Annotated in this window: 86 protein-coding genes; 36 read left to right on the forward strand and 50 right to left on the reverse strand. The window is 71.0% G+C overall.

Annotated features, from left to right (window positions below; genetic code table 11):
- Positions 1-119 precede the first annotated feature (119 nt).
- The gene (locus tag ABD691_RS24775) at positions 120-1,250 is read right to left on the reverse strand and encodes a GuaB3 family IMP dehydrogenase-related protein (protein WP_344683599.1); all 1,131 of its coding nucleotides are present in this window, start codon (positions 1,248-1,250) and stop codon (positions 120-122) included.
- 132 nt (positions 1,251-1,382) lie between these two features.
- Positions 1,383-2,894 (reverse strand): IMP dehydrogenase, encoded by a 1,512-nt coding sequence (gene guaB, locus ABD691_RS24780; RefSeq protein WP_344683600.1) that lies wholly within the window; start codon positions 2,892-2,894, stop codon positions 1,383-1,385.
- A 246-nt stretch (positions 2,895-3,140) separates the two neighbouring features.
- Here guaB and ABD691_RS24785 point away from each other — a divergent pair, with 246 nt between their 5' ends.
- Positions 3,141-3,542 (forward strand): DUF5319 domain-containing protein, encoded by a 402-nt coding sequence (locus ABD691_RS24785; RefSeq protein ID WP_344683952.1) that lies wholly within the window; start codon positions 3,141-3,143, stop codon positions 3,540-3,542.
- 60 nt (positions 3,543-3,602) lie between these two features.
- On the opposite strand, the gene ABD691_RS24790 is transcribed toward ABD691_RS24785, so the two are convergent.
- From ABD691_RS24790 to ABD691_RS24805, 4 genes are all read right to left on the reverse strand, one after another.
- Complete coding sequence (locus ABD691_RS24790) at positions 3,603-4,793, reverse strand: anti-sigma-D factor RsdA (protein ID WP_344683602.1); 1,191 nt, start codon at positions 4,791-4,793, stop codon at positions 3,603-3,605.
- Positions 4,794-5,366 carry a sigma-70 family RNA polymerase sigma factor gene (locus tag ABD691_RS24795; RefSeq protein ID WP_021341376.1) on the reverse strand — a complete coding sequence of 191 codons (573 nt, stop codon included), beginning with the start codon at positions 5,364-5,366 and terminating at the stop codon, positions 4,794-4,796.
- A 487-nt stretch (positions 5,367-5,853) separates the two neighbouring features.
- A complete protein-coding gene (locus ABD691_RS24800; RefSeq protein WP_029621413.1) occupies positions 5,854-6,450 on the reverse strand; it encodes a response regulator transcription factor in 597 nt (198 codons plus the stop codon).
- A gap of 295 nt (positions 6,451-6,745) precedes the next feature.
- Complete coding sequence (locus ABD691_RS24805) at positions 6,746-7,807, reverse strand: MerR family transcriptional regulator (protein ID WP_344683608.1); 1,062 nt, start codon at positions 7,805-7,807, stop codon at positions 6,746-6,748.
- A gap of 202 nt (positions 7,808-8,009) precedes the next feature.
- Between ABD691_RS24805 and ABD691_RS24810 the strand changes: the two genes are divergently transcribed.
- Positions 8,010-8,312 carry a WhiB family transcriptional regulator gene (locus ABD691_RS24810; protein ID WP_344683610.1) on the forward strand — a complete coding sequence of 101 codons (303 nt, stop codon included), beginning with the start codon at positions 8,010-8,012 and terminating at the stop codon, positions 8,310-8,312.
- Positions 8,313-8,456: 144 nt separating this feature from the next.
- On the opposite strand, the gene groL is transcribed toward ABD691_RS24810, so the two are convergent.
- The gene (gene groL / locus ABD691_RS24815; RefSeq protein ID WP_344683612.1) at positions 8,457-10,073 is read right to left on the reverse strand and encodes a chaperonin GroEL; all 1,617 of its coding nucleotides are present in this window, start codon (positions 10,071-10,073) and stop codon (positions 8,457-8,459) included.
- Between the two features lie 113 nt (positions 10,074-10,186).
- Positions 10,187-10,477 (reverse strand): co-chaperone GroES, encoded by a 291-nt coding sequence (gene groES, locus ABD691_RS24820; RefSeq protein WP_010316109.1) that lies wholly within the window; start codon positions 10,475-10,477, stop codon positions 10,187-10,189.
- Between the two features lie 314 nt (positions 10,478-10,791).
- Here groES and ABD691_RS24825 point away from each other — a divergent pair, with 314 nt between their 5' ends.
- A complete protein-coding gene (locus ABD691_RS24825) occupies positions 10,792-12,354 on the forward strand; it encodes an alkaline phosphatase D family protein (protein WP_344683617.1) in 1,563 nt (520 codons plus the stop codon).
- A gap of 507 nt (positions 12,355-12,861) precedes the next feature.
- Here ABD691_RS24825 and ABD691_RS24830 read toward each other — a convergent pair.
- Positions 12,862-13,164 (reverse strand): hypothetical protein, encoded by a 303-nt coding sequence (locus ABD691_RS24830; RefSeq protein ID WP_344683619.1) that lies wholly within the window; start codon positions 13,162-13,164, stop codon positions 12,862-12,864.
- Positions 13,165-13,476: 312 nt separating this feature from the next.
- Here ABD691_RS24830 and ABD691_RS24835 point away from each other — a divergent pair, with 312 nt between their 5' ends.
- Entirely contained in the window at positions 13,477-15,054 is a 1,578-nt protein-coding gene (locus ABD691_RS24835; RefSeq protein WP_344683622.1) for an alkaline phosphatase D family protein, read from the forward strand.
- Positions 15,055-15,090: 36 nt separating this feature from the next.
- Here the strand turns inward: ABD691_RS24835 and ABD691_RS24840 are convergent, their stop codons facing one another.
- Complete coding sequence (locus ABD691_RS24840) at positions 15,091-15,726, reverse strand: class I SAM-dependent methyltransferase (RefSeq protein ID WP_344683624.1); 636 nt, start codon at positions 15,724-15,726, stop codon at positions 15,091-15,093.
- A gap of 230 nt (positions 15,727-15,956) precedes the next feature.
- On the opposite strand from ABD691_RS24840, the gene ABD691_RS24845 reads away from it, so the two are divergent.
- On the forward strand, positions 15,957-16,709 hold the full coding sequence (locus ABD691_RS24845; RefSeq protein WP_344683626.1) for a tRNA-dependent cyclodipeptide synthase: 753 nt from the start codon (positions 15,957-15,959) through the stop codon (positions 16,707-16,709).
- Between the two features lie 139 nt (positions 16,710-16,848).
- Here ABD691_RS24845 and ABD691_RS24850 read toward each other — a convergent pair whose 3' ends face one another.
- Positions 16,849-17,070 (reverse strand): hypothetical protein, encoded by a 222-nt coding sequence (locus ABD691_RS24850; protein WP_344683628.1) that lies wholly within the window; start codon positions 17,068-17,070, stop codon positions 16,849-16,851.
- Here ABD691_RS24850 and ABD691_RS24855 point away from each other — a divergent pair.
- Genes ABD691_RS24855 through ABD691_RS24865 form a run of 3 tightly spaced genes read left to right on the forward strand, consistent with a single transcriptional unit; the run spans position 17,059 to position 19,066 of the window.
- Positions 17,059-17,844, forward strand: coding sequence for a cytochrome P450 (locus ABD691_RS24855; protein WP_344683630.1), 786 nt, complete (start codon positions 17,059-17,061; stop codon positions 17,842-17,844). The two genes, ABD691_RS24850 and ABD691_RS24855, sit on opposite strands and share 12 nt — an antisense overlap.
- Before the next feature lie 8 nt (positions 17,845-17,852).
- The gene (locus tag ABD691_RS24860) at positions 17,853-18,452 is read left to right on the forward strand and encodes an LOG family protein (RefSeq protein ID WP_344683632.1); all 600 of its coding nucleotides are present in this window, start codon (positions 17,853-17,855) and stop codon (positions 18,450-18,452) included.
- Positions 18,453-18,487: 35 nt separating this feature from the next.
- On the forward strand, positions 18,488-19,066 hold the full coding sequence (locus tag ABD691_RS24865) for a SanA/YdcF family protein (RefSeq protein WP_344683634.1): 579 nt from the start codon (positions 18,488-18,490) through the stop codon (positions 19,064-19,066).
- A 50-nt stretch (positions 19,067-19,116) separates the two neighbouring features.
- Here ABD691_RS24865 and ABD691_RS24870 read toward each other — a convergent pair whose 3' ends face one another.
- From ABD691_RS24870 to ABD691_RS24925, 12 genes are all read right to left on the reverse strand, one after another.
- Entirely contained in the window at positions 19,117-19,944 is an 828-nt protein-coding gene (locus ABD691_RS24870; RefSeq protein WP_344683636.1) for a S1 family peptidase, read from the reverse strand.
- 114 nt (positions 19,945-20,058) lie between these two features.
- Positions 20,059-21,111, reverse strand: a complete 1,053-nt coding sequence (tsaD, locus tag ABD691_RS24875; RefSeq protein WP_344683638.1) for a tRNA (adenosine(37)-N6)-threonylcarbamoyltransferase complex transferase subunit TsaD — start codon at positions 21,109-21,111, stop codon at positions 20,059-20,061.
- A 2-nt stretch (positions 21,112-21,113) separates the two neighbouring features.
- The gene (rimI, locus tag ABD691_RS24880) at positions 21,114-21,581 is read right to left on the reverse strand and encodes a ribosomal protein S18-alanine N-acetyltransferase (RefSeq protein WP_344683957.1); all 468 of its coding nucleotides are present in this window, start codon (positions 21,579-21,581) and stop codon (positions 21,114-21,116) included.
- Positions 21,582-21,598: 17 nt separating this feature from the next.
- Positions 21,599-22,237: a tRNA (adenosine(37)-N6)-threonylcarbamoyltransferase complex dimerization subunit type 1 TsaB gene (gene tsaB, locus ABD691_RS24885; protein ID WP_344683641.1), complete on the reverse strand. Its 639-nt coding sequence runs from the start codon at positions 22,235-22,237 to the stop codon at positions 21,599-21,601.
- Between the two features lie 49 nt (positions 22,238-22,286).
- Complete coding sequence (locus tag ABD691_RS24890) at positions 22,287-24,884, reverse strand: DUF6493 family protein (protein WP_344683643.1); 2,598 nt, start codon at positions 24,882-24,884, stop codon at positions 22,287-22,289.
- On the reverse strand, positions 24,881-26,206 hold the full coding sequence (locus tag ABD691_RS24895; protein ID WP_344683645.1) for an SWIM zinc finger family protein: 1,326 nt from the start codon (positions 26,204-26,206) through the stop codon (positions 24,881-24,883). The genes ABD691_RS24890 and ABD691_RS24895 overlap by 4 nt, the downstream gene beginning before the upstream one ends.
- 579 nt (positions 26,207-26,785) lie before the next feature.
- Positions 26,786-27,085: an antibiotic biosynthesis monooxygenase family protein gene (locus ABD691_RS24900; protein WP_344683647.1), complete on the reverse strand. Its 300-nt coding sequence runs from the start codon at positions 27,083-27,085 to the stop codon at positions 26,786-26,788.
- A 157-nt stretch (positions 27,086-27,242) separates the two neighbouring features.
- Positions 27,243-28,613, reverse strand: coding sequence for an allantoinase AllB (gene allB, locus ABD691_RS24905; RefSeq protein ID WP_344683649.1), 1,371 nt, complete (start codon positions 28,611-28,613; stop codon positions 27,243-27,245).
- A gap of 483 nt (positions 28,614-29,096) precedes the next feature.
- Positions 29,097-30,209: a glycerate kinase gene (locus ABD691_RS24910; RefSeq protein WP_344683651.1), complete on the reverse strand. Its 1,113-nt coding sequence runs from the start codon at positions 30,207-30,209 to the stop codon at positions 29,097-29,099.
- A 195-nt stretch (positions 30,210-30,404) separates the two neighbouring features.
- On the reverse strand, positions 30,405-32,108 hold the full coding sequence (gene gcl, locus ABD691_RS24915) for a glyoxylate carboligase (protein WP_344683653.1): 1,704 nt from the start codon (positions 32,106-32,108) through the stop codon (positions 30,405-30,407).
- 211 nt (positions 32,109-32,319) lie between these two features.
- Positions 32,320-33,276 carry a 2-hydroxy-3-oxopropionate reductase gene (locus tag ABD691_RS24920; RefSeq protein WP_344683655.1) on the reverse strand — a complete coding sequence of 319 codons (957 nt, stop codon included), beginning with the start codon at positions 33,274-33,276 and terminating at the stop codon, positions 32,320-32,322.
- Positions 33,277-33,285: 9 nt separating this feature from the next.
- On the reverse strand, positions 33,286-34,083 hold the full coding sequence (locus ABD691_RS24925) for a hydroxypyruvate isomerase family protein (protein ID WP_344683657.1): 798 nt from the start codon (positions 34,081-34,083) through the stop codon (positions 33,286-33,288).
- A 292-nt stretch (positions 34,084-34,375) separates the two neighbouring features.
- Between ABD691_RS24925 and ABD691_RS24930 the strand changes: the two genes are divergently transcribed.
- The 6 genes from ABD691_RS24930 (at position 34,376) to ABD691_RS24955 (ending at position 38,711) form a co-directional block, all read left to right on the forward strand.
- Positions 34,376-34,633 (forward strand): thiamine-binding protein, encoded by a 258-nt coding sequence (locus ABD691_RS24930; protein ID WP_344683659.1) that lies wholly within the window; start codon positions 34,376-34,378, stop codon positions 34,631-34,633.
- A gap of 4 nt (positions 34,634-34,637) precedes the next feature.
- Positions 34,638-35,000 (forward strand): helix-turn-helix domain-containing protein, encoded by a 363-nt coding sequence (locus tag ABD691_RS24935; protein WP_344683661.1) that lies wholly within the window; start codon positions 34,638-34,640, stop codon positions 34,998-35,000.
- A gap of 207 nt (positions 35,001-35,207) precedes the next feature.
- Entirely contained in the window at positions 35,208-35,732 is a 525-nt protein-coding gene (uraD, locus tag ABD691_RS24940) for a 2-oxo-4-hydroxy-4-carboxy-5-ureidoimidazoline decarboxylase (protein WP_344683662.1), read from the forward strand.
- Complete coding sequence (gene uraH / locus ABD691_RS24945; protein ID WP_344683664.1) at positions 35,729-36,127, forward strand: hydroxyisourate hydrolase; 399 nt, start codon at positions 35,729-35,731, stop codon at positions 36,125-36,127. The genes uraD and uraH overlap by 4 nt, the downstream gene beginning before the upstream one ends.
- Positions 36,128-36,133: 6 nt before the next feature.
- The gene (gene pucL, locus ABD691_RS24950; protein ID WP_344683665.1) at positions 36,134-37,024 is read left to right on the forward strand and encodes a factor-independent urate hydroxylase; all 891 of its coding nucleotides are present in this window, start codon (positions 36,134-36,136) and stop codon (positions 37,022-37,024) included.
- Positions 37,025-37,250: 226 nt separating this feature from the next.
- Positions 37,251-38,711, forward strand: coding sequence for a nucleobase:cation symporter-2 family protein (locus tag ABD691_RS24955; RefSeq protein ID WP_344683667.1), 1,461 nt, complete (start codon positions 37,251-37,253; stop codon positions 38,709-38,711).
- Between the two features lie 67 nt (positions 38,712-38,778).
- Here ABD691_RS24955 and ABD691_RS24960 read toward each other — a convergent pair whose 3' ends face one another.
- Both ABD691_RS24960 and ABD691_RS24965 read right to left on the reverse strand, forming a co-directional pair.
- A complete protein-coding gene (locus ABD691_RS24960) occupies positions 38,779-39,702 on the reverse strand; it encodes a sigma-70 family RNA polymerase sigma factor (protein ID WP_344683669.1) in 924 nt (307 codons plus the stop codon).
- On the reverse strand, positions 39,692-39,922 hold the full coding sequence (locus ABD691_RS24965; protein ID WP_344683671.1) for a hypothetical protein: 231 nt from the start codon (positions 39,920-39,922) through the stop codon (positions 39,692-39,694). Before ABD691_RS24965 ends, ABD691_RS24960 begins: the two co-directional genes overlap by 11 nt.
- A 234-nt stretch (positions 39,923-40,156) precedes the next feature.
- On the opposite strand from ABD691_RS24965, the gene ABD691_RS24970 reads away from it, so the two are divergent.
- From ABD691_RS24970 to ABD691_RS24985, 4 genes are all read left to right on the forward strand, one after another.
- Positions 40,157-41,014 carry a glycoside hydrolase family 43 protein gene (locus ABD691_RS24970; RefSeq protein WP_344683673.1) on the forward strand — a complete coding sequence of 286 codons (858 nt, stop codon included), beginning with the start codon at positions 40,157-40,159 and terminating at the stop codon, positions 41,012-41,014.
- A gap of 255 nt (positions 41,015-41,269) precedes the next feature.
- A complete protein-coding gene (locus ABD691_RS24975) occupies positions 41,270-42,562 on the forward strand; it encodes a NucA/NucB deoxyribonuclease domain-containing protein (protein ID WP_344683677.1) in 1,293 nt (430 codons plus the stop codon).
- A gap of 64 nt (positions 42,563-42,626) precedes the next feature.
- On the forward strand, positions 42,627-43,073 hold the full coding sequence (locus ABD691_RS24980; protein WP_344683679.1) for a hypothetical protein: 447 nt from the start codon (positions 42,627-42,629) through the stop codon (positions 43,071-43,073).
- Positions 43,074-43,189: 116 nt separating this feature from the next.
- Positions 43,190-43,579 (forward strand): VOC family protein, encoded by a 390-nt coding sequence (locus ABD691_RS24985; protein ID WP_344683681.1) that lies wholly within the window; start codon positions 43,190-43,192, stop codon positions 43,577-43,579.
- Here the strand turns inward: ABD691_RS24985 and ABD691_RS24990 are convergent.
- Complete coding sequence (locus tag ABD691_RS24990; protein WP_344683682.1) at positions 43,576-44,124, reverse strand: TetR/AcrR family transcriptional regulator; 549 nt, start codon at positions 44,122-44,124, stop codon at positions 43,576-43,578. The genes ABD691_RS24985 and ABD691_RS24990 overlap by 4 nt on opposite strands.
- Positions 44,125-44,234: 110 nt before the next feature.
- Here ABD691_RS24990 and ABD691_RS24995 point away from each other — a divergent pair, with 110 nt between their 5' ends.
- Entirely contained in the window at positions 44,235-44,915 is a 681-nt protein-coding gene (locus ABD691_RS24995) for a hypothetical protein (RefSeq protein ID WP_344683684.1), read from the forward strand.
- An 85-nt stretch (positions 44,916-45,000) separates the two neighbouring features.
- Here the strand turns inward: ABD691_RS24995 and ABD691_RS25000 are convergent, their stop codons facing one another.
- Positions 45,001-45,870, reverse strand: coding sequence for a helix-turn-helix domain-containing protein (locus tag ABD691_RS25000; RefSeq protein ID WP_344683959.1), 870 nt, complete (start codon positions 45,868-45,870; stop codon positions 45,001-45,003).
- Positions 45,871-46,006: 136 nt separating this feature from the next.
- On the opposite strand from ABD691_RS25000, the gene ABD691_RS25005 reads away from it, so the two are divergent.
- Positions 46,007-46,273 carry a hypothetical protein gene (locus ABD691_RS25005; RefSeq protein WP_344683686.1) on the forward strand — a complete coding sequence of 89 codons (267 nt, stop codon included), beginning with the start codon at positions 46,007-46,009 and terminating at the stop codon, positions 46,271-46,273.
- Here the strand turns inward: ABD691_RS25005 and ABD691_RS25010 are convergent.
- On the reverse strand, positions 46,257-46,775 hold the full coding sequence (locus tag ABD691_RS25010) for a hypothetical protein (RefSeq protein ID WP_344683688.1): 519 nt from the start codon (positions 46,773-46,775) through the stop codon (positions 46,257-46,259). The genes ABD691_RS25005 and ABD691_RS25010 overlap by 17 nt on opposite strands.
- Before the next feature lie 265 nt (positions 46,776-47,040).
- Here ABD691_RS25010 and ABD691_RS25015 point away from each other — a divergent pair, with 265 nt between their 5' ends.
- Together ABD691_RS25015 and ABD691_RS25020 are read left to right on the forward strand one after the other, a co-directional pair.
- Positions 47,041-47,235, forward strand: a complete 195-nt coding sequence (locus ABD691_RS25015; RefSeq protein WP_344683690.1) for a hypothetical protein — start codon at positions 47,041-47,043, stop codon at positions 47,233-47,235.
- A gap of 34 nt (positions 47,236-47,269) precedes the next feature.
- Positions 47,270-48,175: a serine/threonine-protein kinase gene (locus ABD691_RS25020; protein WP_344683692.1), complete on the forward strand. Its 906-nt coding sequence runs from the start codon at positions 47,270-47,272 to the stop codon at positions 48,173-48,175.
- Between the two features lie 440 nt (positions 48,176-48,615).
- On the opposite strand, the gene ABD691_RS25025 is transcribed toward ABD691_RS25020, so the two are convergent.
- Positions 48,616-50,220, reverse strand: coding sequence for an MFS transporter (locus tag ABD691_RS25025; RefSeq protein ID WP_344683693.1), 1,605 nt, complete (start codon positions 50,218-50,220; stop codon positions 48,616-48,618).
- A gap of 195 nt (positions 50,221-50,415) precedes the next feature.
- Between ABD691_RS25025 and ABD691_RS25030 the strand changes: the two genes are divergently transcribed.
- Positions 50,416-51,663, forward strand: coding sequence for a M14 family metallopeptidase (locus ABD691_RS25030; RefSeq protein ID WP_344683695.1), 1,248 nt, complete (start codon positions 50,416-50,418; stop codon positions 51,661-51,663).
- Positions 51,664-51,726: 63 nt separating this feature from the next.
- Here ABD691_RS25030 and ABD691_RS25035 read toward each other — a convergent pair whose 3' ends face one another.
- Together ABD691_RS25035 and ABD691_RS25040 are read right to left on the reverse strand one after the other, a co-directional pair.
- Complete coding sequence (locus ABD691_RS25035; protein WP_344683697.1) at positions 51,727-52,272, reverse strand: MaoC family dehydratase; 546 nt, start codon at positions 52,270-52,272, stop codon at positions 51,727-51,729.
- A 136-nt stretch (positions 52,273-52,408) separates the two neighbouring features.
- A complete protein-coding gene (locus ABD691_RS25040; protein WP_344683699.1) occupies positions 52,409-53,314 on the reverse strand; it encodes a LysR family transcriptional regulator in 906 nt (301 codons plus the stop codon).
- A 106-nt stretch (positions 53,315-53,420) separates the two neighbouring features.
- Between ABD691_RS25040 and ABD691_RS25045 the strand changes: the two genes are divergently transcribed.
- The 9 genes from ABD691_RS25045 to ABD691_RS25085 all read left to right on the forward strand — a co-directional run bounded on the left by ABD691_RS25045 (position 53,421) and on the right by ABD691_RS25085 (position 63,561).
- A complete protein-coding gene (locus tag ABD691_RS25045) occupies positions 53,421-54,563 on the forward strand; it encodes a CaiB/BaiF CoA transferase family protein (protein WP_425565152.1) in 1,143 nt (380 codons plus the stop codon).
- 413 nt (positions 54,564-54,976) lie between these two features.
- A complete protein-coding gene (locus ABD691_RS25050; RefSeq protein ID WP_344683703.1) occupies positions 54,977-56,212 on the forward strand; it encodes an SLC13 family permease in 1,236 nt (411 codons plus the stop codon).
- 256 nt (positions 56,213-56,468) lie between these two features.
- Positions 56,469-57,632 carry a hypothetical protein gene (locus ABD691_RS25055; RefSeq protein WP_344683705.1) on the forward strand — a complete coding sequence of 388 codons (1,164 nt, stop codon included), beginning with the start codon at positions 56,469-56,471 and terminating at the stop codon, positions 57,630-57,632.
- Positions 57,633-57,709: 77 nt separating this feature from the next.
- A complete protein-coding gene (locus ABD691_RS25060; RefSeq protein WP_344683707.1) occupies positions 57,710-58,627 on the forward strand; it encodes a DMT family transporter in 918 nt (305 codons plus the stop codon).
- A 28-nt stretch (positions 58,628-58,655) separates the two neighbouring features.
- Positions 58,656-59,537 (forward strand): LysR family transcriptional regulator, encoded by an 882-nt coding sequence (locus ABD691_RS25065; RefSeq protein WP_344683708.1) that lies wholly within the window; start codon positions 58,656-58,658, stop codon positions 59,535-59,537.
- A 187-nt stretch (positions 59,538-59,724) separates the two neighbouring features.
- Positions 59,725-60,351, forward strand: a complete 627-nt coding sequence (locus ABD691_RS25070; RefSeq protein WP_344683710.1) for an alpha/beta hydrolase — start codon at positions 59,725-59,727, stop codon at positions 60,349-60,351.
- Entirely contained in the window at positions 60,348-61,598 is a 1,251-nt protein-coding gene (locus tag ABD691_RS25075; RefSeq protein WP_344683712.1) for an NAD(P)/FAD-dependent oxidoreductase, read from the forward strand. Before ABD691_RS25070 ends, ABD691_RS25075 begins: the two co-directional genes overlap by 4 nt.
- Positions 61,599-61,600: 2 nt before the next feature.
- Entirely contained in the window at positions 61,601-62,329 is a 729-nt protein-coding gene (locus tag ABD691_RS25080) for a DUF1365 domain-containing protein (protein ID WP_344683714.1), read from the forward strand.
- A complete protein-coding gene (locus tag ABD691_RS25085) occupies positions 62,326-63,561 on the forward strand; it encodes a class I SAM-dependent methyltransferase (RefSeq protein WP_344683716.1) in 1,236 nt (411 codons plus the stop codon). The genes ABD691_RS25080 and ABD691_RS25085 overlap by 4 nt, the downstream gene beginning before the upstream one ends.
- Before the next feature lie 21 nt (positions 63,562-63,582).
- Here the strand turns inward: ABD691_RS25085 and ABD691_RS25090 are convergent, their stop codons facing one another.
- The 3 genes from ABD691_RS25090 to aceB all read right to left on the reverse strand — a co-directional run bounded on the left by ABD691_RS25090 (position 63,583) and on the right by aceB (position 66,998).
- Positions 63,583-63,915, reverse strand: coding sequence for a hypothetical protein (locus tag ABD691_RS25090; RefSeq protein WP_344683719.1), 333 nt, complete (start codon positions 63,913-63,915; stop codon positions 63,583-63,585).
- A gap of 110 nt (positions 63,916-64,025) precedes the next feature.
- A complete protein-coding gene (locus ABD691_RS25095; protein ID WP_344683721.1) occupies positions 64,026-65,279 on the reverse strand; it encodes a DUF6986 family protein in 1,254 nt (417 codons plus the stop codon).
- Positions 65,280-65,399: 120 nt separating this feature from the next.
- The gene (gene aceB / locus ABD691_RS25100; protein WP_344683722.1) at positions 65,400-66,998 is read right to left on the reverse strand and encodes a malate synthase A; all 1,599 of its coding nucleotides are present in this window, start codon (positions 66,996-66,998) and stop codon (positions 65,400-65,402) included.
- A 239-nt stretch (positions 66,999-67,237) separates the two neighbouring features.
- Here aceB and ABD691_RS25105 point away from each other — a divergent pair, with 239 nt between their 5' ends.
- The gene (locus tag ABD691_RS25105; RefSeq protein ID WP_344683724.1) at positions 67,238-68,002 is read left to right on the forward strand and encodes an IclR family transcriptional regulator; all 765 of its coding nucleotides are present in this window, start codon (positions 67,238-67,240) and stop codon (positions 68,000-68,002) included.
- Between the two features lie 170 nt (positions 68,003-68,172).
- Positions 68,173-69,099 carry an acyl-CoA desaturase gene (locus tag ABD691_RS25110; RefSeq protein ID WP_344683725.1) on the forward strand — a complete coding sequence of 309 codons (927 nt, stop codon included), beginning with the start codon at positions 68,173-68,175 and terminating at the stop codon, positions 69,097-69,099.
- Positions 69,100-69,493: 394 nt separating this feature from the next.
- On the opposite strand, the gene ABD691_RS25115 is transcribed toward ABD691_RS25110, so the two are convergent.
- From ABD691_RS25115 to glmS, 6 genes are all read right to left on the reverse strand, one after another.
- Entirely contained in the window at positions 69,494-70,078 is a 585-nt protein-coding gene (locus tag ABD691_RS25115; RefSeq protein ID WP_344683727.1) for a DedA family protein, read from the reverse strand.
- Positions 70,075-70,542, reverse strand: a complete 468-nt coding sequence (tsaE, locus tag ABD691_RS25120; RefSeq protein ID WP_344683729.1) for a tRNA (adenosine(37)-N6)-threonylcarbamoyltransferase complex ATPase subunit type 1 TsaE — start codon at positions 70,540-70,542, stop codon at positions 70,075-70,077. Before tsaE ends, ABD691_RS25115 begins: the two co-directional genes overlap by 4 nt.
- Positions 70,539-71,624: an alpha/beta fold hydrolase gene (locus tag ABD691_RS25125; RefSeq protein WP_344683731.1), complete on the reverse strand. Its 1,086-nt coding sequence runs from the start codon at positions 71,622-71,624 to the stop codon at positions 70,539-70,541. Before ABD691_RS25125 ends, tsaE begins: the two co-directional genes overlap by 4 nt.
- A gap of 94 nt (positions 71,625-71,718) precedes the next feature.
- Positions 71,719-72,855 (reverse strand): alanine racemase, encoded by a 1,137-nt coding sequence (gene alr, locus ABD691_RS25130; RefSeq protein ID WP_344683733.1) that lies wholly within the window; start codon positions 72,853-72,855, stop codon positions 71,719-71,721.
- 54 nt (positions 72,856-72,909) lie between these two features.
- Positions 72,910-74,397 carry an NAD(P)H-hydrate dehydratase gene (locus ABD691_RS25135; RefSeq protein ID WP_344683735.1) on the reverse strand — a complete coding sequence of 496 codons (1,488 nt, stop codon included), beginning with the start codon at positions 74,395-74,397 and terminating at the stop codon, positions 72,910-72,912.
- Positions 74,398-74,523: 126 nt separating this feature from the next.
- A complete protein-coding gene (gene glmS / locus ABD691_RS25140) occupies positions 74,524-76,386 on the reverse strand; it encodes a glutamine--fructose-6-phosphate transaminase (isomerizing) (protein ID WP_344683737.1) in 1,863 nt (620 codons plus the stop codon).
- A 92-nt stretch (positions 76,387-76,478) separates the two neighbouring features.
- On the opposite strand from glmS, the gene ABD691_RS25145 reads away from it, so the two are divergent.
- Positions 76,479-77,297 carry a dienelactone hydrolase family protein gene (locus ABD691_RS25145; RefSeq protein ID WP_344683738.1) on the forward strand — a complete coding sequence of 273 codons (819 nt, stop codon included), beginning with the start codon at positions 76,479-76,481 and terminating at the stop codon, positions 77,295-77,297.
- Positions 77,298-77,300: 3 nt separating this feature from the next.
- On the opposite strand, the gene ABD691_RS25150 is transcribed toward ABD691_RS25145, so the two are convergent.
- Positions 77,301-77,954: a hypothetical protein gene (locus ABD691_RS25150; RefSeq protein ID WP_344683739.1), complete on the reverse strand. Its 654-nt coding sequence runs from the start codon at positions 77,952-77,954 to the stop codon at positions 77,301-77,303.
- A gap of 126 nt (positions 77,955-78,080) precedes the next feature.
- On the opposite strand from ABD691_RS25150, the gene ABD691_RS25155 reads away from it, so the two are divergent.
- Positions 78,081-78,773 (forward strand): hypothetical protein, encoded by a 693-nt coding sequence (locus ABD691_RS25155; protein WP_344683740.1) that lies wholly within the window; start codon positions 78,081-78,083, stop codon positions 78,771-78,773.
- 43 nt (positions 78,774-78,816) lie between these two features.
- Here ABD691_RS25155 and ABD691_RS25160 read toward each other — a convergent pair whose 3' ends face one another.
- The 9 genes from ABD691_RS25160 to ABD691_RS25200 form a co-directional block, all read right to left on the reverse strand.
- Complete coding sequence (locus ABD691_RS25160; RefSeq protein ID WP_344683742.1) at positions 78,817-79,458, reverse strand: hypothetical protein; 642 nt, start codon at positions 79,456-79,458, stop codon at positions 78,817-78,819.
- 6 nt (positions 79,459-79,464) lie between these two features.
- Positions 79,465-82,485: a WXG100 family type VII secretion target gene (locus ABD691_RS25165; RefSeq protein WP_344683744.1), complete on the reverse strand. Its 3,021-nt coding sequence runs from the start codon at positions 82,483-82,485 to the stop codon at positions 79,465-79,467.
- A complete protein-coding gene (locus ABD691_RS25170; protein ID WP_344683746.1) occupies positions 82,482-82,793 on the reverse strand; it encodes a type VII secretion target in 312 nt (103 codons plus the stop codon). Before ABD691_RS25170 ends, ABD691_RS25165 begins: the two co-directional genes overlap by 4 nt.
- Before the next feature lie 171 nt (positions 82,794-82,964).
- Positions 82,965-83,195 (reverse strand): hypothetical protein, encoded by a 231-nt coding sequence (locus ABD691_RS25175; RefSeq protein WP_344683748.1) that lies wholly within the window; start codon positions 83,193-83,195, stop codon positions 82,965-82,967.
- 185 nt (positions 83,196-83,380) lie between these two features.
- Positions 83,381-83,554 (reverse strand): hypothetical protein, encoded by a 174-nt coding sequence (locus tag ABD691_RS25180; protein ID WP_344683750.1) that lies wholly within the window; start codon positions 83,552-83,554, stop codon positions 83,381-83,383.
- A 52-nt stretch (positions 83,555-83,606) separates the two neighbouring features.
- Positions 83,607-84,941 (reverse strand): phosphoglucosamine mutase, encoded by a 1,335-nt coding sequence (gene glmM / locus ABD691_RS25185; protein ID WP_344683752.1) that lies wholly within the window; start codon positions 84,939-84,941, stop codon positions 83,607-83,609.
- A 150-nt stretch (positions 84,942-85,091) separates the two neighbouring features.
- Positions 85,092-85,595: a 30S ribosomal protein S9 gene (gene rpsI, locus ABD691_RS25190; protein WP_425565153.1), complete on the reverse strand. Its 504-nt coding sequence runs from the start codon at positions 85,593-85,595 to the stop codon at positions 85,092-85,094.
- Complete coding sequence (gene rplM, locus ABD691_RS25195; protein WP_344683753.1) at positions 85,592-86,038, reverse strand: 50S ribosomal protein L13; 447 nt, start codon at positions 86,036-86,038, stop codon at positions 85,592-85,594. The genes rpsI and rplM overlap by 4 nt, the downstream gene beginning before the upstream one ends.
- A gap of 379 nt (positions 86,039-86,417) precedes the next feature.
- On the reverse strand, positions 86,418-86,705 hold the full coding sequence (locus ABD691_RS25200) for a WXG100 family type VII secretion target (protein WP_344683755.1): 288 nt from the start codon (positions 86,703-86,705) through the stop codon (positions 86,418-86,420).
- Between the last annotated feature and the right edge of the window lie 178 nt (positions 86,706-86,883).

Raw genomic sequence — 86,883 nt, forward strand, 5'->3', positions numbered from 1 at the left:
AGGACAGCTTTTTCCGTCGTATTGGACATACGTCGGAAAAAGTAACCGCAGCCAGCGGACGCCTGAGGTTCCGCCACCCGCACCGCCACGCAAGACGAGTCCCGGCCACTCTCAAAAAATCAGCGGCGGAGCATCAGGCCGACGCGCTGGAACTCCTTCAACTCCCGGTACCCGGTCTTGGCCATGGCGCGGCGGAGGCCGCCGAAGAGGTTCACCGTGCCGAGCGGGTCGCTGCTCGGTCCGAACAGGACGGTCTCCAGGTCCGGGCCGGAACCGGCCCAGCCGGAGATCTCGCTGCGCGGCAGGCTCGGGTGCGCGGCGGCGGCGGTCCAGTAGTAGCCCTGTCCCGGGGCCTCGGCCGCCTCCGCCAGCGCCTCGCCGAGCATGACCGCGTCCGCGCCGCAGGCGATCGCCTTGGCGATGTCGCCGGAGTAGCCCAGCGCGCCGTCGGCGATCACGTGCACGTACCGGCCGCCGGTCTCGTCGAGGTAGTCGCGGCGGGCCGCGGCGGCGTCGGCGATCGCGGTCGCCATCGGGACGCCGATGCCCAGGACCTGCGTCGTGGTCGCCGACCGCGACTCGCCGAAGCCGACGATCACGCCGGCCGCGCCGGTGCGCATCAGGTGCATCGCGGTGCGGTAGTCGCCGACACCACCTGCGATGACCGGGACGTCCAGCTCGGCGATGAAGCGCTTGAGGTTCAGCGGCTCGCCGTCGCGGGCGACGTGCTCGGCCGAGACGATGGTGCCCTGCACCATCAGCACCTCGACCCCGGCGGCGAGCAGGTCGGGGGTCAGCTCCTCGGCGTGCTGCGGGCTGACCCGCGCCGCGACCGTGACCCCGGAGTCCTTGATCTGCTTGATCGCGTAGGACAGCAGGTCGAGCCGGATCGGCGCGGAGTGCAGCTCCTGCAGCAGCTTCACCGCGGCGGTCGGGTCCTCGGCCTCCTCGGCCGCGCGCACGACCTCGAACAGCCGCTCCTCGACGTTCTCGTGCCGCGCCCACAGCCCCTCGGCGTTGAGCACGCCGAGGCCGCCCAGCTCACCGACCCGGATCGCGGTCGCGGGCGAGACGATCGCGTCGGTCGGGTGGGTCACCAGCGGGATGTCGAACCGGTAGGCGTCGATCTGCCACGCCAACGAGACGTCCTTCGACGAGCGGGTACGCCGCGACGGGACGATCTCCACGTCGTCGAGGTCGTAGCCGCGCATGGCCGTCCGGCCCATGCCGATCTCCACCAGATCCCGCACGTCAGTCCCTTCCTCGCGGCACCGCTGTCCAACACGACATTGTCTCTGCGGCTACCGGGGGACGCGCATCCGGGGCTCCCCGTCGCGCGGAGTACCGGCCCGGACACCCTGCGGCGTCCGGGCCGGTACGCCTCAGCGCGTGGTGTAGTTCGGCGCCTCGACGGTCATGGTGATGTCGTGCGGGTGGCTCTCCTTGAGACCCGCCGCGGTGATCCGGACCAGGTTGGCGTTCTGCAGCTCCGGGATCGTGGTGGACCCGGTGTAGCCCATGCCCGACCGCAGCCCGCCGACGAGCTGGTCGACGACCTGGGACAGCGGGCCGCGGAACGGCACCCGGCCCTCGATGCCCTCCGGCACCAGCTTGTCCTCGGACAGCACGTCGTCCTGGAAGTAGCGGTCCTTGGAGTAGGACTTGCCCTGGCCGCGCGACTGCATCGCACCCAGCGAGCCCATGCCCCGGTAGACCTTGAACTGCTTGCCGTTGACCAGCACCAGGTCGCCGGGCGACTCGGCGGTCCCGGCGAGCAGGCTGCCCAGCATGACGCTGCTGGCCCCGGCCGCGATCGCCTTCGGGATGTCGCCGGAGTACTGGATGCCGCCGTCGCCGATCAGCGGCACGCCAGCCGGACGGCACGCCTGGTCGGCGTCGTAGATCGCGCTGATCTGCGGCACGCCGACACCGGCCACGACGCGGGTGGTGCAGATCGAGCCCGGCCCGACGCCGACCTTGACCGCGTCGGCCCCGGCGTCGACCAGCGCCTGCGCGCCCGCGCGGGTGGCGACGTTGCCGCCGATGACGTCGACGGAGTTGCCCAGCTCCTTCTTCAGCGTCGCGACGGTGTCGACCACGGCACGGGAGTGGCCGTGCGCGGTGTCCACGATGAGCACGTCCACGCCCGCGTCGACCAGGGCCATCGCCCGCTCGTGCGAGTCGGCGCCGACGCCGACGGCCGCGCCGCACAGCAGCCGGCCGTCCGGGTCCTTGGTCGCGTTCGGGTACTGCTCGGTCTTGACGAAGTCCTTGACGGTGATCAGCCCGCGCAGCTTGCCGGCCCCGTCGACGATCGGCAGCTTCTCGACCTTGTGCCTGCGCAGCAGGCCGAGCGCGGCCTCCGCGGTGACGCCGACCTGCGCGGTCACCAGCGGCGCGGCGGTCATGATCTCGCGGACCCGCCGGGTGTGGTCGACCTCGAAGCGCATGTCCCGGTTGGTGATGATCCCGACCAGGGTGCCGTCCGGGTCGGTCACCGGCACCCCGGAGATCCGGAACCGGGCGCACAGCGCGTCGACCTCGGCGAGCGTGTCGTCCGGCGAACAGGTCACCGGATCGGTGACCATGCCCGCCTCGGAGCGCTTGACCACCTCGACCTGGGCGGCCTGCTCCTCCACGGACAGGTTGCGCTGCAGGATTCCGACACCGCCCTGCCGGGCCATGGCGATGGCCATCCTGGCCTCGGTGACCGTGTCCATCGCCGCCGACAGCAGCGGGATCCGCAGGCGGATGTTGCGCGAGAGCTGGGTTCCGGTGTCCACGCCGCTGGGGATGACGTCGGATTCGTCGGGCAGCAGGAGCACGTCGTCGAAGGTCAACCCGAGGCTCGCGAACTTCGTGGGAAAGCCGGGTGCGGTGAGTTCGCTGGTCATGGCGGGGGCGTGCCTTCCTTCAAACTACGGGTCCACAACCGAAGGGTGCGGGCGGTGATGGGTGTGCCGATCCGGGGCTGCGGATTCGGCGGAGGGGATTCCCCAATGATAGAGACCGCTGGTCGCGCCCACGTCCGGCGTCCGGGCAACACCCGCTCGGCCCGCGCCCGGATGTGCCGGACGGCACAGGAGTTCAGCCACCCAGTGGTACGGCCCTGCACCGCGGCGCTGGACAGAGCCGGTAGCGTGCGGGCCGTGCCGCACGATCCGTTGCCCCCAGACCCGTTCGCGGGTGACCCGGACGACCCGAGCATGGCGCTCGGCGATCACGACGCCGGGTTCGCCCCACCGCTCGGTGACGAGGAACAGGCCGAGCTGCTGGCCGACCTGACCGACCTGTCGGTCTACCAGGCGCTGCTGGAACCCCGCGGCGTCCGCGGGATCGTGGTCGACTGCACCGACTGCGGCGAATCTCACTACCACGACTGGGAGCTGCTGCGAGCCAGCCTGGAACAGCTGCTCCACGACGGCCGCATGCGCCCGCACGAACCGGCCTACGACCCGAATCCGGACGACTACGTCACCTGGGAGTACTGCCGGGGCTTCGCCGATGGCGTCACCGAGTCGGAGAACGAGACCAGCCGCTGATCCCCCAGCGAACGGAGAAGACCCCGCCGGGCTCCCGGCGGGGTCTTCTCCGTCTGCGGATCAGTTCGAGGGGAACAGGTTCGAGTTCCAGGAGGGACCGGTACCGCTCGACGGCTGGTCGGAGCTCCCGCTGGTCTCGCTCGGGCTCGACGAGGTCTCGCTGGTCGGCGGCGAGGTGCTCGGCGTGGTCGACGTGGTGTCGGTCGGCGGCACCGGCGGCGGGACCTCGTGGGTCGGCGACGGCGGCGGAGCCACCGACGACGACGCCAGGACGCTGGAGCTCGACGGCTGCTCCGGCTGCTCGGACTGCCCCATCCGCGCGGTCAGCGACGCGTGCGCGGCCTGCAGGTCGGCCAGCCCGTGGTCGGAGTCGATGCCCTGCATCATCTCGTGCGCCCGGTCCAGCGCGGCCTCCGCGCGCCAGCGGTCGCCGTGGTCCAGCGCGCCTTCCGCGCGGTTCAGGTCGTCCTTCGCGCTGGTCGCGGCCTGCGCCATCCGGGCGTGGTCGGTGTAGAGCACCTGCGCGACGCCCCAGAGCGCGTCGCCGGGCATCGCGTCGCGGGCGGCGAGCCCGACCCCGGTGAAGGTGATCATCAGAACCGCCGCGGCCGACGCGACCGGGACCAGGTGCCTGCGCTTGAGCCGCCTGCGCGGCTTGCGCGCCTCGGCGATGGTGGCGACCGCGGTGTCGACGTCGACGAGCTCGCCGATGGGGCTGGAGTCGACGTCCTGGCGCCAGGCGACCAGCAGCGCGTCCAGGCTCGGTTCCTCCCCGCCGTGCCGGACGTCGGGGTTGGTGCCGCCGAGCATGTCCAGCAGCGCGTCGTCGGCCTGCAGCTCGGCGAGATCGACCCGCTCGCCGTCGCCGTCGAAGTCGACCAGCTCGTCCTCGCCGTCCTCCCGCGGGCGGAAGGCGATCACCTCAGCCGTGGGCTCCTCCGGCGACTTCCCGCCAGATTCGGCGGAATCGTGCGCAGGTGCCGCAGCGGTGGCATCCTCGGCGGAGTCGGTAGTACCGACGGGCTCCGCGGCAGAGTCGTGCGCGGCGGAGTCGTGCACCTTGATCTGGGTGGTCCCGGACTCAGCGGAGTCGGAATCCCCGTGGATGTCGTTCAGATCGGTCCCCTCGCCTGCGTCGGCCGGACCGGGAACCTCGTTCCCGTCCTCGACGTGCGAACGGTCGTCCTGCCGGCCGGACTCGACACGGTCGCGTCCCGCCTGTTCACCCCCGGGCCCTTTCCGCTCAGCCATTCAGACCACCTCCTCCGCGGACAGCGTCTTTCTCAGCCGGGCCAATGCGCGGTGCTGTGCCACTCGCACCGCCCCCGGCGTCGAACCGACCGCTTCGGCGGTTTCCTCCGCGGACAACCCGACGACCACCCGGAGCAGCAGGATCTCCCGCTGCTTGGCCGGGAGGACGCGCAGAAGTTGCGCCATCCTGCCCGAAAGCTCACCCTGCATCGCCCGCTGCTCCGGCCCGGCTTCGGACTCCGGGGTGTCCGGAACGTCCGCGACCGGTTCGGAGCGGTTGCGGGCGGATGCACGATGCGCATCAGCCACCTTGTGTGCGGCGATGCCGTACACGAACGCCAGGAACGGACGTCCTTGATCCCGGTAACTGGGCAACGCCGTCAGCACGGCGAGGCACACTTCCTGGGCGACGTCGTCCGCCGAAGCGAACGAACGCTCGTTACGTCCGACTCTGGCGCGGCAGTACCGCACCACCAAAGGACGGATTTCGGCCAGCAAGCGCTCGATCGACTGACGATCGCCGTCGACGGCGGCGCTTACAAGAGCGTCCAGCCCGTCCCCCACGTTGGTCATCGCAGACAGCAGCCCTGGTGTTACGCGTTCAAGCGACTCGGATTGTCCCGGCGAACCGCGCGTGCACCGCACGCCGCGCCGGGGTCACCGTACCGGGCAGCGGGCGATCCTTGAACAGGGAGTCGGAGCGGGAGGCCGTGGTCGTCACCACTCCACAATTACCAGACGACGATCCGTCCGGCGTTTGCCGAGGCCAGTGATCTCAACGGCATCCGACCTTGATCAAGAATGTTGATCTTCGAACACGTCCTGGCGGCTCCGCGGCGACAGTTCGCCGCGGGTGCCGCAGGGACGTACGCGGTGCCCGCTTTCGGACCACTTGTCCGGCCCGGCGGTGTCCACCACCACACCGGACGCCGTCCTTCCACACGTGCGAGCCGACCGGTCAGGTGATCCGGAGCACTCCCGGACCACCGCGCCGGCGACCCGGAAGCGGGCCCGTCGTGAGTGGAGTCACAGCTCAGGAGGAGAGATCCCGCGGCGGTGGTCAGGCGACCAGGCCGCGGCGGAACCCGTGCGCGACCGCCTGAGCGCGGTCCCGCACCCCCAGCTTGCGGAAGAGCCGCCGGGCGTGGGTCTTGACGGTGTCTTCGGAGAGGTAGAGCTCGCGGCCGATCTGGCCGTTGCTCTTGCCCTGGCTCATGCCCCGGAGCACCTGGAGCTCGCGCTCCGTCAGCTGGACGCCGGGGTCCGACGGCTGCCGGGGCGCGGGCACCGAGGTGCTCGCCAGCGTGTGCGCGAGGGCGGCGACCAGTTCCGGACGCGAGGCGTCCCAGCGCAGGTAACCGCGCGCACCGCCCGCGATCGCCGCCGCGATGCTGCCGGCGTCGTCCGGCGCACCGAACACGATCACGTTCGCTTGCGGATGGGCGGAGACGAGCCGCCTGGTGGCCTCCACGCCGTTCGGCACGGCGCGTTGTGTACCGACCAGCACGACGTCCACGGCTTGCCGCGAAAAGCGGGCAAGCAGCTCGTCACCGTGCGCGACGCAATCTATCCGGCTCACTCCGGGGACAGCAGACATCACACGAGTGAGCCCTTCCCGGACGCTACGCCGGTCATCGCAGATCAGGACCGTCGTCACGGGAACTCCTTCCTGCAGGCGAGTGACGTTCCATAACCCCTATCGGACGCGGCAGGCCAAACCTTGACACGATCTGGTGCTTAATCCGTCCAGAAATTCGTCGGGCCGGAACCTGAGCATGGTTCACCGGAACGGAGCACTCCCGGACACGAGCGGAGCAGCACGGCGTGATCAAGGCCCATAGCTGCGATGTTCACCCGAACGCACCCCGCTGCCAGCCGCCGTCGCCCGACTTCGTGAAATGTCTTCACCCACCGGCACATCATAGTGTGATTTGCGACACAGTGAGCTTAACTCAGCCGAGCACGGTCTCCGAGACCCGAGCGGCAGCGGCTTCCAGCGACCCCAGGATTTCGACGTGCGCGGGCAGCGCCTCCCCTGACCAGCCCGCGCCCGCGGCGAACGCGCGGAACCGCTGGCGGGACGGCGGGAGGTCCCCGATGACCCGGGCCGAGGCGTAGTTCGGCTGGCCCGCCCACAGCACCACCGCCGCCGGGGCCGACCGGCGGACCGCCGCCTTGAGCCCCTCGCTCGGCAGCGCCGCGCCGAACAGGCGGTGGCCGACGCGGTTGGCCGCCAGCGCCGCGGCGAGCGCGACCAGTTCGAGCTCCTGCGCCTCGCCGGGAACAGGCGCGAGCACGACCGGCCGCGGGTTCAGCGGCGCGGGCGCGGTCGCGATCACCGACCGGAACGCGGTGGTCGCGCAGTCGACGAGCAGCTGCAGCGCCTCGACCCCGGAGCCGGAGCGCTGCCTGCGCTCGGTGATCGCCCAGAGCGCGGGGCGGAAGGTGTCCTCCCAGGTGGCGACCACGCCGTCCGACTCGATCGACTCGATCAGCAGCTGGTGCATCGACCAGGAGTCCAGCGCGAGCGCGGCGCGGCGGAGGCCGCGGGCGGAGGCGCCGTCGGTCGACCTGAGCTCGACGTCGGCCCGCGCGGTCTCGGCTCCGGCGTCGTCGAGCACGCCGGACAGCAGCATCGGCCCTTCGGAGTCGTCCGCCGATTCCGCGGGAGCGGCTGGATCCCGTTGCGGCAGCGCCACCGATGACGACCGCGCGTAGCGCGCGGCCTCGGCCGGAGACGCACCGCGCAGCAGCGCGCGCTGCATCTGCTCCAGGCGCGCGATGTCGTCGGGGCCGTAGCGGCGGTGCCTGCCGGTGGTGTGATCGCTGGGGCCCAGCCCGTAGCGGCGGTCCCAGGTCCGCAGGGTCGCCGGCGCGACCCCAAGGCGGGAGGCGACCGCTGCGACGGTCAGCCGCGGCTGATCGTCATCGGCCCCGGCTGGGGTCAGGATCGCCCCGGAATCGCCGATGGGGGTGGGGTCGTGCTGCCCATGGTCGGGTTCCGGCGTCGTCACGCGGGACATGTTCCGGTTCTACACCCGCCGGGGCAAGCCGGTGCCTCGACGATCATCGCGCCCGCCAGATCACTCCAACGATGAACAGCTTTTGACTCGATAAGGGTTGAACAAGTTTTGGCGCGGTTCTACGGTGGATCACGCGAGGCTGCGGCGACCGCCGCAGCGGGGAGGGGATCCACCACTGGAGGTGGTTGTCGCAATGGCGGACACTCGACGTCTTCCTGGCCCGAACGCCGATATCTGGGATTGGCAGATACGGGGCTCCTGCCGAGGCATGGACAGCGCGTACTTCTTCCACCCCGACGGCGAACGGGGGCCGGCGCGGGCCCGGCGCGAAGCGAAGGCCAAAGAGGTTTGCCAGCGTTGCCCCGTGCTGGAGCAGTGCCGCAGGCACGCACTGACGGTGCAGGAGCCTTACGGCATCTGGGGCGGGCTGTCCGAATCCGAACGCGAAGTGATCATCAAGTCCCGCAAGCGCCGGATCGCCGCACTCGCCAGCTGATCTCGGCGGCGATCACGGCATCGCTACCGGCACCGGCTGCCGAATGACTACGAGGGGCGTCATTCGTCGGCGTGCGAGGCGGCGAGAAAAAGACCAGGGGCGGCACCGCGCAGGTGCCGCCCCTGGTCGCCGTTCGCGACCGGCTCAGTGCGAGTGGCCGTGGCCGTGACCGGCCGCGGGCTCCTCTTCCTCCGGCTTGTCCACCACGGCGCTCTCGGTGGTCAGCACCATGCGCGCGATGGAGGCCGCGTTGGCGACCGCGGAGCGGGTCACCTTCAGCGGGTCGACGATGCCCGGCTGCACCAGGTCGCCGAAGGACAGGGTCGCGGCGTTGTAGCCGTGGCCCCAGTCGAGGTCGCGGACCTTGGACACCACGACCGCGCCCTCCTGGCCCGCGTTGCTGGCGATCCAGAACAGCGGGGCCTCCAGCGCCCGGCGGACGAGCTGGACACCGGTGGCCTCGTCGTCGGTGAGGCCGAGGTTGCCTTCCAGCACCTTCGAAGCGTGGATCAGGCTGGAGCCGCCACCGGGGACGCTGCCCTCCTCGGCCGCGGCCTTGGACGCGGCGACCGCGTCCTCGATCCGCGACTTGCGCTCCTTGAGCTCGGTCTCGGTGGCCGCGCCGACCTTGATCACCGCGACGCCGCCTGCCAGCTTGGCCAGCCGCTCCTGCAGCTTCTCGCGGTCCCAGTCGGAGTCGGTGGCCTCGATCTCCTTGCGGATCTGCTCCGCGCGGGCCTGCACGTCGTCCTTCTTGCCGCGGCCGTCGACGATGGTCGTGTTGTCCTTGGTGACGGTGATGCGGCGGGCCTCGCCCAGCACCTCCGGGCCGACCTCGGACAGCTTGAGCCCGACCTCGGCGGCGATGACCTGCGCGCCGGTGACGGCGGCGAGGTCGTCCAGGAACGCCTTGCGGCGGTCGCCGAAGTAGGGGGCCTTGACCGCGACGACCTTGAAGGTCTTGCGGATGGCGTTGACGACCAGGGTGGACAGCGCCTCGCCCTCGACGTCCTCGGCCAGGATCAGCAGCGGCTTGCCGTTCTGCGCGATCTTCTCCAGCAGCGGCAGCAGGTCCTGGATGCTGGAGATCTTGTCGCGGTGCAGCAGGATCTGCGCGTCCTCCAGGACGGCTTCCTGGCGCTCGGCGTCGGTGACGAAGTACGGGGAGACGAAGCCCTTGTCGAACTGGACGCCCTCGGTGACCTCCAGCTCGGTGGCCAGCGTCGAGGACTCCTCGATGCTGATCACGCCGTCCTCGCCGACCCGCTCCATGGCCTCGCCGATCAGCGCGCCGATGGCCTCGTCGCGGGAGGACACGGTGGCGATCTGGGCGATGTTGTCGCGGCCCTTGACCGGGGTGGCCTTGGCCTTGAGCGCCTCGACGACCGCGTCGGTGGCGGCCTGGATGCCCTTGCCCAGCGCCGCCGGGTTGGCGCCGGCGGCCAGGTTGCGCAGGCCCTCGCGGACCAGCGCCTGGGCCAGCACGGTCGCGGTGGTGGTGCCGTCACCGGCGACGTCGTTGGTCTTGGTGGCGACGTTCTTGGCGAGCTGGGCGCCCAGGTTCTCGTAGGGGTCCTCGAGCTCGATCTCGCGCGCGATGGTCACGCCGTCGTTGGTGACCTGCGGTCCGCCGAACTGCTTGTCCAGCACGACGTGCCGACCGCGCGGCCCCAGGGTGACCTTCACCGCGTCGGCGAGCTGGTTGACGCCGCGCTCCAGCGCGCGGCGCGCCTCCTCGTCGAAGGCGATCTGCTTAGCCATTTGTTCAACAGCCCTTCGGGTTCACGGTTGTGGCAGGGAGCGACCGGCTCCCGGCATGCCGCCGCCCCGGGGTCCCGGAGGACCGCCGGGGCGGCTTTCGGACTGCACGGTCGTCAGTTGACGACGGCCAGCACGTCGCGGGCGGAGAGGATCAGGTACTCCTCGCCGTTGTACTTGACCTCGGTGCCGCCGTACTTGGAGTAGATGACGACGTCGCCTTCCTTGACATCCACCGGGATGCGGTTGCCCTTGTCGTCGACGCGGCCCGGGCCGACGGCCAGGACCTTGCCCTCCTGGGGCTTTTCCTTGGCGGTGTCCGGGATCACGATGCCGGACGCAGTCGTCGTCTCGGCCTCGCTCGCCTGGACAACGATCTTGTCCTCAAGCGGCTTGATGCTCGCCACGGTGTGACCTCCACCTTCTGGGGCCTTCGAAGCGTTGGCTGGTTTCACGACGGCTCCGTGACTCCCCGCCGTCGCGGGTGCCGGGGCGCTCCGGCGCCGTTCGTCTAGCACTCTACCCACGCGAGTGCCAGCGCTCAACAACGCCCCCGCGAGTGTCCGCCCTTCGAGGTCACGGCCCGGGTCGCAGTCCGGGTTGGGCCGTTCGCGGGCAGACGCGGCGCCATCCGGTGTTCATCATGCGATCACCACATACACGAATCTCTTTCATCTTTGCCGGGGACGCTGCCCCGAGCCCGAGGAAGGGAAGCTCCGCGATGTCCGACCCAGCCCTGTCCCGTCGTTCCGTCCTGGTGGGGGCGGGTGCCACCGCCGCGCTCGGGGTGCTGACCGCACCCGCCGCCCGCGCCACCCCGGCCGCCGACCCGTTCACCCTCGGGATCGCCTCCGGCGACCCGAGCCCGGACGGGTTCGTGCTGTGGACCCGGCTGGCCACCCAGCCGCTGGCGGGCGACGGTCTCGGCGGGATGCCGGACCGCCCGGTCGACGTCGAGTGGGAGGTCGCCGAGGACGAGCGCTTCGCGCGGATCGTCCGCCGCGGCACCGAGCGCGCGGTGCCCGAGCTCGCGCACTCCGTGCACGTCGAGCTCGCCGGGCTGAGCCCGGGTCGCGAGTACTTCTACCGCTTCCGCTGCGGCACCCACCTCAGCCGATCCGGCCGCACCCGCACCGCTCCCGCGGCAGGCACCCTGACTTCCGCGCTGACGCTGTGCTTCGCGTCCTGCGCCGCGTGGGAGCACGGCTTCTACACCGCCTACCGGCGGATCGCCGAGGACGACCCGGACCTGGTGCTGCACCTGGGCGACTACCAGTACGAGTTCGGCCACCTCGGCTACCCGGTGCTGTCCGGGATCGCGCGTCCGGTGGAGGGCGGCGAGACGTTCACGCTCGCCGACTACCGGCGGCGGCACGCGCAGACCAAGACCGACCCCGACCTGCAGCTGGCGCACTCGACGGCCCCGTGGGTCGTGGTGTGGGACGACCACGAGCTGGACAACAACTGGGCCGACGAGCACCACGAGTTCTGGGGCGACACCGAGAAGTTCCTGGAGCGGCGCAGGGCCGCTTTCCAGGCGTACTACGAGAACATGCCGCTGCGGCGGTCGTCGGTGCCGCAGGGCATCGACATGCAGCTGTACCGGCGGATCCAGTGGGGCGCGCTGGCCAACCTGCACATGCTCGACACCCGGCAGTACCGCAGTGACCAGGCGTGCGGCGGGATCCTCGGGCCGTGCGGCCAGGAGTCTGACCCGACCCGGACGCTCACCGGCGACGAGCAGGAATCCTGGCTGCTGGCGGGTTTCCGCGACTCGCGCGCCCGGTGGGATCTGCTGGGGCAGCAGGTGATGATGGCCCAGCACGACAAGGCGGCCGGGCCGCTGAAGATCACCGACATGGACACCTGGGACGGCTACACCGCCTCCCGGGACCGGATCACCCGCGGCTGGATCAACGCCGGGGTGCGCAATCCGGTCGTGCTCACCGGCGACATCCACGAGCACTACGCCAACGACCTCAAGCTCGACTACGACGACCCGGACGCTCCGGTGGTCGGCGCCGAGCTGGTGACGACGTCGGTCACCTCCAACGGCGACGCGGCGGGCAAGGACTTCTCGGGCGATCCGGAGAACCCGCACATCCGGTTCCACGACGACATGCGCGGGTACGTGCGGACGAAGATCACCAGCACCGAGCTGCGGGCGGACTTCCGGGTGCTGCCCTACGTCTCGAAGCCCTACGCGCCCGCCGCGACCAAGGCGTCGTTCGTGATCGCCGACCGGGTGCCCGGACTCCAGGAGGCGTCGACCTTCGCCCGCTAGGTCCGGTGCCGGAGGGGCGCTTCCGTTGCTGCCGCTGGGTTTCCGCGGTTTCGAGGTGCCCGGCGGCGCAGGGGGAGCTGGCGCGGTTCGGCGGGGTGACCGGACACGGTTCGGCGCGGCGGCCGGGATCGCGGCGGGCGGGCCCTTCCCGGTCCGCGCGGCCGCCGGGATCGCGTCACCACCGCGCGCCCGCCCGGCGGCGGAAGCGCGCCGATTCCCGCGCCACCGGCGGGAATTCTCCGTCACGAAGCCGCTACCAGCAGTGATGGCGCGAGAACCGGGCAAACCAGGCGGCGAACACGATCTTCGCAGGTAGATCACCATGCGGGATATGTCACGCATACCCCCCAACGGTTCCCGCCGGGGACCTCCGGTGCCCTAAGTTCCTCACCATGCCCCCGACGCGACCGACGAACCGGCAGTGGGAACGTCGCCCCCGTCCGTCCCGGCCGCCCGGCCCCTCGGGGCCGCCGGGACGATCGAGCTGGCGGCCGAAGTGACACCGGCTCACGCCGCGCCGAGCGCCTGCGCCTCCCACTCGTAGAGCAGATCCCGGCCTGCCGCGGTCAGCACGACCCGCTGGCCGCCCGCGGCGAACAGGTCGGCCGTGACGAGGTCGATCAGATCCGCGCGCCACAGCTCGGAAAGCGCGCGCTCGTCGGGCGGAGCTCCCGCCCCGGCATCCCGGCGGTAGCCGGCGGGAGCGCCGAGGCCGTTGCCGAAGCGGACCCCGCCGCGGTGGACGTCGAGCAGCGCCCGGAACCTGGCCGGGCTGAACGCGAACCGGACTGGGGCGCGGGTCGGGGACATCGCCGATCTCTCCCTTCGGCGGCAGCGGCCCTGCCGCCGCGAGTGTGTTGCGGACCACTCCAGAGTCCTCGCCGACCGCTCCGGGCACACCCGGGTAAACCACGGGCGGATACCTGCTTCCGCGAAGCCCCCGGTGCGGCGGACTGGTTCCTCCGGCGGATCGGCCGCTGGGCCGAATCCCCGAGCACCCGAGCAGCAGAAGGCCGATTTCGCCGGAAATTAACCGGACCATGGCTGGTCGCCGGTACCTTTTCCCACCCGTCCGGGTGATCGTGTGTGCCGTCCCGAACCGACGTCAGGAGGACCAGCCAGATGTCCCACCCCACCCCGCCCCAACGTCCCGCGGTGACCCGCCGCGCCGTCCTGCTCGGTGGTGCCGCGGCGCTGGGCGCGACCGCTCTCGGCGGTTCCGCGCTGGCCAGCGCCCTGTCCTCGCCGGGCGCGGGCCTCGGCCGCCGGATCGCCGACCCGTTCACGTTGGGCATCGCCTCCGGCGACCCGCTGCCCGACGGCGTCGTGCTGTGGACCCGCCTCGCGCCGGAGCCGACGGCCGAGGACGGCAAGGGCGGCATGCCGGACAAGGTCGTCGGCGTGCAGTGGGAGGTCGCAGAGGACGAGGGCTTCACCAAGATCGTGCAGTCCGGTGACGCCGAGGCCGCGCCCGAGCTCGGGCACAGCGTGCACGTGGAGCTGGAGGGCCTGCAGCCGGGCGCGGAGTACTTCTACCGGTTCCGCGCCGAAGGAGCCATCTCCCCGGTCGGGCGCACCCGGACCGCCCCGGCGCCGGGCACGATGGGCGAGCTGACCATGTGCTTCGCCTCCTGCGCGCACTTCGGCGAGGGCCACTTCACCGCGTACAAGCGGATGGCCGAGGACGAGCCCGGCCTGATCCTGCACCTCGGCGACTACCAGTACGAGTACGCCGCCAAGGAGGAGGACGTCCGCAAGGTGCTCGGCCCGGAGACCCGCACCCTGGCCAACTACCGGCAGCGGCACGGCCAGTACAAGACCGACCCGGACCTCCAGCTCGCGCACTCGGTCGCGCCCTGGCTGGTCGTGTGGGACGACCACGAGATCGAGAACAACTGGGCCGACGAGACCCCGGAGAAGCCCGACGACGGTTTCCTCGACCGCCGCAAGGCCGCGATGCAGGCGTACTACGAGAACATGCCGCTGCGCAGCGGTTCCAAGCCCAACGGCATCGACACCCAGCTGTACCGCCGCTACCAGTGGGGCGGGCTGGCCAACTTCCACATGCTCGACACCCGCCAGTACCGCAGCGACCAGGCGTGCGGCGACGGCGTGCAGTCCGGCTGCGACGACCGCGAGGACCCGAACCGCTCGCTGACCGGTGCCGAGCAGGAGAAGTGGATCATCGACGGGTTCGGCAGCACCTCCGCGCGCTGGGACGTGCTTGGGCAGCAGGTGTTCTTCTCCAAGATCGACCTGACCCCGGGCGCCGAGGAGGGCTACAACATGGACGCCTGGGACGGCTACGTCGCCAACCGCGACCGGATCGCCGGCGCGATGGCCGACAGCAAGGTCCGCAACGGCGTGGTGCTCACCGGTGACGTGCACCGGCACTGGGCCGCCGAGATCAAGCGGACCCACGACGACGCCGACTCCCCTGCGGTCGGGACCGAGTTCGTCACCACCTCGATCACCAGCGGCGGGGACGGCAGCGACGACGGCAACCAGGACGTGCTCGACGAGAACCCGCACGTGAAGTTCTACGCGAACCGGCGCGGCTACATCCGCACCAAGTTCACCGAGACCGAGCTGCGCGCCGACTACCGCGTGCTGTCCAAGGTCTCCGAGCCGGGAGCGGCGGCCGAGACGGCCAAGAGCTTCGTCGTCGAGGACGGCAACCCGAAGCTGAACCCGGTGTGACCGCGTGGAGGGGGCGCTGCGCGGCGCCCCCTCCGCTCAGCGGTGCGCGTGCAGGAAGAGGTGCGGCAGCGGTTCGACCCGCTCGTGCACGATCGCGTCGACCACGAAGCCCGCGGCGCGCGCGTCGCGGTCAAGCGTCCCGAACGTGCAGACCGTCGGGGTGTACTTCCGGCCGAAGCGCTCGACCAGGTTGTTGTCGTGGTGCTCGTTCATGCCGAGCACGAGCCGCGCGCCCGGCAGGAGCTGCCGGTGGATCTTGCGCAGCGCGTCCCGGAAGTAGTCGGCTGGCAGCGCCAGCAGGCTGAAGAACGCGACCGCGGCGTCGAACCCGCCGAGATCGACCTCGTCGAGGTCGAGGACGTCCAGCTGCCGGAACTCCGCGGCCGGGACCTGCCGCCGGGCGATGTCGAGCATCCCGCTGGAGATGTCTATGCCCACCACCTCCATCCCCGCGGCGACCAGCTGCTCGGCGGTGGGCCTGCCGGTGCCCGCACCGATGTCGAGCACCCGCGAGCCCGCCGGGAGCTGCTCGATCAGCCGCTCCCCCGCGCGGACCTGGTCGGGCGTTTCGCCGACCATGGCCTCGTAACCCGGGGCGAGGCTGTCGGCGTACTCGGCCAGCGCCCGCGAGTCCGGCGGGTGCTCGGTGTACTGAACGTCGGTCTCGGTCATTGAATCCTCCTCTTGTTTCCGGCGATCGCGTCGATCTGCCCGGCGCGATGTTAGAAATCCGATCGTCCGACTGCCGACCAGTGCTACAAAATTCACTCTGTCCGGGGTCCGCCGAATTGCCGGTGACCCCCGCCCGGGTATTCCGATTCCCTCACCTCGCGAGCCCTCCGCGACTCTGCCATCCTGGCGAGGTCGGTCATTTTCCGGATATGCGCTAAGAGAGGGAGACCGTGGTCGATTCCGCTGTCTCGGCCATTAGGAGTGAATTCGAGGCCCTTCCGCTGACCGCCCGGTGCAGGCGGATCTGGGAGCGCGGAGAGCACGCGCTCATCGGGGTCAGCCCGGGCAACGGCTATTTCAGCACCGATCGCCTGACCTCGCTGGCCGCCTGGGCCGCCCGCTCCTTCACCGCGGTGGACGTGGTGTACGCCGATCTGCATCTGGCCACCGTTCTCGGCACGATCGGCTACGACCGCGAACACGCCACCAGAAAAGCGCGGAAAGAACTCGAAGGAGTTCGCAGGCGAATACGCCGGGCAGTGGAGGCGCTGGGTTCGACGAGCACCCGATTCCGGGTGAGCGCGCTTTCCGAATTCTGCACTTCCCCCGTTTACCGGGAGCTGCGCGAAACGGTCAGGGAATCCCTGAGAACGGATGACGAGATCCGGGAAGCCTGCGAACTGATGGTGGACTACTTCCTCGACGGAAAGATTTCCGGCAGGCCCACTCCGGAACAACTCCGGGCGGGCACGGACTACCTGCTCGCCGAGCTGCCGTTCTTCGTGGACGCCCCGCGCATCCTCGGCGTCGGCTCGTCGGTCTCCTGCTACCACTCGGCGGTGCCGCTGGCCCGGGTGCTGTTCTCCCGGCGCGAGGGTCTGCGGGCCGTCGATCACCAGGGCTACCTCGTGGTCCGCCCGCTCGGTCCGATCCCCGGTCCGCGAATCGAGAACACCACGGCAGAAAGGAATCTCAGGTCATGACGGCGTCCCGCACCGTACTGGACTTCCCGTTCTCCCGGCGTGGCGATGTGGTGCCTCCCGAGTGCGAGCACCTGCGCGAGCACGAGCCCGTCGCGCGGGTGCGGACGATGACGGGTGATCCCGCCTGGCTCGTTTCCAGCTACGAGCTGTGCAAGCAGGTGATGGGAGACGAACGGTTCAGCCAGGGCCAGACCTCGGCGCCCGGGGTGCCCCGCCAGTACGCGCTGACGATCCCGCCGGAGGTCGTCAGCAACATGGGCAACGTCGACAACGCCGGGCTGCGGACCGCGGTAATGAAAGCCATCCGGCCGACGAGCTGCTCGACGACATCCTCCGGGAAGGGCCGCCGGTGGATCTGCACCACCGGTACGCCGAGCCGTACTCGATGCTGCTGCTCTGCGACCTGCTCGGCCTGCCCGGCGAGGACTGGCGGCAGTGGGCTTCGAGCGTGGACATGGGATTCGTGACCAGCCCGGTGCCGTACGAAGGTGCCCTGGCCGCCTGGAACAAGGACCACGAGTACGTCCTCGGCCTGCTGCGGTCGGGCCGGACCACCGGACTTCTCGGCCGGTTCTCCGAGCTCCGCACCACCCACGGGCTGACCGAGGAGCAGCTGGCGACGATGGTGGCGGGGCTGTTCGCGGGTGGCGCGGTCAGCACCACGGCGTTCCTGCTGCACGCGATCCTCCTGCTGCTGCAACGCCCGGAGCTGGTCGGGGAACTGCGCGAGCGCCCGTCCCGGATGGGGCAGGCGGTGGAGGAACTGCTGCGCTGGACGCTGTCCATCGGCGACGGCCTGCCCCGGATCGCCACCGAGGACGTGCGGCTCGGCGACGTCCTGATCAGCCAGGGCGACCTCGTGCTGCTGCTTGTGGAGGGCGCCAACCACGACCCGTCGGTGTTCCCGGACCCGGAGCGGATCGACCTGGGCCGCGAGCCGAACCCGCACCTCGCCTTCGGCCACGGACGGCACTTCTGCCCCGCGTCGGGGCTCGCCCGCGCGCACGCCGAGGTCGCGCTGTCCGCGCTGCTGGAGCGGCTGCCGGGAGTCCGGCTGGCCGTTCCCTCGGAAACGCTGGTCTGGCGGAGCTGGTTCATCAAGCGGGTGCCGGAGCGGCTCCCGGTGATCTGGTGAGGAGAGAAATGGCGAAGCTGTCGGTCGGGGTCTTCTGCGGCGCGTCGAAGGGGAACTCCCCGGACTACCTCGACATCGGCCACGAGCTCGGGCGGATGCTCGGCGTCCGCGGTCACCGCCTGGTCTACGGCGCGGGCGGGATCGGCGTGATGGGTGCGGTCGCCCGCGGTGTCGCCGCCGAAGGCGGTCGGATCCTCGGCGTGATCCCGGAGTTCCTGCGGTCGAGGGAGATGAGCGACGAGCTGCCGAGCCAGGAGCTGGTGCTCACCCGGGACCTGCTCGACCGCAAGCGGCGGATGATCGACGGCGCGGACGCGTTCATCGCCCTGCCCGGCGGGTACGGCACGGTCGACGAGGTGGTCGAGGTGCTGTCGATGGCCGCGCTGGGGCTGGACGTCGGTCCGCTGGTGCTGATCGACGTGGCCGGCGACTGGGATCCGTTCCTCGCGCTGGTGGAGGGCATGGCCGAGCGCGGTTTCGTCCGCCGCACCGACCTGTGCCACGTGGTCGACCGGGCCTCCGAGGCGGTCGACCTGGTGGAGGCGCTGGTGGAGCCGATGGTCCCGCGGGCCCGGCGGGGCTCCGAGGAGCCGATGCGGGTGCGCTGAGGTCCCGGTCCGGCCCGCACGGCACACTTGATCGCGTGCAGGGGCTGTGGTTGATCGTCGGGCTGGGTGTGCTGGTCGTGGCGCTGCCCGAGCTGTGGGCGAGATGGCGCAGCGCGGGCCGGATCAGGACGGTCCGGGACGTGCCGGTGAACGAGGTGGCGCTGGTGCTCGGCGCCGGGGTCCGCTCCGACGGCAAGCCCAGCCGGATCCTGCAGGGCCGCCTCGACATCGCGCTCGAACTGCTGCGCGCGGAGCGGGCCCGCCGGGTCATCGTCAGCGGCAGCCCGCACTCGCGCGGGTACAGCGAGCCGGTGGTCATGCGCGACTACCTCGTGGCGCACGGCGTCGCGCCGGAGGACGTGCTGCTCGACGAGTCCGGTGTGGACACCTGGAGTTCGGCGCGGGCCGCCGCCGGGTGCTTCGGCCTGCGCTCGGTCACGGTCGTGACCACCGCGTTCCACCTCCGGCGGTCCATCGCGCTGTTCCGCCGCTACGGCATCGACGCCTGCGGCGTCGGGCACGACGCGGCGGCCGACGGCCTCCGACGGGTTTCCGCACGCGGAGCGCGGCGCGAGGTGCCGGCGACCGTCAAGGCGTTCTGGCTTTCGCGCTGAGCCGGTGGGGTTCCGGAGCAGCGGGCGAGGTCCGGGCCCTGTGGCCGGGATCAGGTGTTGACCTCCGCCAGGATTTCGCCCGCGTAGGTGGCCACCCGGTTGTAGCCGCTGTAGGCGTCCTCGCAGACCGTGCCGCCCCGCGACAGGATCGGGCCGAACACCCCGGCAAGCCTGCCGTCGATGACGAGCGGGCCCCCGCTGTCACCACCGCACGCGGCCACCCCGCCCTGTTCGTACCCGCCGCAGACGTAGTGCCTGGGATCCAGTTTCGTCGGCAACGCGGGGTGGTTCCTCGACGCCTCGTCGCACGCCCGGAACTCCAGCATCGGGATCTGCGCCTGCTGGAGCACCGGCGACGGGCCGAGCAGCCCTTCCTCCTGGTATATCCCCCACCCCAGGATCCGGCCGGGAGTTCCCGGGCGGTAGACGTCGGCGTCGGCCTCGGTGGCGATCGGCAGCGTCGGGTAGGGCATCGGCGCGTCGAGCGTCAGCACGGCGATGTCCCCGCCGCGCAGCGTCGGGAGTTCGCCCGGCGGCGGTGGTGGCGGCGGCTCCGACGGGGCGTTCCAGATCCTGGTGACGCGGCGCTCGGTCCCGTCCTGCGTGCGGATGTCCGGGCGACCGCCGATGGCGGTGATCTGGTCCGGTCGCTTGTCGTCCACGCAGTGCGCGGCGGTGACGACCTTGGTCGGGGCGACCAGCGTTGCGCCGCAGAACTGCCCCGACGGCCGGTCCGGGTGGAGTTCCCCGCTGCCGAGCGCGACCATCCACGGGTGGTCGGCGGTGTCGGCCGGGTCGCCGCCGACGACGGCGTGGGCCGGGGCGGCCAGCAGTCCGGTCAGGGCGACGGCCGCGACGGCGGATCCGATTCGGCGCATGTGCTCGATTCCCTTCGGTGGCAACGACTTCGCCGCCGAAGCTATTGCCGGTCGAGCGCGCGCGGATCAGGGTTCGCCGACGAGATCGCCTCCGGGATCACCCGGAACCGACGCTCAGTGGACGACGATGGTGTCCACCGGCAGGCCCGGGTTCGCGGCCAGGTCCAGCGGCGAGGGCGCCGCCCCGGACGCCAGCACGTGCGCGCCGAGGGCGGCGATCATCGCGCCGTTGTCGGTGCACAGGCGCGGGCGCGGCACCCGCAGCGCGATGCCCGCCTCCGCGCAGCGCTCGGCGGCCAGGGCCGAGAGCCGGGAGTTCGCCGCGACCCCGCCGGAGATCACCAGGGTGTCGACGTCGTACTCGCGCGCGGCGCGCACGGCCTTGGCCGTGAGCACGTCGGCGACCGCCTCCTGGAACGACGCGCACACGTCGGCCACCGGGATCTCCCGGCCCGCGCGCTGCTCCTGCTCGACCCACCGGGCGACCGCGGTCTTCAGCCCGGAGAACGAGAAGTCGAACTTCGCGTCGCGGGGCCCGGTGAGCCCGCGCGGGAAGCTGATCGCGTGCGGATCGCCCTGCTTGGCCTGCTTGTCGATCGGCGGACCGCCCGGGTAGGGCAGGTCGAGCACCCGGGCGACCTTGTCGTACGCCTCGCCCGCGGCGTCGTCGATCGTCGAGCCGATCTGGGTGATCTTGTCAGCGATGCCCTCGACCAGCAGCAGCTGGGTGTGCCCGCCGGAGACCAGCATCGCCAGGCAGCGCTGCGGCAGCGGCCCGTGCTCCAGGGTGTCCACCGCGACGTGCCCGCCGAGGTGGTTCACGCCGTAGAGCGGCACGCCGAGCGCGGACGCGTACGCCTTGGCCGCGGCGACCCCGACCATCAGCGCCCCGGCCAGGCCGGGCCCGGCGGTGACCGCGACCGCGTCCACGTCCGACAGCGCCAGCCCGGCGTCGGCGAAGGCGCGCCGCACGGTCGGGGCCATCGCCTCCAGGTGCGCGCGGCTGGCGATCTCGGGCACCACGCCGCCGAAGCGGGCGTGCTGGTCGACGCTGGAGGCGACCGCGTCGGCCAGCAGCTCGACGGTGCCGTCCCCGCGCAGCCGGACCAGCCCCGCGCCGGTCTCGTCGCAGGAGCTCTCGATGCCGAGCACGATCCGGTCGGTCATCCTCATTCCTCCACAGTGGACCGGGGTGGCCTGCGCATGGTGTGCGCGTCCGCCCCGGACGGCTGGTAGTAGCGCTTGCGCAGCCCGACGATCTCGAAGCCGTGCTCCCGGTACAGCGCGATGGCGGCGTCGTTGTCGGTGCGCACCTCCAGGAACGTGGTCGCCCGGAACTGGTCGGCGCGGCCGAGCAGCGCCAGCAGCAGCGCGCGGCCGATGCCCCGGCGCTGGTGCGCCGGGTCGACGCCGATGGTGTGCACCTCCGCCTCGGCCTCCGGCGGGCGGCCGACGACCGCGAGCCCGGCGTAGCCGAGCAGGTTCTCGTCCGCGTCGTAGGCGCCGACGTAGTAGTGGCCGCGGTCGAGCTCGGCGGCGAAGGCGGCCTTCGACCACGGGTCGTCGCCGGAGAACAGGATCTGCTCCAGTTCCGCGCAGCGGCGCAGATCGCCGCGCCGCAGCTTCGCGACCCGCACCGCCTGCACCGTCCCGCTCATCGCGCCACCTGCTTCCGCGGCCCGGGTGCCTGGGCGTCCGGGCGCCGCAGGTACAGCGGCACCAGCGGCTGCGGCGGCGCGCCGAGGTCGGCGGCGGTGACGAGGCCGACCGGGCTCGGGTGGGCGATGCCGACGACCTCCAGGCCGAACAGCCCGGCCATCTCCCCGGCCGCCGCGGCGATGCCGTCGGTCGGGACCTCGGCCGGGCGCTGCACCCGCGGCCCGGTCGTGCGGGAGCCGTCAGCGGCGTAGGCGGCCCAGTAGACCTCCTTGCGCCGGGCGTCGGTGGCGACCAGCAGCGGAGCGCCGGTCGCGGCCTGCGCGGCGATGGCGTCGAGGCCGCAGACCGGGTGCACCGGGACGTCGAGCGCGTGGCCGAGCGAGGCGGCGGTGACCATGCCGACGCGCAGGCCGGTGAACGGGCCCGGACCGGCGCCGACCACGACGGCGTCGACCTCGGACAGCTCGCGGCCCGCCTCGGCCATGACGTCGGTCAGGTGCGGCATCAGCAGTTCGCCGTGCGCACGGGGGTTGACCGTGACGCGCTCGGCGAGCGGGCGGGCGTGGCCGTCGGCCACCGCGACCAGGCCGGCGGTGACGGCGGGCGTCGAAGTGTCCAGCGCGATGACGAGCACGATTACCCAGCGTACGTCAGCGCTGGTCAGCGCTAGTAACGGGCGTCGGCTACCCCGCGAGGCGGGCGTGCAGCCGCCGGGCCTCCTTGACGAACCGGCTCGACCCCTTCCGCCCGGCGACCTCGGCGAGACCCGGGACCGGTTCGCCGACCTCGCAGGTGTCGACGCCGAGGGCGATCAGGTCGGCCAGCCCGGAGCGCGGGCGTTCGCCGTCGTGCGGCAGCAAGGCCGACAGCGCGGCGGACACCGCCGACCACACCGGAACACCGGAGCGGGCGGCGTCGCCCAGCGCGGCGACCACGCGGGACAGCACCAGCTCGTCCCGGGACACCAGGTGGCCGACCGCCTCTCCCAGCCCGGGCCCGTCGAACTCACCGCGCCCGGCGAGCGTGATCAGCGCGTCGACCGCGTGGGCGCGGTCGTCCGCTTCGGCCATGCCGAGACCGAGGGCGAGGGCCGTGTTCATCCCGTCGCCGATCGGGCCGTACCCCTCGGCCAGCAGCGGCAGCAGCGGTCCCATCCGCTTGCCGTCCCCTTCGAGCGCGGGCACCAGCTCCGCAGCGATCACGTCGCGGTGGGCGGGCAGGACGCTCGGCCAGCAACCGCGCCAGTACTCGTGGTCGATCGCGATGTTGCCGAGCCGCACCGGCGAGTCCGGGTACTCCACCTCGACGCGGGTCCTGTCCTGGTAGGTCGGGTTCGGCCGGTAGCTGTAGACGCGCACCTGGCTCACGACGCGCTTCGTCCGCAGCTCGCCCAGCCCGCCCTGGTCGATCCACTCCGCGGCCCGCGCGCCCGCGTCGCCCAGGCCGCGCATGCGGTCGACGGTCGCCGGATCGGCGGTCCGGGGCAGCCGCAGCAACGCCTGGGTGAAGTCGAACGGCCACGGCGAGAAGCCCTGCCGCGCGGCCTCCTCCAGCCGGTCGGCCAGCACCTCGGGGGCGATCAGGCCGCCGGTCTCGGTGGGGGTGGCCAGCAGGAACGGGCGCGGCGCGTGGACGACGCCGAGGGAGATCTCGTGCAGCCGTTCCATCCACAGCGTCAGCCGGTTGACGTGCTCGGTCAGCAGCGACCGCCATTCCCGGTCGCCGGGCAGTTCCGGGACGGGGTCGGCGAGGCCGCCCCGGCACTCGTCCAGCACCCCGCCGACGATCGCGACGATCTCCCCGAGCTCCGAGGGCGAGTGCCAGCGCCGTTCGGCGTCCCAGGTCGGCAGTCCCGGTTCGATCCGGCTGTTCGCGAACGCCGCGCGCAGCGCGTCCCGGTCGGACCAGGCGAACTCGACGAGACCGGCCAGGACCCGTTCGACCTCGACGACGTCGACCTGCTCCCAGAAGTTGCGCAGCAACCCGGCCTGGACCGAGGCCACCTCGTCGGCGCTTGCCAGCGGCGGCGGCATCGCCGCGCGGGGAGCGGCGGACAGCTCGAACAGCGGTTCCGGCTCGGCGTCGACGGCACCGAGGACACCCGCCAGCCGCTCGCGCAGGTCCGGCGCGAGCGCCGTCGCGGCGCTGGAGAGCTCGTCCCGCGCGGAGGCGGTGACACCGTGCTTGAGCACGAGTTTCACCGCTCGCTCCTGCACGTCGTGGGCGTCGTGGCCGAACGCGGGGGCGACCGCCGCAACCGCGTCCGGCGCGCGCTCGACCACCTTGTCCAGCCAGGACAGCTGCGCGCGGATCAGCTTCTTCTCGCGGCGGACGAACACCGCCCGGCTGACGTCGACCACGATGTCCGGGTCGAGTCGCCCTTCGTCGTCGAGCGCGCGCAGCTGTTCCAGCGCGACGGTCGCGATCGGGGACGGCGAATCCGGGACCAGCGCGGCGTAATCGGCCGCGCGCGGGGCGACCTCGTCGAGGTTCGGCGCGAGGCGGGCGTGCAGCCGCGCCAGGCCCGCGAGCGCGCTCTGGGTACCGCCGCGCTGGAGCCGCGCGAGGCAGCCGTCGAGCAGCAGCGCGCGGTCGACCACGCCCTCGTCCGCCAGCTCGCCCAGCGCGTCCGGCCAGGACTCGCCGAACTGGCGTGCCGCGTTGTCCACTTCGAACAGCCGCGGGATCAGCGGGAGCATCCGCGGGTCCTCGCGGACCGCCCGCGCGATGCCCTTGGTCCCCCGGCGCAACCACCAGACCGCCGCGTGGAACACGTAGCCGTCGGAGGTCGGCAGCTCGTCCCCGGCCAGTTCGGTGACCAGCCACGCCATGTCGTGGCCGTTCTGCGAGTAAACCGGGTTCCGCGGCCGCATCCGCTCGGCGAGCCGGAAGGCCAGATCGGGCAGCCACGGCACGTCCCGCGCCCGCAGCACCTCCAGGACGTGGTCGGCGATCGAGGGCGCCCGGTGGAACTCCCGCCACTCCTCGGGCGTGCGCTCGTGCGGCGACCGGTAGGCCTCGGGTCTGCGCGGCACGCTGGCGACCGAGTCCCGCGAGAGCCACGGTCCCAACGTCGCCGCGGACAGCACCGCCGCACCCGCGATCGAGAGCGCGGGGCCCTTCAGCCACCGCCTGCCCTCGCGGCGCAGTTCGCGCTCGTAGTCCGTCAACGGCTTCGCGAGCGCGCGCCGCTGGTCGGGATCCAGGTCCAGCACCGCTGCTTTGACCGCTTCGGGGTCGTTTCCTTCGATCAGTTCCCGCAGCTTCTGCCAGTCGGTCATTGCTCTCCCCTGTTCCGGACGATGTCGACCGCGAGCACGTGCTTGCACTTGCCCCGGCTACCGCCGTGGTCCCGCCACCACTCGCAGGTGCACCCGCCCGGGTGCACGCGGTGCGTGCGGTCGCCGACGACGACCGTCGCGGTGTCGCCGTCCAACCGGACCGCGCCCTGCGCTACCAACGACTTCGCGTTGCGCAGGCGGGGATTCATCAGGTCGACGGCCGCGGCGTCGTAGGGCAGCTCGCGGTGGAAGTAGGTGGCTTCGGCGAGGTCGTAGCCGACCCGGCCCGCCGTGCCGAGCTGGGTCAGCGCGGCGCGGACGCGGTGGTGGCCGAGCCCGGCGCGCTCCGCGAGCAGGTCGACCTCGATCCTCGGCTCGAACTCCAGCAGTGCCCCGACCAGGTCCGCGTCGGACTCGACCTCGTCGCCGGCGAGCGCGTCGAGCACCGCGCCCTCGCCCGAGAACCCGCGCCGGGTCTCCGGCGAGAGCGCCAGGACCAGGCGCATGCCGGGCAGTTCGACCTCCCACGCGCTCGCGCACGGCTTGGCGCCGCGCCCGACCACCGGCCCGTACACCCGCACCGCGCGGGCGAACCGCAGCAGCGGCGCCAGCGCCTCCAGCCGGTTCGGCCCGGCCAGGCAGACCGCGCCGGGGACCGGACTTCCGGTCAGCCGCAACGACTTCCCGGCGGGCACCGCCCAGTGCACCCGGCTCGCCGACAGCGACCGCAGCAGCCGCGCGGCCTCCGGGGCGGCCAGCTCGGCGCGCGGTTCGAACCCGGCGGTGATCACCTGCACCTCGGCGAAACCGCGCAGCCACCGCTGCGGCAGTTCCACCTTCTTCTCGACCACGGACCCGTCCAGGGTGGTCGCGGTCAGGTCGTCGGGTCCGACCGCCAGGTGCAGCGGATCGCGTCCGCCGACCCGCGCCAGCATCCGGCGCAGCGGCTCGTTGATGTCCACATTGGTCGTCCCCCGGTCGTGGACCTCGCCGTCGAGCCCGCCGGAGAGCACGTCCAGCCGCGCGTACACCCCGCCGCAGCGGGAGAAGGACTCGAAGCGGAGCCGGTCGCCGTTGCAGGTGACCACCGGATCGCGGTACGCGGCCACGCCGGTCAGCTCCGGATAGCGGGACCTGGCCACTCTCGCGACCGCTTGCAGACCGCAGGCCGCGGGCGCGGCGTCGGTCAGGAATCCGGTGAAGAACCGGGGATTGTCCGCGGGGCCGGCCAGCGCGGTACCCCCGGCCGTCTCCAGGCCGAGCCCGCGCGCGTCGAGGACCGACGACCGCCGGTAGGCCAGCACGTGCGCTTCGCCACTCATGTCGGCCGACCGTAGGGGCGGCCCCCGACAGAGCCGGCGGGGCGTTGCGGTGAGCCGGTGGGATCGTCGTCGCGCAGGTCGGTGACCTCGGGCGGACCTGGCGGGACCGCCGTCACGCGGCCGGTCGACCACCGACGACCCGACCGGGGATTCCCGGTGAGCTGGCGGGATCGCCGTCGCGCAGACCGGTGGACCACCGACGCCCCGGCCGGTGACCTCGGGCGAACCGCCAGAACCGCATCCGCGCAGGCCAGCCGACCACCGACGACCCAGCCAGTGACCTCGGACGACCCACCGGAACCGCCGCCGCGCAGCCCGGTGACAACCGACGCCCCGCCCAGCGACCTCGGACGAACCACCGAACCCGCCGCCACGCAGACCAGCCGACCACCGACAACCCGGCCGGTTACCTCGGACGTACCCGCCGGAACGGCCGCCGCGCGGCCGGTCGACCACCGACTACCCAGCCGGGGATCCCCGGCGACCCGCCTGAACCGCCGCCGCACAGGCCAGCCGACCACCGACAACCCGCCCAGCGACCTCAAGCGAACCCGCCGAAACCGCCGCCGCGCGGCCGGTTCAAGCGCCCGCGGCCTCCTCCTGGATCAGCTCGTACAGGCCGCGGTAGCCGATGAAGTCGCGCATCGCGGGCAGCTTCGCGCGGTACTGCTCGCGCTCGGTGGCGGCGCGCCACTCGTCCTTGCTCTCCCATTCCTCGACGCCGATGAACGCGAAGATCCCGACGTCCTCGGCGCTGCGGCGGTAGAGCCGGGAGCCCAGGCAGCCGACGAGCTCGGCGGCCAGCGCCTGCCACGCCTCCAGGAACTCGTCCTCCCGCCCGGTGGGGACGTCGAAGCAGTGGATCAGCGTGACGGCCATGGCGCTCCCCGGGACGACGACAACCCGACAGGCCGTGATGATCGCAGCGGGACGCCGGTTCCGCAGGGCGATCCACTGTGGACGTACATGCGAAGGGGCCGTGCCGCTCCGAAAGAGCGCACGGCCCCGCACCGCCGGTCGCAGGAAACCGGCGAGGTCAGGCATCACCCCTGGTCAGCAGCTGACCCAGCGGGGAGTCGTCGGCGCCGGTCCCGGCGATCCGGGTGCCGCGCAGCCAGGTGCCGCGCACCACCCCGGACAGCGGCCTGCCGTGGTACGGCGAGACCGGGTTGCGGTGCGCGAGCTTGGCGACGTCGACGACGAAGGCGTCGTCGGGCGCGAAGACGCACAGGTCGGCGTCGTGGCCGACCGAGATCGCGCCCTTGCGGCGCAGCCCGGCGATCTCGGCGGGGCGGCGGGCCATCCAGCGCACCACGTCGGAGAGCGCGTAGCCGCGGACCCGCGCCTGCGTCCACACCGCCGAGAGACCGAGCTGGAGGCTGGACACCCCGCCCCAGGCGACGCCGAAGTCACCGATGTCGAACCGCTTGAGGTCGGCGGTGCAGGGCGAGTGGTCGCTGACCACGCAGTCGATGATCCCGTCGGCCAGGCCCTTCCAGAGCAGTTCCCGGTTGCGCGCCTCCCGGATCGGCGGGCACGCCTTGAACTGGGTGGCGCCGTCCGGGATCTCCTCGGCGGCGAAGTTCAGGTAGTGCGGGCAGGTCTCCACGGTCACCCGCACCCCGTCGGCCCGCGCGGAGGCGATCATCGGCAGCGCGTCCGAAGAGGACAGGTGCAGGATGTGCACCCGCGCGCCGATGCGGCGGGCAAGCTCGATGACCTGCGCGATGGCGAAGTTCTCCGCGCCGCGCGGGCGGGAGGCGAGGAAGTCGGAGTACGCCTCGCCGTGCGGGGCGGGCGCGTGCTCGATGGCGTCGGAGTCCTCGGCGTGCACGATCATCAGCGCGTCGTGCTCGGCGAGGTTGCGCAGGGCGGCGTCGAGCTCGTCGGGGGCCAGCGGCGGGAACTCGTCCACGCCGGAGTGCAGCAGGAAGCACTTGAACCCGAACACGCCGGCCTCGTGCAGACCGCGCAGCTCGGTGAGGTTGCCGTGCACCGCGCCGCCCCAGAACCCGACGTCGACGTGCACCCGGCCGGTCGCGGACTTGCGCTTGACCTCCAGCGCACCGGTGTCGATGGTCGGCGGCAGGCTGTTGAGCGGCATGTCGACGATCGTGGTGATGCCGCCCGCGGCGGCGGCCCGAGTAGCGGTGTCGAAGCCCTCCCACTCGGCGCGGCCGGGATCGTTGACGTGCACGTGGCTGTCGACCAGCCCGGGCAGCAGGACCTCGTCGTCGGCCAGCTCGACGACCTCCGCCCCGTCGAGCGGGGTGTCGTAGGACTCGACGGCGGCGATGCGGCCGTCGCGGACCCCGACGGTTGCGGAGCCCTCGCCGTGCGGCCCGATGAGCCTGCGCGCGCGGAAGACGACGTCGAATGCCGGTGACCCGGTGGCTGGTGCGGCCAACGCGGTTACCTCCCTCTCCATTGCTTCAACAGAATGTTGAACTCAGCGGAGCGTCAGGTCAAGGCCCGATTTATTCCGCGATATGAAGTATACTTGCCGATATCTGGAATTATCGGCAAGTTCTCAGCGGAGTCAAGGGCTGCGGGACGGCGGGGCAAGTCTCACCTACGAGGGCGGGGTTGAAGTCTCCCCGCACAAGGGCGGGGTTTGGTTCTCATCCCGTCGACCTGGCGCCAGCCCGATCAGACCGTGTCAAGGGGGCACACAAAGCAAAACCGCAGCGCCCAAGCAAAACGGCCCCCTTGACGCGGTCTGATAGCCCTCCGTGGAGGTCGACGGGATGAGAACCACCCCAACCGAACCGCAGCCGGACAACGAAGACTCATCCCGGAGACCTGCCAGGGGTCTGGGGCCGGCGAGGACCCCAGAAACCACCTACGCAACGGACCCCAAACCAACAAACCCCAACCCCGAACCCACCCCCTACAACCACTCCGCGGCCACCCGCTCGCCCAAGTCGCCGAGCAGCGCGGCGCCCTCGCGCATGCTGCGCTCGATGTCCGGCTCGATGTCGGCCAGCGCGTACGCGGCGGCGAAGCCCGCCGCGCGCAGCCGGTCCGGCGACAGCTGGCAGCGGCCCGCGACAGCCACCACCGGCACCCCCGCCGCCACCGCCCGCGACGCCACGCCCGCCGGTGCCTTGCCGTGCAGGGTCTGCTCGTCGAGCGAGCCCTCGCCGGTGATGACCAGGCGGGCGCCTTGGAGCAGCCGGTCGAAGCCGACCAGGTCGAGCACGACGTCGGTGCCCGCTCGGCGGCGCGCGCCCAGCACCGCCATCGCCGCGTAGCCGACGCCGCCCGCGGCCCCTGCCCCGGGCCGGTCCGCGACATCGCCGCTGGACACCGCTCGCGCCCACCTCGCGAGCGCCGCGTCCAGCAGCTCCACCTGCTCCGGGTCCGCGCCCTTCTGCGGGCCGTAGACGTGCGCCGCGCCCTTCGGGCCGAGCAGCGGGTTGTCCACATCGGACGCCAGGATGATCTCCGCCTCGGTCACCCGCGGGTCCAGGCCTGCGAAGTCCACCAGGTCCAGGTCGGCCAGGGCCCCGCCGCCGGGCGCCAGCTCCGTTCCGTCGGCGGCCAGCAGCCGCGCGCCCAGCGCGGTCAGCATCCCGGCTCCCCCGTCGGTGCAGGCCGATCCACCGACCCCCAGGACGATGGTGCGGGCGCCCTCGTCGAGCGCCGCCCGGATCAGCTCGCCGGTTCCGGCGCTGGTCGCGGTCAGCGGCGCCAGCGCGGCCGGGTCCAGCAGCGCCAGCCCGGACGCCGCGGCCAGCTCCACCACCGCAGTGTCGCCGTCGACGGCGATCTCGGCGTCGACCGGTTCCCCGACCGGCCCGCCGACCCGCACCGGCACCCGCCGGTAGCCGCTGGCCAGCGCCGCCTGCACGGTGCCGTCCCCGCCGTCGGCGACGGGCGCCATCCGGACCGGCAGACCGGGGTCCACCCGCCGCAAGCCGTCGGCCACCGCCTCGGCTACTCCCGGAGCCGTCAGCGAGCCCTTGAACTTGTCCGGCGCGATCAGCACGTGTCCAGGCACAGCACACTCCACATCGGCGATTACAGGAGTGTCCCCCGCCTCGTACGCCCGGCACGTAGGTCGGCGGGGGACACCAAGAGGTACCGGCTCATTCCAGCCGATCCCTCCGCTTGGGGGTAGGGCCGCTCGCCGGGACACCACCGCGCATCCCGACGAGCGACCCGCTCCGGACTCCGCCCGAGCCCGGAAGCTCCGTCAGAGGTTCGGGACCTCTTCCGGCTCGATCATGGCGTCGATCCGGATGCCGCGCGGGGTGTTGGCCTCCCGCTCGATCATCACCTCGACCAGCACCGGACGGCTGGTCGCGACGGCCTCTTTGCGCGCCCACTCGATGGTGTCGGCGAGGTCGGCCGGGTTGATCACCCGGCGGCCTGAACAGCCGTAGGCCTCCATGACCTTGACGTTGTCCGTGCCGAAGTCGTCGTAGTGGATGTCGACCTCGGTCTTCATGCCGAACGCGTCGTTCTCGGCCTGGCGGATCAGGCCCAGGTACTCGTTGTTCAGCATGATGATCACGAACGGCACGTTGTACTGCGCCGCGACCGCGAGCTCCTCGACCAGGAACTGGAAGCCGTAGTCGCCGACCACCGCGGCGACCTCGGCCTCCGGCTTGGCCGACTTCACGCCGATGGCGGCCGGGATCTCCCAGCCGAGCGGCCCGGCCTGGCCGCAGACCTGGTAGTGCCGCGGCTTGTGCGCGGTCTGGAACTGGCCGGACCAGATCTGGTAGAGCCCGATCGCGGTGACGAAGTAGGTGTCGGGGTCGAACAGCGCGTTGATCTCCCGGAACACCCGCGGCGCCTTGATCGGCACGGTGTCGTAGTCGTCCGGGCGGGTCAGGGTGCGCTTGAGCTCGACGACCCTGGCGACCCAGGACGAGAAGTCCTTCGACGCCTTGCGGCGGCGCGCGGTCTCCAGCAGCGCGTCGAGGAACAGCCCGGTGTCGGAGACGATGCCCAGGTCCGGCCCGAAGACCTTGCCGAGCTGCGTCGGCTCGATGTCGACGTGGATGAACTTGCGGTCACCGCGGTAGACGTCGAGCGCACCGGTGTGCCGGTCGCCGAAGCGGGCGCCGAGCGCGAGCACCAGGTCGGACTCCATGAACGACTGGTTGCCGTAGCGCTGGCTGGTCTGGATCCCGGTCATGCCCGCGAACAGCTCGTGGTCCTCCGGGAACGAGCCCTTGCCCATCAGCGTGGTCTGCACCGGGACTCCGAGCAGTTCGGCGAGCTCGCGCAGCTTCTCGTGGGCCTCGCCGAGGATCACGCCGCCACCGGCGAGGATCAGCGGCTTGTCGGCCTCCAGCAGCAGGTCGAGCGCCCTGTCCACCCGCGGCTGGTGCGGCTCGACGGCGGGGACCGGCAGCGGGGCGTCGATCGAGGGATCCCACTCGATCTCCTGCTTCTGCACGTCCAGCGGCAGGTCGATCAGCACCGGGCCGGGACGCCCGGACCTGGCGATCCGGAACGCCTCGCGGAAGATCCACGGCGCCTGGGCGGCCTCCTTGACCTGCACCGCCCACTTGGTGACCGGCTTGGCGATCTCGACGATGTCGACGGCCTGGAACGCCTCCTGGTGCAGCTTGCTGGAGACGGCCTGGCCGGTGATGCAGATCATCGGGATGGAGTCGGCCTGGGCGGTGTAGAGACCGGTGACCATGTTGGTGCCCGCCGGGCCGGAGGTGCCGATGGCGACCCCGACCTTGCCGTTGGTGCGCGCCCAGCCGTCGGCCATGTGGGTCGCGCCCTCTTCGTGGCGGACGATCAGGTGCTTGATGTCGCGGTGCTCCATCGCCGCGTACAGCGGGAGGATCGCGGCGCCGGGGCAGCCGAACGCGATGTCGACGCCTTCGGACTCCAGGACGTCGACGACTGCCTGCATGACAGGGACTTTGGGCATGGTGTATACACCTTTCGGGTGCGGACGCCCCGGCTCCCGGGTGCTGGCCGCATCGATCTGTGGCGCGAGCGGGCGGCTCTGATGCTTGGCGGCTGTGACCGCCTGCTCGCTGCCTCTGAAGTTCTTCTCCCCCGGTTCCGCGCGGTCGGCAGGTCGAGGAAGGCGGCGCCGGGCCGAGTGTGTGTGGACGAGGCGGCCCGGCGCCGCGTGGTCACTCGCGACCGCTGAGCTGCGCGATCTGCTTGAACAGGCCGGAGTGGTCGAGCCTGCCGTCGCCCTGGGCATTGGCCGCGGCGATCAGCTGGGTGACCAGCGCGCCGATCGGCAGCGCGAGCCCGGCGTTGCGGGCGGCGGCTTCGAGGTTGCCGAGGTCCTTGTTGTGCAGCTCGATGCGGAAGCCCGGGGAGAACTCGCGGTTGCGCATCTTGTCGCCCTTGGCGTCGAGCACGGTGCTGCCCGCGAGGCCGCCGCCGAGGGCGCGCAGGCCCGCCTCGGTGTCGACGCCGTGCGCCTCCAGGAAGATCAGCGCCTCGGCCACCAGGCCGATGTTGCCCGCCACGATGAGCTGGTTGGCGATCTTCACGGTCTGCCCGGAACCGGCCGGGCCGACGTGCACGATCGTGGTGCCCACGGCCTCCAGGATCGGCTTCGCCGCCTCGAAGGCGTCGGCCTCGCCGCCGACCATCAGCGACAGCGTGCCGTCGATCGCCTTCGGCTCACCGCCGCTGACCGGCGCGTCGACGACCTTCACGCCCTTGGCGGCACCGGCCTCGGCGACCTTCACCGAGGTGTCCGGCCGGATGCTGCTGCAGTCGATGAACAGCGCGCCCGCGCGGATGTGCTCGAACACGCCGCCCTCGCCGAGCACGGCCGCGTCGACGTCCGGCGAGTCGGGCAGCATCGTGATGACGACGTCGGCGTCCTTGACCGCTCCCGCGATGTCGGCCGCGCCCCGTCCGCCCTGCTGCACCAGCAGGTCGATCTTGTCCTGGGTGAGGTTGGTGCCGACGACGTCGTAGCCCGCCTTCACCAGGTTCGCGGCCATCGGGCTGCCCATGATGCCCAGTCCGACGAATCCGATCGTGGTCATGTCCGTCCTCCGTTGTTCTCTGGGGACTCGATTGCGGTCTTGGAAGTTCTGTCGAGGTTCTTCGGACGAGTCCGTCAACTCTGCTGGTCAGCGCTTGATCCAGCCGAAGCTGTCGGCGCTGGCGCCGCTGGGCTTGTACTCCAGGGCGACGTAGCCGTCGTAGCCCGCGGCGCGGACCCGGCCGAGGTAGTGGTCGAAGTCGATCTCGCCGGTGCCGGGCTCGTTGCGGCCAGGGGCGTCGGCGATCTGGACGTGCCCGATGACGCCGCTGTGGCGGTCGAGCACCGCATCGAGGTCGTCGCCGTTGACCGTCAGGTGGTAGAGATCGAACAGCAGGCGCAGGTTGTCCACGCCGCCCTCGTTGTGCACGCGGTCGATGACGCCGAGCGCGTCCACCGCGGTCTTCAGCGGGTACGCGGGCATGCCGCTGACCGGCTCGATGAGCACGGTGCCGCCGATGCGGCCGATGGCCTTGGCCGCGCGGATCAGGTTCTCGGTCGCGACCTCGTCCTGCCTGGCGGGGTCGACCCCGTCGAGGCGGTTGCCGTACAGGGCGTTGAAGGCCCGGCACCCGGTCCGCTCGGCGATGGCCGCGACGACGTCGATGTTGTCGGCGAACTCGCCCGCCCGGACCGGGTCGGACAGCACGCCGCGGTCGCCGGCCGGCATGTCCCCGGCGAAGAAGTTCAGCCCGATCAGCGAGACGCCCGCGTCGTTGACGGCGGAGACGAAGCGGTCGACCTCGGCGTCGGAGGGCACGGCGGCCGGGAACGGCCACCAGTACTCCACCGCGTCGAATCCGGCGGCCTTGGCCGCCGCGGGACGCTCCAGGACGTCGAGCTCGGTGAAGAGGATCGAGGCGTTGACGGCGTACTTGAGATCCACGGGCACCTCCCTAGTTATTTCGCGATACGGAAGCTTTGTTTCGTACAGCGATAGACTAGCGAGCGGCGGGCAATCGGTCAACGATTTGTTGAAGACCTCGATCAACGGGGAAGCGGCAGGTCGCGGCGGGACCGGCGGGCGGCGCGATCGACTCGCCGCATCAGCGCGGAGGAGTCCGTATGGTGGAACTCCATTTCCAGACCCGCCGCGAGGTCCGGGCAGTTCCCGACAGGGCCGCCGAACCCGGCGCGCGGCGGGCTACCGTGCCTATCGTGCACCCGGAGGCCGAAGGATGATCTTGCGAGCTGAGTTCACCACCGAACCGTTCGAGGGCGAGGGCGACCCGCCCGCCCACGCGCTCGCCGCCCGCGACCGGTTGCTGGAGGCCGGGCTGGAGCCCGACTTCGGCCCGCTGGGAACCTCGATCACCGGCGACCGCGAGGTCCTGCTGCCCGCGCTGGCCGCGGTGCTGGAGACCGCGCTCGACTCCGGTGCGCACCGAATCACCCTGCAAGTCACCGTCGACGGTGCCCCTGTTGAGGAGTCCTAGGGCCGTGCATCCGCTCGCCACCGCGATCACCCCGCTGCTGGAGCAGATCGGCGCCACCGCCGTTCCCGCCGAGCAGCGGGAACCCGGCGACGTCGTCCTGTACTGGGAGGGCGTGCCCGCCGTCGCCGTCCGGCTGCCCGGCGAGGAGCTGACCAGCGCGCTGGACCGGATGATCGGGCAGGTCGAGTCCGAGCTCGGCGCCCGCCTGCCCGACCTGCCGCGCCCGGAGAAGCAGCGCGCGGTCCGGCTGCTGGAGGAGCGCGGCGCGTTCACGCTGCGCAAGTCGGTGGAAGCGGTGGCCAAGGCGCTCGGCGTCAGCCGCTTCACGGTCTACAACTACCTCAACCGCGAGCAAACCGGTAAGTAGCCCCGCACGCCGCACTTGTGCGGATTGCACAGTTCCGGCAACCGGAATTTCAACAAAGTGTTGACATCGCTGGTCGGGCGGTCGTAGCTTCTCGTTCACCAAAGCTTGCGGCCCAGGCCACACACCCTGACCGGCATGTTCGGACTTCGGCGTCCGCCGCCGGGAGCGACCGCGCCGCGAGCCAGCGTCTCTCTCGTGGGGAATCCAATGCCAGCACCTTCACCGGCCGGGAACGGGGCCGAGCCGCGGCGGCTGAACGCCCTGCCGCGACCGGAACTCCTGGACCAGCTGCTCGCCTGCCTCGACGTCCGCCGCTGGGCGGACGAGGTCGCCGACGGCCGCCCGTTCGCCACCACCACCGAGGTCTACGACCTCGCCGACGCCGCCGCGCGGAACCTGACCCGCGAGGAGATCGACTCCGCGCTGGCCGCCCACCCCCGCATCGGCGAGCGCGCGGAGGGCGAGGACACCTCCTCGTCCTGGTCGCGCAGCGAGCAGGCGGGTGTGAGCGAGGACGCCGAGCTGCGCGAAGCGCTGCGCGAGGGCAACGCCGAGTACGAGCGCCGGTTCGGGCACGTCTACCTGGTCTGCGCCACCGGTCGCAGCGGCGCGGAACTGCTGGAGATCCTGCGCTCCCGGCTCGGCAACGACCCGGAGACCGAACTGCGGATCGTCGCCGACGAACTCCGCAAGATCGCACGGCTGAGATTGGCGAAGGTGATCGAGGGATGACGAGTCACGTCACCACCCACGTGCTCGACGCGGCGCAGGGCAGGCCCGCGTCCGGCGTCTCGGTACGGCTGGAAGCAGCCGAAGACTCGCTTGCGGGGTCGAGCATTGGCACCGAAGACTCGCTTGCGGGGTCGAGCATTGGCACCACCGAATGGACTTCCCTGGCCGAAGCGGTGACCGACGCCGACGGCCGGGTCAAGGAGCTGGGACCGGAGCAGCTGGAAGCCGGCGACTACCGGCTGACCTTCGGCACCGGGGACTACTTCGACCGACTGGGCATCGAGTCCTTCTATCCGCAGGTGCAGATCACCTTCCGGATCACCGATCCCGCGCAGCACTACCACGTGCCGGTGCTGCTGAGCCCGTTCGCCTATTCCACGTATCGAGGGAGCTGATCACGCATGGGCATCGCCATGGGCCCGAACCAGTACGGCAAGGCCGAGGTGCGCATCGTCTCGGTCAACAAGGACACGCCGCGCCACACCATCAAGGACCTCAACGTCAGCACCTCGCTGCGCGGCGACCTCGACGCCGTGCACTACACCGGCGACAACAGCAACTGCCTGCCGACCGACACGCAGAAGAACACCGTCTACGCCTTCGCCAAGGAGGCGCCGATCGGTGAGATCGAGGAGTTCGCGCTGCGGCTGGGGCGGCACTTCGTCGACACCGCCCACGGCATCACCGGGGCCCGCGTCCTGATCGACGAGTACTCCTGGGAGCGCATCCCGGTCGGCGGCGCCGGCCACGACCACTCCTTCGCCCGCTCCACCGACGAGAAGCGCACCACCGCGGTCACCGTCGACGGCGACCGGGCGCACGTGGTGTCGGGCCTGAAGGACCTGATCGTGCTGAAGTCGACCGGCTCGGAGTTCTGGGGCTACCCCAAGGACAAGTACACGACGCTGGCCGAGACCAACGACCGGATCCTGGCCACCGCGGTGACCGCGCGCTGGCGCTACCTGAGCACGGACCTGGACTTCGGCAAGAGCTTCGAGTCGATCCGGGCCACCATGCTGGAGGCGTTCGCCACCACGCACAGCCTCGCGCTCCAGCAGAGCCTGTACGAGATGGGCAAGCAGGTGCTCGAAGCGCACCCGGAGGTCGCCGAGGTCCGGCTTTCGCTGCCGAACAAGCACCACTTCCTGGTCGACCTGAGCTACTGCGACCTGGAGAACAACAACGAGGTCTTCTTCGCCGCCGACCGGCCCTACGGCCTCATCGAGGGCACGGTGCTGCGCGACGACGTCGACCCGGCGCCGCAGGCCTGGTACTCGCTGCCCGAGTTCTGATCGCCGCCCCGGGGGCCGCACCCGCGGCCCCCGGGACCTCGGCCGCGACGAAGTCCCAGCCCGGAGACAGCCCGTTTCCACGTCGACAACCACGTTTCCACGTCGACAACCCGTTTCCACAATGGCAACACTGTCTCATTTCCTCGTATACGCAAGGAAATACATCCACTACCCGGCATTGATAGTGACGTGATCTGATTTCCCCCCAGCGGCCCAGGAGTTCCCGATGGCCCTCTTCAAAGTCCGCCGCAACCGCGGTTCCCGCAACGGAAGAGCCGACGTGCATCCCGTGGACGAGATACTGGCACCCGGAAAGATGCTCTTCGCCGGCATCCAGCACGTAGCCGCGATGTACGCGGGCGTGGTGGCTCCGCCCATGATCGTCGGACAGGCCCTCGGGCTGCCGCCGGTCCAGCTGACCCTGCTGATCGGGGCGAGCCTGCTGACCGCGGGCCTGGCGACCCTGCTGCAGTCGCTCGGCGTGTGGCGGATCGGCGCCCGGATGCCCTTCGTCAACGGTGTCACCTTCGGTTCGGTGGCCCCGATCCTGGCCATCGTCGCCCAGCAGCAGACGCAGAACGCGCTGCCGGTCATCTACGGCTCGGTGCTGATCGCCGGTGTGCTGGCGTTCCTGGCCGCCCCCTACTTCTCCCGGCTCGTCCGGTTCTTCCCGCCGCTGGTCAACGGGACCGTGATCACGCTGATCGGGCTCTCGCTGATGCCGGTGGGCATCAAGTGGATCGCCGGTCAGAACCCCGAGGCACCGGACTACGCGGCGATGCCCAAGATCGCGCTCGGGGCCGGGACCATGGTGCTGGTCCTGCTGTTCAACCGCTTCCTGAAGGGCTTCCTCCAGCGGATCGCGCTGCTGATCGGACTGCTCGCGGGCACCCTGATCGCCTGGCCGCTGGGGATGGTCGACACCACCACGTTCTCCCAGGCGCCGCTGTTCAACGTGCCCACGCCGTTCCAGCTGGGAACGCCGGTGTTCGACCTGACGGCCACGCTGTCGATCTGCATCGTGATGCTGGTGGCGATGATGGAGAGCACCGCGGACATGATCGCGCTCGGCGAGATCGTGGACCGGCACGCGGACGAGAAGGTCATCGCGGCCGGCCTGCGCGCCGACGGCGCGGGCAGCGCGGTGAGCGCTGTCTTCGGCGGTTTCACGTGCAGCGCCTTCGCGCAGAACATCGGCCTGGTCGCGCTGACCGGTATCAAGAGCCGGTTCGTGGTCGCGGTCGGCGGCGGGGTGCTGGTGTTCCTGGGCCTGTTCCCGGTGCTCGGCGCGGTCGTCTCGCTGGTGCCGCTGCCGGTGCTCGGCGGCGCGGCGCTGGTGCTGTTCGGCTCGGTGGCGGCCAGCGGCATGAAGACGCTGAGCAAGGCCGGTCTGGGCGACCCGATGAACGCGCTGGTCCTGGCGGGATCGCTGGCGGTCGGCATGGTCCCGGTCATCGCGCCGCAGTTCTACGAGCACTTCCCGGCCGCCCTGCGGACCGTGCTCGACTCCGGCATCAGCACCGGCTGCATCGCCGCGCTGCTGCTCAACCTGCTGTTCAACGGAACACGTGGCAAGCTCTCCGCGGAAGAGTCCCCGGCGGTCGCCTCCGAGGGCCGGACCCCCGACGAAGCGGTACCGGCACCCCGAGCCTCGGAACAGGCGAAGTCGACCGAGTCGACGCGCTGACGCCGCAGGGCGCGCAAGAAGGGCGGGTGCCTCCCCCGGGCACCCGCCCTTTGCGCTGTCCTTCTTCTCAGCGGGTCTCGATCGCGATTTCCCCCCAGTTCTTGGTCAGGGCCGGGCTCAGCAACAAGCCGCCGATGATCATCGCCACGACTGCCATGAACAGACCCTTGCCCATGCTCAGCCCGTCGGCAGCAAGACCGAACCACCAGATCGCCCACGTGCCGGCAAGCATCGCGCAGACCAGGAACGCCATGATCTCCGCCCGGGCAGTGGCAGCCTTGATCTGCTGTATCAACCTGTACAGGACGTGGAGGGTGGCAAGACCGTATCCACCGCCCGCAACGACCACCACGGCCATGCCGCCATAGCCGCTCTCCAGCACCATGCGCACAAGCACGAACAGCAGAACGCTGCCTGAGAAGAAGCCGGCCAGCGTGAACAGGGCTACGAGCCCGGCGAACTGCGCGTGCGATTTGAGCTTGCGCAGCCCGCGGTCGCGATGAGCCGACACCGTCCCGACGCCCACCTTCATCCGGGCGGCGACCTCGGCTCGGGACAACCCGTGTTCCACCGTCCCCTCCACAGCGGTCCGCTGCGGGAGGGTCAGCACCTCCTTGATGTCGGAGATCTTGGCCAACCGTTCCAGTCGCAGCACTTCGTGCTCCACCGGCGAGTTCCACACCTGTTCCCGCGCGAGCTCGTGCGCTTCCGCCGGCTCTTCCGGAACATCGGCGGTCGGGGAGGGAAGGGCGAACCTGCGGCCTTCGCTCGCGGCCTTGCGGACCACGGACTTGATGACCTGGTAGGCATACCGGTCCGCATGCCTGATCGGATCCTTCGCGGTGCGCAGTGCCAGCCAGGTGTGCTGGACCACGTCGTCGGCGTCGAGCCGACCGGAAGGAACGTCGTAGAACCGAAGTTGCCGCTCGGCGAAACCTCGCAGCTTCTTTTGCCAGACCAGCCAGTCGTGGGTGAGTTCGTCAACGGTCACCGTTGGCCTCCCGGAGAGTCGCGGTGCCTCGGACGCGGATGCGCCACATAGTGCCGTCCCTCCAACGGCCCTGCAGCTCGGCCCCGGCCGGCAATCCTGCCGCTGCTGCGGCCAGTCGGGCGCGGGCTCGCAGCATCCACACCTCGGCGGCTGCGGCGGCCAGACAGGTCGCGCCGGGCAGGATCGCACCCAGGACCAGCAGAAGCAGGGGGTCGATCATCGCAGCACCTTTCGATCGATGGGCCGCTTCCGGATGATGCGGCGTTCGACGAGTACGGGTTCGATGCGGGCCGAATCCGTTACAGGTCGGCCGAACTCGCGCGCGGCACTCAGCCATCCCAAGGAGTTGCCAGCGGCTCCTAGGCCGTTAGTGGGAAGTCGCGGGAAAACCCTGCGGGGCGGGAGAAGTCCTCGACACCCTGGAAGCGACAACCGCGCCTGGGGGTGGCAACACATGGCCGTGCAGGTCATCGACCGGAACTTTCCCGATCCCGACATCCTGGAGCACAACGGCGTTTTCCACGCCTACGCGACGAACTCTCCCGACCACCACGTCCAGGTCGCGACGGCCGCACGGCTGGCGGGGCCGTGGCAGCAGCGGGCGGACGCGCTGCCACGGCTGCCGGGCTGGGTGGGGAAGAACGACGCGGGCAGCTCGAACGTCTGGGCGCCCGACGTCAGCCGCCGCCCGGACGGCACTTTCCTGCTGTACTACAGCGCCTTCCACGGCAAGAACCGCAGGCAGTCCATCGGGGCCGCCCTGTGCGAGCAGCCCGGCGGACCGTTCACCCCGGTCGGCGCGGAACCGCTGATCGCGGGCCCGGAACGCGGCGAGATCATCGATCCGGCGAGCTTCGTCGACGAAGACGGCCGCAGGTACCTGCTGTACCGGGACGGCCTGGACACGCCGACGATCCGCCTGCGCCCGCTCGCCACGGACGGCCTGACCCAGACCGGGGAGGAAACCGTCCTGGTGCGCGCGGACCGCCCGGAGGAGAACGGGATCGTCGAAGCCCCGGTGCTGATCCGCAGGCCCGAGGGGTACGTGCTGTTCTACTCGGCCCAGTGGTTCAACAGCGGGAAGTACTTCTGCAACTACGCGACCTCGACGAGCCTGACCGGCCCGTACACCAAGGCCGAAGGCGCGTTCCTCAGCCGCGACACCGTCGGCGTGACCGACCCCGGCGGCCAGGACGTCGTGGCGGACGGGAGCCGGATCGTCTTCCACGGCGACCTCGGCGAGCCCGGCGGACCTCGCGGGGTGTGGGTCGCGGAGCTGGGGTGGGACGGGCTCCGGCCCCGGCTCGGGTAGCCGCAGCCGCAGCCGCAGCCGCAGCCGCAGCCGCAGCCGCAGCCGCAGCCGCAGCCGCAGCCGGGGCGCATTCTGCCACGCCCGACCCTGCAGGTCCCCGTTTCGGCGATTTCAATGCTGTGACACGAGATTCATTCGGATGGCCGGTATCTATTCCCGCCGCCGTCGGCAACGATTGAGATCGTCTGTCTGTTCATCAATTCTGGGGTCCAATTGAAAAAGAAAACCAGGGCGCTGAGCATCCTGCTTTCCGGGATGCTGTTATTGGCCGGCGAAACGTCCGGCGCGGCAGTTCCGGACGACAACGGGGGATCCGGAATCGTCCACCCGCCCAGGTGGGCGGATGGCAGTGCGCCCCGATCTTGGGGCACCTCCTCGACCGGCACGCAGGAAGAGCTGAAGCGGCGCGCGGAATCGGAGCCGAAGCAGCTGTACTCGGTGCGGGCGGAGGACCGGTCCGGGGAGTTCTCACCACTGGCTTTCAACCAACCCGCTCCCGCCACCCTCGACGAGTGCCGGGCTTATTTCGACACCCATCCCGATGTGCCGGTCACGCAGTACAAGAACCGCCTGGCGATGTGCCAGCAGTACACGGTGGTCGTGCCCTTCCTGGACTGCTCTACGAATCCCTGCCAGGAGCTGGGATCGCAGTCGTTCCGGGTCATCATGGTCGGGAACGGGTCGATCGGAAAGGGCGGCATCGGCGAACGCGAGATGATTTTCCAGCTCGCCACCGACAGGCCCGCCACGACCGGAGCCGTTCCCCCGCCCAACGAGCGGGTGAAGTTCTCCGTCGAATGCCTTCCCAACGACGGACCGGCGTGCGAGTGGGACAACCACCACGCCTTCTCCTGGGAGCCGAGCCTGGGTGAGCTCCGCGAGCTGGTCCCGATGGTCTCGCCCACGTTCCGCTTCATGGACCGCACCGCGGAGGGGATCGACCCGGACGAGCAGAACTTCTTCGCTCTCGCCCCGAAGATCAGCCATCGCCACCTCCCGGCCGGACTCCTGGGCGAGGACTTCATCGTCCGCTGCGACCAGGCCGCCTACCTCGGCGGCGGTTCCTGCCTGTACACCGGCATCCAGCCGATCCTCGAGTACAAGAGGACGGACTTCCCGCAGTTCACCCAGCACCTCGCCGACGCGCAGTCCGGCGACATGTCCCTGACCAAGCCCGGCATCAACGGCAAGGAGATCCCCGGCAGCCTGCGGTCGGAGAAGCCCCTCACGCGCCTGTACTCCGGGCACGACCAAGTGTGGTACGACCGCAACAACGCCATCGCCGTGGCGAACTGCAAACTGCACTGGGGTGAAGATTATCCGAACAACCACCCCGAATACAAAAGGGACTGCGACGAGTACCCTTTCCGGTCGACGCATGAGGGTGCGGCCTACAACGAACAGATGGGTATCGACAGCAAGTGGTCGTACTCGTCCCGCGCCATCCATCGCGAGGACAACCGCGCGGCTGGTCGCGCGCTGAACAATTTCTACAACACGGAGCACGTGGTGCACGGTGACGCCTTCTGGGTCGAAGTGATCGACTGAGGCTTCCACCTCGCCGGTGTGCGGCGCCTTGCCGAAAGGCGCCGCACACCTGTATAAAACGGCCATGGCGAGCGAGGCGGTTCACGAACAGCACAGGGTCGTGCCCGTGGAGTTCGGACACTTCTACTTCGGCGACTGGCCGTCGAATCCGCACTACGCCATCCCGGTCGACAATCCCGGCCTCGATGCGGTGTGCACCGAGGCCGGTATCGCGTTCTTCAGCCAATGCGACGAAGGGGAATCGGCGCTCGTCTCGCTGTACTTCTTCGATGCACGGCCCGAAGACGCCGATCTCGGCGGAGCGACCCGCGGGGAACTTGAGATTTCCGGGCAGCAGGTGACGACTGCGACCACGGACATGCTTCCCATCGGCCCGTTCGCACCGCCCTTCACGGGCAGGGCCGAGGTGCGCATCTGGCGGTCGGACGGCCCGGCCTCCGGCGAGGTGCAGGCAGCCGAGGAGTGGCGCGTGTACCTGTGGCCGGCACGGGGACACGGCGAACGTCACTGACCTGCGAAGAAAAAGCCCACGGTTGCAGCGGCGGGCCTCCGCACCGCCGTTCCCCGCACCACAGGCGGAACCCAGCAAACCCGTGCGCAGCCTGGAGGTTCCTCTAGTGTGGCCAGATGGCATGCCGCATCAGTGAACTGATCCTCGACGCCGCCGATCCCGAGCGGCTGGCCGCGTTCTGGAGCGAGGTTCTCGGCTACGTCGAGCTCGACCGGGAAGATGACGGAAGCATCGAGATCGGACCGCCCGGCACCGGCTTCGGCGGCCCGCTGCCCACCCTCGTCCTCAGTCCCAGCAGCGAACCGCGGAACGGGAACCTGCGGCTGCACATCGACGTCAGCGCCACCGACCGCGACCAGGACGCCGAGCTGGAGCGGCTGCTCGCGCTGGGCGCCAGGCCCGCCGACGTCGGCCAGACCGGCGACGAGAGCTGGCACGTCCTGGCCGACCCGGAGGGCAACGAGTTCTGCCTCCTGCGCGCCCGGATCCAGCCGGTCCGGGCCTAGTCCAGGAGCCGCCGGGAGGCCAGGTCAAGGACCTCGGCGCGGGTGCGGGTGCCGTGGTCGGCGGCGATGAGGTTCTTCGAGATCGCCAGCGAGAAGGCGATCAGGCTGCGGGCCTCGACGTCGTCCTCGTCCGGGCAGAAGGTGCGGAACTGCGAGCGCGCGTAGTCGATCCGGCGGTTGTCGACCCGCCGGAGGCGTTCGGCGACGGCCGGATCGCGGCGCGCCCAGTCGCGGACGGCGAGGTCGATCGGGACCAGGTCGTCGGAGAAGGTCAGGATCCCGGCCAGCCGCACCTTGGCCCGGGGATCCGCGCACTCGTCCTCCACCTGCTCGATCACCTCGTCGATGGCCATCCGCTCCCAGGCGTCGAGCAGCGCGTCGAGGAAGGCGCCGCGGTCGGTGAAGTGCCAGTAGAAGCTGCCCCTGGTGGCGCCGACCGCCTTCGCCAGCGGCTCGACCCGCACCGCGTCCGGGCCGCCCGAGGCGAGCGCCTGGAGTCCCGCCGCGATCCACTTCTCCGGCGGGGTTCGGGTCGGCGGCGCCATCGGTTGCTCCTGTCGTCGCGGCCTCGGGTGCGGGGTTGACTCTGCCATCCGCCGGTCCCGGCCCGCCGAACCCGGTGCGGCTCGGATGCCGGTGCTGGCACTCTGATCACGTGCTCGAAGTCCTGGACAAGCTCGGCTCGGTGCTGTCGGCGTGCATCGGGCTCGTGGGGTTGGTCCTGACCGTCTACGGCCTGCGGTTGCAGCGACGGGCGACGGTGCCACCGCAACCGCCCGTCGCGCGGCCGCTCTTTCCACCGCTGCCGCCGGTCCAGGACGAGCCCACCATTCCCCTTCCGCGCTTGGAGATTCGGCACGTCGGCTGGTCGCCGCCTACAGGGGCGCTGCCGCCCGGTCAACCGGCCTGGGGCAAGGATCCGGGCTACGGCCAACCGGCGGGATACGGGCAACCGGCCGAGTACGGCCAGCAGCCGGGATACGGGCAGTCAGCGGGATACGGCCAGCAGCCGAGCTACGACCAACCGGCGACCTACGACCAGCAATCGAGCTACGACCCGGCCGACGACACGCCAATGGGCGGCCCGCCTCCCAGCTCCCCGCCGCCGGGGAGCGCGGTACCGGGGAGCCCGCCGCCGGGGAGCGCGGTGCAGGGCGGCGCAGCGCCGAGGCCGCAGCCGCCGCAGTCGCAGTCGCAGCCGCCGGGCCCGTGGCTGGAGCCGCCCCAGAAGCTCCTTCGACCCGCCACGGCTCGCAGGCGGAGCCCGCTGGTGCCGGTCGGCGTGGGACTGCTCGTCCTCGCCGTCGGACTGGCCCTGGCGACCTGGGTCTTCTAGGGGTTCAGCGGTCGAAGCGGCCGGACTTCAGCCCGGACAGGAAGGACTGCCACTGCTCGGCCGAGACCATGAAGTGGCCGCCCGTTCAGTCACTGGCAAGCCCTTCAGCGATCTTGCGGATCAGCGCGCTGGACCCTTGCTCGTCCAAGGCACAAGTGTCCAGCATCTCGGCGATCTTCACGAGCGGCGCTATTTCGGACGGCTCCCCGATGAAGATGCACAGCCGGGACGATTCGACGAAGACCTGCCGACTCCCGTCCGCGAACTCGTAGATCACGAACGGACCACCGATGCCGGGGCTCCCGCTCGCGTCGAAGGGAGTCACCCGGACACTGACGTGTTCCCTTCGCTGTACCGCGAGCAGTTTCTCCAGCTGCTCGCGCAGTACTCCGGGCTTGCCGAAGCTCCGGTGGAGCGCACCCTCCTCGATGAACATCGTCACCGCGGGTGCGTTCGGCCGGGACAGAAGGGCCTGCCGTCCCAGTCTCCTCGTCACGATGCGCTCGACCACATCTGGAGAACAGCTGTTTTCCAGAACCGCGCGGGTGTACTCGGCGGTTTGGGTCAGCCCTGGAATGAGGGCAACCGACGCCTGGGTGATCGAGACTGCCTCACGCTCAAGCGCCATCACACTCCCCGTGATGTCTGCGACTCGACCGCTTCCCACCCAGGCAGAGGCGTCACCTACCTCCCCCACAAGCTCGATCAGCTCCCGCTTCGCCTCGCCGGTCACGCCGTACAGCGCGCACAACGCGCTCATCTCGTCCCGGTCCGGAACGCGGCTCCCCAGTTCGGTCCGATTCACCGTCGAAGCCGACAGTCCCAGCGCCGATGCGACCGAACGGGTGGTCATCCCGCTCTTCTCTCGCAGCTTCCGGAGTTGCACGCCGATCCCTATTTGCCGCGGCTTCAGAGGACGCTTCAAGGCCCAACCTCGGCTTTCACCCGACTGCACGTGCCAGCCCTGGGACAAGAAGTCGCCTGATGGCCACCTGACCTGGCCCGTCCCAAGTTCGCTGAAACGGAAGCTATCCGCCTACTTTCCCGCGTGTCAGCAATTCCCCCTGCGGTTGAGCCGAAAGTAGGACGTCATGTGGCCGCACCCGATCCGTCCCGAGCCGCCCATGGTCTTCTGGATCGCCGGTATCGGCGAGAAAGTGCGCCATGCCACCGACATCCGGCCCGGGGCGGCTCCGGCGGGCGACTGGATCCCGTCGCTGTGCGAGGTGTGGTTCCGGGTGCCGTTCCCGACCATCATCGGCAGAGAACCGGCTTCCCGGTCGATCACCGATCACTGTCCACAGTGCACCGATGCTGCGGCGAAGCGCCGATACCGCGACATCAACTGGGACTTCTGAGCGCGATCACCCACATGACCACCGTGGTCGCCACCAGGCCGATGCACACGAGGGCCGTTCCAACGAGCAGGCGCCGGTGCCTCGCCAGCGGCCAGGCGACCACGCGCGCGAACGGCGGGGCCAGCATCGCCGGTACCGCGAACAGCACGGTCTGCCCGAACAACCCCCACATCGCCAGCCCGGAGAAAACGCCCAGCACGGCGAAACCCAGCAACGTCCCCCGCGGGCCCAGTTCCAGCCTGTCGCACAGGCGGTCCACGACCAGCGCCACCGGAGTCCCCAGCACCACGACCGCGGCGACGAACGGGAGCATCGCGAGCACGTTCAGGCCGTACTCCGCGATCTTGGGCAACGTGAGGGATTCCGCGTGCAGGACCAGGAGCTCGGCGTAGAGCGCTGCGGCCGCGATGGCGAAGGCCGCCACGCCGCCGGCGAACATCAACGGCTGGGCCGAACACCTCGTGGTCTCCGCGATCGATGAAGCTCGAAGGCGATGCGCCACGTCCATACCTTTTCGGTTGTGCGGGTCGACGTCCTCATGCAACCGCCGTCGGCACCTGCCGACAATCGACCGCGGCCGGTTCCACCCGGCTGGAGCAGCCCGCCGCCGCGACACCCCGGCCGCCGGGTGGCGTCAAGATCACAGCAACATGTCCGAAATGTCTCGACCTGACCACCGGAAACCGGGAGAATGATCACCACGGGAACTACTGACCCCGCGCCCGCCGTTGGTTCCCCAACAGACGCCGAGACGAGGAGAGAGCCCGATGAGCTTCGGCAAGTTCTTCAAGCACTTATCGCCCGCCAAGCACGTGCACGGTTCGCACAGCAGCAGCGACCACCGCCGCCGGGGAAGCAGCAGCGACCACCGGCGCCGTCGCCACAGCAGCAGCGACCACCGCCGTCGCAGGCACAGCAGCAGCGACCACCGGCGGCACTACCGCCGTCGCAGCCACAGCTGACGACCTCCGTGGAGCCCGAGCAGAAAGGCCGCCGGTGCTGGTCGATTCGCTGAGTTACTACTACGGCGAACAGGAGAACGACTGGGGGCCGCCCGGCGAGCCGCTGGCTCCCGGCGAACAGCTGGCGGCCGGGTACCGCGTCGTCGAGCACCTCCGCCGGGGAAGCAGGCTCGACGTCTACGACCTGTGGAGCGAGGAGCGGTCCTGCCGGTGCGTCGGCAAGACCCTCCGCCCGGAGCGCGCCGAGGACGAGACCGGGACCGGGTGGCTGCGCAACGAGGGTCTGCTGCTGACCACGCTGACGCACCCGTACCTGGTGCGCGGCTACGAGACGGTGCTGACCAACGAACCGGTCCGCCCGGCCGTGGTCACCGAGACGCTTCCGGGCCACACCCTCGGGTTCCTGATCGAGCAGCACGGCAGGCTGCGGCCGGTCGACGCCGCGGTGCTGGGCATCCAGCTCTGCTCGGTGCTGGGCTACCTGCACCGGCAGGGCTGGGTGCACCTGGACGTCAAGCCGTCCAACGTGGTCGAGGTGGGTGGCCGGGCGGTGCTGCTCGACCTGAGCCTGGTCTGCCGGATCGGCGACCGCAGCTCCGGCGGCACCTTCGACTACCTGTCGCCGGAGCAGGCGCGCGGGGACGAGATGACTCCGGCGGCCGACGTCTGGGGGCTGGGGATCACGCTGTACGAGACGCTGTCCGGTACCACGCCGTGGGCCGAGGTCTCGCACCGCGAGCGGCGCAGCGACGGCAGCCGCCGGTACCCGCAGGCCGAGTCGTCCCCGGCTCCGCTGCGCAGGCACCGGCGGCTGCCCGCGGCGCTGTCGCGGACCGTTGACGCGTGCCTGGCTTCCGATCCGGCGGCGCGGCCGTCGGTGCAGGAGGTGTCGGAGGCTCTGACGTCGTGGTCCGGGATCGACCCGGTCACCGCGGGCTGACGCCGGGCGGACGCCGGGCGGTGCCGGGCGGACCGGCGGCGGGCGGGCAGCGGCGCGGGCGGGAGAACCGGCCACGCCGAGCGCCGAGCGCCGATGCCGGAACCAACTCGCCTCGGCGTGTCGGCCGCCCCAACTCGCCCCCGTGCGTCGGACACCTCGACACGCTCCGGCGCGTCGACCACGCCAACCCGCCCCGGCGCGTCAACCACCCCGACACACCCCGGCGCGTCAACCACCCCAACACACCCCGGCGCGTCAACCACCCCGACACACCCCCGCGCGTCAACCACCCCAACACACCCCGGCGCGTCAACCAACCCAACACACCCCCGCGCGTCAACCAACCCAACACACCCCGGTGCGTCGGCCACCCCGACACGCCGCGGCGTGTCGGGGCAACCGAGCCACAAGCCCGGTCACCGCGGGCCAGACCGGCCTGGTCACGACGCCGGCTCCGCCTCCGACACCGGCTCCGCCTCCGACGCCGACACCAGCTCCGACACCGCCTCCGGCTCCGGAGCGGGCTCCTCCGCCCGATCGGGCCGCACGTTGCGCAGCAGCACCGCCGCCAGCACCGCGGCCACGGCGGTGATCCCCGCGCCGAACCAGCCGACCGCGTTCAGCCCGTCGGTGAACGCGCTCCGCGCGCTGTCCAGCACCTCGGCCGCGACCGGCGCGGGCAGCTGCCCGGCCGCGTCGGCCGCTCCGCCGAGGGTGTCCCGGACGGCTTCGCCCGCCTCCGGCGGCACGCCCTCCGGCACCACCAGGTTCGCCCGGTAGACCGCGGCGCCGATGCTGCCGAACACCGCGAGTCCCAGCGCACCGCCGAACTCCTGCGCCGTCTCCGACAGCGCGGACGCCGCGCCCGAGCGCTCCGGCGGGGCCGAGCCGACGATCATGTCCGTGCCCAGGACCGCCAGCGGCGCGGATCCGACGAAGAACACCGTCTGCCCGGTGATCGCCAGGGCCAGGTCGCCCGCCCCGCCGACCTGCGTGAGCAGCAGCAGCCCGACCACCGAGACCGCGGCACCGGCTCCCATCAGGTATCCGGGCCGGATCCAGCGCGCGATCACCGGCGACAGGCCGAAACCGATCAGCACCGCGAAGGTGGGCACCGCCGACCACAGCCCGGCTTCCAGCGGGGTCTGGCCCAGCACCAGCTGGAGGTACTGGCCCACGTACAGGCCCAGCCCCGGGCCCACGATCACCACCAGCATCAGCGTGCCGAGGGAGGCGCTGAACTTCCGCTCGGCGAACAGCGCCAGGTCGAGCAGCGGATCGGCCAGCCGCCGCTGCCTGCGCACGAACGCGACCGCGAGGGCGAGCCCGACGACCACCGACAGCGCCGGGACCAGGTCCGGGCCCACGGTCGCGATCTCCTTGACGCCGTAGATCGTGAGCAGCGCGGCGGCCAGCGACAGCGCGACGCTGGCGAGGTCGAGCCCGCGGCTCGTCCCCTCCTTGTACTCCGGGAGCAGCAGCGGGCCGAGCACCAGCAGCAGCACCATCACCGGGATGTTCAGCAGGAACACCGAACCCCACCAGAACGACGCGAGCAGCAGGCCGCCGACCAGCGGGCCCGCGATCATGCCGACGGTGAACGACGTCATCCACGCGCTGATCGCCGCGGTCCGCTGCCTCGGATCGAGGAACATGTTGCGGATCAACGACATCGTCGACGGCATCAGGGTCGCGCCCGCGATGCCGAGCACCGCGCGGGCCGCGATCAGCATCTCCGCGCTGTTGGCGAACGCGGCGACCGCGGAGGCCGCGGCGAAGGCGGACGCGCCGATCAGCAGCAGCTTCCGCCTGCCGATCCGGTCGCCGAGATTTCCCATGGTGATCAGGAAGCCGGCGATCAGGAAGCCGTAGATGTCACTGATCCACAGCAGCTGCGCGCCCGAGGGGCGCAGATCCTCGCTCAGCTGCGGCGTCGCGAGGAACAGCACGCTCATGTCGATCGAGAGGAGCAGCGTCGGGAGCGCGAGCACGGCGAGGCCGATCCACTCCTTCCTGCCAGCCCTGGGAGCACTGCCGGCATCCATATCAGACCTCGTTCCTGGTTCGCGGGGCCGGAAAGCCCCAGGTGGCAGGAACGTAAAACTTCGACATTGCTTCAAGTCAAGCGCTGTGGGGCAGGACACCCCGGCAGTCACTTCTGACACTTTCGCCGGTTGTGGGCGGTTCGGCACCTGCGCAAGTCTCTGCGGGTCATCTCATCTGATCGATCGGAGATCCCGATGTTCAGTTCACGAGGTACCGCGGTGGCCGTGGCCGCCGCAGCCTGCCTGGCCCTGCTCCCCGCGGCGCAGGCCACGTCGACGCCGCAGCCGGAACCGGAGGTCTACTCGGTGCCGGACACCGACAGCCGCAGCCGGACCGAGATCAACCGCACCGGCGCGCTGGTGCTGTCCGTCGACGAGGCAGGTGTCGCCACCGTCGAAGCGACCCCCGAGCAGGCGGAAAAGCTCCGCGCCGCCGGGTTGAAGCCCCGTCAGCAGGAGACCGTGGCCGCCGCGTTGGCCCGGATCAACGCGGGTCCCGATGCCGGGGTTCGCGACTTCCCACCGCAGGACCAGGGCTTCCACAACTTCGACGAGATGAAGGCCGAGCTCGACAAGGCCGTCGCCGACCACGGCGGCATCGCCGCGAAGTCCAGCGTCGGCAAGTCGTTCGAGGGCCGCGAGATCCCGCTGCTGAAGATCAGCGACAACGTCGCGCAGGACGAGGACGAGCCCGAGGTCCTGTTCAACTGCAACCAGCACGCCCGCGAACACCTCACCACCGAGATGTGCCTGCGGATCGTCAACCGCTTCACCGACGGATACGCCAACGACCCCGCCATCAAGGAGATCGTCGACAGCCGCGAGATCTGGGTCGTGCCCGTCACCAACCCCGACGGCTCCATCTACGACGTCCAGTCCGGGCAGTACCGGGGCTGGCGGAAGAACCGGCAGAACACCGGCACCGACACCAACCGGAACTGGGACTACAAGTGGGGCTGCTGCGGCGGTTCCAGCGGCAACCCGAGCGCCGAGACCTATCGCGGGACCGCGCCGTTCTCCGCACCGGAGGCCGGCGCGCTGGCCAGGTGGGTCGACTCCCGCGTGGTCGGCGGCAGGCAGCAGATCAGGGCGCACATCGACTGGCACACCTACTCCGAGCTGGTCCTGTGGCCGTTCGGCTACACCTACGACGGCGCGACCACGGGCATGACGCAGCAGGAGTACGACCGGTTTGTCCGCGTCGGCCGGGAGATGGCGCAGACCAACGGCTACACCCCGCAGCAGTCAAGCGACCTCTACATCACCGACGGCAGCACCACCGACTGGATGTGGGGCAAGCACAAGATCTTCTCGTTCACCTTCGAGATGTTCCCGTCCAGCGGCGGGATCGACGGGTTCTACCCCGATGACGAGGTCATCGGACGGGAGACCACCCGCAACGACGCCGCGGTCGACATCCTGCTCCGCGAGGCCGGGGTCTGATCCGGGCTCCGGGCCGGAGCCCTCGCTCCGGCCCGGAGCACCACCCCCAGCCCTGTGGGCGCCTCACGACTGCAGGGCCTTCCGGGCCGCCTCGTCCCACACGGGCGAGACCCCGGTGAAGTCCGGCCCGCAGCCCGACTTGTAGATCAGCATCGTGCGCTCGAAGACGATGACGATCTCGGATCGCTGGTTGAACCCGACGGTGCGCACCCGCACGACCCCGACCTCGGGCCGCGAACGCGACTCCCGGGTCGAGAGCACCTCGGACTCGGAGTAGATGGTGTCGCCCTCGAACACCGGGTGCGGCAGCCGGACCTTGTCCCAGCCCAGGTTCGCCAGCACGTGCTGTGAGAGGTCGACGACCGACTGACCGGTGACCAGCGCGAGCGTGAACGTCGAGTCGACCAGCGGCCTGCCGAACTCCGTCTGCTCGGCGTAATGCGCGTCGAAGTGGATCGGCGAGGAGTTCTGCGTGATCAGCGTGGTCCAGATGTTGTCGGTCCGCGTGATCGTGCGGCCGAGCGGGTGGCGGTACACCTCACCGACGGTGAAGTCCTCGAAATAGCGGCCCGTCCAGCCGGGTGTGTAGTGCTTGGGCTCACTGGTCATGACCGCAGTGTGCCGAGCACGTCCGGTGACTTCCAGCAATCGGTCAGAGCGAGTCCACATTAGAACGATGTGCGAACGGAATGACACCGCCCCGGGGAGCGCCGCGAACGGGGCCGTTCGGACTACGCCGGGCGACTCAGCGGTGGATCAGCGGGTGGTTGTGCACGAACTCGATGAACCGGTGCACGGGCGGCGACTGCCTGCGGCGCAGCAGCGTGGCGAACCCCGCGGTCCGCACGGCACCGGAGTCGCTGATGACCAGCTGCTTGGTGCCCTTGGTGAGCGCTCCGCGCGGGGTCGCGGGCAGCACCGCGATCCCGGATCCGGCGCCGACCAGGCCCCACAGCGTGGGGATCTCGGTGGCCTCCATCGCGACGGTGGGGGTGAACCCGGCCTCGGAGCACAGCGCGTCGGCGATCTGGCGGAGCCCGAACTCCGGGCGCAGCGCGACGAAGACCTCGCCCGCGAGCTCGGCCATCTCGATCTTCTTGACCTGCGCCAGCGGGTGCTGGTCGTGGACGGCCAGGCGCAGCGACTCCTTGGCGATCGGGTGCCAGTGGATGTCCTCGTCGCGCGGTTGCGGGCTGCAGAACGCGGCGTCCACCGACTCGTTGCGGAGCAGGTCGACCACGGTGTCGGCCGGGCCGCCCTCCAGCAGGAACTGCACGCCCGGCGTGCCCTGCCGGTACTCCTGCACCAGCCGGGGGACCAGCCAGGATCCGTAGGAGGTCACGAAGGCCAGCGACACCACGCCGCACTGCGGGTCGATCATGGAGGCGATCCGCTGCTGGGCCGCCTCCACCTCGCCGAGCACCCGGATCGCGTGCGCGCGCACGACCTCCCCGTAGCGGTTGAGCCGCAACCGCTTGCCGGAGCGGTCGAAGAGGTGGACGCCGAAGTGGTTCTCCAGCCTGCCGATGGCCCGCGACAAGGTGGGTTGGGCGATGTGCAGCCGCTCGGCCGTCTGGGTCACCTGCTCGGTCTCGGCCAGCGCCACGAACCACTCCAGCTCGCGCAGCTCCACATCCCGATCATGCGCCATGCGCATCGGATTCGCAATGATCGGTCATTGGACTCGGTGCCACCGGTCTCCACACCATGTCGTCATGTGTGACAGGGATTTTCCCAATCCTGAGCCGGATGTCAGTGTGGCGGCCGGTGCCCTGGCAGGAGTCGTCGTGGTCTCGCTGGAGCAGGCGGTGGCGGCCCCGTTCGCGACCCGGCAGCTGGCCGACCTCGGCGCGCGGGTGATCAAGGTCGAACGGCCCGGCACCGGTGATCTCGCGCGGTCGTACGACACGACGGTCCGGGGGATGGCCAGCCACTTCGTCTGGCTCAACCGCGGGAAGGAGAGCATCGAGCTCGACGTGAAGACGCCTGCGGGAAGGGAAATCCTGCACCAGCTGGTGGCCCGCGCGGACGTAGTCGTGCAGAACCTCGCACCCGGAGCGGCGGAACGCCTCGGCGTCAGCGCGGAACTGCGCGAGACCCGACCGGAACTGATCACCTGCGACATCTCGGGGTACGGAGCGGGAGGACCGTATTCCGACCGGAAGGCGTACGACCTGCTCATCCAGTGCGAGACGGGGCTCGTGTCCATCACCGGGACCGAGGAAACCCCGTCCAAGGTCGGCATGTCGATCGCGGACGCCGCGACCGGAACCTACGCCTACACCGGGATTCTGACCGCGTTGCTGCACAGGGAGCAGACCGGACAGGGCAGCGCACTGGAGATCTCCATGCTGGAAGCACTTGGCGAATGGATGGGATACCCGTTGCTGTACACGGTCTACGGCGGTACTCCACCGAAACGAGCAGGCGCCAGCCACGCCACGATCGCCCCGTACGGCCCGTTCCCGGCCGCCGACGGCCGCATCATCAACCTCGGCCTGCAGAACGAGCGGGAGTGGTCCAGGTTCTGCGAGGTGGTGCTAGAACTCCCCGCCCTCACAACGGATCCGCGGTTCGCGGGCAACGCCGAACGCGTGGCGAACCGAGCCGAACTCGACACCGCGATCGCGAAGGTCTTCGCGACCCTGTCATCCGAGGAAGTAGTGGAACGGTTGGAGGAAGCCGGTATCGCGTACGCCCGCCAACGCACCGTGGCGGAGTTCGCGGAGCACCCACAGCTCGCCGCCCGCCACCGCTGGCGCCCGGTACGCACCCCGGCCGGCGAGATCCAGGCCCTGCTGCCACCGGTCACGTTCGCCGACGGAACTCCGGACATGCGGCCGGTCCCCGCCCTGGGCGAGCACACCGAGCCGATCTTGCGCTGGCTCCGCGAGACGTAGCGAGGAACGCTGGTTCCGCTCAACACGGCCCAGCCAAAGAACTCCCCACCCACAAGGGCGGGAAGTCTCCACCCACAAGGGAGGGGTTTGGTTCTCATCCCGTCGACCTGGCAAAGCCCGATCAGACCGTGTCAAGGGGGCACCACCGAGCAAAACCGCAAGACAACAACGAAACCGCCCCCTTGACGCGGTCTGATAGCCCTCCGTGGAGGTCGACGGGATGAGAACCACCCCAACCGAACCGCAGCCGGACAGCGGAGACTCATCCCGGAGACCTGCCGGGGGTCTGGGGGCGGCGAGCGCCCCAGAAAGCCCCACGAAACCGCAGCCGAACCGCCAACCCCCCACTACGCTCCCCCAAGACCACCCCAAAACCCAAAACCGTCGGGGGCCACCAAGAGGAGGCTCACCGCATGCTGCTCACGGCCCTCGCCGGACTGCTCGTCATCTTCCTCGCCGGATCGCTGCGCCCGGTGAACATGGGCGCGGTCGCGCTGGTGGCGGCCTTCCTGCTCACCGCCGTCAGCGAGGCGCAGCCGGAGGACATCTTCGCCGGTTTCCCGGTGGACCTGCTCGTCATCCTGGTCGGCGTCACGTACCTGTTCGGCTTCGCCCACAACAACGGGTCGGTCGACTGGATCCTCCGGCTGGCCGTGGCCGCGGTGCGGGGCAACAGGGCGCTGGTCCCCTGGATCATGTTCGCCGCCTCGGCGGTGCTGGCCGGGATCGGCGCCGCCTCGCCTGCCGCGGTGGCCATCGTCGCGCCCGTCGGGATCGCGTTCGCGGTGCGGCACGGGACGAGTCCGCTGCTGGCCGGGCTGATGGCGGTCAACGGCGCGGCGGCGGGCAGCTTCTCCCCGCTGGGAGTTCTCGGCGGCATCGCGCTGCGGACCGCCGAGCGCTCCGGGGCGCGGATCGACGCGGCCTCGCTGCTGTTCACCGTGCTCGGCTTCAACTTCCTTATCGCGCTCGTCACCGTGGCCGTCTTCCGCAAGCACGGCGTCGGCGCCACCGGATCCGCGCCCGCCCTGGCGCCGCGAACCAGGCCGACCGCGGAGCAAGTGCTGACGCTGACCGGAATTCTCCTGCTGATCGCCGCGGTCACGTTCCTGAAAGCCGACGCGGGCCTGGTGGCGCTGACCGCCTCGGTCGTGCTGGCCCTGCTCTTCCCCGCGACCGCGCAGGACGCGGCCAAGCAGATCGCCTGGCCGATCGTCCTGCTCGCGTGCGGCATCGTCACCTACGTCGCCGTGCTGGAGCGGATCGGCGTGATCCGGGAGCTCAGCAACGGTGTCGAGGCCATCGGTTCCCCGGTGCTGGCCGCTCTCGTCGTCTGCCTCATCGGGGCGGTGGTCTCGGCGTTCGCCTCCACCACGGGAATCCTCGGCGCCCTCGTCCCGCTTTCCGTCCCGCTGCTGGTCGGCGGTGACGTCCACCCCGGGTTGCTGCTCGCCGCGCTGTGCGTGTCCGCTTCCGTCGTCGACGCGAGTCCCTTCTCCACCAACGGCGCGCTGGTCGTCGCCACGGTTCCCGAAGCGCAACGGGCCGCGACCTACCGCGCGCTCCTGCTCTGGGGCGCCGCGATGGTCGTCGCCGCACCGCTCGCGAGCTGGGCGGTGCTCGTGCTTCCGCAGCTCGCCGGAAAGTAGCGGATTTTCCCAGATCACCCCGGGCCGCGACGGCTGAACTGTACTTATACGCCCGCGACATGAGGAATAGGCAAATAAGTAATTTTACGAAACCCACCGGAACTCGGCAAGCTGTCAGCAGTAGGCCACAAGGGTCGACGTCCGGACGGGGCCGCAGAACGCGCGGCGCCGCATTACGCACAGTTCAGGAATCGTCACGAACCATCCGCTTCGCACGCGTTCAGCCGAATTCCGCACCGCATTAGGAGGATTTCCCGTGCGCGGTAATGCTGATACCGGATCGAATTCCGCCAACTGGAGCAAGATCGAGCTCGACGAGGCCGACGCCTGGATCGCCTGGGACGGCCAGGACGGCACCGACTACGCCTACGGCGGCACTCGAACGGTTTCCTGGGACACCAGCGACGAGGACACCGTCGCGATCCTCACCCGCCTCGCAGTGAACGAGAGCCAGCTCAAGAACCACCTCATCAACTCCGCCGTGGAGGACGGGGTCCTCGACGAGTTCTCCCCGCAGCTGCCGCCGGGATTCCTGGCCAGCCGGATCGGGGGCGGCCGGTGCGTCATCCGCCCGCGCGACGAACGGACCGCCCGGATCCTCTCGGATCCGACCCACGCGGATTTCGCCCGCACCATCGACCCGATCTTCGCGGGTATCGGTGAACTGCTCAACAGCAAGAACGGATCCGTCAAACTCACGCCCGATTTCGGACGTTTCGCCGGACTCGCCGACACGCTGTTCCAGTACACCGAGCACGTACTCGGGATCAGCCGCGCCAGCGGCGGTTGCGGCGGGAAATCGTCGTTTTCAACCACCGGCGTCATCGCCGCGTTCGAGGCCCTCAAACCCGATCTGAAGGGACCGATGTCGCTGGCCGGTTCCGAGGGAGCGATGGGCAGCGAGTTCTTCGAATACCTGAAGAACGCGCGTTACGGCGACGTCGCGGTCGCCGACATCGTCTACCCGGAATCGCAGACCACCACCGGCGGCTACCCGGTCCTGCCCGCGCGGGAGGGCACGTTCACCAACGAATTCCTCGGCCGCGGCGGCGCGCTCATCGCCAACACCTGGGGCAACGAGCTGGAGAACGCCGACCTGTCCGCGCTGCGCCCGGGCACCCTCCTGCTGCTGGCGCACAACCACTCGGTGCCCGCCGGTGACGCCGGGATCGCGCTGATGCGCGACGTGGCCGCGCGCGACGTCCTGGCGCTGCCCGGCCAGGTCCTCACGCTCGGCGGCGCGCTCACCTCGCGCCTGGAGTGGTTCTCCCGCCAGGCGTGGCCGGGCGAGCTGTTCAACAAGCCGCTGGCGCACGAAGTGGTGCGCAAGGTGGTCCGCCACCTGATCCAGCGCTGCACCGAGGCGTCCTCGTCCGGGGGCGCCACTCCGTACGAGGCCATGCTGGCCATGGTCGACTGATCTTGCACTGGGGGCGACGAGTGAAGCAGCGATACGGATCCGCGGCCACCACCGCGAAACCGGCCACGACCGCGAAAATGGGGGGAACCCTGCCCATCGGTCTGGCGGCGGGGGTGGTCTTCGCCTCGGCATCCGGATATCCGGTCGGTTCGCTGGGGGTGGCCGCGGCTTCGCCGTTCCTGCTCACCGCCGTGCGCATCGCGGTGGCCGCCGCCATCCTGGCGGCCATCGCTGTGGCCACGCACGCGCGGTGGCCGAAGGGGCGGTTGCTCGTTCACTGCATGGTGGTGGGAATTCTCGGCCAGTGCGTGCACTTCGCCGGTCTCTACGCCGGACTCGCGGCGGGGGTTCCGGCGGCGGTCTCCGCGCTGGTCTTCGGACTCCACCCCGTCGTGACCGCGGCGTTGACGGCTGGACTCCTCGGCGAGCGCTTCCGGTGGCCCCGGGTGCTCGGGCTGTGCCTCGGCATCGCGGCCGTCGTGATCGCGCTCGCCGGCAGGCTGATCGCCGCGGGCACCCTGGACGCGGGCAGCTTGCTGACGCTGATCGGCCTGCTGGGGCTGGCCGGGAGCGCGGTGTACCAGCAGCGGTTCTGCGCCGGGGTCGACCTGCGGGCGGCGAGCGCGGTGCAGCTGTCGACGGCGGTGCCGCCGCTGGTCGTGCTGGCGGTCCTCGAACGCGGCACGGTGACCGACTGGTCCACCGCCGCGCTGGTGGTGCTCTGGCTGGTCGTGGTCAACTCGATCGCGGGGACCAGCTTCATCCTGCACTCGGTCGCACGGGCCGGGGCCGCGCGCACCAGCACGGTGTTCTGCCTGGTTCCCGCCGCCGCCGCGCTGATGGCGTGGCCGGTGGCAGGCCAGATCCCCTCCGCCGGGGCGATCGCGGGGCTGGTGCTGGGATTCTTCGCCACGCTGCTGGGCGTCGGCTACTTCCAGCGCACGCCGCAGGACCCGGTCCGGGACTACCCGAGCCTGTCCAGCACCTCGAAATGATCTGCGGGTTCACGCCGATAATGCGGGTATGAACCTGCGTGCGTTGCAGTGGTTCGTGGTCCTGGCCGACGCCGAGCACATGACGGCCGCCGCGGAGCGCCTGCACATCACGCAACCGACGCTGTCCCGTGCGATGGCCCGGCTCGAACGCCGGCTGGGAACCCGGCTGTTCGACCGGACCCCGCACGGGCTGCGCCTCAACCGGTACGGCGAGGTCCTGCGCGCGCACGCGCACCGCGCCCTCGGCGAGCTGAACTCGGCGGAGGAGCGCATCGCCACGCTGATCGACCCGGACCGCGGGACGGTCTCGCTGTCATACCTGTACTCGCTCGGCGCCTGGCTGGTGCCCGAACTGCTCCGCGGCTACCGCGGCCAGGCGCCGGGCGTGCGGTTCGTGCTGACCGGCGGCGCGGCCGACGTCATCCTGGAGGACCTGCGCAGCGGCCGGGTGGACGTCATCCTCACCAGCCCGCGCCCGGACGCCGACGACGTGCTGTGGACCGAGATCGACCAGCAGGAGGTGTGCCTGGCCACCTCCGTCGACCACCCGCTGGCCTGCCGGGAGCGGATCTCGCTGGCCGAGGCCGCCGACGAGGACTTCATCGCGATGCGGCCGGAGTTCGGGCTGCGCCAGGTCGCCGAGGAACTGTGGCAGCAGGCCGGTTTCCGGCCGACGCTGGCGCTGGAGAGCACCGAGCTGGCGACCGTCCGGGGGCTGGTCGGCCACGGGCTCGGGGTCGCGATCGTGCCCGCGCCGCGCGACGGGGACGGTGCGCAGCGGTTGCGCTACCTCCGGCTCGACGATCCCGGGGCCCGGCGCCCGGTCGGCGCGGCCGTCATCGCGGGGCAGCACCAGCCGCCTGCCGTCCGCCGCTTCTGCGCATTCGTGCGGGGGCGCGCGGATTCGTGAGCAGGGGATCGTAATATCAGCGCGAATCATCCACTGCCACTGGGGCCCATGGAGAAGTTGATCTGTGTCATATCTCGTCCGGGCCACACCGGCTTTTTCTCCCCTGGCGGGCTTTCCCGTCGTACGGTGATAACAATCGTGCCGCTTTCGTCCAGTTCGTGATCCGAGCCAGACGCGGAGGACGGGTATGCGCTTTTCCACGAGCGGGTCGGCCGAGCCCGCGCTCCGGATCATGCCCGGAAGCGGCGCCCGGACGCTCGTCCTGGTCCTGCACGGCGGCAGGATCACCAGCAGCGAACCGGCCCGCACGCACCACCTCGCCTACCAGCGGATGCTCCCGATCGCCCGGGGCGTCCGCCGCCGGACCGGCAGCGAGGTGTGGTTGCTGCGCAACAGGTTCCGCGGCTGGAACGCGCCCGACCTGCATCCGGTGGCCGACGCGCGGTGGGCGCTGGCGGAAGCGGCTCGCAGGCATCCCGGTGCCCGGATCGTCGTGGTCGGGCACTCCCTCGGCGGCCGGGTCGCGCTGCGGGTCGCCGACGCGGACGGGGTCGCCGGGGTGTGCGCGCTGGCGCCGTGGACCGAAGCCGACGACCCGGTCGACCAGCTCGCGGGCCGGGCCGTGCTCATCGTCCACGGCGACAACGACCGGATCACCTCGCCCGCCGCGTCGGCCGACTACGCCGACCGCGCGGGCGCGCGCCTGGAAGTCGTGCGCGGATCCGGTCACGCGATGCTGCGCCACCGTCGCACCTGGGACCGGTTGGTCCACCGGTTCGTCGCGGACCTGGTGGCCGAGGAGGAACGCCGATGACGCGGGTGGCCGTGGTCGGCGGCGGTGTTTCCGGCCTGACAGCGGCACATCTGCTGCAACGCGACCACGAGGTGGTGCTGTTCGAGGCGGACGACCGGCTCGGCGGCCACGCGCACACCCACGACGTGCGCACCCCTGACGGACGCCTGATCAACGTGGACAGCGGGTTCATCGTGCACAACGACCGCACCTACCCGAAGTTGCTGCGGTTGTTCGGCGAACTCGGCGTGCGCACCCGGGAAACCGAGATGTCGATGAGCGTGCGATGCCAGGGCTGCGGGCTGGAGTACGCGGGCGCCAAGCGCCTCGGCGGGCTCTTCGCGCAGCGCGGCAACCTCGCCCGTCCCGCCTACCTGGCGATGCTCGCGCAGGTGCCCCGGTTCCACCGGTTGGCGAACCGGCTGCTGGACCGACCCGCGCGGGACGACCTGACCCTCGCGGATTTCCTCGCCGCAGGACGGTTTTCCGCCTACTTCGTCGACCACTTCGCGCTGCCCGTCGTCTCCGCCGTGTGGTCGGCGGACCGCCGGACCAGCGGCCGGTACCCGGCGCGCTACCTGTTCGAGTTCCTGCGGCACCACGGAATGCTGTCGCTGCGCGGATCTCCGGTGTGGCGGACGGTCGTCGGCGGCTCCCGGGAGTACGTGCGGCGCATCGCGGCACGACTGTCCACAGTGCACACGGGTACGCCGGTCCGCTCGGTGCGCCGGACTTCCGGCGGGGTCGAGGTGCGCGATGACGCCGACACCGTGCACGAGGTGGACCGGGTCGTGCTGGCCTGCCATGCTGATCAGGCGCTCGCGCTGCTGGCAGAACCGACTGCGGCGCAACAGGAAGTGCTCGGCGCGTTCCACTACTCGGAGAACGAGACCGTGCTGCACACCGATCCGTCACCGCTGCCCCGCGCTGCCGGGGCGCGGGCCTCGTGGAACTACCTGAAACCGTCCTGCGGCTCGGATTCCGGGCGGGTCCGGGTCAGCTACGACATGAACCGCCTGATGCGGCTGGCCGAACCCGTCAACTACCTGGTGACGCTCAACGGTTCCGCGCCCGAGCACCGGACGCTCGCGCGGATGCGCTACCGGCACCCGATCTACACCCCGGACGCGCTCGCCGCCCAGCGCAGGCTGGGCGAGATCGGGGACGACCGGGTCCAGTTCGCCGGGGCCTACCACGGCTGGGGATTCCACGAGGACGGTTGCGCGGCGGGAGCGCGGGCGGCTGCCGCCTTCGGGGCGAGGTGGTGACGGTGCGAGCTCCGGCGCTCTACGACGTCGTAGTGGGCCACAAGCGACATGTCGACATTTCCAAGTCCTTCCGGCACCGCGCCTACACCTGGCTCGTCGACCTCGACCACCTCCCGCACCTGCCCTGGTGGCTGCGGCCGTTCGCGCGCTTCGACCCGCGCGACCACCTCGGTTCGCCGCACCGGACGATCCGGGAGAACGTCGACCGCTGGCTGGAGACCAGGGGCGTCGACCTGCGCGGCGGGCGGGTGCTGATGCTCGCGCACGCCCGTGTGCTCGGGTACGTGTTCAACCCGCTCACCGTGTACTGGTGCCACCGCCCCGACGGCGAACTCGCCTGCGTGCTGGCCGAAGTCCACAACACCTACGGCGAGCGGCACTGCTATCTGCTCCACCCGGACGCCTCCGGCGGTGCCGAGGCCGACAAGCAGTTCTACGTCTCGCCGTTCCTCCCGCTGCACGGCCGGTACGAGATGCGCTTCGAGCCGCCCGGGGAACGCCTGCGGGTGCTGGTGCGCCTGCTCGACGGCGAACGTCCGCTGTTCAGCGCGGCCATGACCGGCCACCGGCGTCCCGCGACGCCGCGCGAGCTGCTGCGGATGCTGCTGCGCAGGCCGTTCGTGCCGCAGCGGATCGCCGCGCTGATCCGCTGGCACGGGATCGCCGTGTGGCTGCGCCGAGTTCCGATCGTCCCCCGGCGTCCGCACCAGCACCAGGAGGGAATCCGATGACCACCTGCATCGAACGCCCTGCCACCGCACCGCAGTGGGACAGGGTCGGGCCGCCCCCGCACGCGCCCGTGCGCGCCCGCTTCGCGGAGGCGCTGTTCCGCAACGTCGTCGCCGAACTGCCGATCCGGGTCGCCCTGGCGGGCGGCGAACGGCTCGGCGCGGGCGGGCCGGACGCACCGCTGATGCGGGTGCCCGACCCGGCCGCGTTCTTCCACCGCCTCGGGGCGGACGCCAAGCTGGGGCTGGGCGAGGCGTACATGAGCGGCGAGTGGACCAGCCCCGATCCGGCCGCGCTGCTGACCCCGTTCGCCGAGCGGATCACCCGGCTGGTGCCGCGCTCGCTGCAACCCCTGCGCCGCTGGGTCGAGCGGCGGCGACCCGCCGTCGAGCGCAACACGCCGGAAGGCGCCCGCCGCAACATCAGCCACCACTACGACCTGTCGAACGAGGTGTTCGCGACCTTCCTCGACGAGACGATGACGTACTCGTCGGCACTGTTCCGGCCCGGCAGCGACGACCTCGCGGACGCCCAGCGCAACAAGATCGACCGGATCCTCGACCTCGCCGGGGTGGGAGCCGGAACCCGGCTGCTGGAGATCGGCACCGGCTGGGGCGCTCTGGCGCTGCGCGCCGCGGAGCGGGGCGCGCGCGTCACGAGCCTGACGCTGTCGGCGGAGCAGGCGTCGATGGCGCGCCGGCGCATCGCCGACGCGGGGCTGTCCGGCCGCGTCGACGTGCAGCTGCGCGACTACCGCGACGCCGCGGGCGGTTACGACGCGGTGGTCAGCGTCGAGATGATCGAGGCGGTGGGAGCCGAGTACTGGCCGGAGTACTTCCAGGCGCTGGACCGGCTGCTGCTGCCCGGCGGCCGGGCGGCGATCCAGGCGATCACCATGCCGCACGACCGGATGGTGGCCACCCAGCACACCTACACCTGGATCCACCGCTACATCTTCCCCGGCGGGATCATCCCGTCGGTCCGGTCGATCACCGACAACGTGCGCGAGCGGACCGGGCTGGCGATGTCGGAAAGCCGCTCGTTCGGCGCCGACTACGCCCGGACGCTCCGGCACTGGCGGAACCGCTTCCTGCGGCGCTGGCCGGACGTCGAAGCCCTCGGCTTCAGCCGGAACTTCCGCCGGATGTGGGAGTTCTACCTCGCCTACAGCGAGGCCGGGTTCCGCTCCGGCTACCTGGACGTCTGGCAGTTCAGGCTGGACAAGACCGCCTGAGTGCGCGCGACGCGGCGGCGCTCACCTCCGCCGCCGCAGGGCGAAGGCGAGGGCGGCCAGAGCCGCCGCGAGCGCCAGCTGCCCGCCCAGCACGACGCGGTTGACGTTGACGGCGGGATGCCAGTTCACCTCGCCCTTGCCGTTGATCGACCACGCCCCGACCGGGCGCGCGTCCAGACCGGCGCCACCGCCGTCGTCCCCCTTGGCCCGGCCGAAACCCCAGCCCTCGCGGACGTGCATCACCGGGACCAGCGTCGTGTCGCCCTGGCGCACCGGGGTGCCCTGCACCTGGTTGGCGCCGAGGTCGGACAGCAGGTCGACGACGTCCTTGCGCGGCTTGTCCTTCTCGGTCATCTGCGACCCCCTCGTTCGTCGGCAGCTGTCGCGACGGTAGCGGCTGCCGGGATCCGCCGCCGGGGGTTTCGAGGCAGCCCGGTGCCGGGAACCGGGCGCCCGTCAAGGCCCTACAGCCTGCCGAGCTTGCGGATCTCGGCCTCGGACAGGCCGGTCATCCGCTGCGCCTCCTCGGCGTCGGTGCCGCCGTTGTCCAGCGCGCGCACGAAGGACGCGGCCAGCGCTCGCGCGGTCGCGGGCTCGTCGGCCACCGCACCGCCGCTGGCCGACACGTAGTCGGACAGCCGCTTGGCCTCGGCCGGGGCGGTCTCGCGGAAGGCCGCGAACACCGCCGCGTAGCGGGTGACCAGCTGCGCGGGGTGCAGGTCCCAGCTCTGGTGGAAGCCGTGCTCCAGCGAGCGCCGCACCAGCGAGTAGTGCGTGCGCCAGCCGAGTTCGAGCTGGTCGCCGACGGGCAGGATGTTGGTCGAGCCGTCGGACAGGAAGACCCCGGTGCCCGCCGCCGAGACCTGCATCGCGTGCCGGGCGAAGTCGCAGGCCCGGTGCGCCAGGTGCTGGTGGGCGGCGGTCAGGCCGCAGCCCGCCGTGTAGTCGTAGGTGCCGAAGTGCAGCCCGGTGACCCGGCCGGCGCCCGCCCGGATGAAGCGCGGCAGCGCGAACCTGCCGTCGGAGTCCACGATGGACTGCGTGGTCTCCACCTGGATCTCGAAGCGCAGCGCGCGCTCCCGCAGGCCCAGCTGCTGCTCCAGCAGCTCCAGCACCTCGACGAACACCTCGACCTGGCGGACGTCGACGACCTTCGGGAAGGTCAGCAGGAACCCGTCCGGCAGGCTGCCCCACTGCTCCAGCAGCGCGGTCAGGAACACGTCGAGCGTGCGGACCGAGCGCGCCCGCAGCTCCGGGGTGTCGAACGACTTCACCCGCAGGCCGAAGTTCGCAGGCTCGGTCCCGTCGCGCAGCCATTCGGCGATGATGCCCGCGGTGCGCTCGGCGTCGGCGTCCTCGGTCTCGTCCCCGGGGCGTCCGTAGCCGTCCTCGAAGTCGATGCGCAGGTCCTCGACCGGGGCGTCCTGCAGCTTGGCGCGCACCCGAGGATGCACCGCAGCGGCGAGTTCGGCGTCCAGGCCGAGGATTCCGGCCAGCGCGTCGGCGGTCGCCGCGTGCCGGTCGAAGACCTCCAGCGCGTCGGCCGCCCACCCGCGGACCGTCCCGGCGTCGACCTTGCCCGCGGGGACGTAGCAGGTGTGCACCGGCTGCCGCACGTCCCGCGCTCCCGGGTAGACGGCGGCGACGTGTTCGTCCACAGCGGACAGCCGCGCGAGCCGTTGCCGGACCTCGGCGGATTCCAACGACGTTCTGGCCACTTGCACTCCCATCTTCAAGGAATCGGGCATCTCCAAAAGGCCCGTGAGCGGTGATGCCGCCCTGGGACGGCATCACCGCTCACGATCACTGGCTCGGCGCGGGTGCCCGCACCGGCATGCTCAGTCGATCTGCTCGTAGGCGGGCAGCGTCAGGAAGTCGACGAACTCGTCGGCCACCGCGACCTGCTCGAACAGCTCGACCGCCCGGCCGAGGTCGTCGACCGGGAAGCCCTCCTCGGCGCGCAGCTGCTTCTCGGTGTCGGCCAGGACCTCCCTGACCAGGTCCTTGGTGACCTTCTCGCCACCGGCCAGCACGACGCCGTTGTGCAGCCACTGCCAGATCTGCGACCGGGAGATCTCGGCGGTCGCGGCGTCCTCCATCAGGTTGTGGATCGCCGCCGCGCCGTTGCCGCCCAGCCAGGACACGATGTAGCGGACGCCGACGTCGACCGCGGCCCGCAGGCCCTCGACGGTCTTGTCGCCGGGGGTCGAGGCGACGTCGAGCAGCTGGTCGGCGGTCACCGCGACGTCCTCGCGGACGCGGGAGATCTGGTTCGGGTTCTCGCCCAGGACCGCGTCGAACTCCTCGAAGCAGATCTCGACCAGGCCGGGGTGGGCGACCCAGGAGCCGTCGAAGCCGTCACCGGCCTCGCGCTTCTTGTCGTCGTGCACCTTCTGCATGGCCTTCTCGTTGGCCTCGGGGTCCCGCTTGTTCGGGATGAACGCGGCCATGCCGCCGATGGCGAACGCGCCGCGCTTGTGGCAGGTGCGCACCAGCAGCTCGGTGTAGGCGCGCATGAAGGGCGCGGTCATGGTGACGGCGTTGCGGTCCGGCAGCACGTACTTGTCGGAGTCGCGGAAGGTCTTGATGACGCTGAACAGGTAGTCCCAGCGACCGGCGTTGAGACCCGCGGAGTGGTCGCGCAGCTCGTAGAGGATCTCCTCCATCTCGAACGCGGCCGGGAAGGTCTCGATCAGCACGGTGGCGCGGATCGAGCCGTGCGGGACGCCGAGGTCGGCCTGGGCCTTGGTGAACACGTCGTTCCACAGGCGGGCTTCGAGGTGGCTTTCCATCTTGGGCAGGTAGAAGAACGGCCCGGTGCCCCGCTCGATGGATTCCTTGGCGTTGTGGAAGAAGTAGAGGCCGAAGTCCAGCAGCGCGGCGACCACCGGCTTGCCGTCGACCAGCACGTGCTTCTCGTCGAAGTGCCAGCCGCGCGGGCGGACCAGCGGCACGGCGTGCTGCACGTCGTCGCGCAGCTTGTACTCCTTGCCGCCCGGGATGCTCAGCTCGATCTGCTTGCGGATGACGTCGTAGAGGTTGACCTGGCCGGAGACGACGTTGTCCCAGTGCGGGGTGTTGGCGTCCTCCAGGTCGGCCAGCCAGATCCGCGCGCCGGAGTTCAGCGCGTTGATCGCCATCTTGCGGTCGGTCGGCCCGGTGATCTCGACGCGGCGGTCGCGGATGCCCGCGGGCGGCTCGGCGACCTTCCAGTCGCCCTCGCGGATCTCGCGGGTCTCCTCCAGGAAGTCGAGGCGGCCGTTGCGGGCGGCCTCGGCACGGCGCTGCTTGCGGCGTTCCAGCAGCTCGTCGCGGCGGGCGCCGAAGGCTCGCTGCAGACCGGCGACGAACTCGAGAGCCTCCTTGGTGAGGATCTCGTCGCCGCGCTCGACCGAGCCTCCGAGCACCTGGACGCCCGCTGCCGTCGTTTGGGACATGGAAGGTCCACCTCTTTCTGAGTGCCGGGTTCGCAGATGGTGGCTTGAAAACTCACCTTGCCGCTAGGAGCGCGCCCTCGCACCTGTACGGCGCGCTGACTCGCTGTCTAGCGGTACGCCCGTTATGTTTTCTGCATCGTGGATGTTAGTTTCCGCATGGCGTTCGAAGCAACATGAGCTGTCGCACCATCGGCGGACTAGACTCGTCGGGCAGCCCGAGTGGAGAGGAAACGTGTGCGATGACCGGACCGCGCCGGGCCAGCGGAGGTGTGCAGTCCGTCGAGCGCACCTTCGAGCTGCTGGAACTGATGGCCGACGCCGGGGGTGAGGTTGCGCTGTCCGACCTCGCCGAGTCGTCGGGACTGCCGCTGCCGACGATCCACCGCATCATGCGGACCCTGGTCGGCGCGGGCTACGCCAGACAGCAGCCGTCCCGCCGCTACGCGCTCGGTCCGCGGCTGATCCGCCTCGGCGAGACGGCGAGCCGCGCCCTGGGCGCCTGGGCCAGGCCGTACCTGGCGGAGCTGACGGAGAAGACGGGCGAGACGTCGAACATGGCGGTCCTCGACGGCGAGCAGATCGTCTACGTCGCCCAGGTGCCCTCGCAGCACTCGATGCGGATGTTCACCGAGGTCGGCCGCCGGGTCGACGCGCACGCCACGGCGGTGGGCAAGGCGGTGATGGCGAACATGCCAGCCGACGCGGTGACCCAGATGCTGACCAGGGCGGGGATGCGCCCGCAGACCGAGCGCACCATCACCACGATCGGAGCGATGCACGACGAACTGGCCCGCATCCGCCAGGACGGCTACGCCGTGGACGACGGCGAGCAGGAGGTCGGCGTCCGCTGCTACGCGGTCGCCGTCCCGGGCGCCCCCGCGGGCGCGGGCATCTCGATCAGCGGCCCGGAGGGCCGGATGACCCGGATCACCACGGACGAGGTCATCCCGCTCATGCAGCGCCTGGCCAGGGAGCTGTCCAGCGAACTCAGCGTCTCGGCGTGAGCAGCCGCCTCTGACGCTCGCCCAGCCGACGTCCCCGCCATTTGGCGGGGGTCCGGTTCGGTGAGTTCACCCGCTCTTGAGGGCAGGTTCGTTGTGCCCCGCACGAAATGCCGGTTTCGTTGATCGAGCACGGCACCACTTCCCGCCGAAGAGTCGAGGTCAGCGCTGCGATGGGCACTCCTGTCTCCGAAACCAAACCGCTGATGGCCGGCCGTCGGGCGCTGGCCCCGCACCTGTCGGTCTACGTGTTCATCCTGGTCCCGTTCCTCGCCCTGGTCGCGGCGGTGCCGCTGGCGTGGGGCTGGGGCCTGAACTGGTGGGACCTCGCCATGGCCGCGGGCTGGTACGTGGTCACGATCCTGGGCGTGACGGTCGGGTTCCACCGCTACTTCACCCACGGCGCGTTCCGCGCCAAGCGGTGGCTGCGGATCACGCTCGCGGTCGCGGGCAGCCTGGCGGTGCAGGGCCCGATCCTGCACTGGGTGTCCGACCACCGCCGCCACCACGCCTTCGCCGACCGGGAGGGCGACCCGCACTCGCCGTGGGCGTTCGGCACCTCCCCGGCCGCGCTGGTCCGGGGCTTCTGGCACGCGCACATGGGCTGGATCTTCGACCGCGACCTGACCAACCAGCAGCGCTTCGCCCCCGACCTGCTGGCCGACCGCGACATCCGGATCGTGCACCGGCTGTTCGGCCCGCTGACGGCGGTCACGCTCCTGCTTCCCGCCGTGACGGGCTGGCTGATCACCGGGACCTGGTGGGGCGCGCTGACCGCGTTCTTCTGGGCGGGCCTGGTGCGGGTCGCGTTCCTGCACCACGTCACGTGGTCGGTGAACTCGATCTGCCACCTGATCGGCGAGCGCCCGTTCCGCAGCCGCGACAAGGCCGCGAACTTCTGGCCGCTGGCGCTGCTGAGCATGGGCGAGTCCTGGCACAACCTGCACCACGCCGACCCGACCTGCGCGCGGCACGGCGTCAAGCGCGGTCAGATCGACGTCAGCGCTCGGGTGATCTGGGTCTTCGAGAAGTTCGGGTGGGTTTCTCACGTTCGGTGGCCTACCGCTCGGCGGTTGGCTCGGTTGGCTTCCGAGGGGTAGGGGGCCGAAGCGGCTTTGCCGGTTCGGGTCTTTTGGGCGGGTGGTTTCTGGGGTCCTCGCCGGCCCCGGACCCCCGGCAGGTCTCCGGGACCGAAGCGGCTTTGCCGGTTCGGCTGCGGTTTCGTGGGGCTTTCTGGGGCGCTCGCCGCCCCCAGACCCCCGGCAGGTCTCCGGGATGAGTCTCCGCGGTCCGCTGCGGTTCGGTTGGGGTGGTTCTCATCCCGTCGACCTCCACGGAGGGCTATCAGACCGCGTCAAGGGGGCCGTTCGTTGTTCCGCTGCGGTTTTGCTTGGTTGTGCCCCCTTGACACGGCCTGATCGGGCTGGCGCCAGGTCGACGGGATGAGAACCAAACCCCGCCCTTGTAGGTAGGGGCATTTGCTGGCCGCGTTGGCTAGCTCCGCGCTGCGGCGCGGCGGCGCAGCCAGCGCACGATGAGCACCGCGACCCCGACCGCGATCAGCAGTGGCAGGCCCAGGAAACCGACGACCGTCTCGACCCGTTGGTAAGCCGCGCCGGACCATGCGCCGAGGAACACCAAGGCGCTCGACCACGCGAACGCGACCGGGACGTTGCACAGCGTGAAGCGCAGGTGCGACACCCCGGCGCCGGCCGCCAGGCGGGGGACCAGGGTTCGCACCACGCCGACGCACTGCGACACCGCTACCGCGGCACCGCCTCGGCTATCCAAAGAGGACTCCAGGCGGCGCATCCGCTCCTCGCCCACGCGGGCTCGCACCCAGCTGCTCGATCGGCCGCGGAGGTATCCGTACTGGCACCCCAGTGCCGACACCGCCCCTATCACCACTGCCGCCAGCGGCACGTCGACTACCCCGCGTCCGGCCAGGAAGCCCAGGGCCAGCACCGTCGTCGACCCCGGCAGGAACACGCCCACCAGCAGCCCCGACTCGACCAGCATCCACACCGCCACCACGGCGAGCACGAACTCGCCCGGCAGGCGGGCCAGGAAGTCGGTCACCCGAGCGCCGGCTGCGCGGCGACCCAGCGCTGCCAGCGCTCGCCGTGCGGTTCGAAGGTGATCTCGCGGACGTCGTCGTCCCGCCGGGTGATCCGCAGCACCAGGTACTCGTCCGACAGGTGCTCGGCCACTCCCTCTCCCCACTCCACCACCACTGCGGCGTCGGTGAGGTCGGTGTCCAGGTCCAGGTCGTCGATCTCGTCCAGGCCGGTCAGCCGGTAGGCGTCGACGTGCACCAGGGCCGGGCCCCCACCCGCTGCCGGGCGGTGCACCCGCGCGATCACGAACGTCGGCGAGGTGACCTGCCCGGTCACCCCCATGCCCGCCGCGATGCCCCGCGCCAGCACGGTCTTGCCCGCGCCCAGCGGCCCGGCCAGCAGCACCAGGTCCCCGGCCCGCAGCCCGGCCCCGAGCCGCTCGCCGAACTCCAGCGTGTCCGGTTCGCGCGCCAGCTCCACGGTCAACTCCCGGTCACCTCGTCCTTCGCCGCCGTCCGGCGGATCAGCTCGCCCAACCGCGCCGTGACCAGCTCGTGGTTCTCCATCATCACCATGTGCCCGGCACCCTCGACCCGCACCAGCTCGGCGTCGGGCAGCTCGGCGGCGATCACCTCGGCGTGCGAGAACGGGGTGAGCCGGTCGGCGTCACCGCCGAGCACCAGCACCTCGCAGTGCCGCAGACCGGCCAGCGCCGCCCTGCGGTCGTGCGAGCCGATCGTCTCCAGGAAGTCGGTGACCACCTCGACGGTCGTCGCGCCGATCATCTCGTCCATCAGGTCCACCAGCGACGGTGGCACCCTGCGGTCGCCGAACGCCAGCCCGCGGATGATGCTCCAGGTCACCTGGCCGCCGGTCCGCCGCGCGCGCTCCACCAACCCGGGCTGGAACCCGGCGAGCAGGGCCAGCCCGCGGGTCAGCGGGTTGTGCTTGGACAGCCACGGCTTCGGCAGCCCGGACGCGCCGACCTCGCCCGCCGACGTCCCGATCAGCGCCACCGCGCGGACCCGCTCGCGGAACAGCTCCGGCTGCTGCTCGGCCAGCGCCATGATCGCCATGCCGCCCATCGAGTGGCCGACCAGCGCGATCGGCCCCCGGCTCGCGGTCGCGCGCAGCACCGCGTCGAGGTCCCGGCCCAGCTGCTCGATGGTGCTGTGCTTCTTGGTCGAGTGCCCGGACCGGCCGTGGCTGCGCTGGTCGTACTGCACCAGCCGCACCCGCGGGTGCACCAGCTTCGGCAGGTCGCGGCGCTGGAAGTGCCAGCAGCGGGTGTCGAGCGTGTACCCGTGCACCAGCACCACGGTCAGGTCGGCGTGACCGCCGTCGGCCGGCCGGATCTCCTCCACCACCAGCGGAACGCCGTCGTCTGCGGCCACAGTGGACTGCCGGTCCGGCTTGAGCCCGCCGAGCGGTTCGTCGGCGTAGGGGTCGGGGGCCTTGCGCTGCGAGGTGATCCGCGAACCGTGCGCGGCGATCCCGACGGCGGCACCGGTCACCGCCGCGCCGAGCACACCTGTCGTCCAGGCCAGCGCCTGCCAGACCGGCCTCACGGCTGCTCCTGTGTCTTACCGGACACCCGCACCCGGGCGATCTCTCGGGACACCCGCACCCGGTCGGCGACCATGAGCGGAAAGGAAGTGTCGCTCATGACGCCTCCCCGACCACGGTCCTGGTCACCCGCGGCCGGTACATGCCGGTCACGATCTCGTAGTGGATGGTGCCGATCTCGTCGGCCCACTCCGCCGCGGTCGGCTCGCCCCGGTCGCCGGGCCCGAACAGCACGACCTCGTCGCCCTCGGCCACCTCGTCGTCGTCGCAGAGCACGACCAGCTGGTCCATGCACACCCGGCCGACCACCGGCCGCCGCCTGCCGCCCAGCCACACCGACATCCGGCCGGACAGCGTGCGCGGCACGCCGTCGGCGTAACCGACCGGCACCAGCGCGAGGTTGACCGGGCGGTCGGCGGTCCAGCTGTGCCCGTACGACACGCTCTCCCCGGCCACGACCCGCTTGGTCAGCGCCACCGACGAGCGGAACGTCATCGCGGGCACCAGCCCGTGATCCCCGTGCTGCGGCACCGGATCCAGGCCGTAGACCGCGATCCCCGGCCGCACCAGCTCGAAGTGCAGGTCGGGCCGGGTGAGCACGGCGGCCGAGTTCGCGAGGTGCCGGATCGGGTCCAGCCCGACCGCGCGCGCCTGCTCGTACGCGCGCTGGAAGCGGGCCGCCTGCTGGTCGATCGAGGGGTGGTCCAGCTCGTCGGCGCAGGCCAGGTGCGACCACACCGCGACCACCTCGACCTGGCCGTCAGCTCGCAGCTTCGCGGCCTCCTCGACCAGCTCCGGCCACAGGTCGGCGGGGCAGCCGCTGCGGCACAGCCCGGTGTCGATCTTGAGGTGCACCCGCGCCACGACCCCGCGCTCGGCGGCGGTGCCTGCGATCCGGTGCAGCACGGCCTTCGAGGACGCCGACAGCTCGATGCCGGCGTCCAGCGCGGGCCCGAAGTCGTCGTCCCGGGAGTAGAGCCAGCACAGCAGCGGAGCGTCGATGCCCGCCGCGCGCAGTTGCAGCGCCTCCTGGAGCGAAGCGGCGCCGATGCTGTCGGCGCCCGCCGACAGCGCGGCGCGCGCCACGGCAGGCGCGCCGTGGCCGTAGCCGTCGGACTTGACGATCACCATCGTCCGCGCGCCGTCGGCCCGCTGCGACAGCACCTCGACGTTGTGGCGGATCGCGCCGAGGTCGATGCGCAGGTCGGCGCGGCGCGCAGGCTGGTCACTCATGGCATCGACATCGTCGCACACCCGCCGAGCTGCACCGTTTCGGTACCCGGCGGGTTACGCCAGGGCGCGGACGGCGCGGATCGCGTCCGGGACGGACGCGAGCAGCGCCGAGGCGCCGATCGGCGCGCCCGCGCCGTCGTCGCCGGAGGCGGCGAGCTCGGCGGCGAGGGCGTGCACGTGCGCGGCGTAGCCGCAGGCGAGCCAGGGCTCGACGCCGGCGGCGAGCAGGGCGCCGAGCAGGCCGGTGAGGACGTCACCGGAGCCCGCGGTGGCGGGCCAGGCGTGCGGAGCGGCGTTGACCAGCACCCGGCCGTCCGGGGCGGCGACGATCGTGGTGTTGCCCTTGAGCAGGACGAACGCGTCGAAGCGGGCCGCGGCCTCGCGCGCGGCGGCGACCCGGTCCGGCCCGGGATCCCCGGCGAGCCGGGCGAACTCGCCCGCGTGCGGGGTGAGCACCAGCGGTGCGTCGGGGTCGCGGGCGTCCCAGATGGTCGGGTCCTCGGCGAGCAGGGTGATCGAGTCCGCGTCCGCGCACACCGGGCGGCCGGAGTCGAGCACGTGCCGCAGGACCTCCCGGCCGCTGCTGCCGGTCCCGATCCCGGGTCCGACCGCCCACGCCTGGACCCGCCCGGCATCCGGGACCGATCCGGTGGCCACGACCTCCGGCCAGTGCGACCGCACGACGTCGGCCGCCGGACCGGCGTAGCGCACCATGCCCGAGGTCGCCTGCACCGCGGCGCCGGAGGCCAGCACCGCCGCCCCGGGGTAGGCCGCCGAACCGGCCGCGATGCCGACGACGCCCTGGGTGTACTTGTCGTCGGCCGCCACCGGGACGGGCCATGCCGCGCCGATCTCGTCGGCCTCCAGCAGGTGCAGCTCGGGGTCGTCGAGGTCGAGCCCGATGTCGACCACCTCGACCTCGCCGGAGCGCACCAGCCCGGCCCCGAGCACGTGGCACGGCTTGCGGCCGCCGAAGGTCACGGTCACGTCCGCGTCGACCGCGGGGCCGTCGACCGCGCCGGTGACCGGGTCGACGCCGCTGGGCAGGTCGACCGCCACGACCGGCACGGCCACCCGCCGCACCAGCTCGGCGGCCACCGGCCGCAGCGGGCCGCGCCCGGACAGCCCGACGATCCCGTCGACGACGACGTCGGCCCGCTCGACCGCGTCCGCGGCCTCCGCGCCGATCCCGGCGGTGTCGGCGCTGGGGCCTTCGGCCACCACCGCGCGGCCTCCGGCCCTGCGCAGCGCGGCGAGGCCCGCGGGGTGCGCCTTGTCCGGCACGAGCAGCACGGCCGTCACGCCGACGCCGCGCCTGCGCAGGAAGGCCCCGGCCCACAGCGCGTCACCGCCGTTGTTCCCGGCCCCGACCAGCAGCGTCACGTGCCGGCCTGCGACGACCCCGGTGCAGTCGGCGAGCACGGCGGCGGTGCGCACCGCGACCGCGTAGGCGGCGCGGCGCATCACCTGCGGCTCGGGCACCCTGGCGAACAGCCGCTGCTCGGCAGCGCGGATCTGGTCCGGTGTCCAAACTCCCAGCACGGCTTCTCCTTGGTCTGCGGTGGTCCTCACCTTGCGTAGTAGGTCGCTTGGCGGAACCTCAGGCGGCGGTGCCGGTTGCTTTGGTGGGCTAAGCGGCTGGCGCCGCTTGAGGATGATGGCCGATTTTCACTCCACCGTTACGGACTTGGCCAGGTTCCTTGGCTTGTCCACGTCGTAGCCGCGGGCGCGGGCGATCTCGGCCGCCAGCACCTGCATCGGCACGGTCGACACGAGCGGCTGGAGCAGCGTCGGCACGGCCGGGATCTCGACGAGCTCGTCGGCGAACGGCCGGACCGTCTCGTCGCCCTCCTCGGCGATGACGATCGTGCGCGCCCCGCGCGCCTGGATCTCGCGGATGTTGGACAGCATCTTCGAGTGCAGCAGCGCGCGGCCCTTCGCCGACGGCATGACGATCACCACCGGCAGGCCGTCCTCGATCAGCGCGATCGGGCCGTGCTTGAGCTCACCGGCCGCGAAGCCCTCGGCGTGCATGTACGCGAGCTCCTTGAGCTTGAGCGCGCCCTCCAGCGCCACCGGGTAGCCGACGTGGCGTCCCAGGAACAGCACCGCCTTGGAGTCCGCGAGCTCCTTGCCCAGCGCCCGCATCTGGCCGACCGTGCCGAGCGTCTTGCGCACCGCGTCCGGCATCGCCGCCAGCGCGCCGAACTCGCGGGCGACCTCGTCGGAGTACTTCGTGCCGCGCGCCTGCGCCAGGGCCAGCCCGACCAGGTAGTTCGCCGCGATCTGGGCCAGGAAGGTCTTGGTCGCCGCGACCCCGATCTCCGGTCCGGCGTGGGTGTAGAGCACCGCGTCGGACTCGCGCGGGATCTGGGCACCGTTGGTGTTGCAGATCGCCAGCACCCGCGCCCGCTGGGTGCGCGCGTGCCGCACCGCCTCCAGCGTGTCGGCGGTCTCGCCGGACTGCGAGATCGCCACCACCAGGGTGTCGCGGCCCAGCACCGGGTCGCGGTAGCGGAACTCGCTGGCCAGCTCGACCTCGACCGGGATCCGGCACCAGTGCTCGATGGCGTACTTGGCCAGCAGCCCGGAGTGGTAGGCGGTGCCGCAGGCGACGACGAAGACCTTGTCGATGTCGCGCAGGTCCTGCTCGGTCAGCCGCTGCTCGTCGAGGACGATGCCGCCGTCGTGGAAGTGCCCGCGCAGGGTGTTCTCCAGCGCCTCCGGCTGCTCCTCGATCTCCTTGAGCATGAAGTAGTCGTGGCCGCCCTTCTCGGCGGCCGACAGGTCCCAGTCGACGGTGAACGGGCGGGCGGGCACGACCTCGCCGGAGAAGTCGGTCACCTCGTAGCCGTCGCGGGTGATCGTGACGACCTGGTCCTGGCCGAGCTCGACCGCGTCGCGGGTGTGCTCGATGAACGCCGCCACGTCGGAGGCCAGGAACGTCTCGCCCTCGCCGACGCCGACCACCAGCGGCGAGTTGCGCCGCGCGGCGACGATCCGGTCCGGGTCGTCGGCGTGCGTGACGACCAGGGTGAACGCGCCCTCCAGCCGCCGGACCACCGAGCGCACGCTCGCGGCCAGGTCACCGGCGGTCTCGCCCTCGGCGTACGCGGCGGCGACCAGGTGCGCCGTCGTCTCGGTGTCGGTGTCGCTGCTCATCTCGACACCGGCGGCCTCCAGCCCGGCCCGCAGCTCGGCGAAGTTCTCGATGATGCCGTTGTGCACCACCGCGACCCCGCCCGCCGCGTCCCGATGCGGGTGCGCGTTGCGGTCGGTCGGCGCGCCGTGCGTGGCCCATCTGGTGTGCCCCATGCCCGCGGTGCCCGCGAACCGGGCGCCGTCGACCTCGGCGAGCCTGGCCTCCAGGTTCGCCAGGGCGCCTGCCTTGCGCTCCACGGCGAGGCCGCCCGCTCCGTCCAGCAGCGCCACGCCAGCCGAGTCGTAGCCGCGGTACTCCAGCCGCCGGAGCCCGTCGAGCACGACGCCCAGCGCCTGACGATGTCCTACGTAACCCACGATGCCGCACACGCGAGGCAGCGTAACCACCGCTAATGGTCCATACCTCGGCAGGACCGGTAGCTACCGCGCGAATTCGCCCGAGTCCGCTACCGTTGCTGACCATGGCGCGGACTGCCAAGAAGGCACTCGAAGAACTCTCCCGGCGCGGCCCGCACGACGTGCTGCACGGCGACCTCTCGCTCGTCGGGCTCCCGGGAATCGTCTGCACCCCCCGCAGCGGCCTCGGCCTGCCCGCGATCGCGTTCGGCCACGGCTGGCTGCAGCCGCCCCGCCGCTACCTGGGCCTGTTCCGCCACCTCGCGTCCTGGGGCATCGTCGTGGCGGCTCCCGGCACCCAGCGCGGCGTGCTGGCCTCCCACAGCGCGTTCACCACCGACCTGCGCACGGCGCTCGACGTCTGCGTCAACGTCCGGCTCGGAGAGGGCGAGATCAGCGTCGACGCGAGCAAGCTCGCGGTCGCCGGGCACGCGATGGGCGGCGGCTGCGCGGTCCTCGCGGCGGCCGAGGACGAGCGGATCCGCGCCGTGGCCACCCTCGCCGTGGCCGAGACCAGGCCGTCGGCGCTGGACGCCGCGCAGCAGGTGCACGTGCCCGGCCTGCACCTCACCGGCGGCAAGGACCTGCTGACCCCGCCGGTCGCCAACGCCGAACCGATCGCGCGGGCCTGGGGCGGCCCGGTCCAGCTGCGGACGGTCAAGAAGGCCAGCCACCTGGGCTTCACCGAGGGCAGGCACTGGACCGAGCTCGTGCTGCACGGCAGGTCCGAGTACGGCACCCAGCGCCTGGCCAAGGCCCTGCTTACCGCGTTCCTGCTGCGCACCCTGACCGGCGACAAGCGCGGCGAAGCCCTGCTCAACGCGGACGTTTCGGGCACCGCCATCGACCAGTCGCTCACCCGCGGCGGTCTCGTCCGGGCGTGACGCCTAGCGCGGCGGGAACTGCGGCGGCGGGCCCTGCTCCGGGAACTGCGGCGGAGGTCCCTGCTGAGGCGGCCCCTGCTGTGGGAACTGCTGAGGCGGGTTCTGCGGCGGGAACTGCTGGCCCTGCGCGAACTGCTGCGGTCCCGGCTGCGGGAACCCCGGCGGCTGCGGCTGCCACTGCTGCGGCCCCGACGGCGCGGCACCGGCGGGCGTGAGCGCCTTCCCGACCGGCGGCAGGAACGCCACAACGCACACCGCCACCCAGACCAGCACGTAGAACAGCATCGGGACCGCCACCGCGCCAACACCGCTCGTCAGCATCGCCAGGACGTCCAGCGCCGCCAGCGCACCCGCACCCGCGACCAGGAACCGGGCCCAGCCGAGCCGCGCCAGCAGCAGCACACCGCCCGCGATGCCCACCAGACCCACCAGGATCGCCAGGAACTGCATGCCGAAGTAGTAGATCGAGTAGAGCGGCAGGTACCTGACCAGCGCGAAGTTGAAGGTCCATGTCGCCCCGATCAGCAGGTGCAGGAATCCTGCCACCGCGGCCGCGATCCCCACGGCGAGCAACGGCCCCCGGGAAGCCCTCGCCGGCCCCGGCTGCCAGCCCGCCGGCGGCGGAGCCCAGCCACCCTGCGGATATCCCTGCGTCATCGGCTCTTCCTCCCCGTCACCGGCACCAGCGCCGAGGATAGGCCAACGATCACCGGCCGAGGTTCACAACGACCAAGTCGACGGGAACCGTCCGCGCCGCTTGCCGCGTCGGAGAGAATCGGGCCCATGAGCTCGCCGCAGCCGCCGTACGGCCAACAGCCACCGCAGGGTTATCCGCCACCGCAGCCCGGCCAACCGGGGCAGCCGGGCCAACCAGGGCAGCCGGGATACCTGCAGCAGCCCGGGTTCCAGCAACAGCCTGGGTTCCAGCAGCAGCCCGGGTACGCGCCCCAGCCCCCGGCCGGATACCCGCAGCAGCCGCAGCAGTTCGGGCCGCCACCGCAGCAGCCCTACGGCCCGCCGCCCGGCAAGCCGAACCCCGGCCTGGTGCTGGCGACCGCGATCGTCGACGCCGCGGTCGCGGTGTTCCTGCTGATCGCGGGCGCGATGCTGCTGATGATCGAGTTCGACGACTGGGGCGACACGGAGTACCTGCACGTGCCCTCCCAGCTGATCGAGACGACCTCCAAGCTGGCCATGTTCGGCGCCGGCGTGGTGCTCGTCCTCGGTGCCGTGTGGCTGTTCCGGAAGAAGCCCGCGGGCGTCCGGTTCTCGTGGCTGGGCGGTGCGCTGATGGTGGTCGGCTTCCTGCTGGACTGGATCGGCAGCATCATCTACACGATGGCGCTGGCCCCGCAGCTCATGTCGGCCGAGCACGTCTTCGACGTGATCCGGGAGATCACGATCTTCATGCTCATCGCGGGTCTGGTCCCGCTGGTGCTGGGGCTGCTGCCCGCGCTCCGGCGCAGCGTCCGCTGACCTGTGACGTCGGGGTGGGGTCCGGCGGACCCCACCCCTTCGGTCACCTCAGCCAGTCCTGGTTCTCGTAGTCGTCGTCGTCCTCGATCGCCCGCCTGCGCGGCGGTTCCTTCCTGGCCGCGGGCTTGGGCTGCGGAGCGGGCGCCGCGGCCGGGGGCTGCGACTGCTGCTGGTTGCGGCGGCCGAACCGCCCGGCCTGCACCTGCCAGCGCGAGTCCGGCGCCGGTGCCTGCGGCTCGGGCGCCGGAGCGGGCGCGGGAACCGGCGGCTGGGACTGCCAGCCCGCGGACCGGCCGTAGCCCGCCGGAGCGGTCGGCTGCGGAGCGGGCTCGGGCGCGGCCGGAGCGGGATCGGCGGGCTTGCTGATCGGATAGTTCTCGATCAGGTCGTTGAACTCGGCGGCGACGTCGTCCTGCGGCGTCTCCAGCTCGTCGTCCTCGCCACCGACCTTGATCTCCTCGGCCCCCCGCTTGGGGTTGGCCGCGGCCTCGCGCTCGGCGATCCGTTCCCGGACCCGCTTCTCGATCTTCTGGACCTTCTCGGTGAAGTCCTTGTTCGCCTCGGCAGCGCGCTTGTCCGCGTCGAGAGCCGACTGCACGTTCGCCTCGGTCCGGGCCAGCGCGGTGGCCCGGATCTCCTCGAACCGGCGGCGCGCCGCGGCCACCGCCTCGCTGGTTTCAGCCATTCACAATCACCGACTCTTGTCTTCGCCGAGAACGGAGCGGAACCGCACGTTCGACGGGTCGATGCCGTCGTCGAACAACTGGCCCTGGGTGCGCCACGGGCTGGAGTTCTGGCGCTCCTGGTCACCGCCCTGCTGACCGCCGGCGCCACCGCCCATGCCGCCCATCATGCCGCCGCCCATCATCCCGGCACCCGCGGCGGAGCCACCGCCCTGACCGCCGCCGGGAGCACCGCCGCCGTCGCCCATCGACGCCAGCCCGGTCGCGCCCTGCGCGCTGCCCGCCGCCGCGTCACCCATGGACGCCATGCCGGTGGCACCGGCCTGGCCCGGAGGCTGCATCGGCGGACCGAACGGGGTCTGCGGACCACCGTGTCCCTGCGGAGCACCCGGCGGCTGCGGACCACCCGCGTGCTGGGGTCCTCCGGGCTGCTGAGGACCGCCCGGCTGGTCCGGCGCCGGGCCGCCGAACAGCTGCCCCGAGGTGCTGCCGAACGACTTGTGCCCGCCGTCGTCGAAGTTGCTGAACATGTTGGTGCCTGCCGACTGCGGTGCCGTCGGTGCGGGCGCGGACGGATCGAACCCGCCAGGGGCGCTCGGGCCACTGACCGCCGAAGCGCCGCCGAACGCCGAGCCACCACCGAACCCGGCCGAACCACCACCCGCATCCGCCGCAGGCGCACCCACGCCGCCGAACGCCGAACCACCACCGAACCCGGCAGAGCCAGCACCCGCGTCCATCGCGGGCACGCCCACGCCGCCACCGGCGAACGATCCGACACCCGCGGGACTGTCCACAGTGGGCATCGCGCTCGCGCCACCGGTCCCGAACGGAGGCGCACCTCCGTCGTAACCCGGCGCGGCGCCGACACCGGCGTCGGCAGGCGGCATCGGTCCGGAGCCGCCGCCCGCTCCGCCGGGGTCCGGCTGGCCGAAGCCCGGGTCGGGGGCGAAGCCGGCCGGAGCCCTGCCGATCATCGACTCCGCCTGCCCGGCACCGCCGCCGGGCTGGTCGTCGCCGAAGTCGACGGTCTGGTTCAGCGGAGGCTGCCCGGAACCGTTGTCGACGGAGACCTTGATCTCACCCTCGGGCGTGCGCTCCAGCGTGATCGTGCGCCCGCCGTCCTGGATGACGGCCTTGCCGTCCTCACCCGGCTGCACCGGAATGCCCGCGCCCTGACCACCTTCAGCGCCGGGCATGCCTCCGACCTGCGGCGGGACTCCGGGCTGCGCACCACCGGGCATTCCACCCACCTGCGGCGGAACTCCCGGCTGCGCACCACCCGGCATACCGCCCACCTGTGGCGGAACTCCCGGCTGCGCACCACCCGGCATTCCACCCACCTGCGGCGGAACCCCGGGCTGCGCACCACCCGGCATCCCCGGAGCACCGCCACCCTCGGGCGGGAACTGCACGTTGTAGGTCTTCGGCTTGCCGTCCTCGCCAATCACCTCGACCGGGACAGTCCCGTTCGGACCGGGCTGCTGGATGCTGACGGCGTCCTTGCCCTCGCCGAGCGTGACCTTCTCCGGCTGAGCACCGCCTGCGCCACCGGCCCCGCCGGACGGCGGCATCTCGCCGGGTGCGGGCATTCCGGGCGTCTCGCCCGGTTTCGGCATTCCCGGTGTCTCACCGGGCTTCGGCATGTCGTCCATCCCAACGCCGCCGGTCCCACCGGGACCGACACCGCCACCACCAGCACCTGCGCCTCCGGCACCCGCGCCGCCGCCCGCTCCGGCGCCACCGCCACCACCGGCACCTGCGCCGCCACCGCCGGCGCCCTGGCCACCGCCGCCCTGCTGGCCACCGCCGCCGGGCTTCTGGTTACCGCCCTGCTGGCCGTCATTGCCGCCGGGGTTCTTGAACGGGTCCTCCTCGACCTTGGCGAGGTGGTCGGTCAGCACCTTCCACGCCTGGTCGACGGCCTTCTTGGTCTCGTCGCAGATGCCGACGAAGCTGTTGTACTTCTCCTGGAAGTTCTTCGAGAAGACGGAGCCGATCCACTCCTGGGCCTTGTTCGAGACCTCCGTCTTGAACCGGTCGTTCTCACCGCAGGAGTCGTTGACCTCGATCCCGAAGTAGCCGCAGACCTCTTTGAGCTTGGTGTCGTCGAAGTTGTTGGTGGCGACGTCGACGATCTTGCGGACCTGGTCGCTGCTCTTGCCGTCGACCGTGCTGACGTCCTGGATCGCGTCCAGGACCTTCGACGCCTTGTTGTTGCAGTGCTCGGAAACCTGGTGGATCGCCTGCCCGGCGATCTGCGCGGTGTCGCTGAGGTAGTCACCGACCTTCGAGGCACCGGCGTTCATGTCCGCGAACGCCTTCTGCGACGCCTGCGAGGCACCGCCGCTCCAGCCGTTCCACGCGGCGCCCATCTTGTCGGCCATCGCCTTGCTCTGGTCGCGCTGGGTCTTCGCGGCGTTGTTCAGCTCTTCGATGTCGGTCTGGAAGTTCGCGAAGTTGATGTCGCGCTGCTCGTTGTAGCGCCTCTCCACCTCTTCTTTCGAGGTGTCGCCCTTCGGCGGCTGCTTGAGATGCCCGGGAACGTCCTTGTAGATCGGGGAGAAGTTCGCGAAGTACTGGAGGGCGGGCTGTCCCTTGTCGAGGATCTCGTTGGAGTTGCTGACACCGGCGTTTCCGTCGGTCGCCTTCCGCTTCAGGTCCTCCAGCGCGCCCTTGTTGTCCTTGACGGCCTTGTCATAACCGCCCTCGGCGTCACTGGTCTTCTTCGCGGCGTCGTAGGAGCCCTTGAGATCGGTCTCTTCCGAGGAACCGTAGGTCTTGTCGTAATTGACCTTGTACTTTTCCTCGTACTTGGTCAGCTCCTCCCTGACCTTGTCGCTCGCCTCCATCGGGTCGCCGTCGCCCTCGGCGTCCTGGACCCGCCGGTACTCCTTGTGAGTCATGATGTTCGACTCTTCGCGGAGATTCCGGATCAGATCGGTCTTCTGCGCTTCAGGAACGTTCGGGTCGTCGAGGACCTTCTTGACGTCCGCCCAGGACGGGTAGTCGGGGTAGTTGTCGCTCACTGCCCACCACCCGACTGCTGCACGGTCTTGGCGTTCTCGGCGTCATCCCACTCGTACCCGCGGGCGGCGGAGTTCAGCTTGTTCGCGTAGTCGTCGGTGACCTGGGCGTTCTTCTCGATCGCCTTCGCCAGCTTCTTCAGGCCGTCGAAATAGAGCTTGCCGGGGTCCTTGTGCTCACGACCGAAATCTCCCTCGCGGACCTGCGAGCTCTCGATCCCCTTCTTCAGCTCCCCGATCGCATCCGAGCATCCTTTGATGGATGTCGCGGCGGATGCGAGTTCACCGGTATTGGCACCGATCCCTGTCACCGCGAATCTCCCCTCACCGTCGGCCTCCGGGCCGTTGCGCACACGGCCGATCTGCGGCTATGACGGTCCCAAGTCGTGTTTCGTTCCCGATCCTGTCAGATCGGACCGGCCGAACGAGCGCGTTCGACTCATCTGCTTGCACTAGCGAAGGCTTCCCCCTCAGGGCAAGCGCTACTGCTGCGGGAAGGGCGGCTGCTGGAAGCCCTGCGACGGCGGGTACTGCTGCGGCATCGGCTGCGGCGGGTACGGCTGCTGGAAGCCCTGCTGCGGGTGGCCCATGCCCTGGGTCGGGTACGCCTGCGTGTTCGTCCGGCCACGCCTGGCCAGCAGGATCCCAACAGTGACGCCGCCCCCCACGAGCAGGAGCAGCACCAGAACGACCAACAACGCGAATACAGCCATGCCCCACATGATCGCAGGTGGAGGCACTGACGATAAGCCCGCGAGCCGAAATGTCAGGCAGAGCGCCGCAGCTCAGAACGGGTAGACCTTGGTGAAGACCAGGACCACCAGGACAGCCAAGGCCATCATGACCAGCGGGAGCAGGAAGACGATCAGGAAGTCGCCGCCCGCCCGGCCGCCGCGCATCACGCCCCCTCGGAACGCCGGCGCTGGAGGCGGTTGGACATCCACGACCCGCCCTCGTGCGCGGCGTTGACGGCCTTGAGGCCGAACAGCACCAGCGCGGACAAGATGATGATGGCGGCGACCAGTCCGACCGCGATGAGACCGACTGAGATGGCGACAGCGATGGCACCCATGTGAGCAGGGTCTCACGTTTTTCACCGAAAGCGGAGACCTAGATCACAAAAATCACCGGATCGCGGCAACAAGTTCGGCCAAACGCCCGGCCACCTGCTGGGCCGTCTCCTCGCTGCGCGCCTCGACCATCACCCGCACCAGCTGCTCGGTCCCGGACGGCCGCAGCAGCACGCGGCCCGCGTCGCCGAGCTCCGCCTCGGCCGCCGACACCGCCTGCAGGACCTCCGGCGCGGTGACCGCGGTCGCCTTGTCCGCCACCCGGACGTTGACCAGGGTCTGCGGCAGCCGGGACATCGTGGCCGCCAGCTCGGCCAGCGGTTTGCCGGTCTCGACGACCCGCGCCATCAGGCGCAGCGCCGTGAGCAGGCCGTCGCCGGTGGTGGCGTGATCGGGCAGCACCACGTGCCCGGACTGCTCGCCGCCCAGCGAAAGGCCACCGGACCGCAGCTCCTCAAGCACGTACCGGTCGCCGACGGCGGTGGTCCGCAGCTTGATGCCGTGCTCGCGCATCGCCAGGTGCAGGCCGAGGTTGCTCATCACCGTCGCGACCAGGGTGTCGTCCCGGAGCTCGCCGGCCTCCTTCATCCCCAGCGCCAGGACGGCCATGATCTGGTCGCCGTCCACGACCTGGCCAGCGGCGTCCACGGCCAGGCAGCGGTCGGCGTCGCCGTCGTGCGCGATGCCCAGGTCCGCGCCGTGCGCGACGACGGCGGCCTGCAGCCCGTCCAGGTGCGTCGAGCCCGCGCCGTCGTTGATGTTGAGGCCGTCCGGGGAGGCGTGCAGCGCGACCACCTCCGCGCCCGCCCGCCGGTAGGCGTCGGGGGCGACGGTGGCGGCGGCGCCGTTGGCGCAGTCGACCACCACGCGCAGGCCGTCGAGCGGCTCCGGCGTCGCGCTCAGCAGGTGGTCGAGGTAGCGCTGCGCGGCGTCGGGCACCTCGCGGACCCGGCCGATCGCGGCGCCGGTCGGCCGCTCCACGGTTTCGTCGAGCCGGGCGGCGATCTCGTCCTCGACGGCGTCCGGCAGCTTGTGCCCGCCCGCGGCGAACAGCTTGATCCCGTTGTCCGGCATCGGGTTGTGCGAGGCGGAGATCATCACGCCCAGGTCCGCGCCCAGCACCGAGACCAGGTGCGCGACCGCGGGTGTGGGCAGCACACCGACCCGCAGGACGTCCGCGCCCGCCGCGGTCAGGCCCGCGGTGACCGCGGCCTCCAGCATCTCGCCGCTGGCCCGCGGGTCGCGGCCCACCAGCGCCACCCGGCGCCGCGAGTCGTCCCGGTCGTAGAGCACCCGCGCCGCCGCTGCCGCCAGCGACAGCGCCAGCTCCGGCGTCAGATCGGCGTTGGCCAGCCCTCGTACTCCGTCAGTGCCGAACAACCGGGACATGGGCAGCGGTTCCTCCTGTCGGAACAGTGGCGCGAAGAGGTGCCGGGTAGATGTCACACCACCGGTGATACCAGTGCAAACAACTGCGGGAGCAGCCACTCGCCCCCAGGACGAACGACTGCTCCCGCAGATTGTGTAGTGCTCTTTCGGTCAGCGCTTGCTGTACTGCGGAGCCTTGCGGGCCTTCTTGAGGCCGTACTTCTTGCGCTCCTTCTCCCGCGCGTCGCGGGTGAGCATGCCGGCCTTCTTCAGCGCCGGGCGGTCGTCGGCGTCGAGCTCGACGAGCGCGCGGGCGATGGCCATGCGCAGGGCACCGGCCTGACCGGACGGGCCGCCGCCGCGCAGGGTGGCGGACACGTCGAAGTTCTCGACCCGCTCGACGGTCACCAGGGGCTCCTTGATGAGCTGCTGGTGGACCTTGTTCGGGAAGTACTGCTCCAGGCTCTTGCCGTTGAGCTTGAAGCCGCCGTTGCCCGGCACCAGCCGGACGCGGACCACGGCCTCCTTGCGGCGGCCGACCGTCTGGACCGGACGACCGGCCGGGACCGGCGCGATGTCCTGGGCTTCCGGGGCCTCGTCGACAGCCGGGACCTTGGCGGCCGGAGCCTCAGGAGCCTCGGTGGTCACTTGCTCTTCCTGAAGTTCGTCAGTCACTTCTCGACCTTCGCGTTGATCTCGAACGGCTGCGGGTTCTGGGCCTGGTGCGGGTGCTCGGAACCGGCGTAGACCTTGAGCTTCTTGCCCATGGCCCGGCCGAGCTTGTTCTTCGGCAGCATGCCCTTGATCGCCTTCTCGAGCAGCCGCTCGGGGTGCTTTTCCAGCACCTCCCCGAAGGACTGCTTCCGCAGACCGCCGGGGTAACCGCTGTGCCGGTAGTGGAACGCCTGGTCCCGCTTGTTACCGGTCAGCGCCACCTTCTCGGCGTTGACGACGACGACGAAGTCGCCGGTGTCGACGTGCGGAGCGTAGGTCGGCTTGTGCTTGCCGCGCAGCAGCAGCGCGGCCTGGGTAGCCAGCCGGCCGAGCACCACGTCCTCGGCGTCGATCACATGCCAGGCGCGGGTCACCTCGCCGGCCTTCGGGCTGTACGTGCGCACGGGTCTACCTCGTCGTCGTTCGCGTCGGAATCTCGGTGCGGACCCCGTGTTTCCCACGGGGGATCCCGTCGGAATCGCGCCGGGTCGGTTCCCCCCAGGGCGAACTTGCCTCGCTCCGCCGGGAACCGGCGCCGCCTTCAATGCCGCCGGACCGTTGATCGGCCGGGCACTGCAGTCGCGCACCGCACAACAAATAATGAGGGTACTGGGTGGCCGATGGCTCGGTCAAAACGGGTCCGGGATAACCGTTCCGAAGCCGCTGACCTGCGTCATCGACCGATCCAGGATAGCCGGTGGCAGCGGCGCCCGAACGCGCACCCCACCGAAGGAGAAACCGGCCCCGGGCGCACCCGGAGCCGGTTTCGGCGATGCCGTTCGCTCAGCCACCGAAGCGGGCGGCGTTGCGCTGCTCGCCCTGCTGGTAGGACTCGTTGGCCTGGCCGACCGCGATGCCCATCTTGGCCGCGATCTCCTTCATGTTCTGGGCGGCCTTGTCCCACTCGTCCTGAGCCTGGCGGTAGGCCTCCTGCGCCTGACCCTCCCAGGTGGAGACCAGCGGCTTGAGCATGTTCTCCAGCTCGTTGAGCTCGTTCTCGATCTTGGTCGAAGCCTGGCCCAGGTCGTCGGCGGCCTGGCTCAGCTGACCGAAGTCAACCTTGATTTCCATTGTTGCAATCCCCTCAAGTCTTGTGGATCAAAGAAGTCGGACAGGTTTGCGAAAACCAGGCGTCAGCCCAGCAGGCCCTCGATCTTGGAGATCTCCGCGGCCTGCTCCTCCTCGCGCTGCGCGTAGTCCTGACCGGAGCTCTTGACGTTCTCGCTGAGCTCGTTCAGCTTGTCGTTGA

Origin of the sequence: Saccharopolyspora taberi, from assembly GCF_039534165.1 — a bacterium.
Classification (GTDB): domain Bacteria; phylum Actinomycetota; class Actinomycetes; order Mycobacteriales; family Pseudonocardiaceae; genus Saccharopolyspora_D; species Saccharopolyspora_D taberi.

Excerpts from the sequence above, each read along its gene's own strand:
- ABD691_RS25090 (WP_344683719.1), bottom strand. The coding sequence starts at position 63,915 with ATGACCGAGAAGGACAAGCCGCGCAAGGACGTCGTCGACCTGCTGTCC.
- ABD691_RS25040 (WP_344683699.1), bottom strand. The coding sequence starts at position 53,314 with ATGGCGCATGATCGGGATGTGGAGCTGCGCGAGCTGGAGTGGTTCGTG.
- ABD691_RS24860 (WP_344683632.1), top strand. The coding sequence starts at position 17,853 with ATGGCGAAGCTGTCGGTCGGGGTCTTCTGCGGCGCGTCGAAGGGGAAC.
- ABD691_RS24990 (WP_344683682.1), bottom strand. The coding sequence starts at position 44,124 with ATGGCGCCGCCGACCCGAACCCCGCCGGAGAAGTGGATCGCGGCGGGA.
- ABD691_RS25105 (WP_344683724.1), top strand. The coding sequence starts at position 67,238 with ATGACCGGACCGCGCCGGGCCAGCGGAGGTGTGCAGTCCGTCGAGCGC.
- aceB (WP_344683722.1), bottom strand. The coding sequence starts at position 66,998 with ATGTCCCAAACGACGGCAGCGGGCGTCCAGGTGCTCGGAGGCTCGGTC.
- glmM (WP_344683752.1), bottom strand. The coding sequence starts at position 84,941 with ATGTCCCGGTTGTTCGGCACTGACGGAGTACGAGGGCTGGCCAACGCC.
- ABD691_RS25030 (WP_344683695.1), top strand. The coding sequence starts at position 50,416 with ATGTTCAGTTCACGAGGTACCGCGGTGGCCGTGGCCGCCGCAGCCTGC.
- ABD691_RS25180 (WP_344683750.1), bottom strand. The coding sequence starts at position 83,554 with ATGGGTGCCATCGCTGTCGCCATCTCAGTCGGTCTCATCGCGGTCGGA.
- gcl (WP_344683653.1), bottom strand. The coding sequence starts at position 32,108 with ATGCCCAAAGTCCCTGTCATGCAGGCAGTCGTCGACGTCCTGGAGTCC.
- ABD691_RS24970 (WP_344683673.1), top strand. The coding sequence starts at position 40,157 with ATGGCCGTGCAGGTCATCGACCGGAACTTTCCCGATCCCGACATCCTG.
- ABD691_RS24900 (WP_344683647.1), bottom strand. The coding sequence starts at position 27,085 with ATGGCCGTCACGCTGATCCACTGCTTCGACGTCCCCACCGGGCGGGAG.
- alr (WP_344683733.1), bottom strand. The coding sequence starts at position 72,855 with ATGAGTGACCAGCCTGCGCGCCGCGCCGACCTGCGCATCGACCTCGGC.
- ABD691_RS24840 (WP_344683624.1), bottom strand. The coding sequence starts at position 15,726 with ATGACCGAGACCGACGTTCAGTACACCGAGCACCCGCCGGACTCGCGG.
- ABD691_RS24955 (WP_344683667.1), top strand. The coding sequence starts at position 37,251 with ATGGCCCTCTTCAAAGTCCGCCGCAACCGCGGTTCCCGCAACGGAAGA.
- ABD691_RS25175 (WP_344683748.1), bottom strand. The coding sequence starts at position 83,195 with ATGGCTGTATTCGCGTTGTTGGTCGTTCTGGTGCTGCTCCTGCTCGTG.
- ABD691_RS25070 (WP_344683710.1), top strand. The coding sequence starts at position 59,725 with ATGCGCTTTTCCACGAGCGGGTCGGCCGAGCCCGCGCTCCGGATCATG.
- ABD691_RS25050 (WP_344683703.1), top strand. The coding sequence starts at position 54,977 with ATGCTGCTCACGGCCCTCGCCGGACTGCTCGTCATCTTCCTCGCCGGA.
- ABD691_RS25065 (WP_344683708.1), top strand. The coding sequence starts at position 58,656 with ATGAACCTGCGTGCGTTGCAGTGGTTCGTGGTCCTGGCCGACGCCGAG.
- ABD691_RS25035 (WP_344683697.1), bottom strand. The coding sequence starts at position 52,272 with ATGACCAGTGAGCCCAAGCACTACACACCCGGCTGGACGGGCCGCTAT.
- ABD691_RS25025 (WP_344683693.1), bottom strand. The coding sequence starts at position 50,220 with ATGGATGCCGGCAGTGCTCCCAGGGCTGGCAGGAAGGAGTGGATCGGC.
- ABD691_RS25085 (WP_344683716.1), top strand. The coding sequence starts at position 62,326 with ATGACCACCTGCATCGAACGCCCTGCCACCGCACCGCAGTGGGACAGG.
- ABD691_RS24985 (WP_344683681.1), top strand. The coding sequence starts at position 43,190 with ATGGCATGCCGCATCAGTGAACTGATCCTCGACGCCGCCGATCCCGAG.
- ABD691_RS25060 (WP_344683707.1), top strand. The coding sequence starts at position 57,710 with ATGGGGGGAACCCTGCCCATCGGTCTGGCGGCGGGGGTGGTCTTCGCC.
- uraH (WP_344683664.1), top strand. The coding sequence starts at position 35,729 with ATGACGAGTCACGTCACCACCCACGTGCTCGACGCGGCGCAGGGCAGG.
- ABD691_RS24825 (WP_344683617.1), top strand. The coding sequence starts at position 10,792 with ATGTCCGACCCAGCCCTGTCCCGTCGTTCCGTCCTGGTGGGGGCGGGT.
- ABD691_RS25110 (WP_344683725.1), top strand. The coding sequence starts at position 68,173 with ATGGGCACTCCTGTCTCCGAAACCAAACCGCTGATGGCCGGCCGTCGG.
- pucL (WP_344683665.1), top strand. The coding sequence starts at position 36,134 with ATGGGCATCGCCATGGGCCCGAACCAGTACGGCAAGGCCGAGGTGCGC.
- ABD691_RS24895 (WP_344683645.1), bottom strand. The coding sequence starts at position 26,206 with ATGAGTGGCGAAGCGCACGTGCTGGCCTACCGGCGGTCGTCGGTCCTC.
- ABD691_RS25005 (WP_344683686.1), top strand. The coding sequence starts at position 46,007 with ATGTGGCCGCACCCGATCCGTCCCGAGCCGCCCATGGTCTTCTGGATC.
- ABD691_RS25150 (WP_344683739.1), bottom strand. The coding sequence starts at position 77,954 with ATGACGCAGGGATATCCGCAGGGTGGCTGGGCTCCGCCGCCGGCGGGC.
- ABD691_RS25155 (WP_344683740.1), top strand. The coding sequence starts at position 78,081 with ATGAGCTCGCCGCAGCCGCCGTACGGCCAACAGCCACCGCAGGGTTAT.
- ABD691_RS24975 (WP_344683677.1), top strand. The coding sequence starts at position 41,270 with ATGCTGTTATTGGCCGGCGAAACGTCCGGCGCGGCAGTTCCGGACGAC.
- ABD691_RS25145 (WP_344683738.1), top strand. The coding sequence starts at position 76,479 with ATGGCGCGGACTGCCAAGAAGGCACTCGAAGAACTCTCCCGGCGCGGC.
- ABD691_RS25015 (WP_344683690.1), top strand. The coding sequence starts at position 47,041 with ATGAGCTTCGGCAAGTTCTTCAAGCACTTATCGCCCGCCAAGCACGTG.
- ABD691_RS24830 (WP_344683619.1), bottom strand. The coding sequence starts at position 13,164 with ATGTCCCCGACCCGCGCCCCAGTCCGGTTCGCGTTCAGCCCGGCCAGG.
- ABD691_RS24965 (WP_344683671.1), bottom strand. The coding sequence starts at position 39,922 with ATGATCGACCCCCTGCTTCTGCTGGTCCTGGGTGCGATCCTGCCCGGC.
- ABD691_RS24835 (WP_344683622.1), top strand. The coding sequence starts at position 13,477 with ATGTCCCACCCCACCCCGCCCCAACGTCCCGCGGTGACCCGCCGCGCC.
- ABD691_RS25075 (WP_344683712.1), top strand. The coding sequence starts at position 60,348 with ATGACGCGGGTGGCCGTGGTCGGCGGCGGTGTTTCCGGCCTGACAGCG.
- ABD691_RS24795 (WP_021341376.1), bottom strand. The coding sequence starts at position 5,366 with ATGACCAACGTGGGGGACGGGCTGGACGCTCTTGTAAGCGCCGCCGTC.
- guaB (WP_344683600.1), bottom strand. The coding sequence starts at position 2,894 with ATGACCAGCGAACTCACCGCACCCGGCTTTCCCACGAAGTTCGCGAGC.
- ABD691_RS24980 (WP_344683679.1), top strand. The coding sequence starts at position 42,627 with ATGGCGAGCGAGGCGGTTCACGAACAGCACAGGGTCGTGCCCGTGGAG.
- ABD691_RS24870 (WP_344683636.1), bottom strand. The coding sequence starts at position 19,944 with ATGCGCCGAATCGGATCCGCCGTCGCGGCCGTCGCCCTGACCGGACTG.
- ABD691_RS24790 (WP_344683602.1), bottom strand. The coding sequence starts at position 4,793 with ATGGCTGAGCGGAAAGGGCCCGGGGGTGAACAGGCGGGACGCGACCGT.
- uraD (WP_344683662.1), top strand. The coding sequence starts at position 35,208 with ATGCCAGCACCTTCACCGGCCGGGAACGGGGCCGAGCCGCGGCGGCTG.
- ABD691_RS24930 (WP_344683659.1), top strand. The coding sequence starts at position 34,376 with ATGATCTTGCGAGCTGAGTTCACCACCGAACCGTTCGAGGGCGAGGGC.
- ABD691_RS25160 (WP_344683742.1), bottom strand. The coding sequence starts at position 79,458 with ATGGCTGAAACCAGCGAGGCGGTGGCCGCGGCGCGCCGCCGGTTCGAG.
- groL (WP_344683612.1), bottom strand. The coding sequence starts at position 10,073 with ATGGCTAAGCAGATCGCCTTCGACGAGGAGGCGCGCCGCGCGCTGGAG.
- ABD691_RS24810 (WP_344683610.1), top strand. The coding sequence starts at position 8,010 with ATGGCGGACACTCGACGTCTTCCTGGCCCGAACGCCGATATCTGGGAT.
- ABD691_RS24890 (WP_344683643.1), bottom strand. The coding sequence starts at position 24,884 with ATGACCGACTGGCAGAAGCTGCGGGAACTGATCGAAGGAAACGACCCC.
- tsaD (WP_344683638.1), bottom strand. The coding sequence starts at position 21,111 with ATGACCGACCGGATCGTGCTCGGCATCGAGAGCTCCTGCGACGAGACC.
- ABD691_RS25200 (WP_344683755.1), bottom strand. The coding sequence starts at position 86,705 with ATGGAAATCAAGGTTGACTTCGGTCAGCTGAGCCAGGCCGCCGACGAC.